This is a genomic window from Streptomyces sp. NPDC050528, from assembly GCF_044457795.1.
Classification (GTDB): domain Bacteria; phylum Actinomycetota; class Actinomycetes; order Streptomycetales; family Streptomycetaceae; genus Streptomyces.
In genome coordinates this window covers 436,425-551,767 of record NZ_JBITHH010000008.1, presented here as the reverse complement: position 1 = coordinate 551,767, position 115,343 = coordinate 436,425, and the positions used below count along the sequence as shown (strand labels likewise).

The following is a 115,343-nucleotide window of genomic DNA, read 5'->3' as shown; positions in this document are numbered from 1 at the left end:
CCACATCGCGCGGCTCGCCTTCTGGTCGGTCAACCGTGACCGCGGGTGCGCCGGCGGCGGAGTGGTGAGCAACTGCTCCGGCATCAGCCAGAACACCTGGCAGTTCACCTCGATCACGGCCGGTTTCACCGGCTGACAACCCCCCACCCCTGGCGGCCGGTCCCCCGTGTGGGCCGGCCGCCTCGGTGCGTCGAAGGCCGCTTCGGCGCGCGCTCCGGCAGTCGTCCGGGCCGGTCAGAAACGTCCCGAGCCCCGGTACAGCTCCAACTCCCCGTCCAGCTCCACGGCGAGGACCGTGGCCAGCGGGTCGAGGTCGGCCAACGGCGGCGCATCGATCCACAACTGCCCTACGGCCTCGTGCAGTCCGCCGATGACGCGGTGGGCGAGCTCGGTGCCGGTGCCGAGCACGGTGACCCTGCGGACCGGAGTGACCAGACCGCGGACGCCGATCTCGGCGCGCGGGATGTCGTACAGGGTGAGATAGAGGGTGCGCCGGTCGGCGGAGAGGGTGCTCGGCCCGTAGTGGTGTCCGGCCGGGAGCCCGCGCACGGTGCCGTAGACGGCGTCGGCGTGCTTGCGGATCCACTCCCCCAGGCCTTCGAGGCGCTCGACCTGCGGTTGCGGGATGGTGCCGTCCTCCATCGGGCCGACGTCGAGGAGGAGGTTGCCGCCCCCGCCGATCGTCTCCGTGAAGTAACGCACCAGCTGGCTCAGCGACTTGTGGTTGTCGTCGTGGTGCTGGTAGCCCCACGAGTCGTTGATGGTGAGGCACAACTCCCAGGGCCCGTCCGGGGGTTCGACGGGTGCGCCCTGTTCCGGTGTGGCGTAGTCGCCCTCGCTGAGCATGCGGGCGTTGAAGACGACGTCCGGTGAGTACGAGCGGATGAGCGCGGCGAGTTCCTTGATGCGCCACTGCTCCTCGCTGCGGTCCCACTCGCCGTCGAACCACATCAGGTCGGGCCGGTAGCGAGAGGCCAACTCCCGTATCTGGCCGTCCCGGTAGGCGATGAACCGCTCCCAGGCTACGAGGTCCTCGTCCTCGGCCGAGCACTCGGAGTAGCGGTTGTCCTCCTGCTCCGGCGGGCGGCCCGGCTTGCGGGTGGTGGCGTAGTCGGGGTGGTTCCAGTCGGAGTGCGAGTAGTAGAGGCCGACCTTGAGGCCCTGCTCGCGGAGCGCGTCGGCGTAGCCGGCTATGTAGTCCTTGCCGAGGTTGAGATCGCCGAACTCCGTGTCCCACAGGGCGACTCCGTCGTGGTGACGGCTCGTCAGGACGGCGTACTTGGCGCCGGCGCGGGCGAACAGGTCGGCCCAGGGACGCGGTTCGTACTTCGCGCCGGTGAAACGGTCGAGCTGGGACATGTACCGGTCGTGCGGCACGATGTCGTCGTAGAACGACCAGGACTCCTGGACTCCGTCGACGGCGTAGATCCCCCAGTGGACGAAGATCCCCAACTTGGCGTCGGTGAACCACGGTTGCACGGTCACGGCTGAACTCCCTTTACGTACAGGGTGAGTTGGGAGACGAAGAGGGGCGGGCCCGGCGGCACCGATGCCGGGCCCGCCCCTCTCCCGGGTTCTACTGGCCCGCGCCCGCCCGCTGCAGACGGAGCGTCAGGATCTGGAAGGGCCGCAGGGACACGGCCACCGAGTCGCCGTCGACGGAGACCTCGTCCGCCAGCGGGCGTTCCAGCAGATCGGTGATCTGCGCGCCCGCGAGGGGGAAGCCCGTGCGCAGTGCGCCCTGGGCGCGGCCGCCGCTCGACTCGTAGAGGCGGACCACGACGTCGCCGGACTCGTCGTCGGCGAGCTTGAGCGCCTCGACGGTGATGCCCTCGCCGTCGACGGAGACGACCGGCTCCGGGGCGCCGTCCGAATCGGCCACGCGCAGCGGGAGGTTGAGGGCGTAGCCCTCGGCGACCGCGTCCTCGATGCTCGCGCCGGGCAGCAGCGAGTAGGTGATGCGGTGCTTGCCCTGGTCGGCGCCCGGGTCGGGGATGCGCGGGGCGCGCACCAGGCTCAGCCGGACCGTGGTCGTCGTACCGCCGTCCTCGCGGACCGTGCGGGAGACGTCGTGGCCGTACGTCGAGTCGTTGATGACGGCGACGCCGTAGCCGGGCTCGGCGAGGTGCACCCAGCGGTGGCCGGAGACCTCGAAACGGGCCGCCTCCCAGCTGGTGTTGGTGTGCGTGGGCCGCTGGATGTGGCCGAACTGGATCTCGGCGGAGGAGTGGGCGGCCCGGATGTCCACGGGGAAGCCGGCCTTGAGGAACTTCTCGGCCTCGTGCCAGTCGATGTCGGTCTCGAAGTCGATGCGGGGGCTGCCCGCGCGGACGGTGATCGTCTGGACGATCTTCGAGCCCTTGCCGAAGGACCGTTCCACGCGGATCGCGCCGAGCAGCGGGTCCTCGTCGACGACGGTGATGGAGTCGGCGTCGAGGAGGTCGGTGAAGCGGTTCTTGTAGTGCTTGTCGACGTCCCAGGCGTCCCAGTAGTTCGGGAGGTCGGTGTGCAGACGCAGCAAGTTGCCCTGGTCGGCGAGGACTTCACGGCCGCCGTGGCGCAGGTCGCGCACGGAGGCGAGGGTGCCGTCGTCGGCGAGTTCGACGCGGACGACGCCGTTGTCGAGGACGCGGTCGGTGACGGTCACGGCCTGCGGGACGTACTCGGCGGCCAGTGGGGCGCTGCCGTTCGCGGGGACCGTCGCGTACATCGGGACGCCGGTGGCCGTGCGGATGACCTCGGCGCGGTCGAAGGGGCTGGTGTTGAAGACACGGGTTCCGCCGCCGCCCAGCGCGGCCACGGCGGCTGCCGTCAGCTCCTCCAACTCCGTTGCCACGCGGGCGTATTCGGCCTCGGCCTCGCGGTGCACCCAGGCGATCGAGGAGCCCGGCAGGATGTCGTGGAACTGGTGCAGCAGGACCGTCTTCCACAGCCGGTCGAGCTTCTCGTACGGATAGGCGTAGCCCGGTGCGTGCAGCGCGGCCGTGGTCGCCCACAACTCGGCCTCGCGGAGCTTGTGTTCGCTGCGCCGGTTGCCCTGCTTGGTGCGGGCCTGGGAGGTGTAGGTGGCGCGGTGGAGTTCGAGGTAGAGCTCGCCCACCCAGACGGGGGCGTCCGGGTACTCGGCGCGGGCCTTGGCGAAGAACTCGTCGGGGTGCTCGACGACGACCTTCGGCGAGCCCTCCAAGTCGGCGAGCCTGCGCGCCCGTTCCATGATCTCGCGGGTGGGGCCGCCACCGCCGTCGCCCCAGCCGAAGGGGGCCAGAGAGCGGGTGGCGTTGCCCTTCTCCTGGTAGTTGCGGACCGCGCGGGACATCTCCTCGCCGCTGAAGCGGGCGTTGTAGGTGTCGACCGGCGGGAAGTGCGTGAAGATGCGGGTGCCGTCGATGCCCTCCCACCAGAAGGTGTGGTGGGGGAACGTGTTGGTCTGGTTCCAGGAGATCTTCTGGGTGAGGAACCACTCGTTGCCGGCGAGCTTGGCGAGCTGCGGGTAGGCCGCGTTGTAGCCGAAGGAGTCGGGGAGCCAGACGCCCTTGGTCTCGACGCCGAAGTGCTCGATGAAGAACCGCTTGCCGTGGATCAGTTGGCGGGCGATGGCCTCGCCGCCGGGCAGGTTGCCGTCGGACTCGACCCACATGCCGCCGACCGGCGCCCACTGGCCGCGCTTGACGGACTCCTGGATCCGGGCCCACACCTGTGGGTAGTTGTCGCGGACCCACTCGTACTGCTGGGCCTGCGAGCAGGCGAAGATGAAGTCCTCGTACTCGTCGGCGAGCGAGGTCACGTTCGAGAAGGTGCGGGACGTCTTGCGCTTGGTCTCGCGGATCGGCCACAGCCACGCGGAGTCGATGTGCGCGTGCCCGACCCCGGAGACGATGTGCGCGCTGGCGTTGGCGGGCTTGGACAGCACCGGCTTCAGCGCGGCCCGTACGTCGGCGGCCGTACCGGCGACGTCGTCGAGGTCGAGCAGGTCCAGGGCACGGTCCAGGGCGTGCATGATCTCGTGGCGGCGGGGGTCGTGCTCGCCCAGTTCCAGCATCAGCTCGCGCAGCACCTGGACGTCGAGGTCGAGGTGGAAGACCTCCTCGTCGAGAACGGCGAGGTCGGCGCGGCGGAATGTATACAGTGGACGGTCGCCTGCCGTCAGTACATCACCGAGGGGTGTCGGCTCCGAGAAGTTGTTGGCGAGGATGTCGGGGTTGGAGGCCGCCTCGACCAGGTAGTCGATCACCTCGCCGCCCGTCGCCGGGTTGGCGATCGCCACGTACTGGTTGAGCGGGTTGACCGCCTTCAGCGGCGTCCCGTCCGCGAGGTGGACCAGGGCCTCGGCCTGGTTGCCGGGCCAGTCGCCCGTGAAGCCGAGGTCGATGACGGCCTCGACGCGCTTCCCGGCCCACTCCTCCGGCACCTGCCCGTGCATACGGAACCACGTGGTGCCCCAGGGCGGACCCCACGGGGTGTCCATCGCGAACGGCGCGTACGGCGCCGACGCGGCCTCCTCGAAGGGGACCGGCTCACCAGGGGCCTGCCAGGCCTCGACCGTGAAGGGCGCGGTGGCCGCGTAGATCGCGGGCTTGATGCGCTGGTTGTGGGCGCGCTCGACGCGCTCCTCGATCCGGCGGCGTTCGTCGTGCATGGGAAGTCTCCAGGGAACCAGGGAGCTGCTGAGAACTAGGGAGCCGTCGAGAACCCGACGAGTCGCTGAGAACTCGACGAGCTGCCGAGAGCTCGGGGAAAGCGCTTACTGAACGGATGCCTACTTAAGGTACGCCAGACCCGGGTGGACCTCGGTATAGCCCTCCACCAGCCGTCGGGCGACGTTCACCGAGTCGACCAGCGGGTGCAGCGCGAAGGCCTTGACCGCCGTCGTACGGGAGCCGTTCTCGGCCGCCGCGAGGACCTCGCGCTCGACGCCCTTGACCGCGCAGACCAGGCCGGTGGCGTGGTCGGGCAGCGGGTCGACGGCGACGGGGTGGGCGCCGTTGGCGTCGACGAGGCACGGGACCTCGATGACGGCGTCCGTGTCGAGGACGGACAGGGCGCCCTGGTTGCGGACGTTGAGGATGAGGGTGGTGCGTTCGTCGCGGGCGATGGCCCGCATCAGGGCGAGGGCGACCTTCTCGTAGCCGCCGGAGAGGTCGTCGGCGTCGCGTTCGCCGGCGCCGGCGGTCTCCCGGTTCTCCGCCATGTAGGTCGCCTCGCGCTCGGCGCGGGTGCGGTCCCAGGCGGTGAGCGCGGCGGTGCCGGGGCGCTTCATCTCGTCGTAGAACCGGGCCTGTTGGTCGCGGAGGAACGCGCCGCGGGTCTTCTCGACCTCGCTGTAGGCGCGGACGGTCTCGCGGTTGAAGTAGTAGTAGTGCAGGTACTCGTTCGGGATCGCGCCGAGCGACTGCAGCCAGTCGGTGCCGAAGAGCTTGCCCTCCTCGAAGGAGCCGAGCAGGTCCGGGTCGGCGAGCAGGCGCGGGAGTTCGTCGCGGCCGGCGACGCGCAGGCCGCGGACCCAGCCGAGGTGGTTGAGGCCGACGTAGTCGATGAAGGCCTCGCGCGGGTTGGCGCCGAGCACCGTGGCGATACGGCGGCCGAGGCCGACCGGGGAGTCGCAGATGCCGATGACGCGGTCGCCGAGGTGGCGGGACATGGCCTCGGTGACCAGGCCGGCCGGGTTGGTGAAGTTGATGACCCAGGCGTCGGGAGCGAGGCGGGCCACGCGCTGGGCGATGTCGACGGCGACCGGGACGGTTCGTAGACCATAGGCAATACCGCCGGCGCCGACCGTCTCCTGGCCGAGGACGCCTTGGGCGAGGGCCACCCGCTCGTCGTTGGCTCGGCCTTCCAGGCCGCCGACGCGGATGGCGGAGAAGATGAAGTCGGCGCCGCGCAGTGCCTCGTCGAGGTCGGTGGTGGCGGTGACCGTGGGGGCGTCGGGCACGGTGGCGGCCTGTTCGGCCAGTACACGGGCGACCGCATACAGTCGACTGTCGTCGAGATCGTGCAGGACCACCTCGGTGACCCGGCCCTCGCCGCGGTCCGTGAGGAGTGCCCCGTACACGAGCGGCACCCGGAACCCGCCGCCGCCCAGAATCGTCAGCTTCACGCTTGCACCTTTCCTGCCACGACGACCTCGACGCCCGCTTCCTCCAGGGAGGAACGGGTCACCGGGTCGGCCGGGGCGTTCGTCACCACCGCGTCCAGGTCCTCGGGACCGCACACCTTCGCCATTCCCGTACCCGGGAACTTCTGCGCGTCCGCGAGCAGCACGACCTTGTCGGCGGCCTTGATCATGGCCCGTTTGACCGGCACCTCGACGACCGTCGTGTCCATCACCTGGCCGCCGGGCCGCACTCCGCTGGTGCCCAGGAAGAGCCAGTCGGCATGCAGTTGGCGCAGGTTGTCCTCGGTGAGGAAGCCCACCAGGGAGCGGTACTCGCGCCGGACCATGCCGCCGAGCAGCACCAGTTCGATGCCCTCGTCGTCGGCCAGCTCCTCGTAGACCACGAGATTGCTGGTGATCACGGTGAGCCGGCGGCCGTGCAGCTGGCGGGCCAGCCGGTAGGCGGTGGTGCCGATGTCGAGGAGGACCGACTGGCCGTCCGCGACCATCGCGGCGGCGCGCGCGGCTATCGCGTCCTTCTCGGCCACCCGCACCTCGGCGACCTCGGCGAAGGGCTGGTCGCCCTCGTCGGCCACGGCACCGCCGTGGACGCGCGTGAGCAGTCCGTCCTCCTCCAGTTTGAGCAGATCACGCCTGATCGTGGCGGGGCTCACACCCAGTTGCTCGGAGAGATCGGTCACGGCCGCGGGGCCCCCGGAGCGCAGGGCCCGCAGGATGAGTTGATGTCGTCGTTCTGCCAGCACGCCGCGAACACTACTCGTCATCTTCAATCATTTCTATGCTCAGTTCTGCTTGGGTATTGACCAATCTCGTCGGACAGCGCACGATTCCGGTCACCGAAATGAAGAGTTTTGACGAACTCTCCAGACGCCGTGCCGACGAGAGGATGCGCGCGTGGACGACCCCCGGCCCGATGTGCTGCTGACCGGGCTGCTCTTCTACGACCTCGTCCTCACGGGTCTGCCGCAGCCGCCGACACCGGGCGAGGAGATCTGGACCGGCGGCATGGGCTGCGGCCCGGGCGGCATCGCCAACCTGGCGGTCGCCGCGTCCCGCTTCGGCCTGCGGACCTCCCTGGCCACGGTCTTCGGCGACGACTTCTACGGCGCGTACTGCCACGAGATCCTCGCCGGCCAGGAGGGCGTCGACCTCTCCCTGTCCCGCACCGCGAACGGCTGGCACACCCCCGTCACCGTCTCGCTCGCCCACGGCGACGACCGCGCCCTGGTCACCCACGGCCAGGAACCGCCGTACTCCCAGGACGTGTTGATGGGTGACCCGCCCGAGGCGCGCACGGCGCTGGTGCACATCGAGGCCGAGCCGCGCGCGTGGCTCGGCAAGGCGTCGGCGAACGGCACGCAGATCTACGCCGACGTCGGCTGGGACCCCACCCAGCAGTGGTCCCGCGACCTGCTCGACCAGCTCTCCCTGTGCCACGCCTTCCTCCCCAACGAGGCCGAGGCGATGGCCTACACGCGCACCGACAGCGCGGTCGCGGCGCTCGGCACACTCACCGAACTGGTGCCGGTCGCGGTGATCACTCGGGGCGGCGACGGGGCGATCGCCGTCGACCAGACGACCGGCGAGTACGCGGAGGTCCCGGCCCTGGACGTCGATGTCCTGGACGCGACGGGCGCCGGTGACGTGTTCGGCGCGAGCTTCGTCGCGGCCTCGCTCGGCGGCTGGCCGCTGGAGGAACGGCTGCGGTTCGCGGTGCTCGCGGCCGGGCTGTCCGTCCAGCACCACGGCGGCGCACTGGCGGCGCCCGGCTGGTACGGCGTCGACCGTTGGCTGCATACGGTCCGCGATCCGGAACTGCGGCGTGCATACGGTTTTCTGGCCGACCGTATCCCGGCTGACCCCGGCCCGCCCGTCGCGTACGCCCCTGTCACTCCCCCCGCACGGGAGTAACTCCCCCCACCTCGCAAGTCCCTTGCAAGTCCCCCCACTTGCCCCTCGTATGCACGACCCGAACAGATCGAACAGATCCGAAAGGCGGTGGGAGCTGTGCGGCTCTCACGAAGAGGCCTGCTCCGTGCGGGCCTGGCCGGTACGGCGGCCACGGCGCTCGGCGGCCTGGCGTCCGGCTGTGCCGTTCCGACCGGTTCCACCGGCCGGAACATGGTCCTGTGGTATTGGGACGGCGGCCTCGGCGACACGGTCGTCAAGAACGCCAAGGCGCGTTACGACAGGACGGTCGACCTCCAGGCGATCAAGATCGGCGGCTACTACCGGTCGAAGCTGATCACCACGATGGCCGGCCGCGCCCACATCCCCGACATCGCCGGCCTCAAGGGCGAGGACATGGCGTCCTATCTGCCCAACGCCGACCAGTTCGTGGACCTCAGGACGCTCGGCGCGGACAAGTACAAGAGCCAGTACCTGACGTGGAAGTGGGAGCAGGGCATCGCCGACGACGGCACTATGGTCGGCTTCCCCATCGACTGCGGTCCGGTGGCGCACTTCTACCAGTACGCCGTGTTCCGCAAGGCCGGGCTGCCGTACGAACCCGCCGACGTCTCAGGGGAGTTGAACACCTGGGAGAAGTTCTTCGCGGCGGGCGAGCAGCTCAGGAAGCGGATTCCCGGAACGTCTCTGATCACCGACGTCAACAGCATCTTCGAGAACGTGGTGAACCAGGGCTCCAAGCGGTACGTCGACAAGGACCGCCACTTCATCGGCGACCAGGAACACGTGCGCCAGGCCTGGGCGTTGGCGGTCGAGGCCAAGCAGCGCAGGATCGTCTCGGATCTGGTCAGCGGCACGCCGGACGCGTTGTCGGCCGAACAGGACGGCAAGCTGCCCAGTCAGCTGGGCGCGTCCTGGGCGACCAGTGACATCAAGACAGGCGTGCCAAAGACCAAGGGGCGATGGCGAGTTGCCCAGATGCCGGTACGGCCGGCCAACAACGGCGGCTCGTTCCTGTCGATCACCAAGGCGTGCCGCGAACCCGAGCAGGCGTTCCGGATCATCACCTGGATGATGAACGCGGCCAACCAGGCCCAAGGCTTCGTCGACGCGGGCCTGTTCCCCTCCACCCCCGCCTCGTACGACCTGAAGACCGTGCGCGTGCCGGACCCGTTCTTCGGCGGGCAGGACACGATGGAGATCTTCGGGCCGGCCGCGCAGAAGATCACGGTCGCCTACAACAGCCCGTTCGACATCGCGCTCGGGCAGCCCCTCAAGGACGAGATCAAGAACGTCGGCGTCCTCGGCAAGGACCCCAAGAAGGCCTGGAGTGACGCCATGAGCAAGTGCCGGCGCATCGCGGACCACCTGGGGGTGAGCTACTGATGGCCACCGCACTGGACAAGCCCCCTGCCGCCGTGGACAGTTCGTCCGCCACCTCGCGGCCCAGGAGCGGCTTCCGCAAGTACTGGCATCTGTATGCCGCGATCTCCCCCTTCTATCTCCTGTTCCTCTGCTTCGGGTTGATCCCCGTCGGGTTCTCGTTCTACCTCTCCCTGCACCGCTGGGACGGCCTCGGCTCGATGGAGTGGGCGGGGCTCTCGCAGTACAAGTACCTGCTGAGCGACACCGACTTCTGGAACTCGATCGGCAACACCCTCATCATCTGGGCGCTGGCGACGTTCCCCATGATCTTCCTCGCGATGATCACGGCCGTGATGCTCAACTCGGCGGTCCGCTTCAAGAACGTGTACCGCTTCGCCTACTTCCTCCCGAACGTCACCTCGGTGGTGGCGATCGCGATCGTCTTCGGCTCGGTGTTCTCCACCAACTTCGGCCTGGTGAACGCCCTGTTGCAGGCGGTGGGCATCGACCAGATCGCCTGGCTGAACACCCCGTGGGGCATCAAGATCGCCATCGCGACCCTGATGACCTGGCAGTGGACCGGCTACAACGCGATCATCTTCCTCGCCGGTCTGCAGACCATCCCGAGCGAACTGTACGAAGCGGCACGGATGGACGGCGCGGGACCGGTCCAGACCTTCTTCCGGATCACCCTGCCGATGATGCGGCCGGTGCTGCTGTTCGTGCTCATCATCTCGACGGTCACCGGCCTGCAGAGCTTCTCCGAACCACAGGTCCTGCTCCAGAACACCTCCAACGACTCGACGTTCGCGGGCGGTCCGGGCCACTCCGGCCAGACGATGGTCTTGTACTTCTTCCAACAGACCTTCGACAACAACGACTTCGGTTACGGCGCCGCCGTGGCCTGGGGCATCTTCCTCGTCGTCATCCTCTTCTCCATCGTCAACTGGCGCCTGGTACAGCGCCGGGGCGAAGACTAGGGAGCCGGTCACCATGGCATTCTTCCAAGGCACACGGCGACCGAAGGGCATCCGGGGCGACCGGAGCCGCGGCATCGCCCTCCATGTCTCCCTGATCCTGGGCGTGTTGCTCTCGGCCTTCCCGTTCTACTGGGCCGTGATCATGTCGACCCACACCTCGTCGGAGATCTTCTCCTACCCGCCGAAGCTGTTGCCGGGCACGCACTTCCTGGAGAACGTGCGCAGCCTCTTCGACAACATCGACTTCTTCGGCTCGATGTTCAACTCGGTACTCGTGGCGGGGTCGGTGACCTTCCTGGTCCTGCTCTTCGACTCGCTGGCCGCGTTCGTCTTCGCCAAGTTCCACTTCCCGGGCAAGAACGTGCTGTTCGCGCTGCTGATGGTCATCTTCATGGTGCCGGCGCAGCTCGCGGCCATCCCGCAGTTCGTCATCATGGCGAAGCTCGGCTGGATCGGCTCGATGACCGCGCTGATCGTGCCGGCGGCGGCCAACGCGTTCGGCATCTTCTGGATGCGCCAGTACATGAAGAGCGCGATCCACGACGAACTCCTCGACGCCTCCCGCATCGACGGCGCGCACTTCCTGCGCCAGTACTGGCACGTGGCCCTCCCGGTGGTCCGCCCGGGCCTCGCGTTCCTCGGCATCTTCACCTTCATGGGCCAGTGGAACGACTACGCCTGGCCCCTGATCGCCCTCACCAACCCGAACAACGTCACCCTCCAGGTGGCGCTGTCCCAGCTCAACGGCACCCACGGCACCACCGACTACGGAATGGTCATGACCGGCGCGCTCCTCGCCCTCATCCCCCTGCTGATCGTGTTCGCGGTCGGCGCCAAGCAGATCATCGGCGACCTCGGCAAGGGAGCCATCCGCTGATGACCGACCCGCTCTTCGCGCTCCGCCCCTGGGAGTCACCCGAGGTGACCTCCTGGGGGCGGTTGCCCATGTCCGCCGTCGACCGCCGCGCGGGCGCCGTCTCCCTCGACGGCGACTGGCGCTTCCAGCTGCTGCCGGCGCCGGACGCGCCGTTGGCGGAGGCCTGGTCGTCCGCATACGTTCCGGGCGTATGGACCATGCAGGATACGGACGACCTTCCGCAGTACACGAACGTCCGTATGCCGTATGCAGAATTCCCTCCGCTGTCGCCGGTCGACAATCCGACGGGTGTCTACGAGCGTGAGGTGGACGTCCCGGCCGACTGGGCCGGGCGGCGGATCGTGCTCCAGGTCGGGGCCGCCGAGAGCGTGCTGCTCGTGCACGTGGACGGGCGGCCCGTCGGCGTCTCGAAGGACTCCCACCTCGCCGCCGAGTTCGACCTCTCGGACGTCGTGCGTCCCGGCGGGCGGGCCACCGTACGGCTGACCGTGGTCAAGTGGTCGGACTCCTCGCACATCGAGGACCAGGACCAGTGGTGGCACGGGGGCATCACGCGCTCGGTGCTGCTGTACGCGACCGATCCGCTGCATCTCGCGGACGTGACCGTGCGGGCGTCCTACGACGGCGCGCTGCGGGTCGACTGCCAGGTGCGGGACGCGGCCGGCGCGCTGCCCGCCGGGTGGTACGTCAGCGGCGATCTCGACGGTCAACTCCTCACCCAGGACGAGGAGTTCGACCAGTTCAACACCGAGGACGACCGGGTCTCCGACTTCCTCGGCGAGGCCCGCCTGCGCGCCACGGTGCCCGAGGTCCGCACCTGGAACGCCGAGACGCCCCAGCTGTACGGCCTCACCGTCCGGCTGCACCGCGCCGACGGGACGGTCGCCGACGCGTCGTACCGGCGCATCGGGTTCCGTGACGTGGAGATCATCGGTCGGGACCTGCTCGTCAACGGCGAGCGCGTGTACATCCGGGGCGTCAACCGGCACGACTTCCATCCGCTGACCGGCCGCACGGTGTCGTACGACGACATGCGCGCGGACCTGGTGCTGCTCAAGCGGTTCGGCTTCAACGCCGTCCGCACCTCGCACTACCCGAACGACCCGGCGCTCTACGACCTCGCCGACGAGCTGGGCTTCTACGTGGTCGACGAGGCGGACATCGAGTCGCACGACCACGCGCACGAGATCGCGGACGACCCGCGCTATCTGAACGCGTTCGTGGACCGGACGGCGCGGATGGTGCTGCGCGACAAGAACCACCCCTCGGTCATCATCTGGTCGCTCGGCAACGAGTCCGACTACGGCGCCAACCACGACGCGGCGGCCGGCTGGGTCCGCCGGCACGACCCGACCAGGCCGATCCAGTACGAGGGCGCGGCCAAGCGCGGCTGGGCCGACCCGGATCTCGCCTCCGACATCGCGTGTCCGATGTACGCCCCGCTGGAGGAGTGTGTCGCGCACGCGCTGTCCGGTGAGCAGACCAAGCCGTTGATCCAGTGCGAGTACTCGCACGCGATGGGCAACAGCAACGGAACCCTCGCGGACCACTGGGCTGCCATCGAGTCAACCCCGGGTCTTCAGGGCGGCTTCATCTGGGAGTTCTGGGACCACGGAATCCTGCAGCGTGTGAGCGACGGAAGACCCACCGGCCGCGCGGGCGCCGGACTGTATGACAACGGTGTCGCCGCGCCCGGTCAACGCTGGGCGTACGGCGGTGACTTCGGCGAGTCGATCCACGACGGCGCGTTCATCGCGGACGGCGTGGTGTTTCCCGACCGCACGCCGAAGCCGGTCATGTTCGAGCACCGGGAGATCGCGGCGCCGGTGCGCATCGAGTGCTTCCGGCACGAGGGCATCGTCCTCGGCAACCACCAGCACTTCCGGGGCCTCGAATGGCTCGCCGCCACCTGGGAGTTGGCCCTCGCGGACGGTCGTACGCTGACGGCTCCGGCCGAACTGCCCACGCTGTGCCCGGGCGAGACGGTGGCCGTGCCGCTGCCGTTCGAGCTGCCGGAGGACGGCGGCGAGGCCTGGCTGACGCTGCGGGTGACGACGGCCGAGGACCAGGCGTGGGCGCCGCGCGGCACGGACGTGTGCGCGCCCCAGGTACGGCTCCGGGCCGCAACTCCCATGACACCGCCGGTGGTTGGCGGCGGGCGGGTCGAGGTCGACGGCGAAGGCCTGCTGCGCCACCCGCTGTTGACTCTCGCCCCGACCCTGTCCCTGTGGCGGGCGCCCACCGACAACGACGAGTTGGGCGGCATGGCCGCGCGCTGGCGGACCTGGGGTCTCGACTCGCTGGTCCGGAAGATCGTCTCGGTACGGCGTGACGGTGAGCGGGTGACGACGGTCGCGGAGTACGCCGGGGCGGTCGGTGTGGTCCGGCACTGTCAGGTGTTCACGCCGGTGGAGGGCGGGGTCCTGGTCGAGGAATCGGCCGATCTGCCTGAGGAGTTCGTCGATGTGGCCCGGGTGGGCACCGTGTTCGAGACGGTGCCGGGGCTTGATCTGCTGGAGTGGTTCGGCCGGGGTCCCTGGGAGTCGTACCCCGACCGCAGCACGGGCGCGCCCGTGGGCCACCACTCGGTCCCCGTCGACGCGTTGTTCACCCCGTATCTGCGGCCGCAGGAGAGCGGTGGGCGGCACGGGGTACGGCGGTTCACGCTGTCGGCACCGGACGCCACCGGTCTCGCGGTCGACCTCGACGAGCCCCGCCAGGTCTCGGTGACCCGCCATCGCGCCGCGGACCTGACCGCCGTACGGCATCACGACGAACTGGTGCCGCGCGCGTCCTGCGTGGTGCAACTCGACGCGGCGCACCGGGGGTTGGGCACGGCGTCGTGCGGCCCCGACACGTCACCTCAGTATCTCGTCGCACCGGGTGTCCATCGCTGGAGCTGGACCCTGCGCGTTCTCTGAACTCCCCAGTTCTCAGCAGCTTTCACGAGCACTCACCCTGTACGGAGCACACGTGTGTACTTCGCATGAGCACGATCAGTGCGAGACGGCCCAGGCCGGCGCCGGACGGCGCAGTTTCCTCCGCGCGACGGCCCTGCTCGGCGCCGCCGCAACGGCCGGTGTCGCACTGCCGACCACCGCCGAAGCAGCCCCGGCGACGGCGAGTTGGCGGCCCGACACCGACAGCCGGCGCTTCACTCTCGCGGTGATGCCGGACACCCAGTACCTCTTCGACGGGCCGAGCATCGACAAGGCGCCGATCGAGGCCTCGCTGCGCTATCTCCTGGAGCACGGCAAGGACGAGAACATCGTCTTCCTGTCCCACCTGGGCGACCTGACGCAGAACGGCGCGAAGCCCGAATTCGCCGCGATCGGCGAGGCGTTCAGGCTGCTGGACCGGCGAGGCGTCGGCTACAGCGTCCTGGCCGGCAACCACGACGTGAACTCCTCGACCGACGACCAGCGCGGCACCTCGCCGTACCTGGACACGTTCGGGCCGCAGCGCTTCAAGGGCGCGCGCACGTTCGGCGGCGCCTCCGCCGACGGCTACAACACGTACCACCTCTTCGAGGCGGCGGGCCGTGAGTGGATGGTGCTCGCGCTGGACTGGCGGCTGTCGGCGAAGGGGTACGCATGGGCGAAGAGCGTCCTCGCCCAGCACCCGCACACGCCAGTGATCCTGACGACGCACGAGCTGGTCGTCGGGGACGACCAACTGTCGGACTACGGACAGCAGTTGTGGGACCAGCTGATCGAGGACCACGACCAGATCTTCCTCACGCTCAACGGGCACTACTGGCCCGCCGGTCGGGCGACGCGCAAGAACGCGGCGGGCCATGACGTCCATCTGCACCTGACGAACTATCAGAACCGTTACTTCGGCGGCGCGGCGATGATCCGCCTCTACCGCTTCGACCTGGACCGCGGGGTCATCGACGTCGAGACGGTCTCGCCGTGGATCCTGGGCCGGGCGGCAAAGGGCCTCAACGAGCTGGAACGCCAGGAGATCGAACTCAGCGGCGACGCCGACCGGTTCACCGTCGGCATCGACTTCGCGGACCGCTTCGCCGGCTTCGCCCCGGTCCCCGCCCGCCCGTCGCGTCCCGCCTCGAAGCTCCTCGTCCCCGGCACGGTGGCGTACTGGCGCTTCGACGGACACGCCGACGCCACAGCCGTGAGCGGAACGGTCCGCGACCAGTCCGGGCGGGGCAACGACCTCAGCCTCGTCACGGTCGGCGGCGGAACTCTCAACTGGTCCTCGGACCACCACCCCGACCAACCGGGCCACGGCAGCCTGGAGTTCACGGGCTACAAGTCGCCGCTCAAGGGCGCGTATCTGCGCACGGTCGACGGTGCGCCGCTCAACTCGGCGACGTTCAAGCGGGGTTACACGATCGAGGCGTTCTACCGGCTGCCCGCCGACTGGGACCCCGACCACAACGCCTGGTCGGGACTGGTCAGTCGGACCGGCACGGGCGGCGCCGCGGGCAAGACCGGGGACGACCCGGACGAGCCCCTCGCCACACTCTCGCTCTCCAACGACCGTGAACCCCAGTGGGCGGTACGGCCGTTGAACCAGGATGGCATCGCCAGCAACTGGGGTCAGGAGACCCCGCTGGAGACCTGGTGGCACCTCGCCGTCGTCAACGACGGCAAGCACACCACGCTCTACGTCGAGGGCTGCCCGGTCGTGCGCAACCCGACGGCGACCGCCGTGGGGCTCACCTCGGTCGGGCTGCCCTGGCTGCTCGGCGGTTACGAGTACGCCGGGAAGATCGACCAGATCCTGCACGGCCGGCTCGGCGACGTCCGGATCGTCGAACGGGCGCTGCCCGTCACGTCGTTCATGAACCACTGACAGCCCCGAATAGGCCCTGAAAAGGACTCCTGAATCCTCATGACCGAGCAGCAGCTGCCCTCCTGGGCCGATCCGTCCGTCTCCCCCGCCGACCTCGACGCGCAGGGCGTCTCCCGACGCCAACTCCTGCGCCGCGCGGGCCTGTTCGGCGCCGCGTTCACCCTCGGCGCGGGCCCGCTCGCCACCACCGCGTCGGCGGCCGGGCGCGGCTACGGCGGCAACGACCCGCGCCTCGCCTACCTCGTCGGCGACCACCACGTACACTCCGTGTACAGCCACGACGCGAAGTACACGTTCTCCCAGCAGGCGCAGGCCGCCGCCAAGTACGGCCTCGACTGGATGGTGTTCAACGAGCACTCCAACTTCGGACACGCCGACTACGGCGCGAAGTTGGAGCACGCCGAGATCCTCAAAGCCCGCGCGGAGAACCCGCGTCAGCTGATCTTCCAGGGCCTGGAGTGGTACATCCCGGCTGCCGAGCACTGCACGATCTTCGCCGCGCCCGGCCGCCACGAAGTGGATCTGCTCACACAGTTCGAGCTGGCCTACGACGGCAAGTTGCTCGGCTACACCGAGGGCTCGGCCGGCGCCACGGACACCGCCCGCAACGAGGCGCACGCCGTGAAGGCCATCAAGTGGCTGGCCGCGCAACGGCGTTCGGGCTACGTCGACGATGTCCTCGTCCTCGCCAACCACCCACTGCGCCTGGGCATCGACTCCCCGCACGAGATGCGCGCCTGGCGGGACGCGGCCCCCGAGATCATGATCGGCATGGAGGGCGCACCCGGCGCCCAGGGCGCGGCCCTGCCCGGCTGGCGCGGTGCCACATCGATCCGCGGCGAATACGAGAACAAGCCCTCGGCGCAGTCCTGGTCGGGCTATCCGGCGGACGCGTATGTCACGTACGGCGGTTTCGACTGGGCGACGGCGACCGTAGGCGGGCTGTGGGACTCGATGCTGGCCGAGGGCCGGCTGTTCTCGATCACCACCAACTCCGACAACCACCGTACGGTCTACGACACTTGGGCCAACGGCGCGTGGCCCGACGGGCAGAACTTCGACAACACCGGCAAGCTGCCCGACCCGGTGCAGACCGACTCCCCGCAGCCCGGCAGCGACTTCTGGCCCGGTGAGTTCAGCCGCACCCACGTGGGTGTGACCCGCTACGGCTACCGCGAGGTGATGGCGGGGATGCGCGCGGGCCGGGTCTGGGTCGACCACGGGCATCTGCTGGACGGGCTCGACGTCCGTCTGAAGCGGGACTGCGACCACGGCCGGGGCGTCACCCTGGGCGGCCGGCTGCGGGTCCGCAAGGGCGACCGGCTCACCCTGAACATCACCGTGACGACCGCCTCGCGGCCCAACGCCCAGGGAATCCTGCCCGAGTTGGCGCACGTGGACGTGATCCGGGGCGCGGTGCGCGGTGCGGTGTCCGACCAGGACGCGTGGCGGGCGCCGGACACGAGGGTCGTCCGTACGGCGGACGTGAGCGGCCACAAGGGGACGTACACCCTGCGCATCCCGGTGACCGCCGGGGACGAGTCCTTCTATCTGCGGCTGCGCGGCAGCGACGGCAAGCGACACGGTGCGGGCTACCTCGGTGCCTCGGTCGACCCGCACGGCCCGATCCCCCACGAGCCCGGAAACGGTGACCCGTGGGCCGACACATGGTTCTATTCCAACCCCATCTTCGTCGATCTGGCAGGTATCTGATGAAGCGTCAACTCACTGTCCTCGCTGGCTTATTGGGTGCTCTCACGCTCGGCGTGAGCACCTCGTCGGCCGCCGCCTCCACCACCTGGGTGGAGACCGGCACCGCGTACACCGGCAGCCTCGGCGGCGGTGAGGGCGTCGCCAGTCAGGCGGACGGCTCGCTGCTGTACCGCGGGCTGGCGTCCATCCCGCTGGATCTGCGCATCCAGGGCTGGAACCACATCGGCGACCCGGACATCGCGAACGGCTACATCTTCGACGCCTACCAGGGCGCCGACACGGCCACGTCCAAGATGTACGCGGTCACCACGCCGTCCGGGACGCGCTACACGTACGTCCACACGCTCGACTCGGGCGAGAAGATCAACAACTCGTTCGACACGATCTCGCCCGACACGCAGTGGATGGTGTCGGGCGAGTGGGGCGACCAGTCCAGACTCCAGGTCTTCCCCACGCCCCTGCTCAACGCGTCCACCCCGAAGACGGGCGGGGCGCTGCCGCAGGCCGGGCAGATCACCCTGGACAAGACGGTGAACGACATCCAGGGCTGCGACTTCGTGACGGACACCCGCCTGGTGTGCGTCTCGGACGACGCGTCGGGGAGCAAGTTCCCCGAGATCCGTCCGCTCCTCCAGGTCGACCTGCCGCACAAGCTGGACGGCCAGCCGATCACCGGCACGGTCACCAGCCTGTTCGCCCTGCCCCAACGCAGCATCTGCACGGGCACATTCGAGGCCGAGGGCATCGACTACGACGTGAACAGCGGCACGTTGCGCGCGGAGGTCGTCCAGCCGGGCGTGTGCGAGGTGTCGACGAGCGTCTACTCGTACAAGCAGCAGTAGACGAACGACGGTCGGCAGTCGATGGCCGGCAGTCGGCAGTCGGCAGTCGGCAGTCGGCAGTCGGCAGTCGGCAGTCGGTCGTAGATAGTCCGCAGGTGGACAGACTGCAAGTAGACAGTCAGCAGTAGCCGCCGGTCAGGCGTAGAACCGCGAGAGACTCTGCAGGACGGCGGCGGGCTTCGGCCCGCCGTCGATCTCTATGGTCCCCTCGACGGCGATCTGCACCCCGCCCGGTACGTCCTCGACGGCCGCGAGCTTCGCGACGAGCCGGATCCGGGAGCCGACCTTCACCGGAGCGGGGAAACGCACCTTGTTCAGGCCGTAGTTGACCTTCGTGGACACGCCCTCGACGTCCAGCAGCTCGGTGAAGAGCGGGATGAAGAGGGAGAGGGTCAGATAGCCGTGCGCGATGGGCGCGCCGAAGGGGCCCGCCGCGGCCTTCTCCGGGTCGACGTGGATCCACTGGTGGTCGCCCGTCGCGTCGGCGAAGGTGTTGATGCGTTCCTGGGTGACCTCGATCCACTCGCTGGTGCCGAGGTCGCTGCCCGCGAGCTTCTTGAGTTCGTCGAGGCCGTTGACGGTGATGCTCATAAGTAGCCTGTTCCTTAAGGGGAGTTACCGGTTGCCCATGGGCTGACTATTGGCTGCCGAAGCGCTTGCGCACCCGGGACTTGAGGAGCTTTCCGGAGGCGGTGCGCGGGAGTTCGTCCGCGACCACCATCGACTTGGGGATCTTGTACTTGGCGAGCCGGCCGGCCAGCGACGCGAGCACCTCGTCGGGGTCGAGGGAGACGCCTTCCCTCGGCACGACGACCGCGCGCGGCACCTCGCCCCACTTGTCGTCCGCGACGCCGATCACCGCGCACTCCACGATGTCGGGGTGGGCGAGGAGCAGGTCCTCGATCTCGGCGGGGTAGATGTTCTCCCCACCGGAGATGATCATGTCCTTCATGCGGTCGACGATGTACACATAGCCGTCCTCGTCGGTGCGTGCCGCGTCCCCGCTGCGGAACCAGCCGTCGGCGAAGACCGCGGCCGTCTCCTCGGGCAACCCCCAATAACCGGGCATGACATGGGGCCCGCGCACCACGACCTCGCCGGTCTCGCCGACGTCGGCCGGCGTGAAGTCGGGCCGTACGACCCGTACATCGCTGAAGAAGTGCGGCACGCCCGCCGAACCCGCCTTGCTGACCGCGTGTTCGGCGTCCAGGAACAGGGTTCCGGGCGCGGCCTCCGTCATGCCGTAGCCCTGGAGGAAGGTCAGCCCGCGTTCCTGGTAGGCGGCGATCAGCGGGGACGGAACCGGGGAGCCGCCACAGGTGAGGATGCGCAGCGAGGACAGGTCGGCGTCGGCCCAGCGGGGGTGCCGGGCCAGCTGGTCGAACATCGTCGGGACCCCGAACATGAAGGTGATCCGGTGCTGTTCGATCAGGTCGAAGGTGGCCGCCGGGTCGAAGGCCTCGACCAGGACACAGGTACCGCCCTTGAGCAGCACCGGCAGGGTGAGCATGTTGAGGCCGGCCGTGTGGAACAACGGGGCGGAGACCAGGGCGCGTTCGTCGGCGATCAGGTCGGTGTCGACGAGGACGTTGATCGCGTTCCAGGCCAGGTTGCCGTGGGTGAGCATGGCGCCCTTGGGACGGCCGGTCGTGCCCGAGGTGTACATGATGATGCAGGTGTCGTCGGCCGAGACGGGCTCGTCGATCGGCTCGTCGGAGGCCGCTGCGAGCAACTCCTCGTATTCGGGGCCGACTTCGAGGTACGTACGGACGTCGGTGCTGCCCGGCAGTCCGGCGACGAGACCGGTGTGCGTCGGGCCGTAGACGAGGATCTTGGCACCGGAGTCGGCGAGTTGGTGGGCGATCTCGGGGCCGGCGAGGCGGGTGTTGAGGGGGACGAAGACCGCGCCCAGGATGCCGGCCGCGAACAGGGTCTCCAGGTAGGAGGGGTGGTTGGGGCCGAGGTAGGCGATACGGTCACCGCGGCGGACGCCTCGGGTGCGGAGGGCGTGGGCGAGGCGGGTGGTTCGTGTATGCAATGTGCCGTAGTCCATCGACGAACTACTGCGGCCTGTAGACGATCCACCGTCGTCCGTCGGCAACCCACCGCGACCCGTCGACGATCCACCGTCGCCCGCCAACAGTCCACCGTTGTCGCCCGCCGACAGTCCACCGTCACCCGTCGACGAACCACCGTCACCCGTCGGCAAACCACTGCCGCCTGCCGACGATCCGCCGCGTCCTGTCGACGGTCCACCGTCGCCCGTCGACGAACCACCGTCGTCCGTCGGCAACCCACCGCGACCTGTCGACGATCCACCGTCGCCCGTCGACAATCCACCGTGTACAGCGTGTACCAGAGCCGTGCGATGCGGGGTCTTCCGCGCCCGGCGTGCGGGCCAGGAGCCCAGTCCCTCGTTGCGCATCCGGTGCCCCTTACGTCAGTCCGAGCAGGCGGGCGGCGTTCTCCTTGAGGATCTTCGGCTTGACCTCGTCCTTGATCGGCAGCTTCTCGAAGTCGGCGAGCCAGCGGTCCGGGGTGAGGACGGGGTAGTCGGAGCCGAAGAGGACCTTGTCCTTGAGCAGGGTGTTGGCGTACTGCACCAGCTGCGGCGGGAAGTACTTGGGCGACCAGCCGGACAGGTCGATGTGGACGCCCGGCTTGTGCGTGGCGACGGCGAGGGCCTCGTCCTGCCAGGGGAAGGACGGATGCGCCAGGATGATCTTCAGGTGCGGGAAGTCGGCCGCCACGTCGTCCACGTGCAGGGGGTTGGAGTACTTCAGGCGGATCCCCCCTCCCCCCGGCACTCCCGCGCCGATGCCCGTCTGGCCCGTGTGGAACAGGGCGATCGTGCCCGTCTCCTCGATGACCTCGTACAAGGCGTAGGCCACGGACCGGTCGTTCGGGAAGAAGCCCTGGATGTTGGGGTGGAACTTGAAGCCCTTGACCCCGTACTCCTCGACCAGCCGTCGGGCCTGCTTCACGCCCGCTCGGCCCCGGAACGGGTCGATGGACGCGAAGGGGATGAGGACGTCCGCGTTGGCAGCGGCGGCCTCGGCGACCTCCTCGTTCGGGACGGGCTCGGTGCCCGTCGCGGACTCGGCGTCGACCGTGAAGATCACGGCGGCCATCTTCCGCTCGCGGTAGTACGCGGCGGTCTCCTCCAGGGTCGGCTTCCGTTTGCCCTCGACCTTGAAGTAGGCGGAGGAGGCGTCGTGGAGGTCGTCGTCCAGGGAGGAGTGGCCCTTGGAGGACACCTCCGCGTGGGTGTGGACGTCGATCGCGACGAGTTCGCCGACGTCCATGCCCGCACCCGCACCCGCACCCGTGTCCGTGTCCGTGTCCGTGTCCGTACCGATGTCCATCACGCCTCCGGCAGCTTCGGTGCGGGGATGCCGACCGACTGGAGTTCGGCGCCGACCGAGGTGGGGAACGCGTCGGCCAGGGTGTCGGGGGTCCAGCCGCCGTCGGCGTAGGCCGTGCTGATCTCCTGCGGGTGGGACCAGAGTGCCACCTTGTCGCCGCCGATGCCGATGGCCTGGCCGGTGATGCCGCGCGCGGCCTCGGAGGCGAGGTAGGGGACAAGGGCCGCGCAGTCCTCCGGGGTGCCGAAGCCCTCGCCCTTGCGGAGGAAGTCGGGCAACGGGTCGCCGTTCCTCATCGCCTCGATGTACGGGGCGAACGCGGGGATCGTCTCGGTCATCGCGGTCGCGGCGACCGGCACGATCGCGTTGACGGTGATGCCCGCGCGGCCGAGTTCCATCGACCAGGTGCGGGCGAAGGCGGCGATGCCCGCCTTGGCGGCCGAGTAGTTGGTCTGGCCGAAGTTGCCGCGCTGGCCGGCCGGCGAACCGACCAGGATCAGGCTGCCGCCCTCGCCCTGTTCGCGCATCCGTACGGCGGCGGCGCGGGCGCAGGTGAAGGTGCCCTTGAGGTGGGTGGTGATCACCGCGTCGAAGTCGTCGTCGGTCATCTTCCACAGCACCTTGTCGCGCAGAATGCCCGCGTTGGTGACGAGGATGTCAAGCCGCCCGAACTCCTCGACGGCACGGTTCACCAGCCGTTCGGCGGCCTCCGTCGTACCGACCGGGACGACCTCGGCGACGGCGGTGCCGCCCGCCTCGGTGATCGACTTCACGGCCTGTTCGGCCACCGCCTCGTCGATGTCGTTGACGACCACGGACGCGCCGTGGGCGGCCAGGGCATGCGCGTAGGCGAGGCCGAGGCCCCGGCCACTGCCGGTGACGACGGCGACCTTGCCGGTCAGATCGATGCTGGGCACGAGCGGTCCCTTCACAAGACGAGGCTGCGGTACGACACACCGGGACCGGACCTCGAAGTCCCGCAAGTCCGCGAGGACTGCGAAGACCGCGAAGACCGCGAACGGCACCGGTGCGGCTACGAGATCGAAGCTAAGAGCAATAATTGTTGACGTCAATAGTTGTTGCCGATGGACCATGTGCGTCACACTGGCTCCGAACCACCGCACGCCCCGCCCGGGGCCTCGACCCAGGGAGCCCGCCATCGCCCGTCAGCCGCACGCCGCGAACCCGCCGATCGACGCGCACGAGCCGTGGATGCGCGGGCTGCACGCGGACACGGGCTACCTCATGTACCGGCTGGGCCTGCGCTCCGGTCAGCTCTTCAACACGTTCCTCCAGGAGTCGGGCCTACGGCTGCGCCACTACGCGCTGCTCCGCTTCCTGGCCACGTCCGAGGGCGCCCTCCAGCGCGAACTGAGCACCCGCCTCGGCTACGACCCGAGCGCGATCGTCGGCCTGGTGGACGACCTGGAGAAGTTGGGATTCGCCGAGCGCCGCCCTTCCCCCGACGACCGGCGCAGCCGCATCGTGGTCCTGACGGCGGACGGCCGCGGTTTCCTGCGCGACACCGACGAGGCCGGCCTGCGCGTCACGAACGAACTGCTGGCCCCGCTCGACACGACCGAGCGGGAGACCCTGCACACGCTGCTGCAACGGGTCGCCGAGGACGGACTGACCTGACACCGGACGGAGGCCCGGCCATGACCACCACCCGGTCCGCGACGCCCACCGAGCCCGCGACCACCACGCGGCCCTCGAAGATCCCCCGGTCGACGGCGCCGCCCGCCACCCGGTCCGCGCCCGACCGGCTGCTCGCCGTGCTCGCCGCCTTCGACCATGCGCACACGGCCCTGTCCCTCTCCGACATCAGCCGCCGCGCCGGTCTCACCCTGACCACCGCCCACCGCCTGGCGGGCGCCCTCACCGAGTGGGGCGCGCTGGAGCGGGACGCGTCGGGGGCGTACCACGTAGGTCTACGGCTGTGGGAGATCGCGGCACTGGCACCCCGCGGCCTCGCCCTGCGCCAACTGGCCCTCCCCTACCTGGAGGACCTGTACGAATCGACGCACGAGAACGTGCAGTTGGCGGTGCGGGACGGTACGGAGGTCGTCTACACCGAGTGGATCTCGGGCCGTTCGGCGGTCGGCGTGCACATCCGGGTGGGCGCCCGCTGGCCGCTCCACGCCACCGGAGTGGGCCTCGCCCTGCTGGCCCACGACGACCCGGACGCCCAAGAGGCCTACTGCGCCGGTCCGTTGGCGTCCTTCACGCCGTACACGATCACCGATCCGCTACGGCTGCGCCGGGTGCTGGCCGAAGTCCGGCGCACCGGGGTCGCGGTGAGTACCCGTCAGGTCACGGACGACGCGCTGTCGGTGGCGGCACCGGTGCACGGGCCGGGTGGTGCGGTGGTCGCCGCGGTGTCGGTGGTCGTGCCTCAAGTGGACGCGCAGGTACCGGCGTTGATCCCGGCGGTGCGGCTCGCGGCGCGTGGGATATCGCGGGCGTTGGGCTGGCGCCCCGAGGCGTGACGGCGTCCTCCTCACCACACGGCGGATATCCCTCTCACCGGTGAGGTCAGGTCCGCTGGGCCTCGCGATACTGGAACGGCCCTTGCCCCGAGGAGCCGCTCATGACCGTTCCGCCCCTTCAGCAGTGGTTCGCGCCGACCGTCGCCCGGCTCAGGACAGCCAACCCGTGCGCGCCCACCACCGTGCGGTGATCGCCCCGCACGAGGAGCACATCCAGGAACGGCTGCATGCGGAGCGGGCCCGGCACGCGCACACCCTGTTCCACGGTGGGACCGAGGGCATGCTGACCGGCTTCGGGCTGGGAACGGGCGTGTTCGGCCGGCTGTCCGACAACGTGCCTGAAGTCCCGGGCACCGAATCGGAGTTGGCCGCCCAGTATCTCGACCGGTCGCCCGACCGGCGAGACCGTCACCGGTGTCGTTGAGGGCGTCGCGGTCTCCGACCCCGCCCTGCGCGCCCAGACCGAACGAGCCGTGGCCGATGTGCGCGCGCTCGCCGGGATCGCCGCCGTACCGGACCCGTACACGACGCCCGGTCTTACCGCGCGGGACGGGCGGGCACGTGCTCGGGCGCCGGGCCTGGTGGGCGCCGAAGGTGTTGCGCCGGGCGCACGAGCGGTTCGGGCTGCGTGAAGAGGCCGTCCCCGAGCGGGAGTTGGCGCGCGGGTGACCGACCTACTTGTTCTCGCCCGGCTTTCCGACGTGGTCGCCGTCGCCGGGGGTGTCGTCCCCGGGTTTGGCCGAGGCCGTGGAAGCGGGCGAGGCGGGGGCGGAGGTGGTGTCCGGGGGCCGCATGTGGTCGCCGTCGGCTCCGGACTTGCCGGTCGCGCCGGAGGCGTTGAGCTGGAAGGCGAGGAGGAGTGCGGCCACGGCGAGGGTGGCGGTGAACCAGAGGGTGATGCGTCGCATGTCGTGCTCCTGTCTGACGGGTGGGGGCGCTGCCGGCGGGCGCCGTTACCAGGCGAACTCTTCGGTGTGGACGCTGTCGCGGTGGGCGCCGGCGCCGCGGGCGGCCTTGCGGACGGCGGTGATCCAGGTGGGCGGGCCGCAGACGTAGACGTCCCGGTGGGCGATGTCGGGGACGAGGTTCTTGAGGACCTGGGTGTCGTCGTCCAGGTGCGCGGGGCCGGCTGCCTGCCAGGAGGTGTCGGCACGGCGCGGGCCCGGGAGGAGGATCAGCTCAACTCCCCGGTGGGCGGCGATGGCGCGGAGTTCGTCGACGAACACGGCGTGCTCGTCCGCGCCGTAGCGATAGACGAGGGTGGCTTCGCCGGGGGCGTAGGGGGCGTCTTCGAGGAGGGCGCGCATGGGGGTGATGCCGATTCCGGCGGCCATGAGGAGCATGCCGGGTTGGGTGCGGTGGCGGGCGGTGAGGGTGCCGTAGGGGCCCTCGATCAGGGCGCGGGTGCCGGGGGTGAGGCGGGCGGCGCGTTCGCTGCCGTCTCCGGCGGACTTGATGGTGATGCGCAGCCGGTCCGGGGTGGGGGCGGCGGAGAGGGTGTAGGGGTTGCCGCGGGACCAGCCGGGGCCGTCGAGGAAGCGCCAGACGAAGAACTGGCCGGAGGCCGTCCTCATCCGGTCCAGGCGGTGGCCCTTGAGGGTGACCGAGACCGTGCCGGGCGCCTCGGTGACCACGGACTCGACCCGCAGGCGGTGGTACAGGGAGCGCCAGGCGGGCAGGGCGAGGCGGTAGAGGAGGGTGGCGGCGAACGCGAAGCCGTAGAGGCACCACCAGTAGACGCGGGTCCATGTCTCGTGGAAGTCGGCGCCGTCGGTGAAGGTGTGCGGGAAGGTGGCCGCGATGCCGGCGTAGGAGTACAGGTGCAGGAGGTGCCAGGACTCGTAGCGCAGCCGGCGGCGGGCCGCGCGGATCGAGGTGACGACGACCATGATCAGCGCGAGGGTGCCGGCGGTGGCGAACAGCATCCACGAGTCGGTGACGAAGAGGCTCAGGAGTGCGTTCGGTATCGCCGTGGGTTCGCGTGTGGAACGTTCCACGGCGAAGAGGACGACGTGGGTGATCATCAGCCAGAACGAGGCGAAGCCGAGCAGGCGGTGCCGGCGGGTGAGCAGGTCGTGGCCCCAGGATCGTTCCACCCAGGGGATCCGGGCGAGGAGGACGACCTGGAGGATCATCAGGTCGGAGGCCAGCAGTCCGGCGAGCAGGCCGAGGGAACCGGTCGCCCGGTCGGAGGTGGTGAGGCTGATCGGGCCGCCCTGGTTCATCACCCACAGGGCCACGACCGCGACCACGGAGAGGATCGCGAGCGCGCCGAGCGGGTCGGCGAGTGTGAACCGCTTGCCGCGGGGCGGGGCGGGCGGCCTGCGGTGCCCGCGGGGCAGCTCGGTGGACAGGGTCATCGGCGGGCTTCCTTCGTCGCGGGGTCCGGGGGTGCCCCGTGGGCGGGGCGTGTCCTCACCCTTGCGACGGTTCTTGTGGCCGCTTTAAGAAACGTGGCGGTCGGAGGGCGGGGCACGCCTCTCACCTGTGCCGATACCTGCCCGGCGGGCGAACGGGCCCGCGTGGTTCTTAGACTTCCTTGTCGTTCGCCGTCGATCCTTGGGGCAGCGACGGCGGCCGTTCCCCCGGGTGCCGGTGAGGAAGTCGAGGTGCTGCATGACGGCGGTGGGCCGTAGGCCGGAGGTGCTGGTGGTCGACGACGACCCCGGCGTGCGCGCGGCCCTGGACCTGGGGCTCGGACTTGAGGGCTTCACGGTACGGCTGGCCGAGGACGGCGAAACGGCACTCGACGAGGTCGCCGGCCGGCCGCCGTCGGTGATCGTCCTGGACGTGACGATGCCGGGCCTGTCGGGTGTCGAGGTGGTCCGCGCGCTGCGCGCCCAGGGCCGAACCCTTCCCGTGTGCATGCTCTCCGCGCGCGACGAGGTCGACGACCGGGTCGCGGGGCTGGCGGCGGGCGCGGACGACTACGTCGTAAAGCCTTTCTCCATCGGGGAGTTGGCGGCGCGACTGCACGCGATGGTCCGCCTGCACGAGTCGACGACCGAGCGGTCCCTGGTCGTCGGCGACGTCGCGATCGAACCCGCACGCCGCGTGGCCTCCCGGGCGGGACGCGAACTCCGCCTGACCACCCGCGAGTTCGACCTCCTCCTCGCCCTCGCCCACCGGCCCGGTCAAGTCCTGTCCCGCGCCCAGCTGTTGGAGCAGGTCTGGGGCTACACCTGGGACGTGGACACCAACGTGGTCGACGTGTTCATCGGCTACCTCCGCAAAAAACTGGAGGCCGACGGCGGCCCCCGAGTGCTCCGAACAGTCCGCGGAATCGGCTTCGTCCTACGGACCGGGCCGTGAAGGGGGTACGGCGGGGTGGCCTGCGCTCTGATCATGGTGGCGGGCGTCCTGTGGAGCGACGCGTGACGCGGCTGCCGCGCGGCCCGAGACATCGGAACATCGCCGGGGGCGGTGCCGCGTACCGGGCCATGGCGTGGGCGCAGCGCAACCCACACCCCCGGATCACTTCCGCCGTCGCCCTACGGACCGGTCCATGAAGCGGCTCCTGCGCAGCCTGCGGCCCTGGAACATCGCCGGAGGCCGGTCCCGCACACCCGGCCATGGCACGGGCGCCGCGCAACCCACACCCTCGGATCACCTCCGCCGTCGTCCCATGGAGCACTCCCGGATCACCGCTCCGGACGGTCCTGCCCACCCGTCCACGGCGTGGCGGCCACAGGGTCAGCGCCCCGATGACGGCCACGGTCGTCCCGTGCACCGGCCCACGAAGTGGCGGCCGCGCCCCCGGAACACCGGCACGGGCCATTCCGCCCACCCGCCCACGACGTGGCGGCCGCGCCGACTGCGCCCCCAACTCACCTCCGTCGTCGCCCCAAGGACCGGTCCATGACCTGGCTCCCGCGCAGTCTGCGCTCTCGGATCACCGCTGCTGTCGTGCTGCTCGTGACTGTCGTGGTCGCGCTCGCGGGGCTGGTCATCGTGGCTCGGATCGATCATCGCGACCGTACCGATGTCGACCGGCAACTCGCCGCCCGTGTCGAGAAGGGTGACCAGGATGCCGACAAGTTGCGTGACCAGGGGGACCATGCGGGCAGTGACGGTGACGGCAGCGACGATTACGGCGGGCTGCTCGCCGGGAGTCAGAGTCTGGTCCGGCTCGTCTCCGGTGGGAAGGTGATCGCCCAGCACGGTGAGACGCCGAGCGCCCCGCTCCCGGTGCCGACCCGGGACGGTTACCGCACGATCGACACCGACGGGCAGACCTGGCGTTCACTCACCCGGTCCCTGAGTACCACCGGCGAGCGTCTCGAAGTGCTCCAGGACATCGACCCCATCGAACGGCGGCTCGCGGACAACACCGTGATCGTCGCCGCCGTCACCCTGCTCGCCGCCCTCGCCACGGCCGGCGGCGTCTGGCTGCTCACCCGGATCATCCTCCAGCCGCTGGAACGCCTGCGGACCGGCGCCCTCGCGATCAGCGCGGACACGGCCGGGCCCCAACTGCCCGCCGTCACACGCCCGCAGGAGGTCGCGGACCTCTCCCGCGCGCTGAACGGCATGCTGGACCAGTTGCGCGTCAGCATGGACTCCACCCGCCGTTTCACCGCCGACGCGGGCCACGAACTGCGCACCCCGCTCACCAGCCTCGGCGTCACCCTGGAGACCCTCCAGCGCAACCCCGACCTCCCCGCACCCCAACGGGCCCGCGCCCTGGAGGCGATGAGCGCGGAGCACCGCCGTATCACCGCGCTCCTCACCGGACTGCAGACCCTGGCCCGCGGCGACGCCCACGCCCTCCCCGAACGCACCCCGGTCGTCCTGAGCGAACTCCTCACCGAGGCCGTCGCCCACGCGGCCCACCGCCACCCCACGACCACCTACCGGCTGACGGCCAACTCCCCGGCCACCGTGGACGGTTGGCCCGTCGGCCTACGCCTGGCCGTCGACAACCTCCTCGACAACGCGGCCCTGCACGGCCGCCCCGACGGCACGGTGGACGTCCGGCTCGGCCAGGGCGCGGGAACGGTCCGGATCACCGTCGGCGACGACGGCCCCGGCATCCCCGCCGAGCAACAGCAGGCCATGAAAGCCCGGTTCACCCGCGGCACCCGCACCCGCTCCCCCGGCTCAGGCCTCGGCCTCGCCCTCGTAGACCAACAGGCCCACCTCCACCACGGCACACTCCACCTCGGCCCGAGCTCCACCGGAGGCCTGGAGGCCACCCTCGACCTGCCCTCGACACCCGAGGACGAACCCCGCGAAGAGACCACTCCCAACGCCTGAACACGACCACTGACCGCTGACCGCTGACCGCTGACCGCTGACCGCTGGTCACGACAACAGATCCAGACGCGGGTCTACGACGGGACACGTGTCCAGCGCCGGCGACGCCCGCCCCGCCCGTCTCACCCCGGCAACCCCGCCAACATCCGCCGGTCCCGAGGCGCCCCCTTCCGGTCCAACCGTGCGTCCAGCAACCGCCGAGCCGCATCGCACCGCCCCGCCGACACCAGCGCGAACAGCAACGTCTCCTCCACGACCTCGCGTTGGGCCGCGCTCCCGCCCACCTTGCGCAGCACCGGCAGCAACGCGTCGAGACCGTGGGCGGCTTCGTGGAAGCGGCGTTCGACGAGGGCCGCGAAGGCCTCGCAGAGCGGGGCGATCACCTCGCGCTGCACCGGATCGGCGCCCGCCGCGTGGTCGCGCAGCCGGCGCAGGGCGGGGAGATCTCCGGCCGCCGTCAGGGACACCGCCACGTGCAGAGCGGTGAACGCGGTCGCCGGCCGCTCCAGCACCTCGCAGGCCACCGAGTCCAGGACGTCCGAAGTCGGCAGCTCCCCCTGCCAGTTGCCGCTGAGCCAGGCCCGCCACAGCAGCGACCCCGAGTCGACGAGTGCGCGTACCCCGGTCACCCGGCCGGGCGCCAACTGGGCGAACCAGCGTTTGCGGACGGCGGCCGGGTCGTCCAACGCGAGTTCGTGCAGAGCGATGTGCCAGGAGAAGTGGGCCCTGTTGACCGCGCCCCGGCCCTGCCCGGACACCCAGCGGTCCAGCCAGTCCCGGCCCGCCTCGTGGGCGCCGGACTCGTAGTGGACGTGGGCCAGCGCATGCACGGCGTGCCCCGAGGCGGGCTCAACTCCCAAGGCTCGGTGGGCGAGTTCGGCCGCCTCGTGCAGCCGGCCCTGCTCCTGGCGCAGGAACGCGAGCAGCGAGGTGTGGAACCAGTGCCCGTCGTAGGCCGGGGACGTGCGCTCGACGAGCCGTAGCGCGTAGTCGTCGTCGAGGTCGGTGACGCCGGAGAAGGCGATCGTCGGCACGGCGGCGGCGAGGGCGAGGGCGTCGGCGGGGTGGGCGTCGAGGTGCCGTATCAACGCGCGGTCCCCGTCGGTGGATTGGACCCGGCGCGTGATCACGTCCACGAAGGAGCGTTCACGTTCGTCGGCCCGTTCATGTGCGCAACGCTGGGCGTCCGCGAGCGCCCGGGGCACGTCCACTGCGGCTCCGCACTCGTGGCCGAGCAACGCCAACGCCGCGTGGCCCAAGGCGAATCCGGGGTCCAGGGCGACCGCGCGGGCGAAGGCGTCCTCGGCTCCGGCGCGGACCTTGAGGACCCGGTCGAGCCCGTTGCGGTACGCGGTGGCGGCCTCGGCGTGCGTCGACAGCGGGAGTCCGAGTCCGTCGACGGGTCTGCGGCGGGCGGCGCGGCGGGCCGGTGGCGTCAGCAACTGCTGGGCCAGGGCGGCCGCCTGGACGCGGATCTCGGGGATCGCGGTGGTCTCCCACAACTCGCCGCGTCTGGGGGCGCCGAGCGTGAACAGCGGTCGTACGGAACGGCCTTGGGTGTCGAGGAGACGTCCGTCGCGGGTGGCGACCCCCATGCCCAGCGGGCCGGGGACGGCCGCACCGGTCTCGAACAGGCCGCGCCACAACGGGTCTTCGAGCCGTTGACCCGGTCCCGTGCAGTCGATCACCCAACCCACGCGCACCGTACGGCCGTTGGAGAGCGCGATCGCCACCTGTCCGTCGGCCTCCACCGCTTCGGTGATCGTGGCCGCGTGGACCTGGAGGCGGCGTGCGGTGCGGGCCCGGGCCACCGACTCGGCGGTGGCGGGCGCCATGCGGTGCCGGTGGGTGTTCCAGACGGAGCCCTCGTGGGCGAGGAACTCCCCGCGCTCCGCGGGGGTGAGGCTGCGCCAGAGTCGCGCGGTGTGCGGGCGCAGGCTGTCCAGGGCGGGGCGCCAGTCGCCGTGGGTGCGCACGGAGCGGCTGACATGCCGGTAGACGACCCGGCGCAGGCCGTCCAACGTCAGGTCGCGCGGCCACTGCGGAGCGGGCATGGCACCGGCCGATCCCAGTGCGTGCGGCTGCGGCAGGAGTCCGCTCCGGGACACGGCGTGCACCGTACGCTCGGGCCGGTCCAGGGTGAGGGCCAGGTCCACGGCCGTGAGGCCCGTGCCGACGAGCAGGATGTCGGCGGTGTCCTCGCATACGGCGTCCAGTGCGCCGGGTCTCCAGGGCGAGGCGACGAAGCGGGGAGAGGCCCGCAGCGTGGGCGGGGCCCAGGCGGCGGTCGGGGCGGCGGGGCCCGTGGCCAGGACCGCGCTGTCGGCGGTGAGGAGTCCCCCGTCGGCGAGGTGGAGTTCCACCGGGCCTTCGGGGGTGCCGGTACAGCTCTCCGCGCGGGTGCGCAGCCGGCGTACGGAGACCGTGCCGTGGGAGCGGACGACGGCCTGGGCGAGGGTGTCGGCGAGATAGGCGCCGTAGCGGTAGCGGGTGGCGAAGTCGGTGCCGCTGACGGTGGGTTCACCGTGACGGCACAGCCAGCGGGTGAAGTGGCCGGGGTCGTCGGGGTAGCAACTCATGCCACCCGCCGGGACGTTGAGCCGATGGCGTGAATCAGGTGTCGCGTAGGCGGTGCCGCGGCCCGCCTCCGGGGCCGGGTCGACCATCGCCAGGTCGAGGGGGGTCCGGCGACGCGTGGCCGTCTCGCACAACTGGACGGCGGTCAGAGTGCCTGCCGCGCCCGCTCCGACGATCGCCACGGTGGGCCGCTTGCGGACTTCGGTCACGAATACCTCCGGCGTGGTCTGCCGCGGAGCCGTAGAAACGGAACTCCGCCCTCGGTTTCTTCCTCACTATTCCGACCGGATAGATGGGGAAGGAGCGACGGGACAGGGATCTCACGGGATACTCAGGGCACCGGTCGGCGTCTTCATACTCTGTTCACACTCACGGAGCGTCCGACAACCCTGGTTTCAGGCCTTCTTTCAGGCCTTCTTTCAGGTTCTCTTCACTTGAATCTCAGGTGGAGCCCCTGAGATTCAAAGATTCAACCCATGGAAGTGACGCAGGATGCAACGGCACTGGTGATCTCGTCGCGTACGGCCAGGGGCGGGCGCGACATGCGGAGGAAGGCCTGCCGTGGGCATGTCGCACATATCCAACCGGTCCGAGAAGCCGTCGGAGAGGTGGTCCCGTCGTGGGGTCCTCACCGTGCTCGGGGTGGTGCCGGCCGCCGTCCTGACCGGCTGCAGCGGTTCGGCGGGGGCCGCGGAGAGCTCGTCGTCGGGCGGTTCGTCGGCGACGGCGTCCGCGAAGGCCGCGAAGGTGCCGACCGTCACGGTCCTGCCCGCCGACGGCACCAAGAAGGCCGACTTCACCACCCCGGTCACGGTCACCGTGGCCGACGGCACGCTCGCCACGGTGAAGGTGACCGGCAACGACGGCTCCACGCTGGCGGGCACCTTCAACGACGCCAAGACGAAGTGGACGTCCACGAAGAACCCGTACTCGGGCACGAAGTACACGGTCGCGGCGCAGGCGCGGGACGCCGCCGCGAAGACGATGACCTTCACCACGAAATCCCCCGGCGAGACCTTCGTCGGCTACTTCACCCCCGAGGCGAACTCCACCTCCGGCGTCGGCATGCCCGTGTCGATCAACTTCACGCACGCCGTCACGGACCGGGCCGCCGTCCAGAAGGCGATCACGGTCACCGCCGAGCCGGCCGTCGAGATCGTCGGCCACTGGTTCAGCGACACGCGGCTCGACTTCCGCCCCGAGACGTACTGGGCGGCCGGCACGAAGATCACGCTCAGCCTCCGTCTGAAGGACGTCGAGGGCCAGGACGGGATCTACGGCATCCAGTCCAAGGACGTCACCTTCGACATCGGCCGCGAGCAGATCAGCACGGTCGACCTGTCCAGCAAGGAGATGGTCGTCAAGCGCGACGGCAAGACCCTCGCCACCTACCCGGTCAGCGGCGGCAACGCCCAGCACACCACCTGGTCCGGGATCATGGTGATCAGCGAGCGGTTCAAGCAGACCCGCATGGAGTCCTCGACGGTCGGGCTCGGCGACGAGTACGACATCTCCGACGTCCCGCACGCCCAGCGCCTCACCACCTCCGGCACCTTCGTGCACGGCAACTACTGGGCGTCCACGTCGGTGTTCGGCAGCGAGAACACCAGCCACGGCTGCGTCGGCCTGCACGACGCGAAGGGCGCCAACGACACGTCGGTCGCCGGCTACAAGTTCTACGACAGCTCGATGCTCGGCGACGTCGTCATCGTGAAGAACTCCGGCGAGAAGACGGTGGCGGCGGACAACGGCCTCAACGGCTGGAACCTGTCCTGGGCACAGTGGAAGGCGGGAAGCGCGGTCTAGCCCGGGCGGCCCCTGGCCCAGCGGCACGCTCCGGTCCCGCGGCGCGCTCCGGTCCTGCGGCGCGGCCTGTCCCCGCTGCGGCGTGCCCCGGTCCCGGCAGCGCGCCCTGTTCCGCAATGCCCTCCGGCCCCGGCAGCCCCCTCCAGCCTCGGCTGACCCCGGGCAGGCCCCGGCCCCGCAGCGCGCCCGGGTCCTGCGGCGCGGCCTGTTCCCGCTGCGGCGTGCCCCGGTCCCGGCGGCGCGCCCTGGTCCCGCAATGCCCTCCGGCCCCGGCAGCTCCCTCCGGCCCCGGCTGGTCCCGGACGGCCCGGGCAGGCCTGGCCCCGTGGCGCGTCCCGGCCCTCGCCATGTCCTCCGGTCCCGGCAGCCCCCTCCGGCCCCGGCTGACCCCGGACGCCCCGGACGCCCCGGACGCCCCGGACGGACCCTGGCCCCATGGCGCACCCCGGTCCCCGCAATACCCTCCGGCCCCGACAGCCCCCTCCAGCCCCGGCTGACCCCGGACAGCCCCGGGCAGGCCCTGGCCCCGCAGCGCGCCCCGGTCCCGGCGGCACCCTGCACCCTCCCAGCCGAGCTCCCGCCGGAGACGCCCCTCGGAAACCTCCTCTTTCACCGCATTCATCACCTGAACTCCCGCACAGCGAAAGGACTTTCCCGGCTTCACCTCTTGACGACCGGAGTGGCTGAGAGCACATTGACCGCGCACCCACTGCGTGAGAGCGCTCTCAGGCAGGCACGGCACGCACCCGCATCCCCACTCCGTATCCGAGAGGCACCGATGAGTGAACCCTCCGGCACGCAGCGCAGACCTCACCCCTTCCGGCGCACCCTGATCGCCGTCCTCAGCACCCTCGGCCTGGCGGCCGCCACCGCCGCGGCCTTCACCCTGCCCGCGAACGCGTCCGCGCCCACGCCCCCGTCGGGCTGGACGCAGGTCTTCCTGGACGACTTCAACGGCACCGCGGGCACCGGTGTCTCCACCACCAACTGGCAGTACGACACCGGGACTTCGTACCCGGGCGGGGCCGCCAACTGGGGCACCGGCGAGGTCGAGACGATGACCTCCTCCACCAACAACGTGGCGCTCGACGGCAACGGCAACCTGCTGATCACCCCGCGCCGGGACGCCGCCGGCAACTGGACCTCGGGCCGGATCGAGACCAACCGCACCGACTTCCAGCCGCCGGCCGGCGGGAAGCTCCGCGTCGAGGCCCGTATCCAACTCCCCAACGTCACCGGCTCGTCGGCGCTCGGCTACTGGCCCGCGTTCTGGATGCTGGGCGCGCCCTACCGGGGCAACTACCAGAACTGGCCCAGCGTGGGCGAGTTGGACATCATGGAGAACGTCCAGGGTCTCAACACCGACTGGTCCACGGTGCATTGCGGCACCAGCCCGGGCGGTCCGTGCAACGAGACGACCGGCATCGGCGGTTCGACGGCGTGCACGGGGACGACCTGCCAGGCGGGCTTCCACACGTACGCGATGGAGTGGGACCGTTCCACGAGTCCCGAGCAGATCCGCTACTACCTCGACGGCGTCAACTTCGAGACGGTGAACTCCAGTCAGGTCGACGCGACGACATGGGCCAACGCGACGAACCACGGCTTCTTCATCATCCTGAACGTGGCGATGGGCGGCGGCTTCCCGGACGCGTTCGGCGGCGGCCCCACCAGTGCCACCGACCCGAACCACCCGATGACCGTGGACTACGTCCAGGTGCTCTCGTCGACGGGCAGTGGGAGCGGTACCACACCCCCGCCGACCGGCAACCGGGACGCCTACAGCGCCATCCAGGCCGAGTCCTACGACAGCCAGTCCGGCACCATCGCCGAGACCACCACGGACACGGGCGGCGGCCAGGACATCGGCTCGATCGCCAACGGCGACTGGGCGCTCTACAAGGGCGTCAACTTCGGTTCCACGGCGGCCACCCAGTTCTACGCCCGGGTCGCGAGCGGTGCGGCGAGCGGGGTCAGCGGCCTGGTCCAGGTACGCCTCGACAGCCCGACCGCGACCCCGGTCGGCAGTTTCGCGCTGGCCAACACCGGGGGCTGGCAGTCATGGAGAACGGTGCCCGCGAACATCAGCTCGGTCACCGGCACCCATGACGTCTACCTCACCTTCAGCAGCGGCCAGCCGGCGGACTTCGTGAACGTGAACTGGTTCGACTTCGGGCACTGATACCGACGCCCCACGGGGAAAGGGGGCTCCACGCGCGCGTGGAGCCCCCTTTCGGCATGCCCCCGCCGTCTCACCGCAACTCCGCCCGAAACCCCGCCGGCGTCACATCCGTGTGCTGCTGGAAGAACTTGGAGAAGTTCGCCGCGTCGGGGAAGCCGACTGCCGCCCCGACACGGCCGATCGGCAGGTCCGTGTGGGCCAACAGCCGTTTCGCCTCCAGGACGACGCGCTTGTCGATGAAGCCCTTGGGGGTCTCGCCGGTCGCGGCGCGAACCGCGCGGACCAGGGTGCGGCGGGAGTAGCCGAGCGCGTCGGCGTAGGCGCTGACGCTGTGGTTGGTGGCGAAGCCCTTCTCGACGGCGTTGCGGAAGAGGGTGAACGTCGTGTCGGCCTGCCGGGCGGCGTCCTCCGCCGAGCTCGCCGCCAGGTGCGCCAGGCGCAGCAGGAACGCCGTCAGGGAGTGTCGTAGGACCGAGGTGTGCAGGCTGAGCGGGAGGGTGTCCGTGTCCTCGTACTCGCGTTGGAGCTGGCCCAGGGAGGCGCGCAGGGCGGCGAGGCGGGGCTCGTCGGGGTGCAGGAGCGGGGGGAGGTCGTAGCGGTAGAGGCCTGTCGCCTCGACTGTGGCGCGCGGGAGGAAGCCGGGCTGCATGGTCAGGACCGTGCCGCGGTACTCGCTGGTCGAGGAGAAGCGGTGGACCTGACCGGGGCGGATCCACAGGACGTCGCCGGCGCTCACCTCGTACTCGGCGAAGTCGATCATGTGGCGGACCGGGCCGTCGGAGAAGAGCATCACCACATGGAAGTCGATGCGGTGGACGCGGTGCAGGGGTGCGTCGGCGTGCCAGGTCCGGTCGGTGCCCATCGGGCCGACCTGCATGCCGACGCCGCAGACACTCAGATCGACAGGGAAGGGAAACGTTCTGATCACGTCGCCGTCACCGCCGACGTCTTGGATAGTTCTGTCCGTCATGTCCTTCTCGTGCCGCCTCGACGCTCATCCCGGTGTCCCACTTTCACCACAGGCTGGCACACCGGCACCTTCCCTCGTAAAAGTCAGACTTTTAGATTTGAAGGCGTCCGAGCAGTTCTGCCGCTCTTACCGAGGACTTCTTGAAGATGAACGCGCACACACCTGACAGCTTCGAGTGGACCGATCTCGACCGTCGAGCCGTCGACACCGCCCGCATTCTGGCCGCTGACGCGGTCCAGAAGGTCGGCAACGGCCACCCCGGCACCGCGATGGCCCTGGCTCCCGCCGCGTACACGATCTTTCAGAAGGTGATGCGTCACGACCCCGCGGATCCCGAGTGGACCGGTCGTGACCGCTTCGTCCTCTCCCCCGGCCACACCTCGCTGACGCTGTACACGCAGCTGTACCTCGCCGGGTACGAGCTGGAGCTGGACGACCTGAAGGCGTTCCGGACGCACGGGTCGAAGACGCCTGGTCACCCCGAGTACGGGCACACGGCCGGTGTGGAGACCACGACAGGACCGCTCGGCCAGGGTGTCGCCAACGCGGTGGGCATGGCCATGGCCGCCCGCTACGAGCGCGGCCTGTTCGACCCCGAGGCCCCCGAGGGCGAGTCGCCCTTCGACCACACGATCTGGGCGATCGTCTCCGACGGCGACCTGGAGGAGGGCATCTCCGCCGAGGCCTCCTCGCTGGCCGGCCACCAGAAGCTCGGCAACCTCGTCTTCGTCTACGACGACAACCACATCTCCATCGAGGGCGACACCGCGACCGCCTTCTCCGAGGACGTCCTGAAGCGGTACGAGGCCTACGGCTGGCACACCCAGCGCATCGAGCCCGCCGCCGACGGCGACGTAGACCCCCACGCGCTGTACACGGCGCTCAAGACGGCGCAGGCCCAGACCGAGCGCCCCTCGATCATCGCGATGCGCACGATCATCGCCTGGCCCGCCCCGAACGCCCAGAACACCGAGGCCGCCCACGGCTCCGCGCTCGGCGCCGACGAGATCGCCGCCACCAAGCGCGTCCTCGGCTTCGACCCGGAGCAGTCCTTCGAGGTCGCCGACGAGGTCGTCGCGCACAGCCGCAAGGCCCTGGACCGGGGCGCCGAGGCGCACTCGACCTGGGACAAGCAGCTCGACACCTGGCGCGGCGCGCAGCCCGAGCGCGCGAAGCTCTTCGACCGGATCGTCGCCGGTCAGCTCCCCGAGGGCTGGGAGCAGTCCCTGCCGGTCTTCGAGGAGGGCTCCTCCGTCGCCACCCGCGCCGCCTCCGGCAAGGTCCTCCAGGCGCTCGGCGCGGTCCTGCCCGAGCTGTGGGGCGGCTCCGCCGACCTCGCCGGTTCGAACAACACCACCATCGACAAGACCTCGTCCTTCCTCCCGAAGGGCAACCCGCTGCCGGAGGCCGACCCGTACGGCCGTACGATCCACTTCGGTATTCGCGAGCACTCGATGGCGGCCGAGATGAACGGGATCGCCCTGCACGGCAACACCCGTGTCTACGGCGGCACCTTCCTGGTGTTCTCCGACTACATGCGCAACGCCGTGCGCCTCTCCGCGCTGATGCAGCTCCCGGTGACGTACGTCTGGACCCACGACTCCATCGGTCTCGGCGAGGACGGCCCCACACACCAGCCGGTCGAGCACCTCGCCTCGCTGCGGGCGATCCCGGGCCTGAACATCGTGCGCCCCGCCGACGCCAACGAGACCGCGATCGCCTGGGCCGAGATCCTCAAGCGGCACGCCACGAAGCCCGCCCCGCACGGCCTCGCGCTGACCCGTCAGGGTGTGCCGACCTACGCGCCCAACTCCGATGCGGCGCGCGGCGGTTACGTCCTCAAGGACTCCTCCACCGGGACCCCCGACGTGGTGCTGATCGCGACCGGTTCCGAGGTGCACCTCGCCGTCGAGGCGCGGGAGCGGCTGGAGGCCGAGGGCGTGGGCACGCGGGTGGTGTCGATGCCGTCCGTGGAGTGGTTCGAGGAGCAGTCGCGCGAGTACCGCGACAGCGTCCTTCCGCCGTCCGTGAAGGCCCGCGTTGCGGTCGAGGCCGGGATCGGTCTCACGTGGTACCGGTTCGTGGGTGACGCAGGACGCATCGTCTCCCTCGAACACTTCGGCGCCTCCGCCGATGCCAAGACCCTGTTCGCCGAGTTCGGTTTCACGGCCGAGAACGTCGCCGCTGTTGCCAGGGAATCCCTTGCCGCCGCGCGCGGTTGATCCGATCGCCAGAAAGAAGATGATCACAGTGACCGAAGTGACCGCCACCGCGGGAACTCTCAAGCGCCTGTCCGACGAGGGCGTCTCCATCTGGCTGGACGACCTGTCGCGCAAGCGGATCGAGTCCGGCAACCTCGCCGAACTCGTCGACACCAAGAACGTCGTCGGTGTCACCACCAACCCCTCGATCTTCCAGGCCGCCATCGGCTCCGGCGAGGGCTACGAGCAGCAGCTCGCCGACCTGGCCGTGCGCAAGGTGACGGTCGAAGAGGCCGTACGGATGATGACCACCGCCGACGTCCGCGCCGCCGCCGACATCCTGCGCCCCGTCTACGAGGCGACCGGCGGCCAGGACGGCCGGGTCTCCATCGAGGTCGACCCCCGTCTCGCGCACCACACCGAGGCGACCATCGCCGAGGCCAAGCAGCTCTCCTGGCTGGTCGACCGCCCCAACGTGATGATCAAGATCCCGGCGACGAAGGCCGGTCTCCCGGCCATCACCGAGGTCATCGGCGAGGGCATCAGCGTCAACGTCACGCTGATCTTCTCCCTGGAGCGCTACCGCGAGGTCATGGACGCCTACCTGGCCGGCCTGGAGAAGGCGAAGGCCGCGGGCATCGACCTGGCGACCATCCACTCCGTCGCCTCCTTCTTCGTCTCCCGCGTCGACTCCGAGATCGACAAGCGCCTCACCGCGATCGCCACGGACGAGGCCCTCGCCCTCAAGGGCAAGGCCGCCCTCGCCAACGCGCGGCTCGCCTACGAGGCCTACGAAGAGGTCTTCTCCGGTGACCGCTGGACCGCCCTCGCGGGCGCCGAGGCCAACAAGCAGCGCCCCCTGTGGGCCTCGACCGGCGTGAAGGACCCGGCGTACAAGGACACCCTGTACGTCGACGAGCTGGTCGCGCCCGGCACGGTCAACACCATGCCCGAGGCGACGCTGAACGCCACCGCCGACCACGGCGACATCCACGGCGACACGGTGACCGGCGGCTACGCGCAGGCCCGCGCCGACCTGGACGCCGTAGAGCGGCTCGGGATCTCGTACGACGTGGTCGTCAAGCAGCTGGAGGACGAGGGCGTCGCCAAGTTCGAGGTGGCCTGGCAGGACCTGCTGGACGCCGTCGCGAAGTCGCTGAGCAGCAAGGGGGTCGACGGGGAATGAGTGAGGAGCTTCCCGCAACGAAACCGGCCGGGACCGCCGAACAGGCGCTCACCGTCGAGGAGATCACCGACGCCCTGACCGCCGACTGGGACAACCCGCTGCGTGACGAGCGCGACCGCCGGCTCCCCCGGATCGCGGGCCCGTCCGGTCTTGTCATCTTCGGGGTCACCGGTGACCTGTCCCGCAAGAAGCTGATGCCGGCCGTCTACGACCTGGCCAACCGCGGCATGCTGCCGCCGGGCTTCTCGCTCGTCGGGTTCGCCCGGCGGGACTGGGAGGACCAGGACTTCGCGCAGGTCGTGCACGACTCGGTGCGCGAGCACTCCCGGACCGAGTTCCGCGAGGAGGTCTGGCAGCAGCTCGCCGAGGGCATGCGGTTCATCCCGGGCGACTTCGACGACGACACCGCGTTCAAGCAACTGCGCGCGGCGGTCGACGAGTTGGACGGGTCCCGGGGTACGAGCGGCAACTACGCGTTCTACCTCTCCGTACCGCCGAAGTTCTTCCCGAAGGTCGTCCAGCAGCTGAAGAAGCACGGCCTCGCGACGGCCGGCGAGGGCTCCTGGCGGCGCGCGGTCATCGAGAAGCCGTTCGGCCGCGACCTGAAGAGCGCGCGCGAGCTGAACAAGATCGTGCACGAGGTGTTCGACCCGGACCAGGTGTTCCGCATCGACCACTACCTCGGCAAGGAGACGGTCCAGAACATCCTGGCGCTGCGCTTCGCCAACCAGATGTACGAGCCCATCTGGAACCGGTCCTACGTCGACCACATCCAGATCACGATGGCCGAGGACATCGGCATCGGCGGGCGCGCCGGCTACTACGACGGCATCGGCTCGGCCCGTGACGTCATCCAGAACCACCTCCTGCAGCTGATGGCGCTCACCGCCATGGAGGAGCCGATCGCCTTCGACGAGGAGGCGCTGCTCACCGAGAAGCTCAAGGTGCTGAAGTCGGTACGGTTGCCCGAGAAGCTGGGCGAGCACACGGTGTTCGGGCAGTACGCGGAGGGCTGGCAGGGCGGCGAGAAGGTCGTCGGCTACCTCCAGGAGGACGGCATCGACCCGCAGTCGAAGACCGACACCTACGCGGCCGTCAAGCTGGAGGTCGACAACCGCCGCTGGGCGGGCGTCCCCTTCTACCTGCGCACCGGCAAGCGGCTCGGGCGGCGCGTCACCGAGATCGCGGTCGTCTTCAAGCGCGCCCCGCACTCCCCCTTCGACTCCAGCGCCACCGAGGAGCTGGGCCAGAACGCGATCGTCATCCGCGTCCAGCCCGACGAGGGCATGACGGTCCGCTTCGGCTCCAAGGTTCCGGGCACCTCGATGGAGATCCGGGACGTGTCCATGGACTTCGCCTACGGCGAGTCGTTCACGGAGTCGAGCCCGGAGGCGTACGAGCGGCTCATCCTGGATGTGCTGCTCGGCGACGCCAACCTGTTCCCGCGCCACCAGGAAGTGGAAGAGTCCTGGAAGATCCTCGACCCGATCGAGGAGTACTGGGCACAGAACGGCAAGCCCGCGCAGTACTCCTCGGGCAGCTGGGGTCCCGAGGAGGCGGACGAGATGCTCGCACGAGACGGACGGAGCTGGCGCAGGCCATGAAGATCGACCTGAGCGACACCACGGCAAGCAAGATCAACAAGGCGCTGGTGCAGGGTCGCCGCGACATCGGCACCCCTGCCGTGGGCATGGTCCTGACGATGGTCATCGTCACGGACGAGGAGAACGCCTACGACTCGATCAAGGCGGCCGAGGAGGCCTCGCACGAGCACCCCTCGCGCACCCTGGTCGTCATCAAGCGGCACGCCCGCACCCCGCGGGACCGCACCAACTCGCACCTCGACGCCGAGGTCCGGGTGGGCGCCGACGCCGGCACCGGCGAGACGGTCGTCCTGCGGACCTACGGCGAGGTGTCCGACCACGCCGACTCCGTGGTGCTGCCGCTGCTGCTCCCGGACGCGCCGGTCGTCGTCTGGTGGCCCGGGGACGCGCCCGAGATCCCGGCGAAGGACCCGCTGGGCGCCCTCGCGCAGCGCCGGATCACCGACCTGTACGCGGCGACGAACCCGCTGGAGGAGCTGGGCACCCGCGCCCGCGCCTACGCGCCCGGCGACACCGACCTCGCCTGGACCCGGCTCACCCCGTGGCGCTCGATGCTGGCGGCGGCCCTGGACCAGTCCAAGTCCAAGATCACCTCGGGTGCCGTGGAGAGCGAGGCCGACAACCCGGCCGCCGAGCTGCTGGCCCGCTGGCTGGAGGCCCGCCTCAAGGTGAAGATCGACCGCGTGGTCACCGACGGGCCGGTCATCACGGCCGTCCGCCTCGGCACCGGCGCCGGCGAGATCGTCATCGACCGCCCCGAGGGCCCGCTGGCCACGCTGTCCCTGCCCGGGCAGCCGTCCCGCACCCTCGCGCTGAAGGTCCGCACGACCTCCGAACTCATCGCCGAGGAGCTGCGGCGCCTCGACGCCGACGAGATGTACGCCATCGCCCTGCGGGCCGAGGGCACCAAGGAGACCCCCCGTCATGTCTGACTCCCCCAAGCTCGTGCGGCGGCCCGAGTGGACCGCTCTGGAGGACCACCGCGCGGCCGAACTGAGCCCGCAGCTGCGTGAGTTGTTTGCGGCGGACCCGGAGCGCGCGGAGCGGTACGTGGTCACCGTCGGCGACCTGCGCATCGACTACTCCAAGCACCTGATCACGGACGAGACCCTCGCCCTCCTCCAGGAACTGGCCACCGCCACCGGCGTGTTCGGCCTGCGGGACGCGATGTTCCGCGGCGAGAAGATCAACGTCACCGAGGACCGCGCGGTCCTGCACACCGCGCTGCGCGCCCCGCGTGACGCGGTGATCGAGGTCGACGGCGAGAACGTGGTGCCCCAAGTCCACGCCGTGCTCGACAAGATGGCCGGCTTCGCGAACCGCGTCCGCTCCGGCGAGTGGACCGGCCACACGGGTCGTCGTATCCGCAATGTCGTCAACATCGGCATCGGCGGCTCCGACCTCGGTCCCGCGATGGCGTACGAGGCGCTCCGCGCGTTCACCGACCGCTCGTTGACGGTCCGGTTCGTGTCGAACGTGGACGGCGCCGACCTGCACGAGGCGACCCGCGACCTCGACCCGGCCGAGACGCTGTTCATCGTCGCGTCCAAGACGTTCACCACGATCGAGACGATCACCAACGCAACATCCGCCCGGACGTGGCTGCTTGAAGGTCTCGGCGGTGACGACAAGGCCGTAGCCAAGCACTTCGTGGCGCTGTCGACGAACGCCGGGAAGGTGTCGGACTTCGGCATCGACACGGACAACATGTTCGAGTTCTGGGACTGGGTCGGCGGCCGCTACTCCTACGACTCGGCCATCGGCCTGTCGCTGATGATCGCCATCGGACCCGACCGCTTCCGCGAGATGCTCGACGGCTTCCACACCGTCGACGAGCACTTCCGCACCGCACCCGCCGAGTCCAACGCACCTTTGCTGCTCGGCCTGTTGGGCGTCTGGTACGGCAACTTCTTCGACGCCCAGTCGCACGCGGTGCTGCCGTACTCGCACTATCTCTCCAAGTTCACCGCCTACTTGCAGCAGCTGGACATGGAGTCCAACGGCAAGTCCGTGGACCGGGACGGGAATCCGGTGGAGTGGCAGACCGGGCCGGTGGTCTGGGGCACCCCGGGGACCAATGGCCAGCACGCCTACTACCAACTCATCCACCAGGGCACGAAGTTGATCCCTGCGGACTTCATCGGTTTCGTCAACCCGATCGGCGAGCTGAGCGAAGGCCTCAAGGCGCAGCACGACCTGCTGATGGCCAACTTCTTCGCCCAGACCCAGGCGTTGGCCTTCGGCAAGACGCCGGACGAGGTGCGCGCGGAGGGCGTGGCCGAGGAGCTGGTGCCGCACAAGACGTTCAAGGGCAACCACCCCACCACCACGATCCTGGCCCGCGAGCTGACCCCGTCCGTGCTCGGACAGTTGATCGCGCTCTACGAGCACAAGGTGTTCGTCCAGGGTGCGATCTGGAACATCGACTCCTTCGACCAGTGGGGCGTCGAGCTGGGCAAGGTCCTCGCCAAGCGCGTCGAACCCGCCCTGACCGAGGGCGCGGACGTGCCCGGTCTCGACTCCTCCACCGCCGCTCTCGTGGCCACCTACCGGACGCTCCGTAATTCCCAGGAAGTGAACTGACATGCAGCTCGGACTGATCGGCCTCGGCAAGATGGGCGGCAACATGCGCGAGCGCATCCGCCGCGCGGGCCACACCGTCATCGGCTACGACCGCAACCCCGAGGTCTCCGACGTGAGCGACCTGGCCGAACTGGTCGGCAAGCTCGAAGCGCCGCGCACGGTATGGGTGATGGTCCCGGCCGGTGCCCCGACCCAGTCGGTCGTGGACGAGCTGGGCGAGCTGCTCCAGCCCGGCGATGTCATCGTGGACGGCGGCAACTCCCGCTGGACGGACGACGAGAAGCACGCCGAGGAGCTGGGCGCCAAGGGCATCGGCTTCGTCGACGCGGGTGTCTCCGGTGGTGTGTGGGGCCTCCAGAACGGCTACGCGCTGATGGTCGGCGGTGACCCCGAGAACATCGCGAAGGTGCAGCCGATCTTCGACGCGCTGAAGCCCGAGGGCGAGTTCGGCTTCGTGCACGCCGGCAAGGTGGGCGCCGGGCACTTCTCCAAGATGGTCCACAACGGCATCGAGTACGCCATGATGCAGGCGTACGCCGAGGGCTGGGAGCTGCTGGAGAAGGTGCACTCCGTCACGGACGTGCGCGAGGTGTTCCGCTCCTGGCAGGAGGGCACCGTCATCCGCTCGTGGCTGCTGGACCTGGCGGTCAACGCCCTTGACGGCGATGAGCACTTGGACAAGCTCAAGGGCTACGCCGAGGACTCCGGCGAGGGCCGCTGGACCGTCGAGGCGGCCATCGACAACGCCGTGCCGCTGCCCGCGATCACGGCCTCCCTCTTCGCGCGGTTCGCGTCCCGTCAGGACGACTCCCCGCAGATGAAGATGATCGCCGCCCTGCGCAATCAGTTCGGCGGCCACGCCGTCGAGTCCAAGTAGGCCTGCCGTGGGGGATCTTCTGCTGGTCCGCCACGGCGAGACGGAGTGGAGCGTGTCGGGCCAGCACACCAGCTGGACCGACCTGCCCCTCACCCGGCACGGCGAGGAACAGGCCAAGTCCCTCGCTCCGCTCCTCTCGGACCGGACCTTCGCTCTCGCACTGACCAGCCCGCTCGACCGCGCGATACGCACCGCCGAACTCGCGGGCATCACCGGGGCCGTACCCGACCCCGACCTGCACGAGTGGGACTACGGCGCCTACGAGGGCGTCACCACCGTCGACATCCACCGCACCCGCCCCGACTGGTACTTGTGGACCGACGGCGTACCGCCGGGCCCGGCCGGACACCCGGGCGAGTCCCCGGACGAGATCGGCGACCGGGCCGACCGGGTCCTGAAGCGGGTGGACTCCGCGCTCGTGGACGGTGACGTGATCCTCGTGGCCCACGCCCACTTCCTCCGCGTCCTCACCGCCCGCCGACTGGGCCTCACGGCGGCGGACGGCCGCCTGTTCCAACTGGCCACCGGCACGGTCAGCCGCCTCTCCACCGAGCACGACCGCCCGGTGATCGCGGAGTGGAACACCCGGCCGTAGCAACGGCACAACTCCACGGCCCGGACCGTACGTTGACGTGCGGTCCGGGCCGTTGTCGTCCCCTGTGCCCGCGAGGTCCGCGCGGATAGAGTCCCGCTTGATGGAGATCAACGATCTGACACCGGCCGAGGAACAGGTGTGGCGGGCCTTCCCGTTGGGCGAGTCCGTGGACTTCCGTACGGAGGAGGACGAGGACGTCACCCTCGGCGCCGACTGGGGCCCCGAACGGACCGTCCGCGCCCGGGTGTTGAGGGCTCTGCTGCTCAACGGGCCCCAGGAAGCAGGGGAGATAGCGTCACTGAGCCTGGCGGGTGCCCGGATCACCGGCAGGCTCGATCTTCAGTACGCGACGATCGACCACCCCGTCCGGCTGCGGTACTGCCACTTCGACGAGGTGCCCCGCTTCTACGCCTGCCGACTGCGTGAACTCAACTTCGGCGACTCGGTGTTGCCGGGTCTCACCGCCCATGCGATGCGGGTGGACGGGGTGCTGCGGTTGACGCGGTCCCGGCTCCGCGGGGTGGTGCGGCTGGCCGGGGCGAAGATCTCCGGGAGCCTGTTCATGGAGGGCGCGGAGATCATCGCCCCGGACGCGGATGAGCCGGTGCTCCAGCTCAACCAGGCGGCCGTCGGCGACGATCTCCGGGCGACCGGGCTGCGCACACAAGGTCAAATTCGCCTCACCGGGGCGAGCGTCTCCGGGTCGGTCCACCTCAACACCGCGCACCTCTCCAACCCCGGCGGCTCCGCCGTCGACGCCGAAGTCCTCGTCGTGGAGGGCAACATCCTGCTCCGGCATGCCGTCGTGGAAGGCTGGGTCGGCCTGCGCGGCGCCCGGATCGCGGGCCGGCTCGACCTGTCGTACACGACGCTGTCGAACCCCGGCGGGCCGGCGCTGCTGGCGGGCAGCAGCACCATGGGGGAACTCTGGCTGCGCCAGAGCCCGCCCGCCCAGGGCGGTGTCATGCTGCGCAATGCCCAGATCGACGTCCTTCTGCTGGAGCCGGACGTCCTGCCGGACCAGGTCTTCCTGACCAGCTTCGCCTACACCTCGCTCATCCCGCACGAACCCGCCGAACGCCGGCTGACCATGCTGGAACGCGACGGCGACGGCTATGTCCCGCACGCCTACGAGCAGTTGGCGGCCGCCTACCGCCGGATCGGCGACGACGGCGCCGCCCGCCACGTCCAACTCGCCAAGCAGCGCCGCCTGCGCGGTACCCATCCCTGGTACGGCCGCGTGTGGGGCTACGTCCAGGACGCCACCGTCGGCTACGGCTTCCGCCCGCTCCGTGCCTGCGCCTGGCTGCTGTCCCTGCTGGCGATCGGCTCCCTCGCGTACGGCCTGCACCACCCGCACGCCCTCAAGGCGTCCGAGGCCCCGCACTTCAACCCGGTGTTCTACACGCTCGACCTGCTGCTGCCGGTGATCTCCTTCGGCCAGGAGGAGGCGTTCGCGCCGAACGGCTGGTACCAGTACCTCTCCTACGCCCTGATCATCACCGGCTGGATCCTTGCCACGACGGTCGTCACCGGCGTGACCCGGACCGTCAGCCGCCAGTGAGCCGCCTCGCCGCGTGCTGGGCGGCCAGCCGCACCGGCGCGTTCTGGGCGCCGTAACCCCGGTAGCCCGGCTCGCGCTGGACCAGTTCGAAGAAGACCCGCCCGACCGTCCGCGTGTAGCAGTGCCGGAACTCACCGCCCGCGTCCCGGTCGTAGAGGATCCCGAGGTCTTTGTACGTGTCCAACTCGCCCTCGGCGAAGTCGAATCGGGCCGCGAGGTCATCGTAGTAGTTCGCGGGCATGCGGAGGAGTTGGCCGCCGGAGTCGCGGAAGCGGCGGGCCGCGGTGACCACGTCCTCCGTCGCGAGGGCGATGTGCTGGGCGTGGGCGCCGTCGTCACCGGGGGCCGCGCCGACGCTCAACGCGATACGGACGCTGCCGTCGGGGGTGGTGACGGCGCGGCTGCGCAGCAGGCCGTAGGGGTCGGCGACGTCGACGCTCTCCTGGGCGTGGAGCCCAAGGACGCTGCGGTGGAAGAGGGTTGCCTCGTCGAAGTGGTGCCAGGGTTGGGTGAGGGCGAGATGGTCGATGCCCTGGATGCCTGTCCCTGCGGGCAGTTGGACCGTGGTGTCGGTGAAGTCGGCTCGCCAGCCCGGCAGTTCGGGGGTGCTGCGGGCGCAGAAGAAGAGTTCCGTGCCGTCCGGCGCGGCCACGGCGTCGAGTTGGGCGTCCTCCGGTGTACGGCGGCGGGGCAGGACCGGGGCGAGGAGGGCCTCGGCGCGGCGGGCGGCGCCCTCGGGGTCGGGTGATTCCAGGCCGATCGCCGCGAGGGTCGTGCCGTCCCGGCGCAGGGCGGGGCCGGTGTTGACCAGGATGCGGGCCTCGCCCTGTTGCCACAGGTCCACGGGTTTGCCGTGGTGGCGGGCGGTGCGGGTGAAGCCGAGGGCGCCGAGGAGGGCCGAGACGGGTTCCGCGTCGGGGGTGACGAGTTCGGCGAAGGCAATGCCCGTGGGGACGACGGGAGTTGGGGGCTCCCGTACGCCTACCGTCTCCTGGAGGACCAGCAGCGAGCGTTGGGCGTCGACCGCTGTCGGGCCCGCTTCCGCCTGCCGGAACACGTCGTTGAAGACCTCCAGCGAGAGCGGGCCGTCGTAGCCGGCGGTCAGGACGTGCCGGACGAGTCCGGCGACGTCGAAGCCGCCCTGGCCGGGGAAGCAGCGGTAGTGACGGCTCCATTGCAGGACGTCCATCGCGAGCAGTGGGGCGTCGGCGAGCTGGAGGAAGAAGATCTTCTCGCCGGGGATGTCCTCGATGCCCTTGGGATCGGAACCCCGGGACAGGATGTGGAAGCTGTCGAGGCAGGTGCCGAGTGCGGGGTGGTCGGCGCTCTCGACGATGCGCCAGGCGTGGTCGTACGTGCTGACGTGCCGTCCCCACGCGAGCGCCTCGTAGGCGACGCGGACGCCGAACTCCTGTGCCAGGTCGGCGAGTCGGCTGAGCTGGGCGGCGGCGAGGGCGTCGTCGTCCTCGGCGAGCGGGGAGACGCTGGAGCAGACGAGGACGGTGTCGGTGCCGAGCCTGCGCATCAGCTCGAACTTGTGCCGGGCGCGGCGCAGGTTGCGGGCGAACTCGGTCTCGGGCACGGCCTCGATGTCCCGCATCGGCTGGTAGAGGTCGATGGTCAGGCCGAGGTCGGCGCACCGGGCGCGGATCTCCTCGGGCGTGAGCGGGCTGGCGAGGAGGTCGTTCTCGAAGATCTCGACGCCGTCGAAGCCGGCCCGGGAGGCGGCGGTGAGCTTCTCGGTGAGGGAGCCGCTGAGGGAGACGGTGGCGATGGACGTGCGCATCGGAGTACCTCTCAATTTCGCTGCGGGCACGGCTATTTCGGCGTGGGCACGGCACCGGCCAACTCGGCGATGTCCGCGAGCATGCGCGCGCTGTCGGGTTCCCGGCCCGTGAACAGGCGGAACGCGTCCGCCGCCTGGAAGACCGCCATGCCACCGCCGTCGAGGGTGGCGCAGCCCAACGCGCGGGCCAGGCTGAGCAGTTGCGTCTCCAGGGGGCGGTAGACGACCTCGGCGACCCACAGCGAGGAGTCCAACAGGCGGGCGGGGAAGGGCAGTCCTGGGTGGGCGGCCATCCCGGTGGGCGTGGCGTGGACGATGCCGTCGGCGGCGGCGAGCAGTTCGGGCAGCCGGTCGGGGGTGGCGCCGGCCGCGCGGCCCGGGCCGAAGTGGCGGTTCAGGGAGTCGGCGAGGGCGTCGGACCGTTCCGGCAACGCGTCCACGACGGTGACGCGCTCGGCGCCGAGGGTGAGCGTGGCGTGCGCGACGGCCGCGCCCGCGCCGCCCGCGCCGAGCTGGACGACGCGTTCCATGGGCGCGTCGGGCAGTCCGCGCGCGAAGGAGGCCGCGAAGCCGGTGACGTCCGTGTTGTGGCCGATCGCGCGGCCGTCCGCCTCGAAGACGACGGTGTTGACCGCGCCCAGCGCCTCGGCCTGCGGGGCGAGTCCGTCGAGGTGCTCGACGACGAGCTGCTTGCAGGGGTGGGTGATGTTGAGGCCGTCGAAGCCCAAGTCGCGGGCGGCGCGCACCAGTTCGCCCACCGCCTCCGGGCCGACGCCTAGCACGTCGAGGTCGATGAGACGGTACAGGTAGCGCAACCCCTGCCGGTCGGCCTCGCGCTCGTGCAGGGCCGGGCTGAGGGAGGGACCGATACCGGAACCGATCAGCCCGACGAGATACGAGTCGACGGGAGACGGTTCCTTGAAGACGTCGGCCACGACGGCCCTCCTGAGTGGCTCACTAATGTACGAACTAGTACGTTAGCTATATCAGCATCGTCGGCCCACGGGAAGTCCCCGGCCGCACACTCGGGAAGCCCCGCAGCGGACTCGACCGACCGCCGCCGTCCGGCCCTTCTACAATCGGCCGCACACCGCGCCCGCGCCCGAACGAAGCCAAGGATCCCGATGACCAGCGTCGAAGAACCGGCACGACCGAACGGGCGGATCCGCGACGCCGCCCGCACCAAGGCCGAGATCCTCGACGTGGCCACCCACGAGTTCGCCCGGGCCGGCTACGACGGCGCCCGCGTCGACGAGATCGCCGCCCGCACCCGCACCACGAAGCGGATGATCTACTACTACTTCGGCGGCAAGGAACAGCTCTTCACGGCCGTCCTGGAACGGTCCTACGGCGTGATCCGCGAGGCCGAACGCGGCCTGGACGTCGAGCACCTGGACCCGGTCGCGGCCATCCGCCGGCTCGCGGAGCTGACCTTCGACCACCACGAGCAGCACCCGGACTTCATCCGCCTGGTGTCGATCGAGAACATCCACGGCGCCGAGCACATCGCCGCGTCCGAGAAGCTCGGGAAGATCGGCTCGCCCGCCCTCGACGTGATCCGCCGCATCCTGGAGGCGGGCCAGAAGTCCGGCCTGTTCACGGCCGACGTGGACGCCGTCGACCTGCACGCGATGATCAGTTCCTTCTGCTTCTTCCGGGTCGCCAACCGGCACACCTTCGGCGCCCTGTTCGGCCGCGACCTGGTGGCACCGGCCCAGCGCGAGCACTACCGAACCATGCTGGGCGACATGGTGATCGCCTACCTGACGGCGGAGCGGGCAACGGACTGAAGTCGCCCGACGCCCCCTCTTGACACCCGGGAAACGCGAGCGCAACATCCCTACCCACCGAGACTAACTACCCAGTGGGTTAATTAGCCGCGACCCGGCGCCGACATCCCCCGCTCCCCGTCACCCCCTCCGCTCGTTCCCCGTCACCGCTCACTCCGCCCACGCCGGAGTTCCCCCGAAGGAGCAAGCCGTGTCCGTCCCCGCCAAAGCCGTCGGGCAGCCGAAGAAGGCGGCCACCGCCGCCTGGATCGGCAGCGCCTTGGAGTACTACGACTTCTTCATCTACGGCAGCGCCGCCGCCCTGATCTTCCCGAAGGTCTTCTTCGACGACTCGGACCCGGCGACCGCGACCCTGCTCTCCCTCGCGACCTTCGGTGTCGCCTACGCGGCCCGGCCGGTCGGGGCGCTGTTCCTCGGGCACTTCGGCGACCGGGTGGGCCGTAAGAAGATCATGATCTTCACGCTGCTGCTGATGGGCCTGTCGACGTTCCTCATCGGCTGTCTGCCCACCCGTGCCCAAGTCGGCGGCCTGGCCCCGGTGTTGCTCGTGCTGTGCCGGGTCCTCCAGGGCATCTCGGCGGCGGGCGAGCAGGCGAGCGCCAGTTCCATGACGCTGGAGCACGCGCCGGCGAACCGGCGCGGTTTCTTCACCAGTTTCACGCTGGGCGGCACCCAGGGCGGCCAGCTCATCGCGACCCTCGTGTTCCTCGCCGTGGCCCAACTCCCGGACGAACAGCTGCTGTCGTGGGGTTGGCGCGTTCCCTTCTGGGCGAGCGTGCTCGTCGCGGTCGCGGGGTACTTCATCCGCCGCAACCTCCAGGAGACCCCGGCCTTCGCCGAGCAGGCGGCGACCGAGGGCGTCGTAAAACTGCCCCTCGTGGTCCTGCTGCGCGAGTACTGGGCGGACGTTCTGCGGGTGATCGCGGGAGCCCTCATCGCCTCGGTCTCCACGATCTTCACCGTCTGGGCGCTGGCCTACGCGACCAGCGACTCGGTCGGCATGTCCCGCTCGTCGATGCTGTGGGTGGGCGCGCTGGCCAACCTCGTCGCGCTCGCCGCGATCCCTCTGTGGGCCACCCTGTCCGACCGCATCGGCCGTCGCCCGGTGTATCTGATCGGCGCGGTCGGCAGCGCGATCACGATGTTCCTCTACCTCTGGGCCATCTCGACGGGCTCCTACGCCCTCACCCTGATCCTCGGCATCGTCGCCTTCGGCGTGGTCTACAGCGCCGCGAACGGCGTATGGCCCTCCTTCTACGGCGAGATGTTCTCGACCCGGGTCCGGCTGTCCGGCGTGGCCATCGGCACGCAGATCGGCTTCGCGGTGGCCGGGTTCGCGGTCACGTTCGCCGCGCGGATCGCGGGTCCGGACGGTACGGACTGGTCGTCGGTGGCGCTGTTCACGGCGGCGCTGTGCGTGCCGCCGGTGATCGCCGCGATCTCGGCCCGCGAGACCCACACGGTCCCGACGGAACTGCTCGGCACCCGGTCGCCCCGGGAGGCGTCACAGCCTGAGACGGTGACGGCCTGACCGGCGCTCCTCAACTACCGCTCCCCCGGGCTCCGTTGACTCGGCTGCTCGGGGGGTCGGTTTTCCGAGGTCCAAGTAGACGTTTTTGATCCCTGGCCGGCGTCACCGGACGAACACACCTCGCGCCGGGCCGGGCGGACTGTCGTCCGCTGTCCTCATCCGCGAAATGCCCGACGGATGCCTACCAGGTCGTGAAAGCGAGCGTCATCGGATCGGGGGTTGTGTCGCTCGCGAAGTAGCCGCTGCCCGTGTGCAGGAAGAACCGCCCGTTGTCGTACACCATGGGCTCCTTGGCATCGGTTCTGATCAACGAGTGCAGCGAGCTGTTGAGCGACAGCTCGTTGGGCATCTCCATCAACGTGGTGCTCTTGCCGGTGGCGGGGTCCAGGCGCAGGACCCGGGCGGGGGCGCTGGGTTCGGCCTCCTGCGCGGCGACGAGGGCCTTGCCGTCGGCGCGCACCGGAACGAGGGTCGAGTCGTCCGAGGCCGAGAAGCTGCGGATGGCCTTGCCGGTGGTCAGGTCGAACGCGGTGATCCGGTTGCCCGCGGTGAAGCTGTGGGGGTCGCTGCCGAGGTAGGCGGTGTCGCCGCTCACGACCGTGGCGCCACAGCCGCCGGCCTCACCGCACCCCGCGACGTAGTCGTCGCCGAGGGAGATGGTGGATTGCACCTTGCCCTCGTCGGAGACGGTGACCAACTGGTCGGCGTCCAGGCCTTTGTCGTTCTGGAGCAGGCCGAGCACGAGCGGCTCGCTCGACACCAGCCAGGCGCCCTTGGCCTTCGGCACCTCGTACCGCCACGTCGCCTTGCCGGTGCCCGGATCGCGCTCGCCGATACGGAACTTCATGCCGGCGGAGGTCTTGCAGTAGGACAGGGTGAGGAGTTCCGCACCGCCGAGGTGCTCCTCCTGGGTACAGCCGTCGGCCGGGGCGGTCCACGCGGGGGCGCCGGTGGAGGTGTGGTAGGCGGCGGACCCTTCGGGCCAACCGGCCGCCGCCACGGTGTCGCTGATCGCGACGTTCAGCCCGAGCCCGTCGGTGACGCTCTCGTCGGTGATCGGCTTCTCCCAGACCTTGACGCCCTTGTTCACGTCGATCACCGCGAACCGCGTGCAGTAACTCTTGTCGCTGTCCTTGGTCGCGTGGAACACGACGGCGACGAGACCGGCGGAGGTCACGGTGCGGGAGGCCCCGCAGAGCCCGCCGGAGAGCGGGACGGTCCAAACGCGCTTGCCGGTGGTCGGGTTGTAGCCGGTGACGGCCTCCTCGGCGCCGGTGGCGAAGACGCGGGAGGTGAGCCAGGTTCCGGGAGTCTGGATGTAGTCGTCGGCGCTCTTCGGCTTGGGCGGGTCGACGTTCAGGAACTCCCGGCCGTTGATGGTGGTCGGGGTGGGCGTGGGGGTCGGGGAGGTGGCGGTCGACTTGCCGTCCGAGTGGGTGGAGTCGTCGCCTCGCAGCATGAGAACCGTGCCGGTGGCGAGGAGAGCCAGGACGGCGGCCACTGCGCAGAGTACGAGCGGCAGGCGCCGACCACGGCCGGGCGGTTGCTGAGGCGGAGGCGGAGGCGGGAACTGCGCCTGGGCATAAGGATTCTGAGCGTTTGGCAGAGGGCCCGGCTGTGGCTGCTGAGGGGGCTGGTAGGGGCCGTAGGACTGAGGGGGTTGATACGGTCCGGCCTGCTGGGGGTAGGGGGGCGGCTGCGGAGGCTGGCCTTGCGAGGGAGGCGGCATGGGCGGCTGCGACATGGGGTGCTGTTCTCCTTCGCGCGGGCGCATGACTACGCGGGGCGCGCGACTCGGCGTGGACGACGGGACCATTTTTGCAGGTGTGATCATCCTGACGCCACGAGGGTGGCCGGGCGCCGGTCGAGGCACCCCACGCGAGCCGCTGCTCAATGCCGAACGATATGTTCCGGAGCCGCAGCCCTCGGCCTACCTTCAAAAGGCCTACTGAGGATGGGGCGTTCAGCCCGTCTCGGAGCCTCGGTAGGCGTACATGTCGGCGAGGAACTTCCGGCGAAGAGCGCGAGGCTGCCGGTGACGGGGCGGTAGAGGGGGTCGTCGCCGCTGGTGCCGTTGTTGTCGAGGGACTCGGCGACGCGGGTGAAGCCGTAGGGGAAGTGGTCGTGGGTGCTCCAGATCGACAGCCGGTGGGGTCGATGCCGACGCGGTGGCCGTAGAGGCCGTCCCGGCGGGAGCCGTGGCGCTCGTACACGGCGACCGAGACACCGGCCTTGAGTGTCAAACGAAAACAGGGGCCTGGACCCTCCCCTCGCGCGGGCAACCCGTTGACAGATGACGTTTCGCGCAAGAACATCGGCCGGAACGAGCAGAAAAGAACAGCGCGGCTGCACGGCAACACCATGGCTCTCCCGTCCCCCGCAGAAGGACATGAGTGGTGCGCATCTTTTCCGGCAAGTTCGGCTGCCTCCTCGCGACCGCCCTGACCGTGGCGTTCCTGCCGTCGACGGCCCACGGCACCCCGACGACAGCGCCGGGCCGCGCGACGGTCTCCGAGTCCTCGACCGGGGTGTCGCTGAAGGTCCCGCCGGGCCCCGGCTCCCCCGGTTACTCGGTCACCGTGCCGACCACCGGTCAACTCGCCCTCACCACAAGAAGATCGGGCCGCACGGTCCTCGCCACGGCCGCCGACGCCCTCCGCTTCAGGGCCGGTTCAGGATCCGACTGGCAGCACGCGACGACCCTCACCGGCTGGAGCTGGCAGGCGGGCGTGCTCACCCTGACGGCCGACACGACCCTCCCGGGCACGACGGTCGAGGCCCGGCTCACCCCCACCGCCGACCGCTACCAACTCGACTGGGACGTCAGGGGAGTTGAAGCGAAAGAACTCGGTCTCACCTACGGCCTCTCCCCCTCCGGGCACTGGTACGGCCACGGCGAGACCACCACTCCCTCCGGCGGGCCGTACACCGACCAGCCGTGGCCGCTGGACGCCGGGCAGGTCGAGCAGCCGGACTTCGGCCCGGCGTCGTACCAGATGGTGGATCCCTTCTGGTACACGGAGAGTTCGGCCGGCCTGTACGTCGACACCGGCGACACGATGGACGTCTCCCTGAACGCCGGCCAGGACGGCCTGGCCCGTTTCGGCGTCGACTCGGGCGGCACCTACAAGGCCACGGTGTTCGTCGAGTCGACACCGCGCGCGGTCTACGACGACTACATCGGCATCGTCGGCACACCGCGCCAGAGCGACGCGACGTACGAGCAGTACGCGAAGCCGCTGTGGAACTCCTGGGCGCAGTTCTACACGGGCGTGAACCAGGAGAAGCTCCTCGCCTACGCAACCGCCCTGCACGACAAGAGACTTGGCGGGCACACGGTCCAGCTGGACGACAAGTGGGAGTCCAACTACGGCAACATGACCTTCGACCCGAAGGCCTACCCGGACCCCAAGGCGATGTCGGCCCACATCCACGCCCTGGGCTACGACTTCGGCCTCTGGGTCACCCTCTGGATCAACCTCGACTCCACCAACTACCAGTACGCGGCCGACCACGACTACCTCCTCCACGACGCGGCCGACCCGACGAAACCGTGCACGGTCACCTGGTGGAACGGCACCGCCGGAATCGTCGACCTCGGCAACCCGGCCGCGAAGGCCTGGTACCAGGGCAACTTGAAGACGTTGATGGACACGTACGACGTCGACGGCCTCAAGTTCGACACCCGCTTCTTCGACAACCGGTGCGCCCCGCGCGCGGGTTACACCGGCACCGACTACCAGCGCCTCGGCTCCCAACTCGCCGACTCCTACGACCTCCAGGGCGCCGGCATCCGCGTCCACTGGGGCAGCGCCGCGCACGAATCCGGCTTCGTCGTCCGCCAGATCGACAAGGGCACCGGCTGGAACTCCCTCCAGGCGTCCGTCTCCCAGAACCTCGCGCTGTCCACCATCGGCTACCCGTTCGTCGAGACCGACATGATCGGCGGCTCCCTGGGTCAACCCGCCCCGACGAAGGAGGTGTTGGTGCGGTGGGCGCAGTCGTCGTCGTACATGCCGCTGATGTACGCGTCGACCTCCCCCGCGGGCACCACGGATGTGACGACCGGTCAGCAGGTGCCCTACGACAACCAGACGGTCGCCCTGTACCGCGAGGCGATCGCCCGTCACGAGCGGCTGGCGCCGTACATCTGGGACCAGGTGCAGCGCACGGTGAAGACGGGCGATCCGATCGTGCGGCCGCTGTTCTTCGACTTCCCTCAGGACAAGGCGAGTTACACGATCTCCGACGAGTGGATGCTGGGCCCGGCGGTCCTCGCGGCGCCGAATCTCACCGCGTCGCCCACGCGGGACATCCATCTCCCTGCGGGCACGTGGTACGACGTCAACCGGGGTAGGACGGTGAAAGGCCCGGTGACGCTCACGTCGTACGCGACGCCGCTGACGGTGACACCGGCCTTCGTGAACCTGCGTGCGCGGGGCGCCGCCAAGGCACTCGCCGCCCTGCGCCGCCAGTGAGGGCCTCCGCGTGCCCCGGCCGATTTCAGGGGCGGCCGGTGCACGCGGGCCCGGGGCTGACTATCGTTGCCCGATCACACGTGCGAAAGGTGGTCGAGGGGCGTGACGGGGGCCGAGGAGTGGATACGGGTGCCGGTCGGCGACGACGCCGGGCGGTGGGCGACGCGGGCACACAGCCGCAAGGTGCTGTTCGTCGTGCACAACGTGACGTCCGCGACGCGGCTCCTCGATGTACTGCCGCTGTTCCACGACGACTTCCGGGTGCAGCTGCTGGTGACGTGCACGGGGTCGTCGGCGTTCCGGGCGGGTGTCGCGGAGTTGCTGGCGGAAACGGGGGTGCCGGTGGTGCCGTGGGAGCAAGCCGTGCGGACATCGGTCGATTTGGCGGTGTCGGCGAGCTTTGGCGGTCAACTCCAGGCATTTTCAGGTGTATTGGCCGTGTTGTCACACGGTGTCGGATACACTAAGAGGCTGGGGACACCCAACACCCAACACCCAACACCCAACACCCGGCGGCGAGGCGGCGGAAGCGGCGCCTCCGGTTTTCGGGATGTCGCCCGAGTGGTTGCTCGACGAAAGCGGCCGGCCTCTCGCGGACGCGCTGGTGCTGTCGCACCCCGAGCAGCTGGACCGGCTGCGCGCCATCTGCCCCGAGGCCGCGTCCACGGCCGTACTCGCCGGTGACCCCTGCTGGGACCGCATGCTCGCGGCCCGCCCGTACCGGGAGCGCTACCGACGGGCACTCGGCGTCGGACACGGTCAACGGCTGGTGGTACTCAGCTCCACCTGGAACGCGGATTCCCTGTTCGGCGACGACGTCCTACCCTCCCTGCTCCCCCGCCTGACCTCCGAACTCCCCCTGGACGAGTACCGTCTCGCCGCCGTCCTGCACCCCAACATCTGGCACGGTCACGGCCCCGGCCAGATCCGCGCCTGGCTCGACCGCGCCCGCCGCGCCGGCCTCACGCTCATCGACCCCCTGCACGGCTGGCGCCAGGCACTGCTCGCGGCCGACGCTGTCATCGGCGACCACGGCTCGGTGACCTACTACGCCGCCGCACTGGGCACCCCCGTCCTCCTCGGCGCCGCACCCCTCGCGGGCCTCGCCCCGGACGCCCCGGTACACGCCTTCGTCCGTACGGCACCCCGACTGGACCCTGCACTCCCGCTGCGCCGCCAACTGTCCCAACTCATCGACGGACACAGCCCGTTGCCCGAACCCGCCGCCTTCATCAGCTCCGTACCGGGCGAGTCGGCGCCCCGCCTCCGGCGCCTCTTCTACGACATGATCGGCGTCCCCGAACCCGACGCGCCCGCACTGCTCGAACCGCTCCCGCTCCCGCCGTTCGAGCCGGCGGCCCACACGGTCCCGCTCCAAGTGCTGACGAAGCTGCTGGGCTCGGGCGAGGTCTCGGTCGTCCGGCACGCAGGTCCGCACGCGGCGCCCGACGGCACGGGCGAGGCCCACACGGCGGTGCACGAGGACACTCGTGAGCAGTCCCAACTCTCCCTGGCCGACGTGGTGTTCCGCCACGGCGCGGCCGACGATCCGCGCTTCGGATCACCCGCGCTCTGGACGACGGAGACACTCGCCCGGCACCCGCAGTGCGCCCTCGCCGCGTACATCACCGGCCCCGGCACCTGCACGGTCCGCACCTCGGACGACACCCTGCTGCACCTGCGCGCCGAGCCGGGCGCGGACGCCGAACCGGCGGCCTACGCCTCGGCCCTCCACGCCTGGCTCGCGTCCGGCAAGTCACTGAACGAGGTCGTCACCCAGGGGTTGACCGTGCACACAGGAGGGGCTGTTCACCGGGTCGGGGTCACTCGCGACTAGCCCTCGCAGCGCTCCCGCAGCCCGCGCAGATACTCCAGGTGCTGTTCGGCCTTCTCGTCGCGGAGGGCGGTGGTCGCTTCGTCGATCAGGGTGCGGGCGGTCGTGAACTCGTCGCTGTTCAGGCGGGTTTCGGCGAGGTCGGTGAGGGTGCGGGCCGTGTTGTAGGCCTCGCCGCTCGCGCGGAAGAAGGCCAGGGCGCGGTCCAGGCGCTCCATGGCCTCGGTCTGGCGGCCCAGACCGCGCAGGGCGCGGCCGCGGTGGCGTTCCAACAGGGCGCGGGCGCGCGGCAGATCGGGGGCGCCCTCGTCGTCGGGGCCGATGCCGTCCAGGATGAGGTACGCCTCGTCGAAGGCCGCGTACGCCTCGTCGAAGCGCCACTGGCGCAGCCGGAGCAGACCGAGGAACTCGACGGCGGAGACATGGCCGCGTACATGCCCTCCCGCCTGTTCGTCCCGTGCCGCCGCGAGCGCTTCGGGTTCCGCCTCGTCCCAGCGCCGCAACTCCATGAGGCTGTGGGCGAGTTGGGCGTGCAGAGCACCGGCGGTGCGGGTGCCGGGGAAGTGGGAGTCCGCCGTACGGACACCGGACTGCAGCGCGGGAAGCAGGATGTCGTGGTGGCCCGCCTTGAGTTGGAGCGGCCACAGCGCCTGGCCCAGCAGGACGACGGTGTTCCAGTCGCCGAACTCCTCGGCGGCATGCACCGCTTGGACCAGGTTGGGTGCCTCGGCGGCCAGCGCGGCTACGCCCGCGCCCCGGTTCTCGTACGACAGCGGGGTGGGCGCGGCCGGGACGCGCCAGCTCTCGGGCAGCGCGGCCTGTGCTGCGGCGAGGGCGAGTTGCAGGTACCCCTCGACGGTGCGGGACACGGCGGCGGAGCAGGCGGCGATGCCGTCCACGGCGGCGGCCGTGCGGGCGGCGTGCGCGCGGACGGCGGGCCGGTAGCGGTAACGGCCGTCCTCCGTAAGCTCGATGAGCAGAGCGCCGGCCAACTCGTCGAGGAGCCGGGCGGCTTCGGCCTCGTCGGTGCCCGCGGCGCGGGCAGCAGCGGCGGCGTCGAGAGCGGGCCAGTCGTACAGGCCGGTCAGTCGGTAGAGGCGGGCGGCGTCCGGGGCCAGCAGGCGGTACGAGTCCTCGACGGCGGAACTCACCGGGTCGCTCTCGGGCCCGGCCGACGACTCCGGCGGTACGGGCGGTGCGGTCAGCCGGGGTGCGGCGGCACGCAGTGCGTAGGGCGACCCGGCACAGCGGTCCAGTACGGCGGGCAGGGTGGCGCGGGCGGCGCTGACCGCGGGTTTGCCGACCAGCTCGGTGAGCAGCCGCTTCGCGTCCCGGCGACCCAGCGGGCCGACCGGGATCCGCAGGGCGTCGAGGCCGATGAGCGGATTCCGCGCGACGACGAGGGTGACCACGTCCGGCGCCGGTGCGAGCAGCGGGTGGACTTGAGCGGCGGAGCGGGCGTGATCCAGCACCACGAGCACGCGGCGGTCGGTCAGGGAGCGCCGGAACAGGGCGGTGCGGTCGGCGATCGACGGCGGTATGTCCTCGTCGCGCAGGCCGAGTTGGCGCAGCAGCGTGGCCAGCACCGGTTCGGGGCCGAGCGCGCGCAGGTCGGCGTAGAGCTGACCGTCGGGGAAGCGGGCCGCCTGTCGTGCGCCCCAGTGGAAGGCGAGGGTGCTGGTGCCGATGCCCTCGGGGCCGTGAAGGAGCGCGAGCCGGGGGCGGCCGTCGTAGGCGCGGCTCGCCTCCTTGTCCAGGAGTTTCAGGGCGTCCTGACGGTCCGTGAAGGAACGGGGTGCCGAGGGGAGGCAGTGGTGTCCCGGACCGGTGACGGGCCCGGGAACGCGGATGCCTCGTGCGAACCGGGTCCAGGCGAGGGCGAGTTCGGGGTCGCCGTGGACGCGGTCGTGGACCATGCGGGCGATCGCGTCGACTTCGTCGGGGGTGGCCGGTGCCGTCACCTCGTGTCCGGCGAGGCGACGGACCATTCCGCCGGCGGACTCCCAGGCCAACTTGCCTGCCTCACTGGCCATTCCGGAGCCGACGGCCCCGAACACCGCACCGATGGCGCCCGTGGACAGCAGATCCATCACGTCGTGCACTCCCCCGTCGTCCGCCCACCGCACAGCGGATCAACCCTAGCGCCAGTGAGGGATGGTGACGATGGGTCACCCCTGTCCGGAGTGGATCACCCCTGCCCGGAATGGATCATCGGCTCGCGCGAGGGCTCAACTCCGTTTGTCCGCCGCCGGAATCCCGTACGCCCGCTCCACCCGCAACCGCAGCACCAGCCGCCGGTCCCGCACCATCGCCTCCCGATAGTCGTCCCAGTCCGGATGCTCGCCGAGGACATCGCGGTAGAGCCGGATGAGCTCCTCGACCGTGTCGTCGTGCGGGTCGGCCGCGACCGGAGTCAGGTCGGCCGTGCCCTCGGCGACCGTGTAGGCCCAGCGGTCGGCACTGGTCACGTGGTACGAGGCGCGGGGGTCCCGACGCAGGTTGCGGGTCTTGGCGCGGTCGTCGGTGATCGAGACGCGGATGATCCGCTCGTCGGGGTAGTAGGCGTGGCTGACGTTCGACAGCTGGGGCCGACCGTCGCTCTTGAGGGTGACCAGCACCCCGCCATGACCGGCGGAGAGCAGTCGGAGCAGTGCGTCCTGCGTCGCGTCGTGAGTCATGCGTTCATCAACCGTGTGAAGCAGGTCACGCATTCCCCGAACCGAAGGTCAGCGAGTAGACACTGTCTACGATTCGTTGGTAGACAGTGTCTATGAGCGTGAGCGAACCGGAAGCAGGACTACGCGGCCGCCTGGTCGACGTGGGTGTGGAACTGGTGTCGCAGGAAGGCGCGCAGGCCCTCACCCTGCGAGAGATCGCCCGGCGGGCCGGCGTCTCGCACGGGGCACCCCGCCGCTACTTCCCCACCCACCTGGAACTCCTGTCCGCCATCGCCCGGCGCGGCTTCGCCGACCTGGGCGAGCGGGCGACGAGAGCCCTCGGCGTGACTGACGTGACTTTAGCAAGTCCGCGCGCGCAGCTGGCAGCGTTGAGCCACGTCTATCTGGAGTTCGCGCTCGACAACCCCGGCATGTACGAGTTGATGTTCCGTCATGACCTGCTGGAGAGCGGGCACTTGGGGCTGCGGGACACCAGCCTGCCCTTGTTCGGCGTCCTGGTGGATCTGGTCGGCCGGGCGCGTCCCGACGTGGACGCCCGCCTCGTAGCGGGCGCGTTGTGGGCGAACCTGCACGGCGTAGCCCAGCTCTGGCGCTGGGGCAGCCTCCAACTCGCCACCGGCGCCGACGACTTCACCCCCCTGCTGCGCTCGACCCTCGACGCCCACCTGGGTCCGGAGGCCGCCCGATGACGGTTCACCGAAGGCTCGTGCTGGCGAGCAGTGTCGCCGGCGCCGCGATCGTCGCCCTGGACGGGACCGTCCTCACCGTCGTACAGCCCACCCTGCAACGGGAGTTGGGGGCATCCCTCGCACAGGTCCAGTGGACGAGCACCGCGTATCTCGTCGCCGTGGCAAGCCTGCTGGTGTCGGCCGGGCGGATCGGGGACCGGTACGGGCATCAGCGGGTGTTCGGGATCGGGATGCTCGGGTTCGGACTCGCCTCGGCCGGGATCGGGCTGGCACCCGGGGTCGGATGGGTGATCGGACTCCGGGTCGCCCAGGGCGTGTTCGGGGCGCTGTTGCAGCCGGCCACGCTCGGGATGCTGCGCGCCGCGTTCCCGCCCGACCGGCTCGGCATGCCGATCGCCGTACGGACGAGCGTGATCGGAATCGCGGCCGCCGCCGGGCCGTTGGTGGGCGGGGCGTTGGTGGGTGCGGTGGGCTGGCGGGCCGTGTTCTTCCTCAACGTCGTGCCCTCGCTCGTGTTCGGCGTACTCGCCCTCACCGTTCGAGGACCGCGACAACGGCAGGCAGACGGCACCCGTTTCGATCTCCCCGGCGCCCTGCTCCTCGCGCTCTCCCTCGCCTCGCTCATCCAGGCCCTGGTGGATCTCCCCGGTTCCGCCGCCGGCCTCGCGGTGTCCGTGCTCGCGGCCCTCGCCTTCGTACGGCATGAGCGTCGTACGGCACATCCGCTGCTGCCGCCGGACGTCGTCGGGTCGACGGCGATCCGCGGGGCGCTCGGGATGTTGCTCGCCGCGTCGGCCGCGTTCTCCGGGACGCTGTTCGTCGTCACGTATTTCCTGCAGGACACGATGGGACTCGGCCCGTTCCAAAGCGCTCTCCGAGGGCTGCCGTTGGCCGCCGCGATGGTGCTCGCGGCACCCGTGAGCGCCGTGGTGCTGCGCCGGGTCGGAGCCCGTTCGACGGCCGGCGTGGCGATGGCGGTCGTAGCCCTGGCCGTGCTCGTGCTGTCCCGGGCCTCCGGAACGGTCCCGGTATGTGGCGGATTCGCCCTGTTGGGGGCCGGGTTCGGGACGGTGATGGTCGCGGCGACCCAAGTCGTCGTACGGGAGGCGGCCGTCGAATCGGCCGGGGTGGCCGGCGGGCTCAAGCAGACCGCGGTGAACGTGGGGCCGACGCTCGGGGTCGCCGCGGGAAGTGCGCTGATGGCCGCCGGTGGCCGGGAACCGGCGCTCGGAATCCTCGCCGCGGTGGCCCTGACCGGCGCTCTCGCCTGTCTCGCGCTGCCCGGGCGGACAGTCGCGTCGCTCACACATCCCCCCGTTACAGGAGACCGCGCAGGTGTTCCTGCGCGACGATGAGTTCCGAGGTGTCCGGGGCCGGGTATGCGGGACCCCACCTCGTGAACGCAATTCGGAGGAGAGCCATGGCACAGCTGCGACAAGAAGTCGACCCGGACGAGGTCGGACTGGATCACAAGGCGCTGGACCGCCTGGACCAGCACTTCGCCCACTACGTCGACGTGGAGCGCCTGCCGGGCTTCCTGGTGTCCGTGGCCCGCGGCGGTCGCGTCGCCCACCTCACCGCCCACGGGCACCGCGATGTCGCGGCCCGACTCCCCGTCACTCCGGACACGTTGTACCGGATCTACTCCATGACCAAACCGGTCACCGCGGTCGCCGCGCTGATCCTCATGGAGGAGGGCAAGCTCTCCCTGGACGACCCGGTCGGCCGTCATCTGCCGGCCTTCGCCGACATGCGGGTCTACGACAGCGGGTCCGGCGCCGACGTCAAGACGCGGCCGGTGGAGCAGCCGATGCTGATCCGCCACCTGATGACCCACACCTCGGGTATGACCTTCGCGTTCTACCACTCGCACCCCGTCGACGCCCTGTACCGGGACGCGCACCTGGAGTCGTCCGTGCCGCCCGGCGCGAACCTCGCCGAGGCGATCGACATCTACGCGAGCCTGCCGCTCCAGTTCGAGCCGGGCACGCAGTGGAACTACTCCGTCGCCTCGAACGTGCTCGGCCGCGTCGTCGAGGTGGTCTCCGGGCAGCGGCTCGACGAGTTCTTCGCCGAGCGGATCTTCCGGCCGCTGGGGATGCCGGACGCCGGCTTCTCGGTACCGGACGAAAAAGCCGATCGGCTCTCGGAGTTGTACGGCGACGCCGACGGCGGCGGGATCGAGCCGATCGCCGGACTGCCGCTGCGGGGCGGCCGGCCGCGGTTCCTGTCGGGCAGCGGCGGGATGGCGGCGAGCCCGTACGACGTGCACCGGTTCGCGGAGTTCCTGCGCCGCCGGGGCGAACTCGACGGCACCCGGCTGCTGTCCCCCGAGACGGTCGACCTCATGGCCAGCAACCACCTCCCGGGCGGCGCCGACATGCGCGCCTTCGGCAGCCCCGCGCACCAGGAACCCGGCAACGACGGCATGGGCTTCGGCCTCAGCGTCTCCGTGGTCATCGACCCCGAGCGCACCCAATCCCCCATGGGACTGGGCGCGTTCGGGTGGAGCGGCGCGGCGACGACGACGTTCTGGGTGGACCCGGGCCGCGATCTCACCGTGCAGTTCATGACCCAGCTCCGGCCGAAGCACTCCCTGAAGATCATCCCGGAGCTGAAGCAGCTGGTGCACGAGGCGATCACGGACTGACGCTCGGCCGCTCCCCCGGCAACTGCTACTGATCCACCCGCAACGTGAACTCCAGTCCCTCCCCCGCCAGTTCACTCAGCCACTCCCGTGACCGTTCCGCCGTCTCCGCCGCCCGGTTCAGCCCGGACGGCAGGTCGTCGGAGAGGATGTGGCGGACGGCGAGGGAGAGAGGACGGGAGACACAGCGGGCCATCGCGCTCTCCTCCTCGTCACCGACCAGGTCGAGGAGGTAACTGCCGGACCAGGTCTCGCCCGTGTCGCCCCGGACGTCCAGGGACACCGCGAGGACGACCCGGTCGTGGTCGGCGTCCGTGGTGGGGTACGTGGCCGCCAACTCCCGTGCCAGCGCGGCGATCCGGGTGTCGTCACCCGCCTTCAGCTCCTCGAACACCGCGTCCCAGGCCTGAAGCCACCCCTCAAGACGCAGCGTGCCGCGCACGAACGTCCTCGGTGTCCAGCCCGCCGGCAGCCCGTACTGCTCGATGAACGGCACGCTGTCCCGGTTCGGATAGACCTCGAAGGTCTCCCCGTCGACAACATGCGGCCGGGTCACCTCCCAGGGCCGGTCGACCGTGATCTCCTCGCCGTCCTCCAGGTACCGCGCGGGCGCACGCAGCGCCCCCAGCACTCCCGCCGGCGCCCAACTGAACCGGTACCGGAAGTCGTTGGGCACCGCGGGGACGCCACCGCAGTACGAGGTGAGGCTGTACGAGGCATCTTCGCCGATCGCCTCCCGGGCGCGGGCGACGAGACTGTGTGCGAAGAGGTGGTCGATCCCGGGGTCGAGACCGGCCTCGGTGAGGACGACGATCCCCGCCTTCTCGGCCGCCGGTACCTGTTCGAGCACCGCGTCCGAGACATAGCTGGAGCAGGCGAAGTGCGCCTGCCTCCGTACGCACACCGCCAGCAGCGCCGCGTGTTCGGGCGCGGGGAGCATGGAGACGACGACATCTCCGGGCGCCAACTCGGCCGTGAGCGCGGCAAGTTCGAACGCACGCGGTTCGGCGCGTCCCGTCAGGCCCAGGTGATCGAGCGCCTGCGCCGCCCGCTCCTCGCTGCGGTGCCACAGCCGTACCCGCCCGGCCGTGTCGCAGAGTTGGGCGAGCCCGCTGCCCGTGGACAGTCCGGCGCCGATCCAGTGGACGGTACCGCTCGCGCGCACCACGTCAGACATGGCCCAACTCCCCATCCTCTACGGCGATTCCGAGTTCACGGGACTTCGTACGGAACAGGTCCAGGTCGCGTCCCCATGCCCCGCCGGTCCCGAAGTCCAGGAGTTGGGGCAGCAGCGCGGCCGAGAAGTCGGTGCTGGACTCCCTCGGGAGGAGGGACGGCAGGTTGTCGATGGCGATGAGGTCGAGCGGGGGACGCTCGTGCAACTGCCGTACCGGGGCGTCCCATTCGGTCGTGCGGTCGTAGACCGGCAGGACGTTGAGGGGTGAGCCCACGTCGCAGGTGACGTCGGAGACGGTGCGGAGGCGGCGGGTGGGGTCGTCGAGGTCCACTTCGCGGAGGAAGGGCGGGACCGGGGTCGTAGCCAGGACGCAGTTGACCAGGACATCGTGGGCCAACAGGGCGGGGCGGTCGAGGTTTTGGGTCTCTGCCATGTCCCAACAGGTCGGTTCGATCCCGGCCGCGGAGAAGGCCACGCGTGCTCCGCGTCCGCTGCGGCCCAGTGCGCCGATCACCAGGGCGGTGAACTCCGTGTCCCCTGCGGCGGGTTGGAGCAGCTCGTCCAACTCCTCCTTCGACGTGGGCGTCAGCGGGGCGACCAGTCGGCCCCGGTGCCGGAGGACCGCCAGCGCTGCGCCCAAGTAGCCCGCCCAGAAGCCGAACGCGGCGAGGCGGCGGCCGTTGTCGTCCACCAGGTATTCGAGGTCGAGCAGTGCTCCGCCCCCGGCCGCGAAGCGGGTCAGCAGGTCCGTCGCCCCCGGCTGGCCCTTGTAGGCGTGGCCGAAGAAGATGTGACGGTGGGTCAACTTCTTCGGCTCGTCCGGGAGTTCCTTCAGGCCGAGGATCACCGTGTTCTCCGGCGCCGACACCCACGAGCCCTCAGGTGCCACTCGGGCGCCGATCGCCTCGTAGTCCTCGATGGGGAAGATCCGTTGGGGGGACTCCTCGACCGTGAGGGTCACGCCGTTCTCGACGAGGTGGCGGGCGTCGGAGGGGACGACCGGGGTGCGGCGTTCGGTCGTGCGGGCCTCGTGGCGGAGCCACAGATGGAGCTCGGTCATACCAGGTTGACCTCCGGACGCGGGGCGTCGGCCGCGAACCGGCCGGCGCTCAGGGGGCTGACGTCCACGAAGGGTACGTGGCCGAGGTACAGGTCGCGGACGACCTCGCCGACGGCCGGTCCCTGGAGGAAACCGTGGCCGGAGAAGCCGGTGGCGTAGAGGAAGCGGGAGACCGAAGTCGCCTCGCCGATCAGGGCGTTGTGGTCCGGTGTGTTCTCGTACAGCCCCGCCCAGCCGCCCGTGCGGCGCAGCTCCAGGAGGTCGGGGGCGCGGCGGCGCATGGCGTCGGCGAGGCGGGGGATCCAGCGGTCGTGGGTGTCGGTGGCGAAGCCGGGACGCTCGTCGGGGTCGGACATGCCGACGAGGAGGCCGGGGCCCTCGGTGTGGAAGTAGAGGCTGGTGGTGAAGTCGATCGTCATGGGGAGCGTGGGCGGGAGACCAGGCACCGGTTCCGTGACCGCGATCTGGCGGCGCAGCGGCTGCACGGGGAGGTCCACGCCCGCCATCGCGCCGATCCCCTTGGACCAGGCGCCGGCCGCGCAGATCACGGTGTCGGTGTCGATGCGGCCGAGGGTCGTCACCACGGCGGTGATGGTGTCGCCGTGTGTCTCGATGCCGGTGACGTCGGTGTGGCGCAGGATCGTCGCGCCGTGGGCCCGGGCGGCGGAGGCGTAGCCGTGGACGACGGCCTCGGGGGTGCAGTGGCCGTCGTCGGGCGAGTAGGCGGCGGCGAGGAGGCCTTCGGTGCTGATCAGCGGGGAGAGGCGGCGGGCCTCGGCGGGGTCGATCATGCGGCTGGGCACGTCGAGGGAGTTCTGGAGTCGGACACCTGTCTCGAAGGACGCGACGTCCTCGGGCGTGGAGAGCAGGAACAGGTAGCCGACGCGATGTAACCCGATGTCGTACCCGGTGTCCTCCTCGAAGCGGTCGAAGGCCTCCAGGCTGCGGGCGCCGAGCTGCACGTTGAGGCCGTCGGAGAACTGTGCGCGTACTCCGCCGGCCGCCTTGGACGTGGACCCGGCGGCGAGTTCGTCCCGTTCGACGAGGACGACGTCCCGGACGCCGGCGCGGGCCAGGTGGTAGGCGATGCTGGTGCCGATGACCCCGCCGCCGATGACGACGACCTCTGCCTGACGCTTCACGGGCGCTCCTTCTTGGCCGCGTCGATGACGGCCCAGGCCGCGGCCGCGTCCTGGATGCCGAGTCCGACGCTGTTGTAGTGGACGATGTCGTCGGGTCGGGTGCGGGCGGCGCGGCGGCCGGTGAGGACGGCGCCGAGCGGGATCAGGTCGTCGGGGGTCAACAGGCGCTCGCGCAGGGCGCCGACGATCGGTCCGGCGTGCTCGGCCGCCGTCTCCGGGTCGTCGACCACGACGGCGGCGGACCGCCGTAGGACGTCCGGGTCGACCTCGCTGCGGGTGGGTTCGAAGGAACCGACGCTGACGACCGTGCAGCCGGGGGTGAGCCACGCGCCGTGCACCACGGGGGTGGTGCTGAGCGTGCAGGCCGCGACGATCGAGGCGCCGGTGACGGCTTCCCGCGCGGTGGCCAACGGCTCGACGGGGAAGGGGAGTTCGGCGGCCAGGGTCTCGGCGGCTCGGGTGCGGCGCTCGGGGTTCGGGCTCCACAGGTGTACGGAGGTCAGGTTCCGGACCCGGGCGATCGCGCGGACGTGGGCGAGGGCCTGGGTGCCGGAGCCGAGGACGGCGAGACGGTCGGCGTCGGGGACGGCCAGGGCGTCGACGGCCACCGCGCTGCCTGCGGCCGTGCGCAGGGTCGTCACCGCCGTGCCGTCCATGACCGCGACCAACTCCCCGGTGACCGGATCCAGCGCGCTGATCACCGCGTGGATCGTGGGCAGCCCGGCACGCCCGTTGGCGGGGTTGACGCTGCCGAACTTCGCCACCGCCCCGGTGTCCGCCGACACCCGGGAGACGTAGGCGAAGACGACGCTGTCGTCGAAACGGCTCGGGTGCATGATCTTGCCCGGCAGGTCGGCGGCGCCGTCACCGAGCGCGGTGAAGGCCGCGCGCTGCGAGGCGATGGCCGCGTCGGCGTCGAGCAGGTGCGTGACCCGGTCGCCGGAGAGGAAGAGGACGTCGTCGGTCATTCCCTCTTCCTATCCGGACTCCGCTCGCCGGAATCAGGACCAGTGCGCCACCGCGTCCAAATGGGGCAGGTGGTGGTCCAGGCGCTCCCGCTTGGTGCGGAGGTAGGTGATGTTGTTCTCGCAGGGCGGGATCAACAGCGGTACCTCTTCGGAGACTTTGATGCCGTGTTCCAGCAACGCCTCGCGTTTGCGCGGGTTGTTGGAGAGCAGCCGGACGCTGGCCACGCCCAGGTCGTGCAGGATCTCGGCGGCGACGCCGTAGTCGCGGGCGTCGACGGGCAGGCCGAGGGCGAGGTTCGCCTCGACGGTGTCGAGTCCCTCCGCCTGGAGGGCCATCGCGCGCAACTTGGCGAGCAGGCCTATGCCGCGCCCCTCGTGCCCTCTCAAGTAGACGACGATGCCCCGGCCTTCGGCGACGACCGCCCGCATCGCGGCGTCCAACTGGTCGCCGCACTCGCAGTGCTGGGAGCCGAAGGCATCACCCGTCAGGCACTCCGAGTGGAGTCGGGTGAGTACGTCGTCCGTGCCGATGTCACCGTAGACCAGGGCCACTTGCTCGTCACCGCGGTCGTGGTCCAGGTAACCGATCGCCTGGAATTTGCCGTACACGGTGGGCAAGGGAGCATTCACGACGCGTTCCGCGCCCCTGGGCTGCGCGGACTTCTGCTTGCCGAGTACGCCAATGTTTTCTGTCATGATCTGGTTCCTAAGCAGAGACGAAAGGCCGTGAAACAATGAATGGTTCGGACTCACGGACGGCGGCATACGGACTGGTGCCGGCGGACACCACGGAGGACGTGCGGGCTAGGGGGGCAGAAGTATCAACACAGGTCGCCGTCCTTCCGGTCGGCAGTTTCGAGCAGCACGGCCCGTATCTCCCGCTGGCGACCGACACGTTGGTCGCCTGTGCCGTGGCCCGGGAGATCGCCGCGGCGTACCCGGTGCATCTCCTCCCTCCGGTGACCATGGCCTGCTCGCACGAGCACGCGGCCTGGCCGGGGACCGTCAGCATCTCTTCCGTGACCCTTCATGCGGTGGTGCGGGACATCGCGGACTCGCTCCGCCGGTCGGGGGTCGAGACCCTGGTGGTGGTCAACGGTCACGGCGGTAACTACGTCCTGGGCAACGTCGTTCAGGAGTCCTCCGCGCGAGGTGAGCGGATGGCACTGTTCCCGGCCGCCGAGGACTGGGAGACGGCGCTGGAGCGGGCCGGAGTACTGACCTCGCTGCTCACCGATATGCACGCGGGGGAAATCGAGACCTCCATTCTTCTGCACGCTCATCCCGAATTGATCCGTCCCGGATATGAGACCTCCGATTTCGTCGCCGACGACCGTCGCCATCTCCTGACGCTCGGTATGTCCGGCTATACCGAGTCGGGCGTCATCGGGCGCCCGTCCCTCGGCTCGGCGGAAAAGGGGAAGGCACTGCTGGCGAGCCTCGCCGATTCCTTCGGCGCGTATTTCTCGATGCTGACCGCGGAAGCCTGAGCGGGTTCCGGGTCCGGTACGGCGGTGCCGGGCCCGGCGGTGCGCAGTCCCGCGCCCCAGCGGACGATGAGCACGACCAGGCCGGGCAGGGCGGCGACGAAGCTGAGCACGCCGTAGATCACCGAGACGGACAGGCCGCTGCTCGCGCCGAGGCCCGCAGCACCGAACGCCCAGGCGGTGACGCCCTCGCGGGGTCCCCAGCCGCCGACGTTCAGCGGCAGGCCCATGGCGACCAGCGCGAGGACCGCGATCGGCAGCAACTGGGCGACGGTGGCGGCGGATCCGGCGGCCCGGGCCGCGACCACGAACATCGCGAGGTGGCCGGCCAGGATGATCAGCGAGGAGAAGGTGACGCCGGGCCAGTTGGCGCGGGAGAACAGTCCGGCGCGGACCTCGTCGAGGGTGCTGCGCAGGGCGCGGCCCCGGCGGGTGGCGGTGGCCGGACGGTTCATGCGTACGGCGGCCACGACGGCCAGCGCTCCGAGGGCGGCGAGCAGCACGAGCGGGGCGAGGCTGCGGGCGTCGGCCATCACCGGGGAGTCCAGGCCCAGCAGAACCGTCACCCCGACGACGGCCAGCGCGATCTGGCCCGCGACGCGCTCCAGGACGACGGCGCGGACGGCGCGGCCCATGTCGCCGGCGCTCTGTCCGTGGCGGACCGCGCGGTGCACATCGCCGAGGATGCCGCCGGGCAGGGCCGCGTTGAGGAACAGGGCGCGGTAGTAGTCGGCGACGGCGGGGCCGAGCGGCAGCTTGATGCGCAGGCCGCGTGCCACCAGGGCCCAGCGCCAGGCGCTGAACACCGTGGTGACCACGCCGATCGCGAGCCCGATCAGCAGCGTCGGTGCGTCGATGCGGCGCAGGCCGTCCAGGAAGACGCCGGTGCCGAGGCGCCAGAGCAGAACGCCGAGGATGGTGATGCCTGCGACCGTGCCGAAGTGGGTGCGTACCGCGCGGGAGTTCACCCGGCTCAGGATCGCGCGCAGGACGCGGCGGACGCCGGAGGCACGGTCGGTGCCGGGGCGCGGCGCGGAGACGATCACCCCGATCCGGTCACCGGAGACGGCCGAACTGTGCAGCGGCGGCGTGTGCTTGGGCCGCCGTACCTCTTCTACGGCTTCCACGCCGGTCTCGGTACGCACCGCGAGGGCGACCGGCGCGGACCGGTCCACGCGCACCCGGCGGGTCCTGGTGCTCGGCCTCGGTGCGACCGTGCGCATCGTCTCGACGCTCATGACGTGCCCCCCGTCGGCCGGGCCAGTGCCAGCAGGTCGCTGTGGTGGACGAGCACGCTCAACTCCCCTGCCGCGCAAGCCGCGAGGCGCCGTTCCAGATACTGGTCGGCACGCTCCTTCAGCTCGGGGCGTTCCTCGACGGCCGCGCCGATCCAGCCGCGCAGCCACTCGGCGGTGAGCGCGGACTCGTCGGGGCCGAGCCGCCAGGCGCTCGGGTGGACGCGGACCGTGGCGCCGTGCGCGGCGAAGGCCTCACAGGTGACGGTGACGGCGTCCGGGCCGAGGAGTCCGTCGCGCCGCTGGTGGGCGTTGAACGCGTCGGCGATCTCCGCGTCCATCGGGTCGGCCGGGGTGAGTTCGACCTTGCCCGCCACCGACAGCGTGAGCAGCGCCGGGCACCCGGCACCGACACAGGCGGCGACCAGGGCGTCAACCTCCTCGCGGGTGAGAACGTCCAGCAGCGCGGAGGCCGTCACCAGCGAGGCGCCGACCAGCGCGTCCGGGGTCAGCCGGGCGACATCGCCGCGCCGGGTCTCGACCGTGACGCGGCTGCCGTCGGCAGCGGCACGCGGGGAAGCCACAGCGGCGAAGTGCAGAAGATAGGGATCACGGTCGTGCAGGATCCAGTGCTGGGCGCCGTCGAGGCGGGGCGCGAGCCACCGTCCCATCGAGCCGGTGCCGCAGCCCAGGTCGTGGATGACGACCCCGGAGCGGCCGGGCAGGTTGGCCAGCCGGATCCGCAGCGGGTCGAGCAGTTCGGGCGCCCGCGCGACGGCGTCGGCCCCCTCCCGCAGCTCCAGCCACTCGGGCGCGTAGCGCGGCGGATCGTCGGGTCCGACGTCCCGCAGCCGTACGGTGGCCCGCTCGCCGGGGCGGCTCGCGGGACCGGCGCCGGGGATCACGGAACCGGGCCCCGTCTGCTCGTCGGCGTCCATGGGAACGGTCCCCGCCATCACGTCCTCCGGCCCCGGCTGTCCAGCCGTCGCGTCGTTCGCCTCGGGCTGCACCGGGGCGACCAGCATGCCCAGCGGTACGCCCCTGGGCCCCGGCTGCGCCGGGATCCGTCCAGCCTGTGCCGTGGTCCGTGTGGACTGCGTCTTCCTCATGCCGCCCTCCGGGGTTCGCTGGGGAGCCGGGTGAGTACGCCGGCCAGGCTGCGGGCCGTGGTGGCCCACCCGTCGAGGGCCGCGCGCCGGCCCCGGGCCGCCGCCTTGAGCCGTCGGCGTACGTCGGCCTCGCCGAACCAGCCGCGCAGTTCGGCGGCGAGGGCGGCGGGCGCCTCCGGCGGGACGAGGATGCCGGGCACCCCGCCGTCGGGGGCGCGGCCGACCGCCTCGGGGAGGCCGCCGACGTCGGTGGCCAGCACGGGAATTCCACGCGCGAGGGCCTCGGTGACGGCCATGCCGTACGTCTCGGCGTACGACATGAGGACCATGAGGTCGGCGGAGGCGTAGGTGGCGTCGAGTTCGGCGCCGGCCCGCGGGCCGGCGAGGTGCAGCCGGTCCTGGAGGCCGTGGCGCGCGATGAGGCTTCGCAGGTGGTCGACATACTCCGGGTCGTTGCCGAAGCCGCCGACGCACTCGCAGGTCCAGGGCAGGTCGGCCGCGGCGGCGAGGGCCTCGATCAGCCGGTGCTGGCCCTTGCGCGGCGTCAGCGTGGCCACGCACAGCAGGCGGGAGACACCGTCCGTACCGGAGGCGAGGGGCGCGATGTCGGCGCCGGGGGTGGCGACATGGACGCGGTCGGGGGCCAGGCCGTGGTGGGAGACGAGGCGGCGGACCGCCCACTCGCTGGTGCCGATCACCGCCGACACCGCGCGCAGGACCGTGCGCTCCTTCTCGTCCAGCTCCGCGGCGACTGCGGCCTCCAGGCCGGTCTCGTCGCCGAGCGGGAGGTGGACGAGGACGGCCAGGCTCAGCCGGTCGGCCTCGGGGACGACGATCTCGGGGACCCCGCAGGCCACGATCCCGTCCATGAGGACGGCGGCGCCGTCCGGCAACTCGCGCAGCACCCGGGCGAGTTCGGCACGCGCGGCCGCACCGGGCCGGGGCCACTCTCCGTCCACGGCGTGCTTGTGGACCTGCCAGCCGAAGCCGGGCAGGTCCAGGCTGACCCGCCGGTCGTAGGCGTTGCCGCCGCTCGGCGTGGCCGGGTCGTCGACACCGCCCGGCATCACGAAGTGCACGGTGCGCAGGGACATGGGGATGATCTCGGCATTCCGGGAGGCCGCGCGCTGTGCGGGCAGGAATCCCAGCGAGGGGGCGCGGTCGATGGTCACGTCGCTCACAGGGCACGCTCGTAGCTCGCCCAGGCGACGTGCGACTCGTGCAGGGTGACCTGGAGTCCGGTGAGGCCGCGGGCGCCCTCGCCGAGCGCGCCCTTCTGGATCCGCTCGGCGAGCCGGTCGGCGATGACCTTCGCGAGGAACTCCGTCGAGGTGTTGACCCCGGCGAAGTCGGGCTCGTTGTCGAGGTTTCTGTAGTTCAACTCGCTGACGACGGCGCCCAGTTCCTGGGTGGCCAGTCCGATGTCGACGACGATGTTGTCGTCGTCCAGCTGCTCGCGCCGGAAGGTGGCGTCCACCAGGAACGTGGCTCCGTGCAACCGCTGGGCGGGCCCGAACACTTCGCCGTGGAAGCTGTGGGCGATCATGATGTGATCGCGAACGGTGATGCTGAACAACGGACGACCCTCCAGGTGCGGCGCGTCTGGTCCCCCGGCTGATCCCTGCCGGGGGATGCCGTGTAGTACGGCTCCACGCCTCCCCCTGTTCAGCCGACTCTCACTCTTTTCTCAGGTCAGACGCTCTTGCTCGTACGGAATTGAACGATTCTCAGCCGATGTCGGTGTAACGCACCCGATGGCACAGCGCCGGGATCTCCCCCGAGGCGAGCCTGGGCAGCAGCTGAGGCAGTTCCTCGAAGTCGCTCTCCCCGGTGACCAGGGCGTCCAGCGCGGGGTCGGCGAGCAGGTCGAGGGCAAGGGCGAGCCGGTCGCCGTAGCTGCGATGGGCGCGGGCCGGGGACACGGTCCCGACCTGGCTGCTACGGATGACCAGGCGCCGCGAGTGGAACGCCTCGCCGAGCGGGAGGCTGACCTTCCGGTCGCCGTACCAGCTGAGTTCGAGGACGGTGCCCTCGGGAGTGAGGAGTTCCAGCGCGCGGGCGAGCCCCTGCTCGGTGGCGCTCGCGTGCACGACGAGATCGCAGTCGCCGAGCGCGTCCGCCGGCAGCGCGAAACCGACTCCCAGCGCCTCGGCGATCTTCGCGCGCGCCGGGTCGGCGTCCACCAACTGCACGCGCACGCCCGGGAAACGGCCCAGCAGCGCGGCCACCGAGCAGCCGACCATCCCGCCGCCGACCACCGCGATCCGGTCACCGACCAGCGGCGCCGCGTCCCACAGCGCGTTGACGGCGGTCTCCACGGTCCCGGCGAGCACGGCCCGCCCAGCGGGCACGGACTCCGGCACCGGCGTCACGGCGCTCGCGGGGACGACGTAGCGCGTCTGATGCGGATAGAGACAGAACACGGTACGGCCGACAAGTCGCTCCGGGCCCTCCTCCACCACCCCCACATTGAGGTAGCCGTACTTCACCGGACCTGGGAAGTCGCCCTCCTGGAAGGGGGCCCGCATGGTCGCGTGCTGGTTCTGGGGGACGCCGCCGCGGAAGACCAGGGTCTCGGTGCCGCGGCTCACGCCCGACCAGAGCGAGCGGACGAGTACTTCGTCCTCGGCGGGGTCGGGCAGGACGACGTCGCGTATCTCGCCGTGACCGGGTGGACCGATCCAAAACGCCCTCGCGGTGCGCTTCATCGGAATCCTCCTGAACGATCGGGAAGCTGTTCACGTACGGGTAACCACAGGCCGCGCACAGTACGCGGCGTTGATCGACTCTGTCATACGGCCGGAGGGTGTGCGGTGGCCCTGAACAACACATACGAAGCAAGGCTGGTCCAGCAGGAGACCGCTGTGGGAGCGGGCGTTCAGATCCTGTTGCTGGCGTTGCTCGGCACGGCGATCGGGATGGGGCCGGCCGGCTGGCTGACCGGCCTGGCATTCGCGATCGCCACCTGGGCCGTGCTCTCCAAGGCCCTGCACCGGACCCGGACGCGTTCCTTCGGCCCGGCCAACCGGGTCACCCTCGGCCGGGCGATCCTGGTCGGCGGGGTGACCGCGCTGGTCGCGGACTCCTTCGAGAGCTCGCCGCCGGTCACGCTGCTGGTGGGCCTGACGGCGGTGGCCCTGATCCTGGACGGCGTCGACGGCAAGGTCGCCCGGCGCACGGGCACCTCCACCGCGCTGGGGGCGCGCTTCGACATGGAGGTCGACGCGTTCCTGATCCTCGTCCTCAGCGTGTACGTCTCGACGCAGATGGGTCCCTGGGTCCTGCTGATCGGCGGCATGCGCTACGGCTTCGTCGCCGCGGCCCGCGTGTGGCTGTGGCTCAACGCCCCGCTCCCGCCGAGCACGGCCCGCAAGACGGTCGCCGCCACGCAGGGCATCCTCCTGCTGCTGGCCGGCGCGGACCTGCTGCCCGAGGCGGCCAACATCGGTGTGGTGGCGCTCGCGCTGGGCACGCTCGTGTGGTCCTTCGGCCGCGACATCCTGTGGCTCTGGCGTACCTCGCGCACCTCCCGGGTCGAGGAGGTTCCGGTGGAGGAGAAGCTGCTGGAACTGGTCTCGCAGTAGGGACGGTTGCGCCGAAGGGCCCGGATCACTGGTGATCCGGGCCCTTCGGCGTACTACGTAGGTACTACGACCGCGGGGACCGGCTGCGTACGACCGCGAAGGCGCCTGCCGCGAGGCCGAGTACGCCGACGATCAGCCCGGCGATGCCGAGCCCGCGGGCGGTCGAGTCGCTGCTCGACGAGGAGGCGGAGGCGGTGGACTTCGTGGCGCCGGCCGCCGTCGTGGCCGAGGCGGCCGGGGTCTCGTCGCCGTCCTCGCTCCCCTTGGCGGTGAGCTTGAGGACGGGCGCCGGGTTCTCCGGCTCGTCGTCGCCCGCCGCAGCCTCCTCGATCCAGCGGACGACATCGCCGTCCGAGTAGGTCTGGAGCGTCTTGAAGGACAACTGGTCGGTGTCCTCGGGCAGTTGACCGAAGGCGACGTTGAAGTCCTCGTACTGTCCGGCCGCGATCTTCCCGCCGGTCCAGGTGATCTGCGAGACCGCGTCGGTGATGGTGCCGTCGTCGGTCTTCACCGGTGTCTTGAGCTTGCTGGTGGTGACCTTCGCGGTCCAGCCGTTCTGCGGGGTGACCAGGACACCGAGCACCGGGTGGTCGGTGGGCAGATAGACCTGGACCTTGGTCGTGCTCGCCTTGTCCTCCTCGTTGGGGACGCGGAAGGTGAGGACGCCGTCCGTGGCTCCCTTGGCGTAACTCTCCGGGTGGACGGTGACATGGGCGGAGGCGACCCCGGCGGCGGCCAGGACTCCGGCGGTGGCGAGCGCGGCGACGGTGCCTGCGCGGCGCAGGGTGGTGCGGTGTGCGGACATGGTGAGGTGATCTCCGTACGGGAAAAGGAAGTTGGGTGGTCAGACCGGGTACGGGATCGGGATCGGTGGGCCTCTGCGGCTGACCGCGTGCCGCAGGAGGAGTTGGCGCAGGGGGGCCGCGTCGGCGGCGGTGCGTCCGGGGTGACCGGTGGTGCGGGCGGTCCGGGGTGCGGGGGCGTGCCGCCACCAGGCGACGAGCCCCGGTACGAAGGCGACGGCCCAGCGCAGCAGCGACCACAGCGCGGCCTCGCCGCGCCGCAGCCACCAGGCCGCGACGAGCGCGGCGACGACATGGGCGGCCACGGCGTGCGGGGTCATCGCCTGCGTCTGCCGCATGGGCGCCATGGCGTGCCCGGACATGTGCGCCATACCGGCCATCGCCATGCCGGTCCGTGGCCGCGCGACATCAAACCCGAGATGCAGCCCGGCCTGCGTGGCGAGCATGGCGGCACCGATGCCGGGCAGGGACCGTTCCCGCCCGCCGAGCAGCCACCCCATGACGAACACGACGAGGAACCCGGCACCGTCCGCCCACAGCGGAGGCGTCGCGCCGGTGGCGAGCCCGTGCCCGGCGGCAGCCAGGAGCACACACACCGCGGCGAACACCGCGGCGCGCAGACTCCGAACCGCCGGGGAAGCGCTCATGGTGACGGATCCTCCCACGCGCGGTTGCCGCCGTTGCCGTCGATGGCCGTTTAGGGGGCAGCTCATATCTGGTTCATGGCTTGGTACGACGGTGACGCGTGGGGCGTTCAGCGCGGGTGGGGTGACTCCTGCGGGCATGCGTCGATTTACCGGGATACGGCACTGCGGGAACGGGGGCCTTGCGGCTGGGCCGGGAGCCTTTCCGCTCAGCTCCGGCGCGGTCGGCGTGGCCCACGCGGCAGCAAGCCGATCGCCGCGACCGGTACGGCGGCCAGCACCAGCCACGGAACGGGCGCGGGCAACCCCGTGTCGAGGAGGGTGCCCGCGGCCGCGCTGCCGAGAAGGACGATCAGCCCCGAGACGGAGGAGAGCGCGCCGGTGTAGAGGCCGAGGCGGCCGGGTTCGGCGAGGTCCGGGACCCAGGCGCGGGCGACCGGGGCGATGAGCATCTGGCCGAGGGTGAGCAGGACGACGAAGCCGGTCGCGGGCAACAGCCCTGCGGTACCGGTCAGTTCGGCGGGCCGGGCCACGGCGACGGCCGCGAATCCTCCGGCGATGAGCGACAGCCCGGCCGTCATGGACCGGCGCGGATCGAGCCGCTCCCCCGCCCACCGGGTGACGGGCAACTGCGCCGTCACCACGAGCAGCGAGGACAGCGCGAACAGCCAGGCCAACGGCGCCTGCGAGCCCGCCGCACGCTCGACCTCCTCGGGAAGGGCCAGATAGAGCTGGTTGTAGGCGAGGAGATAGGCGCCGTACGCACAACACAGCGCCAGGAAAGGCCTGTTGCGTACGAGGACCCGTACGCCGCCCTTCTCCTTGACCCGCGCCCGCCCGGGAATGTGCTGCGGAAGCAACCACGCATGCCCCACGAGCACGAGCACGAAGATCCCGGCCCCGGCGAGACACGCCACCCGGAAGTCCACGGTGAGCAGCAGCGCGCCGAGCAACGGCCCGACGAACGCGCCGACTTGACCCGAGACGGTGAACAGCGCGAGCACCCGGGTGCGTGAACCCCCGCCCACCGCCTCCCACTCGACCGCCTGCCGCGCCACCTCCGATTCGACCGCCGGTGAGAACAGCGCGGCGGCGAACCCGATGAGCAGCACGGCCCCGACGACGGTCCAGGTCTCCTCCGCGTACCCGAGCCAGCCGAACCCGGCGATCCGCAGCACGCACCCCGCGAGCACCACGGGCCGTACGCCGTACCGGTCGGCGAGGGCGCCACCGACCACGAACAGCCCCTGCTGACTGAAGGTCCGCAACCCCAGCACAAGCCCAACCAGCCACCCCGCCATGCCGATCACCTCCGCCAGGTGCTCGGCGAGGAAGGGCAGCACGGCGAAGAAGCCGATGTTGAAGGCGAGTTGCGTGAGGATCAGCAGCCGGAGCAGCGGCGAGAGAGGAGTCCGCACGAGGACCGCGGTGGTCATCGCGCGGCCAACTCCCTTTGTGCGGTGGCTCCTCGCATGCTTCCCGCGGCCGAGACCGCCAGGGCGCCGAGCAGGGCGAGGACGACGGCGGGGGCGAGGACAGCCCAGGGGGCACGTTCGGCGTAGGGCTGGTTCTCGGCGAGGAGCAGACCCCATTCCGGGGAGGGCGGTTGCGCGCCGAGGCCGAGGAAGCCGAGTGAGGCGAGGGCGAGGGCGACGCCGGGCAGGCGGAGCAGGGCGTGCCGGGTGACGGGTGGCAGCACGGCGGGCAGGAGCGCGTGACGCAGGATGTACCAACGGCCCGCGCCCAGGCCCCTGGTGGCGGTCACATGCAGGGTGGCGCGTTCCTGGAGCAGCAGTGCGGAGGTGTGCGCGGCAAGGGGTGCCCAGGCGAGGACGGCCACGGCGAGGGCGGGTGTCGCCGCCCCACTGCCCGCGACGGCGGTGACCAACAGCGCGGCGAGGACCGGCGGTACGGCGTTCACCGTGTCGACGAGCGGCCCGGACACCCGGGGCAACAGCCCGAGCAGCACGCCGACTCCAAGTGCTACGGCGCTGATCGCAAGGGCGAGCAGCAGGGTGTCGACGGCACCGTGGGCGACCCGCGCGAGGAGATCCCGGCCGAGTGCGTCGGTGCCGAACGGGTGGGCCCAGGTGGGGTGTTGGAGCCGCAGCCCGGTGTCGAGGGCGAGCGGATCGCGGGGCAGGCCGAGCGCGACGACACCGAGGAGGAGGGCACCGTGGACAACGGGCAGGGTACGTCGGTCAGTTGAGGGGCTGGGCCCGTGGAGGGACGGAAGGGCGTCGGCGCGGAGTGCGGGACCGATGAGGAACCGTGCCGCGAGACGGGTGAGTCCGGCGGCGCCGGCGGCCAGCAGGAGAAGGGCGAGGGTACCGGCCTGGAGCACGGGCAAGTCCTGGGCGAGGGCGGCCTGGAGGGTGGTGCGGCCGAGCCCCGGTATGTCGAAGATCTGCTCGACGGCGACGGCCCCACCGGTCAACCCGACCACGAACAACCCCATGTTGGGCAACAGCCCGGGCAGACACCGCCGCACGGCCTGCCGGGCGATCCGCCCTCCGGACAACCCTCGTGCGGCGGCGGCCCGCACCCACGGTTCCGCGAACGCGCCCGGCAACAAGTCGTCGAGCAACCGCCCGAGCACGGCCCCGGCAGGCAACCCGAGCGCGAGCGCGGGCAACACCACCCACCGCGGCCCGTACCACCCGAGCGCCGGCAACCACTCGAGCTGCACCCCGACGACGGTGGCGAGCACGGACGCGGTGAGGAACTCGGGGAGCGCGGCGAGAACGGCGGAACCGCTGCCGCCGGAGCGCCCTTCCTTGAGCCCGCCCCGCCGCAACGTCCGCGCGCACACCGACCCGGCGGTCATGACGGCCACTACGGCAGCCGCGCTCATCAACAGCAGGGACGCGCCCAGGGCTTGGAGGACATCGGGCATGACCTCGGCGCCGGAGATCCAGGACCGGCCGGCGTCGCCGCGCGGCAGGCCATGGAGCCACTGGCCAAGGAGCCTCAACGGGCCGTCGTCCAGGCCGAGTTGGCTGCGGATGGCGGCGAGGACCTCGGGGTCGGGGTCGCGTTCCGCCGAGCGGGCCTTGAGGACGGTGACGGCCGGGTCGGTTCGGGAGAGCCAGGGCAGCAGGCCTACGGCGCACACCAGGGCAGCCGCGAGGAAGGCGCGCCACAGGAGCGTGGCGGTGCGGTGCGGCATGGTTCAGCGCCGGGTTCCGGGGCCGACGAGGGTGCGCTCGTACGGGTCGAGGAGGACGCCCTTGACCGAGGATCCGACGCCGGTGACGACCCGTTGGTGCACGAGCGGTACGACGGCATCCGTGCCCAGGATCTCGGCCTCGGCCGTCATCGCGGCGCTCTGCCGTGCGGACGTGTCGGCGGTGCCCTCCGCCTTCGCCACGGCCCGGTCGACGTCCTTGTCGCACAGCAGGGCGAGGTTGTAGCCGCCGTCGCAGGTGTAGTCACTGGCCAGCACGGCCACCGGATCGCCCGTGTCCACCAGGGTGTTGCGGGCGACGACGAACGCGTCGAACTTCCCGGCCAGCGCGTCGCTCTCGATCCGGGAGTACTCGCGCACCTCCAACTCGACCTTGAATCCCGCCTTTTCGAGCTGTTGCTTCAACACCTGCGCGACTTCGGGGAGTTCGGGCCGGTTGCCGTACGTCGCGAGGGTGACGGTCCGCCCGCCGGGCGCCACGGCCTTCGCCCGCCCGGCCGGTTGCTCGCGCTTGCCCGCAGCCCAAGTGACGGCGGGTCCGTAGATGCCCGTGCCGGCGTCGGCGTGACCTTCGTAGACGCCCTGGGCGAGGGCGGCGGTGTCGACGGCCGCGCGGGCGGCGGCGCGGAGCTCCGGATCCTTGAACACGCCTGTCTTCGCGTTGAGTTGGAGGCTCGTGGTGCGGGTGGTGGCCGTCTCGCGGCGGGTGCCCGCGTCGAGGGTCGCGGCCTGGGCGACGGGTATCGCCTCGGCCACGTCGACCTGCCCGGTGCGCAGCGCGTTGGTGCGGGCGGTGCCGTCCGCGATGAACCGTGCGTCGATTCCGGAGGCCTGGGCGAGGCCGCCCCAGTAGGCGTCGAAGCGGTCGAGGGTGGCCGCCGTGGAACCGGTGACCTTGGTCAGCTCGAAGGGACCGGTGGCGGTGCCGACCGGGTCGACGCGGCCCTTCTCCTCGTACGCCTTCGGGGAGAGGACGGCGAGGGCGGGCCCGGCCAGCCTCAACGGCAGTACGGGATCAGGTGAGTTGGTGGTGATGCGCAGACGGTCGCCGCCCGCGGACTCGGCCGTGAGGGTGACACCGGAGAGCGCGGCGGGGGCGGGCTTCGCCTCGGCGGCGTGCGCGAGGGCGGCGGCCACACGGGCCGGGGTGACCTCGGTGCCGTCCTGGAAGGTCGCCTCGCGGAGCGTGAACAGCCAGCTGCGATCGCCCTCGCGCTGCCAGGACCGGGCCAGCGCGGGCGCGGCGGAGCCGTTGGCGTCCAGGGAGGTCAGCCCTTCGGTGACACCGAGACGGCTGAGGATGGTGGCGTCGGCACCGTACGGGGAGAGGTTCTCGGCGGGCGGGAACGCGAGGGCGACCCGCAGCCGGGAACCGGACTCCCCACTCGCGCCTCTGCCCGCTTCACCTTCACCTTCACCGGCGGAGGCGAAGCAGCCGGTGAGAAGCGGCGCGACGGCAAGGCCGAGAAGAAGCCCGGACCGCCGTCGCACCGGTCCAATACGCGTACGCGTACGGCCACTTGTGCTGGTTCGTCGGAATCGCATCGCGTCTATCGCCCCATCGCCAGTTCGAAGTGCACGATCCCCTGCCCGCCGCCCGGGTCGTCGCGCTCGTCGTGCACGACCTTGCCGAGCGACCGCCAGAAGGCCTCGGCGCCGGGTACGGCGGGATCGGTGTGCAGATACGCGGCGCGGTAGCCGCCGTCGGCCGCGGCGAACGCGAGGAGGCCGGCGACGAGGTGCCGGGCCAGGCCGCGGCGGCGGTGCGCGGGGCGGACGTAGACGCGGCGCAGTTGCGCGGTCTCGCCGGAGGGGTAGCGCGCGGCGAGGTCGCGCGGGTTCGGCGGGTGGACCGGTCCGCGGGAGTCGAGGGCGGCGGTGGCCACGACCGTGCCGTCGGCGGGGTCGAGTGCCACGAGGAGGGTGTGGCGAGCCGGGGCGAGGTAGGCGGCGGCCGGGTCGATGATGTCGCCGTGCCAGCGGGGCACATAACCGGTGCGGAAGTCGCGGTAGACGGTGTCGAGCATCACGGCACGCGCACCGTCGATATCGTCCGGGCCTGCCGCCCTGATGCAGTAGTCAAGCACTTGCACATCATATGCATTAAGACTCCTAGGTCTTGATCACCCTTGGACCGTCCCTGGATCGCCCTTGATCCACCGGATTTGACAGCCTCGCGGCCACGCCCTAAAACCTAGCCACATGACATTCATTTTCAAAACCGCGATCGCGGCGGACCGGTAGTGCGCGTCGCGTTCGTCGGCAAGGGCGGCAGCGGAAAGACCACGCTGTCGGCCCTCTTCGCCCGCCATCTGGCCCGCGCCGGCGCCCCCGTGCTCGCCATCGACGGCGACATCAACCAGCACCTGGCCGAGGCTCTGTCCCCCGGTACGACACCGGTCGCCGCGCCACCCCTGGCAGCCCACCTGACCGAGCTCAAGAACTACCTGCGCGGCACCAACCCCCGCATCGCCTCCGCCGAGGCCATGATCAAGACCACCCCACCGGGACGCGGCTCACGCCTGCTGCGCCTGCTGGGCGACGACGAGGTGCACGCGCGCCATGTGGTCCGGGCGGGTGACGTTCCGCTGATGGCGACGGGCGAGTTCGAGGAGAGCGATCTGGGGGTGGCCTGCTACCACTCCAAACTCGGCGCGGTGGAGCTGTACTTGAACCACCTCGTCGACGGCCCCGCCGAGTACGTCGTGGTCGACATGACGGCCGGCGCCGATGCCTTCGCCTCCGGCCTCTTCACCCGCTTCGACCTGACGTTCCTGGTGGCCGAACCCACCCGCAAGGGCGTCTCCGTCTACCGCCAATACCGCGAGCATGCACGGGAGTTCGACATCCCCCTCGCCGTGATCGGCAACAAGGTCACCGGCGAGGACGACCTGCTCTTCCTCAAGGAGGAGGTGGGCGACGACCTCCTGACCCACCTGATCCACTCTCCCGCCGTCCGCGCCGCCGAACAGGGCAGAACCCAGGGCGAGTTGGAGCCACACAACACACACGCCCTGCGCCTTCTGCGCGAGGCGGTAGACGCCCGCCCCAGGGACTGGCCGACCCTGCACCGCCACGCCGTCGAGTTCCACCTCCGCAACGCACGGGCCTGGGCGGACAAGACAACAGGCCTGGACCTAGCGGCCCAGGTGGACCCGGAGTACGTACCGGGCCCGACGCCACAGCCCTGACACCACCCCGCTCCCCCCCCCACTCCCCATCCCCATCCCCAACTACCGGACAGGACACCCCTTTTCATGTCTCTCGACGTCTCTCCGAAGCTCCTCGCCGAAGCCGAGCACGGCACCATCCGCGAGGCGGACTTCGTGGACACGGTCCGCACGTCCCTCCCCTACGCCTACGACCTCATCGCCGGCCTCGCCACCGAACTCCACGACGGCACGGCCGACTTCACCGACAACCAGACCCCGCCCCCGTCCGAACAGGAACGCGGCCAGTTGCTGCGCGCGTTGGCGAGTGACGCGATCCGAGGGAGCCTGGAGCGCCACTTCGGGGTGGCCCTGGCCTTCCAGAACTGCCACCGGGTGGCGGCGTTCCGGCCGGGGGCGCTGGGCGGGGAGACGTACGCGCGGTTCACGTCGGTACGGTCCCAAGTGCTGAACCAGTCACCGGAGTTCAGGGACTGCTGACGGGCAGCACCAGCGCGACGAACCGCTCGGCGTCGTCCAGCCACGGCATGTGTCCGGCGCCGGGCTGAACCACCAACTCCGCGTTCGGGAACAACCCCGCGTACTCCGCCATCGCGCGCGGCGGAGCGGAGATGTCGAACTCGCCGGCCAGGACGAGCACCGGGGATGTGAACGCGGCCAGGGCCGCGCGGGTGTCGGTCGGGGCGAAGGCGCCTTCCGTGGCGTAGGCGGCCGCGGCCTCCGCGTTCGTCTGCTTCGTGTCGGCCTCGTCGACGGCGCGGGCCGTCTCGTCCCAACGGGCGTACGCGAAGGGCGAGATGGCCTGCCAGGAGTCGGGGGTCGCGCGGCCGGCGGTGATGTTCTTCAGGGCGGCGAACGCGGGTCCGAACCACGGTTCGGACCCGCGCAGTCGCGCCACCTCCAGGCGGTCCTCGGCGGTGATCTCGACTCCGACCGCGTAGACGCTGGGGGTGACCAGCGTGAGGTGGGCCACGCGGTCCGGGTGGCGGGCCGTGTACAGCGCGGCCAGGTTCGCACCGGCCGAGTGGGCGAGCAGGTCCAGCCGGTCGAGCCCCAACTCGACGCGCAGCGCCTCGACGTCGTCCACCTGACGGTCGCAGCGGTACGACGCCGGGTCCGCCGGTGCGTCCGACGCGCCCGTGCCCCGTAGGTCCAGCCGGATCAGCCGACGGTGGGCGGTGAGGCCGCCGAGGGTGCCCAGGTACGCCGAGTCGCGCATCGGTCCGCCGGGGAGGCAGACCAGGGGCGGGCCGTCGCCCGATGCGTGGTACGCGAGGCGGGTTCCGTCGGGTGCTGCGAAGGTCGGCATGCGCGTGAGCGTGTCAGGGCGCCCGGCGCGCGGCAACCGGATTGTCGGGCGGTCGAACGGGCCGGTCCGGTTCCGCGCTCCGGACCGGCCCAGCTGTCACTTCTTCTGCTCGACCCGCACCCAGTCCACCTCCGCCTGCACTCCCCCGGCCGCGACCTTGTCCACGCTCGACTGCGGCAGGCCCCAGTACGGCGTCGTCACCTGGTTCCAGCCGGCCGGATAGGCGCCGCCCAGCGCGAGGTTGAGGATGACGTACTGGTTGTGGTCGTAGACCCATTGGCCTCGGGTCGATTCGAGTTTGTTGCGGGTGGTCTCCTGGACGAGGGTGTCGTCGACGGAGAAACGCATCCCGGTCGGCGTCCATTCGACCGCGTACGTGTGCCACTGGTCGGCCGTGCCGCCGTTCGGGTAGGTCTGGCGGGCGCCAATGTTGCCGTCGGCGGAGTAGCCGGGGCCGTGCAGGGCCGTGCTCGTCCAGGTCGGGTAGCCGATGTTCTCCATGATGTCGGTCTCGCCGGAGGCCGGCCAGGAGACCGACGGGTCGTCGACGTTGCTGCCGAGCAGCCAGAAGGCGGGCCAGAACCCGTCGCCGACCGGCAACTTCATGCGGGCGCTGACCTTGCCGTAGCCGAAGTCGAAGTGGGTGTTGGTGTCGATGCGGCCCGACGTGAAGTCGTACGTACCGCCGCTCGCCTGCGTGCAGCCCTTGCAGTACTTCGCGGCGAGGATCAACTCCCCGTTCTGCGTACGGACGTTGTCCGTGGAGTCGACGTACGCCTGGGACTCGCCGTTGACCGAGCCCATTTCCGTGCCGGTCCTCACCACCCGCCACTTGGAGCGGTCGAGGGCCGCCGACGTGAAGTCGTCGAAGAACGTCGTCTGGTACGTGCCCGGCTGGTCGCCGGGGAGTGCGGGGTAGGCCGCCGCCGCGCTGCCGCCGGTGCCCCAGACCTGGAACTCGTAGAGGGAGTAGCCGAATTGGGCCGTGTACGGTGCCGGGTTGTAGAAGGAGCGGCGTTCCTTTCCGAGCATGCGGACGTAGCGGCCGGTGACCGGCTGGGGCAGGGTGACCGTGTCGTGGCGGCCCGTCGCGTCGGCGGGCGCCTGGATGTTCGCGCGGCGGGCCGCGATGTCGGCGGCCGAGGGTTCGTAGACCGTGCGCCAGGTGCTGTTGTCGTCCGAGACCTGGAGCAAGTAGTCGACGGCGTACGCCGATTCCCAGTAGAGGTCGACCGTGTCGATCGTCGAGGTCGCGCCCAGGTCCACCGAGACCCAGCGGTCGGCGTTCCAGTCGCTGGACCAACGGGTCGCGTCGTCCTTGAGGTTGGCGGGCCGGCCGCCGTCGGTGACGTACGCCGGTGAAACGCCGTTGTGCTGGTAGTAGTTGGAGTACGCCGGGTGGTTCAGGGCGAGGTTGGTGCGGGTCGTGGACGCGGGGGCCGGTTCGCCGCCGTAGACCTTGAAGGAGTAGAGCGAGTAGCCGTAGGGCGTGGCACGTTCCAAGCCGCGCAGGCGGATGTAACGGCCCGTCACTTCCTGGGGGTACGTGCTCGTGGTGACCGAGCCGCCGGTGCCGGCCGTCTCCGTGTAGAACGGCGTCCAGTCGGTGCCGTTCTTGGAGACCTCCAGGACGTATCTCTTGCCGTAGGCCGTCTCCCAGTCGAGGGTGACGCGGTCGACGCGGATCGTCGTGCCGAGGTCGAGGCGGATCCAGGCGTCGTCGGCGAAGTTGCTGGACCAGCGGGTCGCGCTGTCGCCGTCGAAGGCGAGGCCGGGGGTGGTGCCGGCGTTCTCGCTGCCGGAGGCGGTGGCGGCGGCCGGGTTCGCGGCGTAGGCGGCGGCCGCGCGGTCGGTGTCCCAGGTCGCGGCGGCCGCGGCCTGCGGGGCGGGGGCCGCGAGGGCCGGGGTGGCGGAGAACAGGGCCAGCGCGGTGAGCGCCGTGAGCAGGGTGCGTGCGGGCATGCGGGTCTCCTTGAGGGGCGGATCTCCTTCTGGGGGCGGTCGTGCCGACATGCAGCTGACTGTCGTGCGCATGACATATGCAGGGATGGTGGCGCCCCGGTGGGTGCAGGCTCCCCCGCCCGCACCCACCGGGGCCGTCCGGTCAGGCCGCGCGCCGCGCCCGGCTGCGGTGGTCGCGGATGATGTCCGCGTACCGGCGGCCGGAGCCCTTGATCGTGCGGACCTGGGTCTCGTAGTCCACGTGGACCAGTCCAAAACGCTTCTCGTAGCCGTACGCCCACTCGAAGTTGTCGAGCAGCGACCAGGCGAAGTACCCGGCCAGCGGGGCGCCCTTGCGGGCCGCCGAGGCACAGGCGGCGAGGTGCTGGACCAGGTAGTCCTGGCGTTCCGGGTCGTCGACGGTGCCGTCGGGGCGGACGACATCGGGGAACGAGGAGCCGTTCTCGGTGACGTAGATCCTGCGGGGGTCGTACTCCTCGGTGAGGCGCAGCAGCAGGGTCTCGATGCCGGACGCGTCGATCTCCCAGTCCATGCCGGTGCGCGGGACGCCGAGGCGGCGCACGGCGCGGGTGTAGGGGGCGGGGCCGTCGGGGGCGTCGGCGACGGTTGCCGGGAAGTAGTAGTTCAGGCCGAGCCAGTCCAGGGGGGCCGCGATGGTCGCCAAGTCGCCCGGCTGCTCGGGGAGTTCGACGCCGTACGTCTCGACCATGTCCGCCGGGAAGCCGCGGCCGTGGATCGGGTCGAGCCACCAGCGGTTGACGTGGCCGTCCTGCCGGCGGGCCGCCTGGACGTCCTCGTCGCGGTCGGAGGCCGGGTACACCGTGGAGAGGTTGTTGACGATGCCGACCTGGGCGTTCGGGGCGGCGGCGCGGATCGCCTGGGCGGCGAGGCCGTGGCCCAACAGGAGGTGGTAGGAGGCGCGCACGGCGGCCGTCAGATCGGTCCAACCCGGGGCCATCTTGCCTTCGAGGTGGCCGATCCAGGCCGAGCAGGAGGGCTCGTTGAGGGTCGTCCAGTGGGTGACGCGGTCGCCGAGGCGTTCGGCCATGACCGAGGCGTACGCGGCGAAGTGCTCGGCGGTCGCGCGCTCGGGCCAGCCGCCGCGGTCCTGGAGGGCCTGGGGCAGGTCCCAGTGGTAGAGGGTGACGGAGGGGGTGATGCCCGCCTCCAGGAGTCCGTCCACCAACTCGTCGTAGAACGCGAGGCCCTTGGGGTTCGTCGGACCGTCGCCGCCGGGGATGACGCGGGGCCAGGCGATCGACAACCGGTAGGCGTTGGCGCCGAGTTGGCGCATCAGGCCGATGTCCTCGCGCCAGCGGTGGTAGTGGTCGCAGGCGACGTCGCCGTTGTCGTCGTTCGCGATCTTTCCGGGGGTGTGCGAGAAGGTGTCCCAGATCGACGGCGCGCGTCCGTCCTCGGCGACGGCTCCCTCGATCTGGTACGCCGCGGTGGCCGTGCCCCACAGGAAGTCGTGCGGGAGTGCGGCGAAATCGATGGTCACTGAAGTCCCTTTACGGTCAGCTGAGTTGGTCGGGTCGGTCACTTGACGGCGCCCGCCGTCAGCCCGGCGACGAGATAGCGCTGCAGCAGCAGGAAGCCGGCGACCACGGGCACGCTGACGACCAGCGAGGCGGCCATGATCTGGTTCCAGTACACGTCGTTGAGCGTGGAGTAGCCCTGGAGTCCGACGGCGAGCGTGCGGGTCGAGTCGTTCGTCATGACGGAGGCGAAGAGGACTTCTCCCCACGCGGTCATGAAGGCGTAGACGGCAACCGCGACGATGCCGGGGATCGCTGCGGGGACGACGACACGCAGCAGCGCGCCGAGCGGTCCGCAGCCGTCGACCAGCGCGGCTTCGTCCAAGTCCCTTGGCACGGAGTCGAAGTAGCCGATCAGCATCCAGATGGAGAACGGGAGCGAGAAGGTGAGATACGTCAGGATCAGGCCGCCGCGCGAGCCGAACAGGGCGATGCCCGTGGCGTTGCCGATGTTGACGTAGAGGAGGAACAGCGGGAGGAGGAACAGGATGCCCGGGAACATCTGCGTCGACAGGACGGTGACCGTGAAGACGCGCTTGCCGCGGAACTCGTAGCGGCTGACGGCGTACGCGGCGAAGACCGCGATCACCACCGAGCAGAGGGTCGCGGCGACGGACACGATCAGCGAGTTCATGAAGTACTTCGCGAGCGGGACCGTCGACCAGATGTCGATGTACGGGCGGATCGTGAGACCGCTCGGCAGCCAGCGGAACTTGCCCGTGACGTCCGAGAGCGGTTTCAGGGAGCTGGAGAGCATGACGTACACCGGCACCAGGACGAAGCCGGCGAGCAGGGTGAGGAAGATCCGCCGCGACCAGATGAAGGAGCGGGGCGGGGCCATCGGCGACCTGGTGAGCGAGGAACTAGACATTGGCCGACTTCCTTCCGCGTGAAGTGACCGCCAGGTACACGCCGGTGACGACGAGCAGGAACAGGAGCAGCAGGACCGACATCGCGGAGCCGGTGCCGAAGTTCCAGGTGACGAACGAGGCTTGGTAGATGTGCACCGAGATGAGGTCCGCGGCCTCGGGTGCGGACCTGCCGAACAGGACGTACGGCGTGTTGAAGTCGTTGAACGTCCACAGGAACAGGACGAGGACCAGCACCTGGTTGACCGGGCGCAGCGACGGCAGGGTGATGCGGCGGATCTGCTGCAACAGGCCGGCGCCGTCGATCGACGCGGCCTCGTACAGCTCCTTGGGGATGTTCTGGAGGCCGGCCATGACGATGAGGAAGGCGAACGGCCAGCCCTTCCACACGTGCACGATGAGCAGCGCGTAGAAGCTGTTGTCGCCGATCAGCCAGAACGACGGCTTGCTGGTGATGTGCAGCTGGTCGTGCAGGACGTGGTTCACCAGGCCGTTGTCGTGCTGGAACATGAAGACCCAGGTGATGACGGCCGCGTAGACCGGCAGCGCGTACGGGATGAGAAAGAGCGCTCTCAAGAACCCGCGGCCGCGGAAGTTGTCCTGCATGTAGATCGCGGTGACCGTGCCGAGCAGCCAGCAGAAGGCGACCGAGAGCAGGGTGAAGCCGACGGTGACGAAGAAGGAGTGCAGCAGCGCCTTGCCGACGGGGGCGCTGAAGTCCACCGAGACCTTGTAGTTGCCGAAACCGGTCCAGGGCGCGGTGCCCCAGTCGCGGATGTAGAACTGGGTGAGCTCCTTGAAGCTCATGACGATGCCGATGACCATCGGCACCAGGTGGACCAGGAGTTCGAGGATCAGGGCGGGCAGGAGCAGCAGATACGGCAGTCCGATGCGACGGATCCGGTCACTGCGGCGGCGCGGGCCGGGGGCCGCCGTGGCGGAAGGGGTCTTCCGCTCGGCGGCCTCCGGGGTGACAGTGCTCGTCACAGTCGCACTCACTTCGCCGGCATCTGCTGCTGAGCCTTTTCGAGCTCCGCCTTGACCGACGCGGTCGTCACCGCGCGTCCCGCGGCGGCGTCGGCGAACAGGTCCTTGACGGCCGTGCCGACCGCCGTCTCGAACTGGGACTCGTCGGCGACCTGCGGGAGCGCGGCGGCGCTCTTGGCGAGGGTGTCCTTGAGGACGGCGTTCGCGGGGGTGTTGAACGCGGTGTCCTCCTGCGCGGTCTTCACCGGCGGGATGGAGCTGTACGCCGTGTTGAGGATCTTCTGCTCGGCGTCGCTCGTCATGAACTTCACGAACTTGGTGGAGCCGTCCAGGTTGTCGGTGTTCTTGAAGACGGCGAGGTTGATGCCCGCCACCATCGAGTTGGTCTGCGCGCCGGTGCCCGGGGTGCCGGACTGCACGGGGATCGGGGCGATGCCGTACGCACTGTCGCTCATGCCCTGCGACTTGAGGTTGGCGGAGGCCGACTGCCACATCAGCATCGCCGTCTTGCCCTTGGCGAAGTCGCTGACGGACTGGTTCTGCGCGTACTCGGCGTTGCCGACCGGGATGACCTTGTCCGTGGCCATCAGGTCGACGTACTGCTTGACGGCCGCCACGACGCCGTCGTTGGTGAAGTCGGCCTTGCCGTCGGCGGTGAAGAAGTCGGCGCCGTGCTGCTTGGCGAAGACGAACGCGTGGTGGATGTTCTCGGAGACGTTGGCGCCCTCGGCGCCGAGCACCTGCTTGCCCTTCGCCTGGATCTTCTTGCCGTCGGCGACCAACTCGGTCCAGGTGGCGGGCGGTTGGGAGATGCCGGCGTCGGCGAAGATCTGCTTGTTGTAGTAGAGCGCGTACGCCATCGAGTACAGCGGGACGGCGGCCGGGTCCTTGCCGGTGGCGCCGGTGGAGCCGAGCGCGGAGTCGACGAAGCGGTCCTTGCCGCCGATCTTCGCGAAGTTGGCCGTGCTCCACGGCAGGAAGGCGCCGGTGGCCTGCAGCGAGGCGCTCCAGGTGTTGCCGATGTTCAGGACGTCGGGGCCCTGGCCTGAAGTCGTCGCCGTGAGGATGCGGTTGAGCAGGTCGGACCAGGGCACGACCTCCAGCTTCACCGTGATGCCGGTCTGCTTCTTGAACTTGTCGAGTTCCGGCTGGAGGACCTTCTTGTCGATCGCGATGCTGGCGCCCTGGTTGGAGGCCCAGTAGGTGAGCGTCTTGGGCGAGTCGTTGGATCCCCCACCCGTGGACGAACCGCCTCCGCAGGCCGTGGCCGCAAGGGCGAGTGACATGGTGACGGCGCCTACGGCCGCGGCTCGGATGCTGCGCATACTCCGGGTGTCCCTTCAGGGAATGCACTCACGACTTAATTTAGGACGTGAGTTAAACCTCGGAAGCCAAAGGCGTCAAGAGTTTGGACGCCACTCGTCGAACTCGGTCGTACCTCTTGACGACCGTGTTCACGGACCTGAAGCATTCCCCCGCGAGAGAGCGCTCCCAACCCCACCGGCGTTCATTTCATGAACAAGGAGAGCCGCGAAATGTCCTCAGTTCCCCGCAGAACCGTTCTCGGTGCGGCCGCGGCCGTGTCCGCGCTGGCAGCACTGCCGACCCCCGCCTCCGCCGCCCCCGCAACTCCCGCCGCGAACAAGCCACTTGCCGCTCTGCCGGGCGGCGGCGATCTTGGCCCCAACGTGATCGTCTTCGACCCGTCCACCGCCGGCATCCAGGCGAGGCTCGACCAGATCTTCGCCCAACAGGAGACGGCCCAGTTCGGCACCGGCCGCTACCAACTGCTGTTCAAGCCGGGCACGTACAGCGGGCTCAACGCCCAACTCGGCTTCTACACCTCGATCTCCGGGCTCGGCCTCTCCCCCGACGACACCACGATCAACGGTGACATCACGGTCGACGCCGGCTGGTTCAACGGCAACGCCACCCAGAACTTCTGGCGTTCGGCGGAGAACCTCGCGCTGGTGCCCGTCAGCGGTACGAACAGGTGGGCCGTGGCTCAGGCGGCCCCCTTCCGTCGTATGCACGTACGCGGCAGCCTCAACCTCTCCCCGAACGGCTACGGTTGGGCCAGCGGCGGCTACATCGCCGACAGCCGGATCGACGGCCAGGTCCAGCCGTACTCGCAGCAGCAGTGGTACACCCGCGACAGCGCGATCGGCAGCTGGCTCAACGGTGTCTGGAACATGGTCTTCTCAGGCGTCCAGGGCGCTCCGGCGCAGGGCTTCCCCAACCCGGTGTACACCACGCTGGCCACCACCCCGGTCTCCCGCGAGAAGCCCTTCCTCTACCTGAACGGCACCGAGTACCGCGTCTTCCTCCCGGAGAAGCGCACCAACGCGAGCGGCGTGACCTGGGGCAACGGCACACCGCGCGGCACCTCGCTGTCCCTGTCCCAGTTCTACGTCGCGAAGCCGGGCGTCACGGCCGCCACGCTCAACCAGGCGCTCACCCAGGGACTTCACCTCCTGCTGACGCCGGGCATCTACCACCTGGACCAGCCGATCCAGGTGAACCGCGCCAACACCGTTGTGCTGGGCCTGGGTTACGCAACTCTGGCCCCGGACAACGGAGTTACGGCCCTCAAGACCGCCGACGTCGACGGCGTACGGCTGGCCGGGTTCCTGATCGACGCGGGCGCGGTCAACTCGAACACCCTGCTGGAAGTCGGCCCGTCGGGTACGACCACGGACCACTCCGCCAACCCGACCACCGTGCAGGACGTGTTCGTCCGCATCGGCGGCGCGGGCGCGGGCAAGGCCACCACCAGCATGGTCATCAACAACCGGCACACCATCGTCGACCACACCTGGCTCTGGCGCGCCGACCACGGCTCGGGCATCGGCTGGGACACCAACCGGGCCGACTACGGCCTCGTCGTCAACGGCGCGGACGTGCTGGCCACCGGCCTGTTCGTGGAGCACTTCAACAAGTACGACGTGCAGTGGAACGGCGAGCGCGGCCGCACGATCTTCTTCCAGAACGAGAAGGCGTACGACGCCCCGAACCAGGCCGCGATCCAGAACGGGTCGATCAAGGGCTACGCCGCGTACAAGGTCGCCGACAGCGTGACCGTGCACGAGGGCTGGGGCCTGGGCAGTTACTGCTACTACAACGTGGCCCCGACGATCGTGCAGCACAACGGCTTCGCGGCGCCGAACCGTTCGGGCGTGAAGTTCCACGACCTGCTCGTCGTCTCGCTCGGCGGCCAGGGCCAGTACGAACACGTCATCAACGAGACGGGCTCCCCGACTTCGGGCACGTCGACCGTGCCGTCCACGGTGGTCTCGTACCCCTGAGATCCCCGGAGGCCCTCAGATCCCGGGGCTCCCCGAGATTCCGGGAGTCGTCGAGACTCCCGGAGTCCCTGAGTACGTGGCGGGTGCGGGCCGAAGCTCCCCCTTCGGTCCGCACCCGCCACCGTCACCGGACGGTCACCGCGTTCGGCGCCGGGGCGTACCCCGTGGGCCGGGCGGTGAACGTGCCCCGGCCCTGGGTCCGGCTGCGCAACCGCGTCGCGTAGCCGAAGAGTTCGGCCAGCGGCACGGTCGCCGTGACGACCGCCGAACCCGTGCGGGTCGTCGAGCCGGTGACGCGGCCGCGCCGGGCGGCCAGGTCGCCGAGCACCCCGCCGACCGCGTCCTCGGGCACGGTGACGGTGACCTCGACGACCGGTTCGAGGAGGACCGTCGCACAGGCGCGCAGGGCTTCGCGCAGGCCCAGGCGGCCGGCCGTGCGGAACGCCTGCTCCGAGGAGTCCTTCACATGGGTCGCCCCGTCGGTCAGCGTCACGCACAGCCCGGTCACCGGGAAGCCGCCGATCGGCCCCTCGGTGAGGGCGTCACGGCACCCGGCCTCCACCGAGCGGACGTACTCCTGCGGCACCCGCCCGCCGACAACCGCCGAGCGGAACTCGAAGCCGAGGCCGTCGAGCGGCTCGACGTCGAGCACGATGTGCGCGAACTGGCCCGATCCTCCGTCCTGTTTGACGTGCCGGTAGACCAGGCCGGACACACCGCGTACGACCGTCTCCCGGTAAGCGACCCTGGGGCGACCGACGTTGACGTCCACACCCGTGGCCTGGCGGATCTTCTCCACCGCGACCTCCAGGTGCAGTTCGCCCATGCCGGACAGGACCGTCTGGCCGGTCTCGGTGTCCGTCCGTACGACCAACGACGGGTCCTCCTCGGCCAGTCGGGCGAGCGCCGACGCCAGTCGGTCGGTGTCGGTGCTCCTGCGTGCCTCGACCGCCACCGAGACCACCGGGTCGGCGACCGTGGGCGGTTCGAGGACGAGCGGGGCGTCCGGCGCGCACAGGGTCGAACCCGCGCGGGCCGACTTCAGCCCGACCACGGCGACGATGTCCCCGGCGACGGCCCGGTCCAGCCGTTCGTGCCGGTCGGCCTGCACCCGCAGGATGCGTCCGATCCGCTCGGTGCGCCGCGCGCCCGGGTCCCACACCGTGTCTCCCTTCTCGATCGTGCCCGAATAGATCCGCAGATACGTCAGCCGCCCGGTGGCGGTCGCGCTCACCTTGAACGCCAGTGCGGCCAGCGGCAGTTGAGGATCGGCCGCCCGCTCCCGCTCGACCCCGTCACCGTCCGTTCCCCGTACCGCCGGCACGTCCGACGGCGACGGCAGATACGCCACCACGGCGTCCAGCAGCGGTTCGACGCCCCGGTTGCGGTAGGCCGAGCCGCACAGCACGACCACACCGTCGCCGGTGCGGGTGAGGTCGCGCAGGGCGGAGCTCAACGTCTCGGCGGACAGGGCCGATCCGTCGTAGAACTCCTCCAGCGCGCCCGCGTGCAGCTCCGCCACCGCCTCCTCCAGCAGTCGCCTACGTCGGCGTGCCTCCGCCAACAGGGCTTCTGGTATTGGGACTTCCTCCGCCGTGTCGGCGCCGTCGGTCCACACCAGGGCCCGCATCCTCAGCAGGTCGACGACTCCGGTGAAGCGGTCCTCCGTGCCGATCGGCAACTGCACCACCAGCGGCGCCGGATGGAGCCGTTCGCGGATCGAGGCGACGGCCGTGTCGAGGTCGGCGCCCGCGCGGTCCAGCTTGTTGACGAAGGCGATGCGCGGGACGCCGTACCGGTCGGCCTGGCGCCACACCGACTCGCTCTGCGGCTCGACGCCCGCGACGGCGTCGAACACCGCGATCGCCCCGTCGAGGACACGCAGGGACCGTTCCACCTCGTCGGCGAAGTCGACGTGGCCCGGGGTGTCGATCAGGTTGATCCGGTGACCGTCCCAGGCGCAGGTGACGGCCGCGGCGAAGATGGTGATCCCACGGTCGCGCTCCTGGGGGTCGAAGTCGGTGACGGTGGTGCCGTCGTGGACCTCACCGCGCTTGTGGGTGCTGCCGGTGAGGTAGAGGAACCGCTCGGTGACCGTGGTCTTGCCGGCGTCGACGTGGGCGAGGATGCCCAGGTTGCGGACGGCGGAGAGCGGTGTGGTGAGAGGGCGTTCGGTGCGCACGGCCCGTGGCCTTTCGCGATGTGATTCCGTGCAGGGCAGCGCAATTGCCGTATGTAATGAGTGAATTGACGGTGTGTCAGTGAGCCGTCGTCACGTCACGGCATCCGGTACCGGCCGCGCAGCGGGCACCGGACGGCCGGAGACACGAGGATCACCTCGTACCGGGAGCGGGGAACGACGACAGCGGTGCGGTAACGCACGGCCGGGCTCCCCTCACTCGTCAACGGATGTGGCGAGTGTAGGGAAACCCGGGGTGCGGAGCACGGGATTTATCAAGTGCGGTGGTTTCCGCACCGGTTGCTCAGGTTGCGGGCGGCGGTCAACCGGCGCGTCGCTCGGCCGGCCTGCGCGGGCCGAGCCCCAGTCGCTTCAGGGCGTACGTGTCGAGCCAGCTCAGCACGCCGTTGAGGATCAGGGTCATCACCACCAGGACGATCAGGCCGGCGAACTCGGTCGCGGCGTCGAGGTTCATGGCCGAGGTGAACAGTTCGTGGCCGACGCCTTCGGAGGAGGCGATGAACTCGCCGCCGATGACGCCGAGGATCGCGAGCGGGCCGCCGGTCTTGAGGGCGGCGAAGAAGGGGGCGGCGAGGGTGGGGATCGTGACGTAGCCGAGGACGTGGTGGCGGCGGCCGCCCATCACCTGGACGATCTCGACGAGTTCGCGTTCTCGCAGGCGCAGGCCGAGGTAGACGTTGTAGAAGACGACGAAGGACACGCCCGTGACGGCGATGTTGATCTTCGACCAGGGGCCGATGCCGAAGAACAGCAGGAAGAGCGGTGCGAGGGCGATCTTGGGGATGCCGTTGACGGCGGCGACCAGGGGTTCCAGGACCCGGCCCGCGAGCGGGAAGGAGCCCAGGAGGAGGCCCATCACGGTGCCGAGGACCACGCCGATGGCGAATCCGGCGGCCACCTCGATGGACGTCACCCTGATGTCGGTCCACCCGGAGGTGGAGCCGAGCAGTTTCCACAGGGCGTGCGACACGTCGGTCGGCTTGCTGACCGCGTACTCCGGCAGGACCGGTCCGCTCATCACCTGCCAGAGGACCAGGCAGAGCGCGATCACCGCGAGGCGCAGGGCGACCACGGTGGCCGTGTCCCGCCAGCGGTCGTTCTTCCTGCGGCGTCGTTCGGTCGCGACCGCGACCTCGGTCGTGCTCTCGGGCGTGTCGGTGGCAGTCGCCATCGTCTGCTCCTTCCGCTTTCTCGCCGGCCGTGTCATGGCAGGTACTTGTTGGTCCAGTCGCTCGTGGTGACCTTGGCTCCGTCGGGGAGCGCGCCTATCGCGTCGATGAAGGCCGTCGTGGTGTTCCAAGTGGCGGCGTCCATGGACGTGTTGGCCGGCCAGTCGACCTGTTCGAGGCTGCCTTCGAGGACCTTGGCGGGTACGCCGGGCAGCGCCTTCTGCGCCACGGCCAGCACCGTCTTGTCCTGCTTGTCGGCGAGGTGGGTCCGCATGTAGGCGGTGCCCTGCTGGACGGCCGTGACGAACTTCTTCGCGATGTCGGCGTGCCCGGTGGCGTAGCTCTTCTGGGCTACCACGAACTGGCTGTATCCGGAGTGCGTGGCGTCCCATTCGGGCACGGTCAGAGGCGTCGCCACGACGATGCCGTCGCCGGAGTCCGCGATCTGGAGGGGCAGGGGTTCGGAGGTGACGAACCAGTCGATCTCGTGGTTGTTGAGCGCGGCCTTGTCGGCGGCCGGGCTGGGCAGCGACACCCATTTCAGCTTGGTGGGGTCGACGCCGTGGGACTTGAGGAAGATCCCGGCCTCGGCCTTGGTGTTGGCCGAACTGGCGCCCGCGGTCGAGTCGGCCAGCGCCTTGGCGACATCGGCGGCCGGGGTGGAGGCGGTCAGGTCGTGGTCCTGGGCGAACTTCTTGCTGACGACGAGCCCGAGCGGGTTGCCGAGCCCGTCGGCGGCGAGCGCGGTCTCCGGGAGGCCCTTGGAGAGCGCGGTGACGAACCCGGTCGGGCTGTCGTGGAGGAACTGCACGGAGCCCGCCTGGAGGGCCGAGGGTCCGGTCGCGGCGGTCAGCGTGACGTACTTGATCTTGAGGCCCTGCTTGCGGAAGTAGCCGTTGGCGTCGGCCACTTTGAGGGGCAGGTCGAAGATGTTGCCGCCGGTGCCGACCGTCACGGTGGTGAGTCCGTCGGCGCTCGCCGAGGAGTCGCCACCGCACGCGGTCAGCAGGGCCGTGCCGAGCGCCAGGGTCGCCGCCAGCGCGACGGCGGTACGGGGGTCCGCGGTGCGTAGTCTCATGAGGTCTCCTGTCACCATGCCTGCTGCGTACGGAAGAAGCGCTTCCAGAAGTCGAGCCGCGCGGGCTCCGCGACCGGGACCGGCCCGAAGCCCTCGCCGACCTGCATGACCGTCGCCGAATCGGGGCTGTACGGCGGCCAGTTGGGCAGTCCGGGTCCGTTCGGGTCGCCGGTGGCGACGAAGTTGGCCCAGTAGCCGGACATGGTCGCCGCGACGGCCCGGTCCTCGACGGTCCACTCGGCGTCGTCCTGGCCGAGGTTGTCGAGGACGAAGTCGATCTCGGAGCTGTGCGAGGCGCGCCGGGGGTTCTGCCCGCGCGCCGGGGAGCGGTGGGTCCAGAAGTACGTGTAGACCGGCCGGTCCGCGTGCCGGGTCCAGTCCGTGCCCCAAAGGAACGTGGAAATACGGGCGTTGTCGCGTACGGCCGCGCTGTGGGCGCGGCCCGCCGCGTCGTCGTCGGCCGCCGGGTACAGCCGCAGGAACTCGTCGGCCATCCCGCCGAACTTGCGGCGGGCGGCGGCCGTGTAGTCGTCGAGGGTGACGTGGACGGGTGGCATGCCCGGTCGCCAGGCCTTCTTGCCGGCCGTGCGGTAGGCGGCGAAGGTGCTCTCGGGGACGGCTCCGCTCTCGTCGCGGTTGTTCCCGGCGAGGTAACTCACGTTGTTCTGGAGGCCTTTGGCGTACGTCTCGTCGTAGCCGGCGGGGAGCACCCAGCCGTCGACGACGGGCCGGAACAGCGGCGGCTTCGCCGAACTCCCGGTCTCCACCAGGGAGTCGACGGCCGCGTCCCCGTCGACGAGCTTCTGCCAGGGCAGCGACCGCAGTCGCGCGAGGGAGGGCCCGCCGCGGTCGTCGGCGTACCGTGCGCCCGCGCTCTCCGCGTCGGGCAGGGTGCGGTACGACGTTGCCAGGTACCGGAGTTCGGGGTCGCGGGCGTGGCGGGCGTGGCTCTGGGCGACGGCTCGGTGGAAGAGGCCCTGGGTGAGCGGGGACATGGCCAGGAAGTTGACGGCTCCGGCCCCTGCGGACTGTCCGGCGATGGTGACGCGGCCGGGGTCGCCGCCGAAGTTGGTGATGTTGTCGCGGACCCAGCGCAGCACGGCTATGCAGTCGAGGAGGCCGTAGTTGCCGGAGGCGTGGTGGCCGGACTCGGCGCTGAGTTCGGGGGTGGCGAGGAAACCGAAGGCGCCCAGGCGGTAGTTGAAGGTGACGACGACGAGGCCTTTGCGGGCGAGGGCCTCGCCGTCGTAGCGGGGGCTCGCGCCGGTGCCGACGCGGAAGCCGCCGCCGTAGATCCAGACCAGGACCGGGCGGCGCTCCTCGGTGGAGGCCGCGCCGGTCCAGACGTTGAGGTTGAGGCAGTCCTCGCTCATCGGGAGGTCGATGCCGGCGACCTCGCTGTTGGGGGCCTGCGGGCACATCGAGCCGAAGGTGCGGGCCGCGCGCACACCGGGCCAGGTCGGCGGGGGCTGGGGCGGGCGCCAGCGCAACTCCCCTACCGGGGGCGCCGCGTAGGGGATTCCCCGGAAGACGGTGACTGCGTGGTCGCGGCCCGGTATGCCTTCCACCAGCCCTGCTTCGGTTTCCACTGGGTGGCGCATGAAGACCCTTTCTCGTGTGCGGCGAGCGGTCGGTCAGTCGGTGGCGTGGGCGGGGCTGTCGCGGGCGGAGCGCAGCAGGAGTGCCTGGCGGGCGGAGGCCACGTGGTGGCGCATCGCGGCGACGGCCGCCTCGGGGTTGCGGGTGACGATGGCGAGCAGGATCGCCTGGTGCTCCTCCAGCGAACCGGCGCGCGGGTGCGGGGCGGAGAGATTGCGGTACTGGCGCATGACGAGCGGGTAGAGCAGCGTGTCGTAGGCCTTGGCGAGGGTCTGCTGGTGGGCGGCCTGTTTGACCTGCTGGTGGAAGAGGCGGTTGCCGCGCGAGTAGGCGGCCTGGTCGCCGCGTGCCTTGCAGTCCTCCATCTCCCGCAGGGTGGCGCGGAGTTGGGCGATCTCCTCGTCGGTGGCGCGTTCGGCGGCCTTCCCGGCGAGGGCGGACTCCAGCGTCTCGCGGGCCTCCAGGATGTCCGCGGCCTCCTCGACGGAGAAACTCCGGGTGCGGACGCCGCGGTTGACCTCGCTGGTGACGTAGCCCTCCTGGGTCAGCCGGACCAGCACCGCCCGCATGGTGCTGCGCGAGACGTTGAACATCCTGGTCAGGTCGGCCTCGGTGAGCCGGGTGCCCGGCTCGACGCTGCCCGACAGGAGCAGGGAGCGCAGTCCTTCGTAGGCCTGGCTGTGCCGGGTGGGCGACGTCCGGCCCGGATCCACGACGTCGTCGTAACCGCTGATGTCCACCTTGATCACCTGTGTGTTCTCGGAAGGGTTGCCGACCGCTGATGTCGGCCGTTCCGGGAGTATGTCCCGTTCAGGCGCCTACTTCGGTCAGCCCGGGGTACAGCCGTCGTGCCGTGCCGGCGAAGATCGCCTGCCGGTCCGCCGTCGGGAGTACGGCGAGGACGTCCTCGGCCAGGCGCAGCAGTTCGGGCAACGACTGTTCCGCGGCAGGGCAGTTGGAGCCCCATGCGATCCGGTCGGCGCCGAACGCGGCTACGACGGGTTCGAGGAAGTCGGCCGCCGCGTCCCCGGCGTCGTACAGCCGCTCCAGATTGCGGTGGGTGAGTTTGAGGAACAGGCCCGGGTGCTGGGCGAGTTCGGCGACATCGGCACCGGCGCGGGCGGGCGAGGCGGCGATGTCCGGGTAGCCGATGTGGTCGAGGAGGACCCGGACGTCCGGGAACCGCTCCAGCACCTGCCGGAGTTGCTTGGTCGCCGCCCCGAGCCGCATTTGCAGACAGACGGTGATGTCCAACTCCCCTGCCCGGCGCCAGAATTCATACGTCTCGGGCGCGGCGAACCACTCCCCCTGCGTCGGCACCGTGCTGCCGCTCGTGAACAGCCGCACCCCGGCGAGGCCTCCGTCGCCGACCGCGTTCGCGAGGATGTCGGCGGCGTCCGGGCGGAGTGGGTCGAAAGTGCCTACGGCGACGAAGCGTCCGGGGCGGCTGCGGTAGCTGTCGAGGACGTAGGAGTTGTCGTAGCCGTAGGCCGTGGTGGCCTGCACGAGGACGGCCCGGCCGATGCCCGCCTCGTCCATGCGGGTCACCATCCCGGCGGCGGTCACCGGCCGGGACTCGGCCCACGCCGACTGCTTGCCGCCGATCGGCGCCCGAGGGTACCGGGCCTGGTCCTCCGAGATGATGTGGCAGTGCGCGTCGACCACGTCCATGGTCCAACTCCCTTGTGCGGCAGGTCGATTCGGTCAGGCGTCGGGGCGGTCGCCGGCGGCGAACAGGGCGTGCGGGTCGGTGGGGAAGTCCGGGCCGAGGAGCCCTTGGTCCCGGGAGAACCGCACGAGCGCGGTGAGGCTCGGCTCGTTGGCGTCGATGCCGTACGGGACGGGGTCGCCGCCGATCTGCCGCGCCTGGCGGGCGAAGCGGGGCTGCGTCAACCAGTCGGGATCGGCGGCGAGTTGCTTCCGCTTGCTGTCGACGAAGGCCGTGTAGAGCTTGGCGGGGAGGTCGGGGTCGCGTTCGACGAGGTCGGAACGGAGCGCGATGAGGGAGTGCAGCGGGTAGACGCCGGTGCGCACGTACCAGTCCACGGCGAGGACTTCGGCGTCCGGGAAGAGCGGGTACGGGCCGTCGCCGACCCCCTCGTCCGCCGCCGCCCACCCCGCCCGGGGTGCGCCCGCCCGGCCGGTGCCCGCGTTGCCGGTGAACGCGGCGTCGATGTCTCCGGCGCGCAGCAACTCGCCCAACGACCGTCCGTCCGCGACCCGTTCGACGTTCGGCGGGGTGCGGCCCTCGATGTGGTCGTCGTCGTCCACCACCCAGGTGATCTTCTCGACGTCCACGCCGTACTGCTCGGCGAGGATGCCGCGCACCCACACCCCGGTGGTCACCGTGTACGCGCGGACCCCGACCCGGCGCCCCTCCAGATCGCGGGGCACCCGGATGCCCGAGTCCTCGGCGCACTGCACGTCTCCGTGGTGGAAACGGCGGTTGAGGAACACGGGGATCGCGGTGAGCGGGACGCCTTCCTGTCTGGCCATCAGGTAGGAGACGGGGGCGAGTTCGCACACGTCGAACTCCAGGTCGCGGATCATCCGCCGGTAGGCGCCGATGACCGGCCGCACCTCGACCGGCTCGATCCGGTACCCGTCCACCCCGACCTCGCGGTCGAGGAGCGCCTGCCCGTGCGGGTACTCCCCGAGGGCCACCGAGAGCTTCTGCATTCCCTGCCTTTCGATCGTTGGGTGTGCTGGCTACGGCAGTCCGCGCCGGCCTATCCGCCGAGCCGCGCGGGCTCCACCCCGAGGGCCGCGCAACTCCCCTCCACCAGCTCGTCGAAGGCGACGGGCCGGGGCAACACGCCCTGCTCCAGGGCGTATTGGGCGGCCTGCGCGACCGGTCCGCGCAGGGCCTCGAAGCCGACGGGACTGAAGTCCACGGGGCTGGTCGGCGGGAGCGCGGCGCGCATCGCGTCGTAGGCGGCGCAGAGGGCGGCGGAGTGCTCGCGGGCGGCTGAGGCAGTGACCCCGATGACGTGGTTGACGGGGGCGAACCCCTTGGCGAGCGCCCACTGTTGGGCCACGTCCGCCGCGTCCGGGATCGCGGTGCGGATGCGGTCGTCGACCGGGAGTTCGTTGCCCATGATCCCGAAGTCGAGGCGTCCTTCGAGGAAGTCGGCCTGGAGCCGGGCGCCTTCGGGGGCCCGCTTCACCCAGGCCGGGTCCTCGTGCTCGTCGACGTGGCCGTCCTCGTAGACGACCCAGTCGACGTTCCGCAGGTCGACGCCGTACTGCTCGCTCAGGAAACCGCGCACCCATACGCCGGTGGTCTGGCTCCAGGAGCGGACGCCGACGGTGCTGCCCTCGATGTCGGCGAGGGTCAACTCGCCGCAGGTGACCAGGGTTTGGTGCTGGTGGCGGCCGAGGGTGGTGACCGGGAGCAGCACGACGGGCTTCCCGTGGGCGACGGCCTGGAGCAGGGTGACGACCGCCAGCTCGCAGAGGTCCACGTCCGTGTCGTTGACGAAGCCGCGCGAGGCCTTGTGGACGGGCCGTACGTCGAGGCGTTCGAGGTCCGTGCCGGTGGCGCGGACGGCGGTCTCCGCGGCGGCAGCGAGGTCGTCGCGGCCCAGAACCATCTTCATCCCGTGCTCCTCTTCCGATGGAACCGCTCGTGGTGCCGGCGCAGCAGATCGGTCCCGTAGTCGTTGCCGTTCGGGGTGCGGACCACGGTGTGGATGTGCTTGCGCGAGGGCACGTCGTTGTCGAACATGACCCCGGCCTGGTGCTCGAACTCGACGAGGATCACCGGGCTGTGGAGGCGGTAGTAGAAGGCGCTGTCCGGTGCGCCGTCGCCGATCCAGGCGAAGCGGGTCTCCGCGAGGTGGGCGGTGACCTCGTCCATGCGGACCCGGGCATGACCGTCGGAGGCCCGGTTGACGTAGAGGCCCATGAGTTCCGCCGCGATCGCACGCTGGCCCGAGGTCAGTTCGCTCAACGGCAGTCCCTGGTGGGCGAGTTGGAAGTTGTCGCGGAAGGCCCCGACGAACAGGTCGGGCGGCAGCTCGTCCGCGATCACCGCCCGCTCCCGCTGACGGCGCGTCAGAGTGGTGAACAGCTCCTGTCCTACGGCCTCTTCGCGCCGGAAGACGGTCGTCCCGGCGTACTTGCCGGAGGTGGCGGTCACCGGTTCGGCGCCCAGGAAGGTGGGGGTGAGGACCATCTGGTCGCCGACGAAGACGCAGTTGACGTTGACGTGGTGGCCGTCGAGCTGCCAGCCCCAGGGGCGGCCGTTCTCGGGCTCGCCGTAGACGCTGAACCAGTACAGCCACTCGTTCAACAGGTCCTCCTCACCGCGGAGTTCGCCGATGGTGAGGTTGAGGTGCATCAGGTCGACGACCTGGGTGTAGCCGTAGGCGCTGAGACTGGTGCGGACGATGTCCAGCGCTCGGTGGCGTCGCTCGTCGTCGAAGTCCTCCAGGCAGAGGCCGTGGCGGAGGAAGTACCGCGCGCCGTTGGCCCAGTGACGCCATGTCACATCGTCGATGGGGAACCTGCCGGTGGCCAGTTGTGTCGGCGAGAGTGCGGCGAGGTAGTCCTCCGCCGCCTGCCGTACCGGGCCGACGTCCACACCGGTGTCGCGCAGAGGAAAGAGGCCCGGGCGTGCGCCGTCCGGTGTGGTCACTCCGCGGAAGGGTTCGGCCGCCGCGCGGCGGCGCCAGTCGACCTTCGCGAGGAGGTCCGGTGTCCACTGGTCGGGGCGCCGGGTGGGGGCGCTCGGCCGGTGTCGTAGTCCTGTCATCGCTGCCTCCTCTCAGCTTCCCCGGACGAACGCGGATTCCTTCTCGATCGCGCCCACGTCCACGGGGGTGCGTACGAGTTCCTGTTCCAGGGCGTAACGCCCGGCGATCTCCAGGCAGTTGGTGAAGGGAACGGTCCAGCCGGCGGCCACCGCGCGCCCGGCCGGTGAGTCGTCGCGCTCCGGCGCGGTGGCGGCGATGGCGTCCTTGAGGGCGCGGTACAGGGCGAGTGCCGCCTCCGGCTGGGACCTCAGGACGTCGTCGCGGACGACGACCACGTGGTTGGCGGGGACGGTGCCGTGCCGGTCGATCCAGGCGAGGCCGGCCGCCTCCGCGTCGGGGATCAGCGGGACCAGGCCCTCGCCCTGCCCGCCGATCGCGCGCGGGCCTAGCACGGCCGCCTCCACCTCTCCGGCGCGGAGCAGATCGGCCACGCGCCCGGCCTGGGACCGTTCCACGTAGGGCGGTTCGCGGTACCGGTCGACGTGGGGTTCCTCGGTGGTGACCCAGGTGACGTCGGAGGCCTCGACGCCGTACTCCTCGCGCAGGAGGCCGCGCACCCACAGCCCGGTGGTCTGGCTGTAGGAGCGCACGCCCACCCGGCGGCCCACGAGTTGGCCGGGGGTGAGCTCCGGTCCGTCCGGGAGGCGGGTCAGGGAGCGGTGGTGGGTGCCGCCGATCATCACGACCGGGAGCAGCGTGACCGGGACGCCGGCCTCGCGGGCCTGGAGGTAGGTGGCGAGGGCCAACTCGCAGACGTCGTACTCCAGTTGGCGGACCATGCGGGCGAACGCCGGGTACAGCGGGGAGGCCTCGACGAAGCGGCAGTCGCCACCCAGGACCGGGGTCTCCTTCAGGTGCCGGGTGTGCGGGTAGTCGCCGAGCAGGACGGTCAGCGGTGTCATCGGTGCCCGCCTCATACGTCCTCGCCGTACATGAGGCGGCGGTAGGGGACGCTCAGTACCTCGCGGGTGATGCGGACGTCGATCACGGTGGGGCGGGGTGCGCGCACGAACTCCGCCACGGCGGCGGTCAGTTCGGCCGGGGTGCGGACCGTGGCGCCTCCCCCGCCGAGGGCCACCGCGACCGGGCCGAGCTCCGGGGTCGGGATCAGGGCGAGGTTCGGGTCGAGGCCCTTGGAGCGGGACTTGTGGTACTCGGCACCGAGTCCCTCGTCGTTCATGACGACCACCAGGAGCGGGATGCCGTACCGGCAGGCCGTTTCGAACTCGGAGAGGTGCATCAGGAAGCTGGCGTCGCCCTCCACCACGAACCCGGGGCGCCGTCCCTCGGCGACCAGTCGGCCGATCGCGAGGAGCGGGGCCTGGCCGATGGCGCCGAACATGCCGTAGTTGGAGAGGACTTCGCGGGAGCGCTGGAACAGCATGGTGCCGAAGTCGACTTGGTGCCCGCTGCCGAGCACCAGGCCCATGTCGCCGGGGAGTTCGTCGTCCAGGATGCGGATCGCCTGGCGGGGGTCGATGCGGCCCGGTTCGGTGACGTACGACGCCGGGGGCTGGAGCGGTTCGGCGAGGCGGCGCAGGACGTCGTCGGTGTGGAAGCCGTCGAGGTGGACCGAGCGTTCTTCCAGGGCGCGGCTCAACTCGCCCACGGCGGTGACCGCGTCGGCCTGGATGTAGCAGTCGGCGGCCCTGCCGTTGCCCATCACGATGTGCGGGGAGACGTCGATCTGGATGTACTTGGCGTCGGGGAAGAGGTAGCCGTGCTCGATGGTGTAGCTGTTGAGGCTGGCGCCCACCGCGATCACGCAGTCGGCTTCCTGGAGGAGCTCCGTGGCCGTCCTGCTGCCGAACAGCCCGGCGAGGCCGACGTGGTAACGGGTGCTGTCGCAGAGCCAGTTCTTCGCCTGGAGGGTGGTGGCGAGGAGGGCCCCGGTCCGCTGCTGGAGGGCGAGCACCTCACCGCCGGCGCCCGCCCGGCGCGCCCCGCGTCCGGCGACGATGACCACGCGCTTGCTCGCCCGGACGATGTCGCAGGCCGCGGCGATCCGGGCCGGGTCGGGCAGCAGACGGGGGCTGTCGAGAAGGGCGACGGAGGGGACGTACTCGTCGTCGTCCTCCAACTCCCCCTGCTGGACGTCGATCGGGGCGCTCAGCATCACCGGCCGCGACTCGGTGCGGGCCTGGTAGAAGGCGCGCTGTACGGCCTCCTGGGCCTGGTCGGGGCGGGAGAGGTGGACGAAGCCGCACTCGACGGCGGCGGCGAAGCGGCGCTGGTCGAGGTACTGCACGGCGCCCTGGTCGCCCCAACTCGTCTCGCCGCAGAAGGCGACGAGCGGGGTGCGGGCGCGGTTCGCGACGATCATCGAGGTGGCCAGCTGGGAGGTGCCGGGGCCGCTGGTCGTCGTAACGACCCCTGGGCGGCCGGTGGTTCGGGCCCAGCCGTCGGCCATGCCGAGGCCGGAGCCTTCGTGGCGTACCTCGTAGAGGCGGACGCCGCGCCGGTCGAGCGCGTTCATCCAGTGCATGTTGGCGTCGCCCATCATGCCGAAGACGTCGCTGGTGCCCTCCTTGACGAACGCCTCGGCGAGGGCTTCGTAGGCCTTCAATTCCCGGCCTCCTTAAGGGTGTTGGACGGGACGGACGGGGTGCTTGGCGGGGCGGAGAGGGTGCTTGACGGGGTGTTCTTGAGCACGCCCTCCAGGCGGCCGAACACGCGCAGGGCGTTGCCGCCGTGGATCGCGCGCCGGTCGGTGTCGCTCAGCGTGTCGAGGGAGTCGAGGAGGTATTTCGTGTCGTCGAAGCGGTGGCCGGTCTCGGGGTCCACGCTGCGGACGGCGCCGATCATCTCCGAGGCGAAGAGGATGTTCTCGGCGGGGATCACGTCGACGAGGAGTTGCATGCCGCGCCGGTGGTACACGCAGGTGTCGAAGTAGACGTTGCGCAGGACCGCTTCCTCCAGCGGGGGCCGGCCCTGGTCCTGCATGACGCCCCGGTAGCGGCCCCAGTGGTAGGGGACGGCGCCGCCGCCGTGCGGCAGGATCAGCTTCAGGGTCGGGAAGTCGGTGAACAGGTCGGACATGCACAGCTGCATGAAGACCGCGGTGTCGCCGTTGAGGTAGTGCGCACAAGTCCCTTGCAGGGCCGGGTTCCTGGACATCGCCACATGGACCATCGCGGGGACGTCGAGTTCGACGAGCTTCTCGTAGAGCGGGTAGTACACCGGGTCGGTGAGGGGCGGCGCCTGCCAGTAGCCGTCCGAGGGGTCGGGGTTGAGGAGGCAGCCGACGAAGCCCAACTCCTCGACGCAGCGCTCCAGTTCGGTGACCGAGTTGCGCACCGAGGCGGGCAGCGCGTCGCCCGGTGACTGGGGCAGCTGGCACACGCCGACGAACCGGCCCGGGAACAGGCCGCAGACCCGGGCGATCAGGTCGTTGCTGACCCGGGACCAGTCCAGGCTGGTGCGTTCGTCGCCGTAGTGGTGGGCCATCTTCCCGGCGCCCGGGGAGAACAGGCCCAGGTCCGTGCCGCGTTCCAGCTGGAGCTTCAACTGGCCTTGTTCCACCGCGTTCTTGATCTCGTCGTCGGTGATGCGGAGGTCGTCCGGTGACACGCGGGCGCCGGATTCCTCGAAAGCGCGGATCTGTCGTTCGCGCCAACTGCCCAGTGCGGGTGGGGCGGTGGTGAAGTGGCCGTGGCTGTCGATGATCACTGGCGCCCCTCCCTTCCGGGGCCGGGGGTGCGGCCGGTCAGGGTGCGGCCCAGGTCGAGGCCCGGGTACGAGCGCACGGGCGCCGACATCAGGAAGCGGTAGCCGTCGTCGAGGACTTGCTTGACGTTGTCGGCGGTGACGTGGGGATGGCCGACGGCGACTCCGCGCTCCCCGCAGACGTCGAGGACACGGCGCTTGCACTCCAGGACACGCGGATGCTCGTACTGACGCGGTACGCCCAACTCCTGGCTCAGATCGCCCTCTCCGATCAGGATCAGGCCGATGCCGGGGACCTGGTCGAGGATGTCGGGGAGGTTCTCGATGCCGCGCTGGTCCTCGATCATGAGGGCGACGAGGACCTCGCCGTCCGGGTCGAGCGGCCAGACGTCGCTCCTCGCGTAGTACTCGGCGTTGGTGATGCCCCAGTAGCGGGCCGCCGCGCCCGGGCTGTCGCCGCGCAGGCCGGCGGGCTCGTGGCGGGGGCTGCCGGGCAGGCTCGGGTAGCGGCAGGCCGCGACCGCGTTGCGGGCCTCGTCCACGGTGGTGATGTGCGGCCACACGACTCCGTACGCACCCAGGTCGAGGACCTGTTTGGCGTGCCACTGCGCCTTCTCGCCGCCGTTCGCCGGGATGCGGACGAGGGGGGTGACTGCGGGCGCGAGGCTTTCGGCGGCGTGGATCTGACGGCGGTTCAGGAGGTACTGGAGGCTGTCCCGCAGGGCGGTGACGTCCCAGGGTTTGTGCTCGGTCTCGAAGACCAGGCCGTCGTAGTCGGTGGTGCTGAACTCGACGGCGGACACGGGGTCGGGCGCGGCGAAGGAGGCGAAGGCGTGGCGTCCCGACTCCAGTGCGCCGATCACGTTATTGAGCCTGGACGGGGTCATTGCCTGCCTCCTCGGTCGCCGAAGCCGTCGCTGTCGTTGCCGCCGATTCGCTTGCCGGTGAAGCTTTCTGACGTCGAGTCAGGAACCGTGCCCACCAGGCGCGCAGGCGGCCGAGCAGTCCGGTGGGCGGTTCTGGCGCGAGCGCTTGGGGGGTGTCGGGCGCGCACCGCTGGATCAGCTCCGCCGAGAACTCCCGGGTCATCCGCGAGACCATCGCCCCGGCGCCGGACTCGACCAACGGGGCGAGCCTGCCGTTGAGTTGGACCTCGCCCCGGACGGTCACGAGCGAGTCGCCGGGTCCTTCGCCCTCGGTCACCCGGAACGTGGCGTGGGCGGTGAAGCGGGTGCCGCCCTGGCCGTCCTTGCCCCGGGCCGAGAGGCGGCCCTCGTGGTCGGACTCGGTGAGGTCCAGGGTGACTCTGGCGGCGAAACTCACCTTCATCGCGCCGAACTTGACGACGAGGGTGCCGTCGAAGGAGCCGTCGTCGTGGGCCTCGCCGAGTTCGGCGCCGTTGATGCAGGCGACGACCTCGGAGGGGTTCGACACGACCTCCCAGACTCGTTTCGGTGGACTCGGTACGGCGATCTCTTCAGCGATCGATATCAACGCTGGGCACCTCGCAGGGCAGCATGGCGACTGGGCGGGTCGATGGATCAGCAGGCGGGGGCGCGTCTACGCGCCGGCATCCGACGTCTGCAGCTGGGACTTGAACAGGCTCCACAGGTCGTTGTAGAGCTCGGAGAACTCGCGGGACTCGACGAGGGAGCCGATGCTGCGCGGCCGTTCGAAGGGGACGGGCAGCACCCGGCGGATGGTGCCGGGCCCGTCGGACATCACGATGACCTCGTCGGCGAGGTAGATCGCCTCGTTGAGGTCGTGCGTCACGAAGACGAGCGTGCCGCCGCGCTCCCCCTCCCAGAGGTTGAGGAGGTCCTGCTGGAGCTTGAGCCGGGTGATGGCGTCCAGCGGTCCGAAGGGTTCGTCCATCAGCACGATGGACGGGTTGTAGATGAGGGCGCGGGCGATCGCGCAGCGCTTCTGCATGCCGCCGGACAGCTCGCGGGGGTAGTGGTCCTCGAAGCCGGTGAGGCCGACGACCTTCACCCAGTGGGCGATGCGTTCCTCCCGCTCGTCCTTGGGGACCTTGCGGAACTTCAGGGCGAGTCCGATGTTGGCCCGGACGCTCAGCCAGGGCAGCAGGTTGGCCTGCTGAGTGACGTACGCCGCCTCGGAGTTGACGGCGTTCACCGGCTCGCCGTCGAAGTGGACGCGGCCCAGGGTCGGGGCGAGCAGTCCGGCGGCCAGGTTGAGGATGGTGCTCTTGCCGCAGCCGCTGGGTCCGATGACGGCGACGAACTTGCCTCGCTCGACCTGGAACGACACGTCCTCGATGGCCGGCCGCCGGCTTCCCGGGAACTGGAGGGTGACGTGGTCGAAGCGGAGGGCTTCGGAATGGGGTGGGCGCTGATTGTTCGACAACGTGGTCTCCTTGCCCGGCCTACACGTAGGGGTTGGGGGGAGGGTGAACCTGCGCTCGCTTCGGATTGTCCGACAAGCGATGCAGCGAACGTAACAGTGACGACCCACGGCGGCAAGAAGTGTGCAGCAAGAACGTGACAGCTCTTCGAGCTCAAGATCCTTGCCGCACATGATTGTTGGACAATCATGTGCGGCTGGACCTCAGCGGGCACAGACGGCGACGCAGTCGGGGTTCGGTATCGCGAGGGAGTTCCCGGTGGCGGTCAGCAGACCGGTGCGGAGGTCGACGGCGAACACGTCGAGCGTGCTGCTCGCCTCGTTGGCGACGAACAACCAGCGCCCGCTGGGGTGCACGGTGAAGCTCCAGGGCTTCAACCCCCCGCAGGGGATGCGCTGGAGGAGGGAGAGCAGCCCGGTCCGCCGCTCGACCGCGTACACAACGAGCGTGTTCTCGCCGCGACTTGAGGCGTAGACGAAACGGCCGTCCCGGCTGATGGCCAACTCGGCGCCGCTCTTGGTGCCGGTGAAGTCCGGTGAGTCGATGGCGAGACTCTGACGCTGCGTCAACTCCCCCGATCTGTCGTCCCAGTCGAGGAGTTGGAGCTCCGCCGTCAGCTCGGTCAGCAGATACGCCTTGCGTCCGTCGGGGTGGAAGGCGATCCGTCTGGGGCCCGCGCCGGCGTCGGTGGCGTAGGCGCCGGGTCCGTCTTCACCGGGCGACAGCGCACCCGTCGTACCGTCGAAGCCGTAGACGAAGACGCGGTCGGCGCCGAGGTCAGGGACCAGGGCGTGGCGGCGGCCCGGGGCCACGACGACCTCGTGCGGGTGCGGGCCCAACTGGCGTGGGCTGGGGCCCGATCCGGTGTCGGCGACGACCGAGACCGGTGCGCCGAGGCTGCCGTCTCTGCGGATCGGGAGGGAAACGGCAAGCCCTGCCTCGAAGTTGGCGACGAGCAGGGTGCCGGAGGGGCGGTCCACGCCGAGGTACGACAGCCCGCCGCCCGCTGTTCCGCCGCCGTCCGTGCTCACCTGGCCGGTCTCGGTGAGGGCGCCGGTCGTGCGGTCGACGGTGAGGACGTGGACGATTCCGCCGTCCAGTTGGCTGCCGACGTAGAGGATCGGGCGGTCCGGGTGTGCCGTCACCCAGCCCGAACTGACCTGGGCCACCGGCCCGTTGGAGGTCAGGGTGCCTTGGGCGGGGTCGAAGCGGACCGCGTGGACCTGGCCGCCGTTCCAGGTGCCGACGTAGAGAAGATCGGGTCTCACCTGCGGTGCGGCCTCGGCGCTCGGTGCCGCGACGGTGAGCGGCAGGCTCGCCGCGGTCGCCGCCATGGCGCCCAACATCGTTCTGCGGGACAGAGCCCCTGTGATCTCGACCATGGGAAGCAACAGTTGTCCCGATGTGCCGCAGCGTCCACATCGTGTACGAAGCTGTGCGTGCGGGCGGTGCAACCTAAGGTTGCGTGACGGCCGGGGACAACTCGGGCTACTGGTCGGAGGAGTTGGGGCGGGCCAGACCCAAGTCGTAGGCCAGGATCACCGCTTGGATGCGGTCGCGGGCGCCGACCTTCGCGAGGACGCGGCCGACGTGGGTCTTCACCGTGGACTCGGAGAGGAAGAGGCGTTCGGCGATCTCGCCGTTGGTCCAGCCCTGGCCGATGGCGACGAGGATCTCGCGCTCGCGTTCGGTGAGGGAGCGGATGCGGGGGTCGTCCGTCGCGGGCACGACAGCGGGTCCTTCCGGTGAGCTCTTCGGCAGGTGCTGGGCGTAGGCGTCCAGCAGGCGGCGGGTGAGCGCGGGCGCGATGACGGCGTCGCCGGAGGCCACCGCCCGGATGCCGGCGAGGAGTTCCTCGGGGTGGGCGTCCTTGAGGAGGAAGCCGCTGGCTCCCGCGCGCAATGCCTCGTGGGCGTACTCGTCGAGGTCGAAGGTGGTCAGGATGAGGACGCGGGAGCGGTCGCCGGCCGCGACGACCCGGCGGGTGGCCTCGATGCCGTCCATGCCGGGCATCCGTACGTCCATCAGGATCACGTCGGGGCGCAGTTCGGCGGCCATCCGCACCGCCTCGCCGCCGTGGCCCGCCTCGCCGACCACCTCGGTGTCCGGGTTGGCCTCCAACAGCATGCGGAATCCCAGGCGTTGGAGGGGCTGGTCGTCCACGATGAGCACGGTCGTCATGCCGCTCCCCCGATCGCGTCGGGCGGGGTGAGGTCGAGGGTGACCCGTACCGTCCAGCCGCCGCCGGGGGCGGGGCCGGCGGTGACGGTGCCGTGGTAGAGGGCGGCGCGTTCTCTCATGCCGGCGAGTCCGTGTCCTTCGTCGTGGCTCGGTACGGGCCCGGTGACGGTGCCTCCCGGGCCGGTGTCGTGACAGTCGATGTGCACCCTCGACTCCTCGACGTTCACCGCGAGTTCGACGCGGGTGTCGTGGCCCGCGTGCTTGAGGGCGTTGGTGAGGGCCTCCTGCACGATGCGGTACACGGTCAGCTGGACCCCGCGATCGAGGGCGGCCGGTTCACCGCCGGTGCGGTACACGACCTGCGGACCGGCCGCGCGGATGCGGGCGCACAGGGCGTCGAGGTCGGCGACGCCCGGCTGGGGGCTGAGTTCGGGGGCGTCCGGTGTGGGCGTCTGGACGCGCAGCACGCCCAGCATGCGCCGGAGTTCGCCGAGCGCCTGGCGGCCGGTGTCGCCGATCAGGAGCAGCGCCTGCTTTCCGCGCTCGGGTGCGAGGTCGGTGGCGTAGGCGCCGCCGTCGGCGAGGGTGATGATGACGGAGAGGTTGTGGCCGATGATGTCGTGCATCTCCCGTGCCACGCGGGTGCGTTCGGCGGCGGCGGCCAGTTTGGAGCGCTGGTCGCGCTCCACCTCCAGGCGGGCCGCGCGGTCGCGCAGGACGGCGAGCTGGGCGCGCCGGATGCGGATGACGAGGCCGAGTGCGACGGCCGCGGTGATCGTGCTGAACAGGATGAACAGGGCGTCCAGGACCGGCACTTGGGACGGCAGCCGGGCGAAGAACAGCACCAGGGCACAGAGGGTGATGGCGCAGGCGGCGGGCAGGCGTCTCAACTGCCCGTGCAGGGCCAGGCTGTAGAGGGAGATCAGCAGCGCGACATCGGCGCGGAGCCAGGTGCCCAGGCCCAGTTGGACGAAGAACACCGCGGCGATCACGACGAAGGCCAGGGTCGGCCTGCGGCGCCGCCACAGCAGCGGCAGGACCAGGCCCGCCTGGAGGGCGACGGTCGCGGGCCAGTGCAGATGGATGAAGCTGTTGTCGAAGCCGTGCCGCCGGCCGTCGTCGTCGTCCACCAGGTCCGGCAGACAGAACATCACCGCGACCACGACGATCAGCGCCGTGTCCAGCACCCACGGATGTCTCCGGTCGCCCTGCTTGATCCGTCGGCCGAACCGGGACAGCCCGCCCGCCAGGGGGTGACCCCACGGGAGGTCCGCCTCCGCGAGGGGCGCGCGGGCGGGGTCGTCGAGGCTCATCGGTGTCACCTCTCCATTGTGCGGTCGCGGCGGTCAAACGGCGGCGGGGGGGGGGGGGGGGGGGGCCGCCGGGCGCCGCCGGGCGCGCCCCCCCCCCCCCGCCCCCCCCGGCGGCGGCCGAGCCCGCGAGGCCGCGCCCCACCGCCAGGGAGGGTGGGTGGGCGGCCGCCCCGCCC

At 70.5% G+C, this 115,343-nt stretch carries 91 protein-coding genes and 2 pseudogenes (1 of these 93 only partly in view); 36 read left to right on the top strand and 57 right to left on the bottom strand.

All coding sequences use genetic code 11. From position 1 onward, the window contains the following. Nucleotides 1–136 carry the 3' end of a carbohydrate binding domain-containing protein gene (locus tag ACIBK4_RS29005; protein WP_398999117.1) on the top strand. Its footprint begins 1,550 nt before the window's first position, so 136 of the gene's 1,686 nt are visible here — the last part of the coding sequence; its start codon lies off the left edge, out of view; it ends in the stop codon at nt 134–136. Between the two features lie 98 nt (nt 137–234). On the opposite strand, the gene ACIBK4_RS29000 is transcribed toward ACIBK4_RS29005, so the two are convergent. The 4 genes from ACIBK4_RS29000 to ACIBK4_RS28985 all read right to left on the bottom strand — a co-directional run bounded on the left by ACIBK4_RS29000 (nt 235) and on the right by ACIBK4_RS28985 (nt 6,855). Continuing rightward, complete coding sequence (locus ACIBK4_RS29000; RefSeq protein WP_398999115.1) at nt 235–1,485, bottom strand: alpha-L-fucosidase; 1,251 nt, start codon at nt 1,483–1,485, stop codon at nt 235–237. A 91-nt stretch (nt 1,486–1,576) separates the two neighbouring features. Beyond that, nucleotides 1,577–4,636, bottom strand: coding sequence for an alpha-mannosidase (locus ACIBK4_RS28995; RefSeq protein ID WP_398999113.1), 3,060 nt, complete (start codon nt 4,634–4,636; stop codon nt 1,577–1,579). Between the two features lie 120 nt (nt 4,637–4,756). After that, on the bottom strand, nt 4,757–6,094 hold the full coding sequence (locus ACIBK4_RS28990) for a 6-phospho-beta-glucosidase (RefSeq protein ID WP_398999111.1): 1,338 nt from the start codon (nt 6,092–6,094) through the stop codon (nt 4,757–4,759). Then, entirely contained in the window at nt 6,091–6,855 is a 765-nt protein-coding gene (locus ACIBK4_RS28985) for a DeoR/GlpR family DNA-binding transcription regulator (protein ID WP_366429942.1), read from the bottom strand. The genes ACIBK4_RS28990 and ACIBK4_RS28985 overlap by 4 nt, the downstream gene beginning before the upstream one ends. A 151-nt stretch (nt 6,856–7,006) precedes the next feature. Between ACIBK4_RS28985 and ACIBK4_RS28980 the strand changes: the two genes are divergently transcribed. The 8 genes from ACIBK4_RS28980 to ACIBK4_RS28945 all read left to right on the top strand — a co-directional run bounded on the left by ACIBK4_RS28980 (nt 7,007) and on the right by ACIBK4_RS28945 (nt 18,615). Continuing rightward, complete coding sequence (locus ACIBK4_RS28980; protein ID WP_398999109.1) at nt 7,007–8,023, top strand: carbohydrate kinase family protein; 1,017 nt, start codon at nt 7,007–7,009, stop codon at nt 8,021–8,023. Between the two features lie 96 nt (nt 8,024–8,119). Continuing rightward, on the top strand, nt 8,120–9,406 hold the full coding sequence (locus tag ACIBK4_RS28975) for an ABC transporter substrate-binding protein (RefSeq protein WP_398999107.1): 1,287 nt from the start codon (nt 8,120–8,122) through the stop codon (nt 9,404–9,406). Then, a complete protein-coding gene (locus ACIBK4_RS28970) occupies nt 9,406–10,365 on the top strand; it encodes a carbohydrate ABC transporter permease (RefSeq protein ID WP_398999105.1) in 960 nt (319 codons plus the stop codon). The genes ACIBK4_RS28975 and ACIBK4_RS28970 overlap by 1 nt, the downstream gene beginning before the upstream one ends. A gap of 13 nt (nt 10,366–10,378) precedes the next feature. Then, nucleotides 10,379–11,242, top strand: coding sequence for a carbohydrate ABC transporter permease (locus ACIBK4_RS28965; RefSeq protein WP_398999103.1), 864 nt, complete (start codon nt 10,379–10,381; stop codon nt 11,240–11,242). Continuing rightward, a complete protein-coding gene (locus ACIBK4_RS28960) occupies nt 11,242–14,163 on the top strand; it encodes a glycoside hydrolase family 2 TIM barrel-domain containing protein (RefSeq protein WP_398999101.1) in 2,922 nt (973 codons plus the stop codon). Before ACIBK4_RS28965 ends, ACIBK4_RS28960 begins: the two co-directional genes overlap by 1 nt. A 52-nt stretch (nt 14,164–14,215) precedes the next feature. After that, nucleotides 14,216–16,060, top strand: a complete 1,845-nt coding sequence (locus tag ACIBK4_RS28955) for a LamG-like jellyroll fold domain-containing protein (protein WP_398999099.1) — start codon at nt 14,216–14,218, stop codon at nt 16,058–16,060. A gap of 39 nt (nt 16,061–16,099) precedes the next feature. After that, entirely contained in the window at nt 16,100–17,773 is a 1,674-nt protein-coding gene (locus tag ACIBK4_RS28950; RefSeq protein ID WP_398999097.1) for a PHP domain-containing protein, read from the top strand. Beyond that, nucleotides 17,773–18,615, top strand: coding sequence for a hypothetical protein (locus tag ACIBK4_RS28945; protein ID WP_398999095.1), 843 nt, complete (start codon nt 17,773–17,775; stop codon nt 18,613–18,615). The genes ACIBK4_RS28950 and ACIBK4_RS28945 overlap by 1 nt, the downstream gene beginning before the upstream one ends. A 135-nt stretch (nt 18,616–18,750) precedes the next feature. Here ACIBK4_RS28945 and ACIBK4_RS28940 read toward each other — a convergent pair whose 3' ends face one another. The 4 genes from ACIBK4_RS28940 to ACIBK4_RS28925 form a co-directional block, all read right to left on the bottom strand. Further along, the gene (locus ACIBK4_RS28940) at nt 18,751–19,206 is read right to left on the bottom strand and encodes a MaoC family dehydratase (RefSeq protein ID WP_366429934.1); all 456 of its coding nucleotides are present in this window, start codon (nt 19,204–19,206) and stop codon (nt 18,751–18,753) included. A 46-nt stretch (nt 19,207–19,252) separates the two neighbouring features. Next, nucleotides 19,253–20,716, bottom strand: coding sequence for a long-chain fatty acid--CoA ligase (locus ACIBK4_RS28935; RefSeq protein ID WP_398999230.1), 1,464 nt, complete (start codon nt 20,714–20,716; stop codon nt 19,253–19,255). A gap of 334 nt (nt 20,717–21,050) precedes the next feature. Further along, nucleotides 21,051–21,920 (bottom strand): amidohydrolase family protein, encoded by an 870-nt coding sequence (locus ACIBK4_RS28930; protein ID WP_033281777.1) that lies wholly within the window; start codon nt 21,918–21,920, stop codon nt 21,051–21,053. 59 nt (nt 21,921–21,979) lie between these two features. Beyond that, nucleotides 21,980–22,897, bottom strand: coding sequence for an SDR family NAD(P)-dependent oxidoreductase (locus ACIBK4_RS28925; protein ID WP_398999093.1), 918 nt, complete (start codon nt 22,895–22,897; stop codon nt 21,980–21,982). Between the two features lie 295 nt (nt 22,898–23,192). On the opposite strand from ACIBK4_RS28925, the gene ACIBK4_RS28920 reads away from it, so the two are divergent. The 3 genes and pseudogenes from ACIBK4_RS28920 to ACIBK4_RS28910 form a co-directional block, all read left to right on the top strand. After that, a complete protein-coding gene (locus ACIBK4_RS28920) occupies nt 23,193–23,618 on the top strand; it encodes a MarR family winged helix-turn-helix transcriptional regulator (RefSeq protein ID WP_398999227.1) in 426 nt (141 codons plus the stop codon). Between the two features lie 20 nt (nt 23,619–23,638). Further along, nucleotides 23,639–24,469 (top strand): IclR family transcriptional regulator, encoded by an 831-nt coding sequence (locus ACIBK4_RS28915; protein ID WP_398999090.1) that lies wholly within the window; start codon nt 23,639–23,641, stop codon nt 24,467–24,469. Nucleotides 24,470–24,749: 280 nt separating this feature from the next. Then, nucleotides 24,750–25,029, top strand: a pseudogene (locus ACIBK4_RS28910) (MMPL family transporter); the annotation flags it as partial. 114 nt (nt 25,030–25,143) lie between these two features. On the opposite strand, the gene ACIBK4_RS28905 reads toward ACIBK4_RS28910, so the two are convergent. Together ACIBK4_RS28905 and ACIBK4_RS28900 are read right to left on the bottom strand one after the other, a co-directional pair. Continuing rightward, on the bottom strand, nt 25,144–25,377 hold the full coding sequence (locus tag ACIBK4_RS28905; protein ID WP_398999088.1) for a hypothetical protein: 234 nt from the start codon (nt 25,375–25,377) through the stop codon (nt 25,144–25,146). A gap of 45 nt (nt 25,378–25,422) precedes the next feature. Continuing rightward, nucleotides 25,423–26,829 carry a ferric reductase-like transmembrane domain-containing protein gene (locus ACIBK4_RS28900; RefSeq protein WP_398999086.1) on the bottom strand — a complete coding sequence of 469 codons (1,407 nt, stop codon included), beginning with the start codon at nt 26,827–26,829 and terminating at the stop codon, nt 25,423–25,425. 256 nt (nt 26,830–27,085) lie between these two features. On the opposite strand from ACIBK4_RS28900, the gene ACIBK4_RS28895 reads away from it, so the two are divergent. Both ACIBK4_RS28895 and ACIBK4_RS28890 read left to right on the top strand, forming a co-directional pair. Further along, nucleotides 27,086–27,781: a response regulator transcription factor gene (locus ACIBK4_RS28895; protein ID WP_398999084.1), complete on the top strand. Its 696-nt coding sequence runs from the start codon at nt 27,086–27,088 to the stop codon at nt 27,779–27,781. A gap of 546 nt (nt 27,782–28,327) precedes the next feature. After that, nucleotides 28,328–29,725: an ATP-binding protein gene (locus tag ACIBK4_RS28890; protein WP_398999082.1), complete on the top strand. Its 1,398-nt coding sequence runs from the start codon at nt 28,328–28,330 to the stop codon at nt 29,723–29,725. A gap of 122 nt (nt 29,726–29,847) precedes the next feature. On the opposite strand, the gene ACIBK4_RS28885 is transcribed toward ACIBK4_RS28890, so the two are convergent. Further along, complete coding sequence (locus ACIBK4_RS28885) at nt 29,848–32,511, bottom strand: FAD/NAD(P)-binding protein (RefSeq protein WP_398999080.1); 2,664 nt, start codon at nt 32,509–32,511, stop codon at nt 29,848–29,850. A gap of 352 nt (nt 32,512–32,863) precedes the next feature. Here ACIBK4_RS28885 and ACIBK4_RS28880 point away from each other — a divergent pair, with 352 nt between their 5' ends. Next, complete coding sequence (locus ACIBK4_RS28880; protein WP_398999078.1) at nt 32,864–34,108, top strand: Ig-like domain-containing protein; 1,245 nt, start codon at nt 32,864–32,866, stop codon at nt 34,106–34,108. 778 nt (nt 34,109–34,886) lie between these two features. Beyond that, nucleotides 34,887–36,290 carry a glycoside hydrolase family 16 protein gene (locus tag ACIBK4_RS28875; protein WP_398999076.1) on the top strand — a complete coding sequence of 468 codons (1,404 nt, stop codon included), beginning with the start codon at nt 34,887–34,889 and terminating at the stop codon, nt 36,288–36,290. Between the two features lie 70 nt (nt 36,291–36,360). On the opposite strand, the gene ACIBK4_RS28870 is transcribed toward ACIBK4_RS28875, so the two are convergent. Further along, complete coding sequence (locus ACIBK4_RS28870; protein ID WP_398999074.1) at nt 36,361–37,260, bottom strand: helix-turn-helix domain-containing protein; 900 nt, start codon at nt 37,258–37,260, stop codon at nt 36,361–36,363. 146 nt (nt 37,261–37,406) lie between these two features. On the opposite strand from ACIBK4_RS28870, the gene tkt reads away from it, so the two are divergent. The 8 genes from tkt to ACIBK4_RS28830 all read left to right on the top strand — a co-directional run bounded on the left by tkt (nt 37,407) and on the right by ACIBK4_RS28830 (nt 47,870). Then, nucleotides 37,407–39,482 carry a transketolase gene (gene tkt / locus ACIBK4_RS28865; RefSeq protein ID WP_398999072.1) on the top strand — a complete coding sequence of 692 codons (2,076 nt, stop codon included), beginning with the start codon at nt 37,407–37,409 and terminating at the stop codon, nt 39,480–39,482. Between the two features lie 19 nt (nt 39,483–39,501). Continuing rightward, nucleotides 39,502–40,647 carry a transaldolase gene (tal, locus tag ACIBK4_RS28860; RefSeq protein WP_398999070.1) on the top strand — a complete coding sequence of 382 codons (1,146 nt, stop codon included), beginning with the start codon at nt 39,502–39,504 and terminating at the stop codon, nt 40,645–40,647. Next, nucleotides 40,644–42,251: a glucose-6-phosphate dehydrogenase gene (gene zwf / locus ACIBK4_RS28855; RefSeq protein ID WP_398999068.1), complete on the top strand. Its 1,608-nt coding sequence runs from the start codon at nt 40,644–40,646 to the stop codon at nt 42,249–42,251. Before tal ends, zwf begins: the two co-directional genes overlap by 4 nt. Next, nucleotides 42,248–43,183: a glucose-6-phosphate dehydrogenase assembly protein OpcA gene (gene opcA / locus ACIBK4_RS28850; protein WP_398999065.1), complete on the top strand. Its 936-nt coding sequence runs from the start codon at nt 42,248–42,250 to the stop codon at nt 43,181–43,183. Before zwf ends, opcA begins: the two co-directional genes overlap by 4 nt. Continuing rightward, nucleotides 43,176–44,834, top strand: coding sequence for a glucose-6-phosphate isomerase (gene pgi / locus ACIBK4_RS28845; protein WP_398999063.1), 1,659 nt, complete (start codon nt 43,176–43,178; stop codon nt 44,832–44,834). The genes opcA and pgi overlap by 8 nt, the downstream gene beginning before the upstream one ends. Nucleotide 44,835: 1 nt before the next feature. Then, nucleotides 44,836–45,711 carry a phosphogluconate dehydrogenase (NAD(+)-dependent, decarboxylating) gene (gene gnd / locus ACIBK4_RS28840; protein WP_398999061.1) on the top strand — a complete coding sequence of 292 codons (876 nt, stop codon included), beginning with the start codon at nt 44,836–44,838 and terminating at the stop codon, nt 45,709–45,711. A 7-nt stretch (nt 45,712–45,718) separates the two neighbouring features. Further along, complete coding sequence (locus ACIBK4_RS28835) at nt 45,719–46,306, top strand: histidine phosphatase family protein (protein WP_398999058.1); 588 nt, start codon at nt 45,719–45,721, stop codon at nt 46,304–46,306. A 100-nt stretch (nt 46,307–46,406) separates the two neighbouring features. Next, nucleotides 46,407–47,870: a membrane-associated oxidoreductase gene (locus tag ACIBK4_RS28830; protein WP_398999056.1), complete on the top strand. Its 1,464-nt coding sequence runs from the start codon at nt 46,407–46,409 to the stop codon at nt 47,868–47,870. Here ACIBK4_RS28830 and ACIBK4_RS28825 read toward each other — a convergent pair. Continuing rightward, entirely contained in the window at nt 47,857–49,656 is a 1,800-nt protein-coding gene (locus tag ACIBK4_RS28825) for a bifunctional sugar phosphate isomerase/epimerase/4-hydroxyphenylpyruvate dioxygenase family protein (protein ID WP_398999054.1), read from the bottom strand. The two genes, ACIBK4_RS28830 and ACIBK4_RS28825, sit on opposite strands and share 14 nt — an antisense overlap. Nucleotides 49,657–49,688: 32 nt before the next feature. After that, complete coding sequence (locus ACIBK4_RS28820) at nt 49,689–50,591, bottom strand: shikimate dehydrogenase (protein WP_398999052.1); 903 nt, start codon at nt 50,589–50,591, stop codon at nt 49,689–49,691. Nucleotides 50,592–50,780: 189 nt separating this feature from the next. Here ACIBK4_RS28820 and ACIBK4_RS28815 point away from each other — a divergent pair, with 189 nt between their 5' ends. Further along, entirely contained in the window at nt 50,781–51,446 is a 666-nt protein-coding gene (locus ACIBK4_RS28815) for a TetR/AcrR family transcriptional regulator (RefSeq protein WP_033285796.1), read from the top strand. A 190-nt stretch (nt 51,447–51,636) separates the two neighbouring features. Beyond that, complete coding sequence (locus tag ACIBK4_RS28810) at nt 51,637–52,977, top strand: MFS transporter (protein WP_398999049.1); 1,341 nt, start codon at nt 51,637–51,639, stop codon at nt 52,975–52,977. Between the two features lie 181 nt (nt 52,978–53,158). Here the strand turns inward: ACIBK4_RS28810 and ACIBK4_RS28805 are convergent, their stop codons facing one another. Next, the gene (locus ACIBK4_RS28805) at nt 53,159–54,478 is read right to left on the bottom strand and encodes a PQQ-binding-like beta-propeller repeat protein (protein WP_398999047.1); all 1,320 of its coding nucleotides are present in this window, start codon (nt 54,476–54,478) and stop codon (nt 53,159–53,161) included. A gap of 895 nt (nt 54,479–55,373) precedes the next feature. Here ACIBK4_RS28805 and ACIBK4_RS28800 point away from each other — a divergent pair. Together ACIBK4_RS28800 and ACIBK4_RS28795 are read left to right on the top strand one after the other, a co-directional pair. Continuing rightward, a complete protein-coding gene (locus ACIBK4_RS28800; RefSeq protein WP_398999045.1) occupies nt 55,374–57,455 on the top strand; it encodes a glycoside hydrolase family 31 protein in 2,082 nt (693 codons plus the stop codon). Between the two features lie 550 nt (nt 57,456–58,005). Beyond that, a complete protein-coding gene (locus ACIBK4_RS28795) occupies nt 58,006–59,292 on the top strand; it encodes a hypothetical protein (RefSeq protein ID WP_398999043.1) in 1,287 nt (428 codons plus the stop codon). On the opposite strand, the gene ACIBK4_RS28790 is transcribed toward ACIBK4_RS28795, so the two are convergent. After that, entirely contained in the window at nt 59,289–61,379 is a 2,091-nt protein-coding gene (locus ACIBK4_RS28790; RefSeq protein WP_398999041.1) for a tetratricopeptide repeat protein, read from the bottom strand. The two genes, ACIBK4_RS28795 and ACIBK4_RS28790, sit on opposite strands and share 4 nt — an antisense overlap. Nucleotides 61,380–61,517: 138 nt before the next feature. Then, complete coding sequence (locus ACIBK4_RS28785) at nt 61,518–61,967, bottom strand: PPOX class F420-dependent oxidoreductase (protein ID WP_398999039.1); 450 nt, start codon at nt 61,965–61,967, stop codon at nt 61,518–61,520. Nucleotides 61,968–62,065: 98 nt separating this feature from the next. On the opposite strand from ACIBK4_RS28785, the gene ACIBK4_RS28780 reads away from it, so the two are divergent. The 3 genes from ACIBK4_RS28780 to ACIBK4_RS28770 all read left to right on the top strand — a co-directional run bounded on the left by ACIBK4_RS28780 (nt 62,066) and on the right by ACIBK4_RS28770 (nt 65,306). Beyond that, entirely contained in the window at nt 62,066–62,656 is a 591-nt protein-coding gene (locus ACIBK4_RS28780; protein ID WP_398999037.1) for a TetR/AcrR family transcriptional regulator, read from the top strand. Further along, nucleotides 62,653–64,011: an MFS transporter gene (locus tag ACIBK4_RS28775; RefSeq protein ID WP_398999034.1), complete on the top strand. Its 1,359-nt coding sequence runs from the start codon at nt 62,653–62,655 to the stop codon at nt 64,009–64,011. Before ACIBK4_RS28780 ends, ACIBK4_RS28775 begins: the two co-directional genes overlap by 4 nt. Nucleotides 64,012–64,076: 65 nt before the next feature. Then, nucleotides 64,077–65,306, top strand: a complete 1,230-nt coding sequence (locus ACIBK4_RS28770; RefSeq protein ID WP_398999032.1) for a serine hydrolase domain-containing protein — start codon at nt 64,077–64,079, stop codon at nt 65,304–65,306. Nucleotides 65,307–65,331: 25 nt separating this feature from the next. On the opposite strand, the gene ACIBK4_RS28765 is transcribed toward ACIBK4_RS28770, so the two are convergent. From ACIBK4_RS28765 to ribA, 5 genes are read right to left on the bottom strand one after another with little or no spacing between them, the layout of a single operon-like run. Continuing rightward, on the bottom strand, nt 65,332–66,480 hold the full coding sequence (locus ACIBK4_RS28765) for a saccharopine dehydrogenase family protein (RefSeq protein WP_398999030.1): 1,149 nt from the start codon (nt 66,478–66,480) through the stop codon (nt 65,332–65,334). After that, on the bottom strand, nt 66,473–67,540 hold the full coding sequence (locus ACIBK4_RS28760) for a saccharopine dehydrogenase (protein WP_398999028.1): 1,068 nt from the start codon (nt 67,538–67,540) through the stop codon (nt 66,473–66,475). Before ACIBK4_RS28760 ends, ACIBK4_RS28765 begins: the two co-directional genes overlap by 8 nt. After that, nucleotides 67,537–68,682, bottom strand: a complete 1,146-nt coding sequence (locus tag ACIBK4_RS28755) for an NAD(P)/FAD-dependent oxidoreductase (RefSeq protein WP_398999026.1) — start codon at nt 68,680–68,682, stop codon at nt 67,537–67,539. Before ACIBK4_RS28755 ends, ACIBK4_RS28760 begins: the two co-directional genes overlap by 4 nt. After that, a complete protein-coding gene (locus tag ACIBK4_RS28750) occupies nt 68,679–69,650 on the bottom strand; it encodes an ornithine cyclodeaminase family protein (RefSeq protein ID WP_398999024.1) in 972 nt (323 codons plus the stop codon). Before ACIBK4_RS28750 ends, ACIBK4_RS28755 begins: the two co-directional genes overlap by 4 nt. Nucleotides 69,651–69,683: 33 nt before the next feature. Further along, the gene (ribA, locus tag ACIBK4_RS28745; RefSeq protein ID WP_318019959.1) at nt 69,684–70,346 is read right to left on the bottom strand and encodes a GTP cyclohydrolase II; all 663 of its coding nucleotides are present in this window, start codon (nt 70,344–70,346) and stop codon (nt 69,684–69,686) included. A gap of 38 nt (nt 70,347–70,384) precedes the next feature. Between ribA and ACIBK4_RS28740 the strand changes: the two genes are divergently transcribed. Then, the gene (locus tag ACIBK4_RS28740; RefSeq protein WP_398999021.1) at nt 70,385–71,140 is read left to right on the top strand and encodes a creatininase family protein; all 756 of its coding nucleotides are present in this window, start codon (nt 70,385–70,387) and stop codon (nt 71,138–71,140) included. A 92-nt stretch (nt 71,141–71,232) separates the two neighbouring features. Here the strand turns inward: ACIBK4_RS28740 and ACIBK4_RS28735 are convergent. The 5 genes and pseudogenes from ACIBK4_RS28735 to ACIBK4_RS28715 form a co-directional block, all read right to left on the bottom strand. Continuing rightward, nucleotides 71,233–72,360, bottom strand: a pseudogene (locus tag ACIBK4_RS28735) (YbhN family protein); the annotation flags it as partial. 11 nt (nt 72,361–72,371) lie between these two features. Continuing rightward, nucleotides 72,372–73,481, bottom strand: a complete 1,110-nt coding sequence (locus tag ACIBK4_RS28730) for a trans-aconitate methyltransferase (RefSeq protein WP_398999019.1) — start codon at nt 73,479–73,481, stop codon at nt 72,372–72,374. Further along, the gene (locus ACIBK4_RS28725) at nt 73,478–74,662 is read right to left on the bottom strand and encodes a glycosyltransferase family 4 protein (protein WP_398999017.1); all 1,185 of its coding nucleotides are present in this window, start codon (nt 74,660–74,662) and stop codon (nt 73,478–73,480) included. Before ACIBK4_RS28725 ends, ACIBK4_RS28730 begins: the two co-directional genes overlap by 4 nt. Continuing rightward, nucleotides 74,659–75,057 (bottom strand): 6-carboxytetrahydropterin synthase, encoded by a 399-nt coding sequence (locus ACIBK4_RS28720; RefSeq protein ID WP_033285811.1) that lies wholly within the window; start codon nt 75,055–75,057, stop codon nt 74,659–74,661. The genes ACIBK4_RS28725 and ACIBK4_RS28720 overlap by 4 nt, the downstream gene beginning before the upstream one ends. Nucleotides 75,058–75,208: 151 nt before the next feature. Beyond that, nucleotides 75,209–76,189, bottom strand: a complete 981-nt coding sequence (locus ACIBK4_RS28715) for a zinc-binding alcohol dehydrogenase (protein WP_398999015.1) — start codon at nt 76,187–76,189, stop codon at nt 75,209–75,211. A gap of 105 nt (nt 76,190–76,294) precedes the next feature. On the opposite strand from ACIBK4_RS28715, the gene ACIBK4_RS28710 reads away from it, so the two are divergent. Further along, nucleotides 76,295–77,065, top strand: coding sequence for a CDP-alcohol phosphatidyltransferase family protein (locus ACIBK4_RS28710; protein WP_398999013.1), 771 nt, complete (start codon nt 76,295–76,297; stop codon nt 77,063–77,065). Between the two features lie 64 nt (nt 77,066–77,129). On the opposite strand, the gene ACIBK4_RS28705 is transcribed toward ACIBK4_RS28710, so the two are convergent. The 6 genes from ACIBK4_RS28705 to ACIBK4_RS28680 form a co-directional block, all read right to left on the bottom strand. Next, on the bottom strand, nt 77,130–77,870 hold the full coding sequence (locus tag ACIBK4_RS28705; protein WP_398999011.1) for a YcnI family protein: 741 nt from the start codon (nt 77,868–77,870) through the stop codon (nt 77,130–77,132). Nucleotides 77,871–77,909: 39 nt separating this feature from the next. Continuing rightward, nucleotides 77,910–78,515 (bottom strand): hypothetical protein, encoded by a 606-nt coding sequence (locus tag ACIBK4_RS28700; protein WP_398999009.1) that lies wholly within the window; start codon nt 78,513–78,515, stop codon nt 77,910–77,912. 206 nt (nt 78,516–78,721) lie between these two features. Then, nucleotides 78,722–79,948, bottom strand: a complete 1,227-nt coding sequence (locus ACIBK4_RS28695; protein ID WP_398999007.1) for an MDR family MFS transporter — start codon at nt 79,946–79,948, stop codon at nt 78,722–78,724. Further along, nucleotides 79,945–81,681 carry an ABC transporter permease subunit gene (locus ACIBK4_RS28690; protein ID WP_398999005.1) on the bottom strand — a complete coding sequence of 579 codons (1,737 nt, stop codon included), beginning with the start codon at nt 81,679–81,681 and terminating at the stop codon, nt 79,945–79,947. Before ACIBK4_RS28690 ends, ACIBK4_RS28695 begins: the two co-directional genes overlap by 4 nt. Before the next feature lie 3 nt (nt 81,682–81,684). Further along, a complete protein-coding gene (locus tag ACIBK4_RS28685) occupies nt 81,685–83,244 on the bottom strand; it encodes an ABC transporter substrate-binding protein (protein ID WP_398999003.1) in 1,560 nt (519 codons plus the stop codon). A gap of 5 nt (nt 83,245–83,249) precedes the next feature. Beyond that, nucleotides 83,250–83,786: a GNAT family N-acetyltransferase gene (locus ACIBK4_RS28680; RefSeq protein ID WP_398999001.1), complete on the bottom strand. Its 537-nt coding sequence runs from the start codon at nt 83,784–83,786 to the stop codon at nt 83,250–83,252. A gap of 156 nt (nt 83,787–83,942) precedes the next feature. Here ACIBK4_RS28680 and ACIBK4_RS28675 point away from each other — a divergent pair, with 156 nt between their 5' ends. Together ACIBK4_RS28675 and ACIBK4_RS28670 are read left to right on the top strand one after the other, a co-directional pair. Next, a complete protein-coding gene (locus ACIBK4_RS28675) occupies nt 83,943–84,890 on the top strand; it encodes an ATP-binding protein (RefSeq protein WP_398998998.1) in 948 nt (315 codons plus the stop codon). A 66-nt stretch (nt 84,891–84,956) separates the two neighbouring features. Beyond that, the gene (locus ACIBK4_RS28670) at nt 84,957–85,349 is read left to right on the top strand and encodes an SCO5389 family protein (protein WP_398998996.1); all 393 of its coding nucleotides are present in this window, start codon (nt 84,957–84,959) and stop codon (nt 85,347–85,349) included. Here ACIBK4_RS28670 and ACIBK4_RS28665 read toward each other — a convergent pair. From ACIBK4_RS28665 to ACIBK4_RS28640, 6 genes are all read right to left on the bottom strand, one after another. Further along, nucleotides 85,336–86,178, bottom strand: a complete 843-nt coding sequence (locus ACIBK4_RS28665; RefSeq protein WP_398998994.1) for an alpha/beta fold hydrolase — start codon at nt 86,176–86,178, stop codon at nt 85,336–85,338. The genes ACIBK4_RS28670 and ACIBK4_RS28665 overlap by 14 nt on opposite strands. 96 nt (nt 86,179–86,274) lie before the next feature. Further along, on the bottom strand, nt 86,275–88,140 hold the full coding sequence (locus ACIBK4_RS28660) for a discoidin domain-containing protein (protein ID WP_398998992.1): 1,866 nt from the start codon (nt 88,138–88,140) through the stop codon (nt 86,275–86,277). Between the two features lie 142 nt (nt 88,141–88,282). Next, nucleotides 88,283–89,641 (bottom strand): GH1 family beta-glucosidase, encoded by a 1,359-nt coding sequence (locus tag ACIBK4_RS28655; protein WP_398998990.1) that lies wholly within the window; start codon nt 89,639–89,641, stop codon nt 88,283–88,285. A gap of 38 nt (nt 89,642–89,679) precedes the next feature. Next, on the bottom strand, nt 89,680–90,549 hold the full coding sequence (locus ACIBK4_RS28650) for a carbohydrate ABC transporter permease (RefSeq protein WP_398998988.1): 870 nt from the start codon (nt 90,547–90,549) through the stop codon (nt 89,680–89,682). Further along, entirely contained in the window at nt 90,542–91,534 is a 993-nt protein-coding gene (locus tag ACIBK4_RS28645; RefSeq protein ID WP_398998986.1) for a carbohydrate ABC transporter permease, read from the bottom strand. Before ACIBK4_RS28645 ends, ACIBK4_RS28650 begins: the two co-directional genes overlap by 8 nt. A gap of 8 nt (nt 91,535–91,542) precedes the next feature. After that, on the bottom strand, nt 91,543–92,859 hold the full coding sequence (locus tag ACIBK4_RS28640) for an ABC transporter substrate-binding protein (RefSeq protein ID WP_398998984.1): 1,317 nt from the start codon (nt 92,857–92,859) through the stop codon (nt 91,543–91,545). 210 nt (nt 92,860–93,069) lie between these two features. Between ACIBK4_RS28640 and ACIBK4_RS28635 the strand changes: the two genes are divergently transcribed. Next, nucleotides 93,070–94,839 carry a coagulation factor 5/8 type domain-containing protein gene (locus ACIBK4_RS28635; protein WP_398998982.1) on the top strand — a complete coding sequence of 590 codons (1,770 nt, stop codon included), beginning with the start codon at nt 93,070–93,072 and terminating at the stop codon, nt 94,837–94,839. 124 nt (nt 94,840–94,963) lie between these two features. On the opposite strand, the gene fusA is transcribed toward ACIBK4_RS28635, so the two are convergent. The 18 genes from fusA to ACIBK4_RS28545 form a co-directional block, all read right to left on the bottom strand. Continuing rightward, a complete protein-coding gene (fusA, locus tag ACIBK4_RS28630; protein WP_398998980.1) occupies nt 94,964–97,021 on the bottom strand; it encodes an elongation factor G in 2,058 nt (685 codons plus the stop codon). Between the two features lie 319 nt (nt 97,022–97,340). Then, a complete protein-coding gene (locus tag ACIBK4_RS28625; protein ID WP_398998978.1) occupies nt 97,341–98,210 on the bottom strand; it encodes an ABC transporter permease in 870 nt (289 codons plus the stop codon). A 32-nt stretch (nt 98,211–98,242) separates the two neighbouring features. Next, nucleotides 98,243–99,286: an ABC transporter substrate-binding protein gene (locus ACIBK4_RS28620; protein ID WP_398998976.1), complete on the bottom strand. Its 1,044-nt coding sequence runs from the start codon at nt 99,284–99,286 to the stop codon at nt 98,243–98,245. 11 nt (nt 99,287–99,297) lie between these two features. Continuing rightward, nucleotides 99,298–100,887, bottom strand: coding sequence for a carboxylesterase/lipase family protein (locus ACIBK4_RS28615; RefSeq protein ID WP_398998974.1), 1,590 nt, complete (start codon nt 100,885–100,887; stop codon nt 99,298–99,300). 33 nt (nt 100,888–100,920) lie between these two features. Continuing rightward, nucleotides 100,921–101,634, bottom strand: a complete 714-nt coding sequence (locus ACIBK4_RS28610; RefSeq protein ID WP_398998972.1) for a GntR family transcriptional regulator — start codon at nt 101,632–101,634, stop codon at nt 100,921–100,923. A gap of 61 nt (nt 101,635–101,695) precedes the next feature. Further along, nucleotides 101,696–102,556: an amidohydrolase family protein gene (locus ACIBK4_RS28605; RefSeq protein WP_398998970.1), complete on the bottom strand. Its 861-nt coding sequence runs from the start codon at nt 102,554–102,556 to the stop codon at nt 101,696–101,698. Nucleotides 102,557–102,589: 33 nt separating this feature from the next. Further along, a complete protein-coding gene (locus ACIBK4_RS28600) occupies nt 102,590–103,564 on the bottom strand; it encodes an ABC transporter substrate-binding protein (protein ID WP_398998968.1) in 975 nt (324 codons plus the stop codon). Between the two features lie 50 nt (nt 103,565–103,614). Next, nucleotides 103,615–104,484: a hypothetical protein gene (locus tag ACIBK4_RS28595; RefSeq protein ID WP_398998966.1), complete on the bottom strand. Its 870-nt coding sequence runs from the start codon at nt 104,482–104,484 to the stop codon at nt 103,615–103,617. Next, nucleotides 104,481–105,641, bottom strand: coding sequence for a DUF3500 domain-containing protein (locus ACIBK4_RS28590; RefSeq protein ID WP_398998964.1), 1,161 nt, complete (start codon nt 105,639–105,641; stop codon nt 104,481–104,483). Before ACIBK4_RS28590 ends, ACIBK4_RS28595 begins: the two co-directional genes overlap by 4 nt. A gap of 12 nt (nt 105,642–105,653) precedes the next feature. After that, nucleotides 105,654–106,544 carry a hypothetical protein gene (locus ACIBK4_RS28585; protein WP_398998961.1) on the bottom strand — a complete coding sequence of 297 codons (891 nt, stop codon included), beginning with the start codon at nt 106,542–106,544 and terminating at the stop codon, nt 105,654–105,656. An 11-nt stretch (nt 106,545–106,555) separates the two neighbouring features. Beyond that, nucleotides 106,556–108,208, bottom strand: a complete 1,653-nt coding sequence (locus ACIBK4_RS28580; protein ID WP_398998959.1) for a thiamine pyrophosphate-binding protein — start codon at nt 108,206–108,208, stop codon at nt 106,556–106,558. Continuing rightward, entirely contained in the window at nt 108,205–109,311 is a 1,107-nt protein-coding gene (locus ACIBK4_RS28575; protein ID WP_398998957.1) for an amidohydrolase family protein, read from the bottom strand. The genes ACIBK4_RS28580 and ACIBK4_RS28575 overlap by 4 nt, the downstream gene beginning before the upstream one ends. Beyond that, on the bottom strand, nt 109,308–110,195 hold the full coding sequence (locus ACIBK4_RS28570) for an HpcH/HpaI aldolase/citrate lyase family protein (protein WP_398998955.1): 888 nt from the start codon (nt 110,193–110,195) through the stop codon (nt 109,308–109,310). Before ACIBK4_RS28570 ends, ACIBK4_RS28575 begins: the two co-directional genes overlap by 4 nt. After that, nucleotides 110,173–110,802 (bottom strand): SRPBCC domain-containing protein, encoded by a 630-nt coding sequence (locus ACIBK4_RS28565; RefSeq protein WP_398998953.1) that lies wholly within the window; start codon nt 110,800–110,802, stop codon nt 110,173–110,175. Before ACIBK4_RS28565 ends, ACIBK4_RS28570 begins: the two co-directional genes overlap by 23 nt. A gap of 66 nt (nt 110,803–110,868) precedes the next feature. After that, entirely contained in the window at nt 110,869–111,675 is an 807-nt protein-coding gene (locus ACIBK4_RS28560; RefSeq protein ID WP_033285840.1) for an ABC transporter ATP-binding protein, read from the bottom strand. 201 nt (nt 111,676–111,876) lie between these two features. Then, complete coding sequence (locus tag ACIBK4_RS28555; RefSeq protein WP_398998951.1) at nt 111,877–113,055, bottom strand: lactonase family protein; 1,179 nt, start codon at nt 113,053–113,055, stop codon at nt 111,877–111,879. A gap of 106 nt (nt 113,056–113,161) precedes the next feature. Then, a complete protein-coding gene (locus ACIBK4_RS28550; protein WP_366429864.1) occupies nt 113,162–113,854 on the bottom strand; it encodes a response regulator transcription factor in 693 nt (230 codons plus the stop codon). Further along, complete coding sequence (locus ACIBK4_RS28545; protein ID WP_398998948.1) at nt 113,851–115,167, bottom strand: sensor histidine kinase; 1,317 nt, start codon at nt 115,165–115,167, stop codon at nt 113,851–113,853. Before ACIBK4_RS28545 ends, ACIBK4_RS28550 begins: the two co-directional genes overlap by 4 nt. Between the last annotated feature and the right edge of the window lie 176 nt (nt 115,168–115,343).

Coding starts and splice junctions, on each gene's coding strand:
- ACIBK4_RS28670 (WP_398998996.1), top strand. CDS start 84,957: ATGTCTCTCGACGTCTCTCCGAAGCTCCTCGCCGAAGCCGAGCACGGC.
- ACIBK4_RS28650 (WP_398998988.1), bottom strand. CDS start 90,549: ATGTCTAGTTCCTCGCTCACCAGGTCGCCGATGGCCCCGCCCCGCTCC.
- ACIBK4_RS28915 (WP_398999090.1), top strand. CDS start 23,639: ATGACCACCACCCGGTCCGCGACGCCCACCGAGCCCGCGACCACCACG.
- ACIBK4_RS28740 (WP_398999021.1), top strand. CDS start 70,385: ATGAATGGTTCGGACTCACGGACGGCGGCATACGGACTGGTGCCGGCG.
- ACIBK4_RS28715 (WP_398999015.1), bottom strand. CDS start 76,189: ATGAAGCGCACCGCGAGGGCGTTTTGGATCGGTCCACCCGGTCACGGC.
- ACIBK4_RS28730 (WP_398999019.1), bottom strand. CDS start 73,481: ATGAGGAAGACGCAGTCCACACGGACCACGGCACAGGCTGGACGGATC.
- ACIBK4_RS28690 (WP_398999005.1), bottom strand. CDS start 81,681: ATGCCGCACCGCACCGCCACGCTCCTGTGGCGCGCCTTCCTCGCGGCT.
- ACIBK4_RS28930 (WP_033281777.1), bottom strand. CDS start 21,920: ATGGACGTCGGCGAACTCGTCGCGATCGACGTCCACACCCACGCGGAG.
- ACIBK4_RS28625 (WP_398998978.1), bottom strand. CDS start 98,210: ATGGCGACTGCCACCGACACGCCCGAGAGCACGACCGAGGTCGCGGTC.
- ACIBK4_RS28605 (WP_398998970.1), bottom strand. CDS start 102,556: ATGGACGTGGTCGACGCGCACTGCCACATCATCTCGGAGGACCAGGCC.
- ACIBK4_RS28750 (WP_398999024.1), bottom strand. CDS start 69,650: ATGACCGACGACGTCCTCTTCCTCTCCGGCGACCGGGTCACGCACCTG.
- ACIBK4_RS28550 (WP_366429864.1), bottom strand. CDS start 113,854: ATGACGACCGTGCTCATCGTGGACGACCAGCCCCTCCAACGCCTGGGA.
- ACIBK4_RS28785 (WP_398999039.1), bottom strand. CDS start 61,967: ATGACTCACGACGCGACGCAGGACGCACTGCTCCGACTGCTCTCCGCC.
- ACIBK4_RS28965 (WP_398999103.1), top strand. CDS start 10,379: ATGGCATTCTTCCAAGGCACACGGCGACCGAAGGGCATCCGGGGCGAC.
- ACIBK4_RS28950 (WP_398999097.1), top strand. CDS start 16,100: ATGACCGAGCAGCAGCTGCCCTCCTGGGCCGATCCGTCCGTCTCCCCC.
- ACIBK4_RS28640 (WP_398998984.1), bottom strand. CDS start 92,859: ATGCGCAGCATCCGAGCCGCGGCCGTAGGCGCCGTCACCATGTCACTC.
- ACIBK4_RS28585 (WP_398998961.1), bottom strand. CDS start 106,544: ATGACACCGCTGACCGTCCTGCTCGGCGACTACCCGCACACCCGGCAC.
- ACIBK4_RS28890 (WP_398999082.1), top strand. CDS start 28,328: ATGACCTGGCTCCCGCGCAGTCTGCGCTCTCGGATCACCGCTGCTGTC.
- ACIBK4_RS28870 (WP_398999074.1), bottom strand. CDS start 37,260: ATGACGGACAGAACTATCCAAGACGTCGGCGGTGACGGCGACGTGATC.
- ACIBK4_RS28695 (WP_398999007.1), bottom strand. CDS start 79,948: ATGACCACCGCGGTCCTCGTGCGGACTCCTCTCTCGCCGCTGCTCCGG.
- ACIBK4_RS28765 (WP_398999030.1), bottom strand. CDS start 66,480: ATGTCTGACGTGGTGCGCGCGAGCGGTACCGTCCACTGGATCGGCGCC.
- zwf (WP_398999068.1), top strand. CDS start 40,644: ATGAGTGAGGAGCTTCCCGCAACGAAACCGGCCGGGACCGCCGAACAG.
- ACIBK4_RS28875 (WP_398999076.1), top strand. CDS start 34,887: ATGAGTGAACCCTCCGGCACGCAGCGCAGACCTCACCCCTTCCGGCGC.
- pgi (WP_398999063.1), top strand. CDS start 43,176: ATGTCTGACTCCCCCAAGCTCGTGCGGCGGCCCGAGTGGACCGCTCTG.
- ACIBK4_RS28900 (WP_398999086.1), bottom strand. CDS start 26,829: ATGACCCTGTCCACCGAGCTGCCCCGCGGGCACCGCAGGCCGCCCGCC.
- ACIBK4_RS28685 (WP_398999003.1), bottom strand. CDS start 83,244: ATGCGATTCCGACGAACCAGCACAAGTGGCCGTACGCGTACGCGTATT.
- ribA (WP_318019959.1), bottom strand. CDS start 70,346: ATGACAGAAAACATTGGCGTACTCGGCAAGCAGAAGTCCGCGCAGCCC.
- ACIBK4_RS28545 (WP_398998948.1), bottom strand. CDS start 115,167: ATGAGCCTCGACGACCCCGCCCGCGCGCCCCTCGCGGAGGCGGACCTC.
- ACIBK4_RS28665 (WP_398998994.1), bottom strand. CDS start 86,178: ATGCCGACCTTCGCAGCACCCGACGGAACCCGCCTCGCGTACCACGCA.
- ACIBK4_RS28615 (WP_398998974.1), bottom strand. CDS start 100,887: ATGCGCCACCCAGTGGAAACCGAAGCAGGGCTGGTGGAAGGCATACCG.
- ACIBK4_RS28905 (WP_398999088.1), bottom strand. CDS start 25,377: ATGCGACGCATCACCCTCTGGTTCACCGCCACCCTCGCCGTGGCCGCA.
- ACIBK4_RS28770 (WP_398999032.1), top strand. CDS start 64,077: ATGGCACAGCTGCGACAAGAAGTCGACCCGGACGAGGTCGGACTGGAT.
- ACIBK4_RS28590 (WP_398998964.1), bottom strand. CDS start 105,641: ATGACAGGACTACGACACCGGCCGAGCGCCCCCACCCGGCGCCCCGAC.
- tkt (WP_398999072.1), top strand. CDS start 37,407: ATGAACGCGCACACACCTGACAGCTTCGAGTGGACCGATCTCGACCGT.
- ACIBK4_RS28775 (WP_398999034.1), top strand. CDS start 62,653: ATGACGGTTCACCGAAGGCTCGTGCTGGCGAGCAGTGTCGCCGGCGCC.
- tal (WP_398999070.1), top strand. CDS start 39,502: ATGATCACAGTGACCGAAGTGACCGCCACCGCGGGAACTCTCAAGCGC.
- ACIBK4_RS28920 (WP_398999227.1), top strand. CDS start 23,193: ATGCGCGGGCTGCACGCGGACACGGGCTACCTCATGTACCGGCTGGGC.
- ACIBK4_RS28600 (WP_398998968.1), bottom strand. CDS start 103,564: ATGCAGAAGCTCTCGGTGGCCCTCGGGGAGTACCCGCACGGGCAGGCG.
- ACIBK4_RS28815 (WP_033285796.1), top strand. CDS start 50,781: ATGACCAGCGTCGAAGAACCGGCACGACCGAACGGGCGGATCCGCGAC.
- ACIBK4_RS28705 (WP_398999011.1), bottom strand. CDS start 77,870: ATGTCCGCACACCGCACCACCCTGCGCCGCGCAGGCACCGTCGCCGCG.
- opcA (WP_398999065.1), top strand. CDS start 42,248: ATGAAGATCGACCTGAGCGACACCACGGCAAGCAAGATCAACAAGGCG.
- ACIBK4_RS28895 (WP_398999084.1), top strand. CDS start 27,086: ATGACGGCGGTGGGCCGTAGGCCGGAGGTGCTGGTGGTCGACGACGAC.
- ACIBK4_RS28830 (WP_398999056.1), top strand. CDS start 46,407: ATGGAGATCAACGATCTGACACCGGCCGAGGAACAGGTGTGGCGGGCC.
- ACIBK4_RS28555 (WP_398998951.1), bottom strand. CDS start 113,055: ATGGTCGAGATCACAGGGGCTCTGTCCCGCAGAACGATGTTGGGCGCC.
- ACIBK4_RS28570 (WP_398998955.1), bottom strand. CDS start 110,195: ATGACCCCGTCCAGGCTCAATAACGTGATCGGCGCACTGGAGTCGGGA.
- ACIBK4_RS28595 (WP_398998966.1), bottom strand. CDS start 104,484: ATGAAGATGGTTCTGGGCCGCGACGACCTCGCTGCCGCCGCGGAGACC.
- ACIBK4_RS28795 (WP_398999043.1), top strand. CDS start 58,006: ATGTCGCCCGAGTGGTTGCTCGACGAAAGCGGCCGGCCTCTCGCGGAC.
- ACIBK4_RS28660 (WP_398998992.1), bottom strand. CDS start 88,140: ATGCCCGCACGCACCCTGCTCACGGCGCTCACCGCGCTGGCCCTGTTC.
- ACIBK4_RS28940 (WP_366429934.1), bottom strand. CDS start 19,206: ATGAGCATCACCGTCAACGGCCTCGACGAACTCAAGAAGCTCGCGGGC.
- ACIBK4_RS28790 (WP_398999041.1), bottom strand. CDS start 61,379: ATGGATCTGCTGTCCACGGGCGCCATCGGTGCGGTGTTCGGGGCCGTC.
- ACIBK4_RS28945 (WP_398999095.1), top strand. CDS start 17,773: ATGAAGCGTCAACTCACTGTCCTCGCTGGCTTATTGGGTGCTCTCACG.
- ACIBK4_RS28635 (WP_398998982.1), top strand. CDS start 93,070: ATGTCCTCAGTTCCCCGCAGAACCGTTCTCGGTGCGGCCGCGGCCGTG.
- ACIBK4_RS28960 (WP_398999101.1), top strand. CDS start 11,242: ATGACCGACCCGCTCTTCGCGCTCCGCCCCTGGGAGTCACCCGAGGTG.
- ACIBK4_RS28700 (WP_398999009.1), bottom strand. CDS start 78,515: ATGAGCGCTTCCCCGGCGGTTCGGAGTCTGCGCGCCGCGGTGTTCGCC.
- ACIBK4_RS28825 (WP_398999054.1), bottom strand. CDS start 49,656: ATGCGCACGTCCATCGCCACCGTCTCCCTCAGCGGCTCCCTCACCGAG.
- ACIBK4_RS28970 (WP_398999105.1), top strand. CDS start 9,406: ATGGCCACCGCACTGGACAAGCCCCCTGCCGCCGTGGACAGTTCGTCC.
- gnd (WP_398999061.1), top strand. CDS start 44,836: ATGCAGCTCGGACTGATCGGCCTCGGCAAGATGGGCGGCAACATGCGC.
- ACIBK4_RS28760 (WP_398999028.1), bottom strand. CDS start 67,540: ATGACCGAGCTCCATCTGTGGCTCCGCCACGAGGCCCGCACGACCGAA.
- ACIBK4_RS28995 (WP_398999113.1), bottom strand. CDS start 4,636: ATGCACGACGAACGCCGCCGGATCGAGGAGCGCGTCGAGCGCGCCCAC.
- ACIBK4_RS28620 (WP_398998976.1), bottom strand. CDS start 99,286: ATGAGACTACGCACCGCGGACCCCCGTACCGCCGTCGCGCTGGCGGCG.